The following is a 100,581-nucleotide window of genomic DNA, read 5'->3' on the forward strand; positions in this document are numbered from 1 at the left end:
ACCAAGGCGGCGCCGGACCGCATCATGGACTTCACCTCGGGCGTGGACAAGATCGACCTGTCGGCCATCTCCGCGTTCGCCGTGAACAAGCTGCCGCTGCAGTTCGTCAATGCCTTCACCGGCCATGCCGGCGAGGCGCTGCTGACCTACGACCAGGCCACCAACCTGGGCAGCCTGTCCATCGACTTCACCGGAAACGCCTCGGCTGATTTCCTGGTGACCACCGTTGGCCAGGCCGCTGTCACCGACATCGTGGTCTGATGTAACAGGGGGCGGCGCTCGCGCGTCGCCCTTTTGTCGGCGAGGCAGACGAATGAAAGCAACCTTGCGAACGATCGCGCTGGCCGCGATTACCCTGATGTCGATGACCGAGGTAGGTATGGCGAGCAGCCTGTTACTCCCCAACGCCGCGCAAATGGCCGGTGACTGGACGCTTTACCCCGAACAGCAGCAGGTGCAAGCCTGCAACCTGCACCTGGGCGCCAACGAAGGCGAAATCGAAGGCGACCTGGATTGCGCCAGGGACCTGCTGGGCCTGCGCCCCGGCAGCTGGCTGGTGACTCCTGACACCTTGGCCCTGGTGGGTGGCGACGGCAGCAGCGTGGTGCACTTCAGCCGCGAGGGGGCCAAGCGTTACGCCTGGACCCGGCCGGACGGTACCCAACTGGTGCTCCAGCACCTGGACAAATAAACCCGGCCTGAAACTTAAAAGTTTCAGGCAAGCAAGGGCGAAACATGAAACTACCGAGCAAAAAGCCCGGGGCGCCTTTGTGGGCGGCACTCGGCGAACATAAGTCGACGTTGATCAGCGTTGGCTGTTTCACGGCATTGATCAACTTGCTCATGCTGGTGCCGTCGATATATATGCTTCAAGTGTACGACCGTGTACTGAGTTCACAGAGCACGACAACTTTGTGGGTGCTGACATTGATGGTTGTCGGCTTCTTCGTTTATATCGGCGGGCTCGAGGCCGTACGCAGTTTCATTGTCATTCGGGTCGGCAACCAGTTGGAAAAGACGTTCAACCTGAAGGTCTATCGCGCCGCCTTCGAACGCAATCTGCGCCAGCGCGACGGCGCCGCCGGCCAGGCCCTGGGCGACCTGACCCAGCTGCGCCAGTTCATCACCGGCCCCGCGCTGTTCGCCTTCTTCGATGCCCCCTGGTTCCCCATCTACCTGGCGGTGATCTTCGCCTTCAACGTCTGGCTGGGCGTCATGGCCACGGTCGGCGCGCTGCTGCTGATCGCCCTGGCGATCCTCAACGAGCGCCTTACCCATGCCACCCTGGCCGAGGCCAGTGGCTTCCAGCAGCAGTCGACGCAACTGGCCGGCAGCCAGTTGCAGAGCGCCGAGAGCATCCAGGCCATGGGCATGCTTGGCGCGCTGCGCCAGCGCTGGTTCAGCCTGCATGGACGTTTCCTCGACCTGCAGAACAAGGCCAGCGACACCTCGGCGGTGATCACCGCCACCAGCAAGGGCCTGCGCCTGTGCCTGCAATCGCTGGTGCTGGGGTTGGGCGCGCTGCTGGTGATCGAAGGGCAGATGACCCCGGGCATGATGATCGCCGGCTCCATCCTCATGGGCCGGGTGCTGGCGCCGATCGACCAGTTGATTGCGGTGTGGAAACAGTGGAGCGGCGCGCAGCTGGCCTACCAGCGCCTGGACGGGCTGCTGCGCGAACACCCCGAGACGCCGACGCCGATGCCCCTGCCGGTGCCTACCGGGCAACTGGCGGTGGAGCAGGTCAGCGCTGGCCCGCCCGGGCGCAACCTGGCCACCCTGCAGCAGGTGAACTTCGCCCTGGCGCCGGGTGAACTGCTCGGCGTGCTGGGGGCTTCGGGTTCGGGCAAGTCGACCCTGGCCAAGGTGCTGGTCGGCGTCTGGCCGACCCTCGGCGGCCATGTGCGCCTTGATGGCGCCGAGCTCAGCCAATGGGACCGCGACGCGTTGGGCCCGCACATTGGCTATCTGCCGCAGAACATCGAATTGCTGCGCGGCAGCATCGCCGAGAACATCGCCCGCTTTGGCGAACTGGACGGCATCAAGGTGGTCGAGGCGGCGCGCCTGGCGGGCGTGCATGACCTGATCCTGCGCCTGCCCCAGGGCTATGACACGCGCCTGGGCGAGGAGGGGGTGGATCTCTCCGGCGGTCAGAAGCAGCGCATCGCCCTGGCCCGCGCCCTGTACGGCGATGCCCGGCTGATCGTGCTCGACGAACCCAACTCCAACCTCGACAGCCACGGCGAAGCCGCCCTGGCCAACGCCATCGTCCAGCTCAAGGCTCAGGGTCGCACCGTGGTGCTGGTGACCCACCGCAGCGCGGCGCTGGCCCAGGCCGACAAGCTGCTGGTGATGAACGAAGGGCGCATGCAGGGCTTCGGCCCGGCCCGCGACATCCTCCACGCCATGGGCCAGGCCCCGGCGCAACGACCCCTGCAAGCCGGAGGTGGCGCATGAGCCAGCAAACCCGTGATGCACGTTTCCATGTTCGTCTGGGGTGGTGGCTGACCCTGGTCGGTTTCGGCGGCTTCATGGCCTGGGCCAGCTTCGCCCCGCTCGACCAGGGCGTGCCGGTGCAAGGCACCGTGGTGGTGTCGGGCAAGCGCAAGGCGGTGCAGTCCATGGGCGCGGGCGTGGTCAGCCGCATCCTGGTCAGCGAAGGCCAGCTGGTGCGCCAGGGCGAGCCGCTGTTCCGCCTCGACCGCACCCAGGTGCAGGCCGACGTCGATGCGCTGCAGGCCCAGTACCGCATGACCCGCGCCGCCCTGGCACGCTGGCAGAGCGAGCGTGACAACCTAGGCCAGGTGCAGTTTCCCGCGGAGCTGCTCGAAGACGCCGACGCCCGCCTGGCGCTGATCCTCGAAGGCCAGCGCCAGCTGTTCGACAGCCGCCGCCAGGCCCAGGCCCGCGAGCAGGGCGCCCTGGCCGCCAGCATCGACGGCTCCCAGGCCCAGCTGACCGGCATGCGCCGGGCGCGCGGCGACCTGCAGGCCCAGGCCGACTCGTTGCGCGAGCAGCTCGACAGCCTGCGCCCGCTGGCCGGCGAGGGCTATATCCCGCGTAACCGCGTGCTGGAATACCAGCGCCAACTGTCACAGGTGCAGCGCGACCTGGCGCAGAACGCCGGCGAAAGCGCGCGCCTGGAGCAGGTGATCGTCGAAGCCCGGCTCAACTTGCAGCAGCGCCGCGAGGAATATCAGAAAGAGGTGCGCAGCCAGCTGGCCGAAGCCCAGGTCAAGGCCGCGACTCTGGAGCAGCAGCTCAACTCCGCGCACTTCGAGCTACAGCACAGCGAGATCATCGCACCGGCCGACGGCATCGCGGTGAACCTTGGCGTGCACACCGAAGGCGCCGTGGTGCGGGCCGGCGATACCCTGCTGGAGATCGTGCCCCAGGGCACCGCGCTGGAAGTGGAAGGGCGCCTGCCGGTGAACCTGGTGGACAAGGTGGCACCGCAGTTGCCGGTGGACATCCTGTTTACCGCCTTCAACCAGAACCGCACGCCACGGGTTACCGGGGAAGTGGCGCTGGTGTCGGCCGACCAACTGATCGACGAGCGCAGCGGCCAGCCGTACTACGTGCTGCGCAGCACGGTCAGCGAAGAAGCGCTGGCGCGTCTGCAGGGGCTGGCCATACGCCCGGGCATGCCCGCCGAGCTGTTCGTGCGCACCGGCGAGCGCTCGCTGCTCAACTACCTGTTCAAACCCCTGCTCGACCGTGCAGGCACCGCCTTGACCGAACAATAAGGACTGCCAGTGAAGAAGTTCCCACTGATCGGGCTGCTGCTGGCCTGCGCCTGGCTGCCGACCGCCGCCCAGGCCGCCATGGGGCCGTTCCAGGTATACGAGCAGGCCCTGCGCCGCGACCCGACCTACCTCGCGGCATTCAAGGCCCGCGAAGCCGGCCAGGAATACCGCGCCATCGGCCGCGCCGGCCTGCTGCCCAGCCTGTCGTACAGCTACAACAAGGGCCGCAACGATTCCGAGGTGCGCTACCTCGGCGATTCGCGCCGGCAAAAGGAAGACCGCACCTACAACAGCATGGGCTCGACCTTCATCCTCCAGCAGCCGCTGTTCGACTATGAAGCCTATTCGAGCTATCGCAAGGGCGTGGCCCAGGCGCTGTTCGCCGATGAGAGCTTCCGTGACCAGAGCCAGCAACTGCTGGTGCGGGTGATGACCAGCTACACCCAGGCGCTGTTCGCCCAGGACCAGATCGCCATCAGCGTCGCCAGCAAGCAGGCCTACCGCCAGCAGTTCCAGCAGAACCAGCGTCTGTTCGACGCCGGCGAGGGCACGCGCACCGATATTCTCGAGGCTCAGGCCCGCTACGAGCTGGCCGATGCCGAGGAGATCAAGGCGCGCAACGAACAGGATGCCGCGCTGCGCGAACTGGGCGCGCTGATCGGCGAGCCGGCGGTGCGGGTCGAGGACCTGGCGCCGCTGCGCCTGGGCTTCGCCCTGCCGGTGGTCGACCCCAGCGGCTACGAGGCCTGGCAGGAGCGGGCCCTGGCCAACAACCCGCAACTGGCGTCATCGCGCCAGGCCCTGGAAGTGGCGCGCTACGAGGTCGAGCGCAATCGTGCCGGGCACCTGCCCAAGGTCACCGCGTTCGCTACTTCGCGGCGCCAGGAGTCGGACAGCGGCAACACCTACAACCAGCGCTACGACACCAATACCGTGGGCATCGAAGTCAGCGTGCCGATCTTCGCCGGGGGCGGGGTGCTGGCTTCGACCCGCCAGGCCAGCCGGCACCTGGAGCAGGCCGAGTATGAGCTCGACGGCAACACGCGCAGCGCCTTGATCGAACTGCGCAAGCAGTACAACGCCTGCCAGTCCGGCGCCAGCCAGCTGCGTGCCTACCAGCGGGCGCTGGTGGCGGCCGAGGCGCTGGTGGTGTCCACGCGCAAGAGCGTGCAAGGCGGCGAGCGGGTCAACCTGGACGTGCTCAACGCCGAACAGCAGTTGGCCACCACCCGCCGCGACCTGGCCCAGGCGCGCTACGACTACCTGCTGGCGTGGATCAAGTTGCATTACCAGGCCGGGGTGTTGAGCGAGACCCAGCTGGCGCGGGTGGACGAAGCGTTCATTGAGGGCAAATCCGGTTGATGCTCTGTTCGCCTACCAGCGTGGGAGAGGCGGTTCGCCGCTCCCACGCTGGTAGGCGAGTCACTGAAAAGCATTCAGGCTGACACCGCTGCCTTTCTCCGCCTGCCCTCAGCCAGCCCCCACACCAGCAGCGCCAGGGCACCGATCACCAGCCCGGCCAACACGATCCCATCCCAGCCATGCACCTCGAACAGTTGCGTGCCCAGCAGCGACCCCAGCGCTCCGCCGATGAAGTAGCAGGTGATATACCCGGCATTGAGCCGCGTACGCGCCTCGGGGCGCAGCACGATCACCGCGTTCTGGTTGCTCACGTGCACCAGCTGCACCGCCAGGTCGAGCAACAGCACGCCCACCAGCAACGCCACCAGCGAGCTCTGCGCGAACCCCAGCGGCACCCACGACAACAATAGCGCCACCAGCCCCACGGTGGTGCCCAGCGAGCCTTTGCCGCGGTCGGCCAGGCGCCCGGCCCAGTTCGCCGCCAGTGCGCCAACCGCTCCGGCCAGGCCGAACAGGCCGATCACCGCGTCGGAGTAATGGTAGGGCGCCTCGCTCAACAGGAACGCCAGCGGAGTCCAGAACAGCGCGAACAGGCTGAACGCCAGCAAACCCAGCAGCGAGCGCAGGCGCAGCACCGGTTCCTCGACGAACAGGCGGAATACCGAGCCGATCAGCGCCGGGTATTTCAAGCCGGCGTGGCTGTGGTGTTGCGGCAGGCTGCGGTACAGGGCGAGGGCACTGACGGCCATCAGCACCGCGGCCAGCACGTAGATGCTGCGCCAGCCGCCCAGCTCGGCCATGAAGCCTGCGGCGGTGCGCGCCAGCAGGATGCCCAGCAACAGGCCGCTCATCAGCGTGCCCACGGCGCGGCCGCGTTGATCCGGAGCACTGAGCGCGGCGGCCATGGGTACCAGCACCTGGGCCACCACCGAGAACAGTCCGGTCAGCGCCGTGCCGAACAACAGCCACGGCAGGCTTGGCGCGCAGGCGCTGATCACCAGCCCGGCGGTGGCGATCAGCACCATGGTGACGATCAGCCGCCGCTGCTCGAACAGATCGCCCAGTGGCGCGAGCAACAGCAGCCCGGCGCCGTAGCTGAGCTGGGCGGCGATGACGATGGTGCCGGCGCTGGCGGTGCTCAGGCCGAACTGCTCGGCGATGCTGTGCAGCAGGGGCTGGGCGTAGTAGTTGCTGGCCACGGCCAGGCCGGTGGCGGTGGCCATCAGCAGGATCAGGGCGCGACTCAGGGTCGGGGAATTCATGGGCAGTCTCGTTGCAGGCAAGGTTGTGTGGCGACAAGTATCAGGAAGTGTCCTTCATGACGCCAATGTATAGTTATCAACTTATCCATCTCTAAAACAGATAGATCCATGAACCTGAAGCAGCTCGAATACGCCTTGGCCGTGGCTGACACCGGCAGTTTCACCCGCGCCGCCGAACGCTGCCACGTGGTGCAATCGGCCCTCAGCCATCAGGTGGCACGGCTGGAGGCACAGTTGGGGGTAAGCCTGTTCGAGCGCAGTTCGCGGCGGGTGCGCCTGACCCCGGCCGGCGAGGCCTTCGTGCTCAGTGCCCGGCCGGCAGTGGCGGCGGCGCGGCGGGTGGCCGAGGATGTTGCCGCCGCCTGCGGGCAGGTGCGTGGACGTTTGTCGATCGGCGAGATCAGCTCGCTCACCGCGCTGGACCTGGTCGATCTGCTGGCAGTGTTTCATGAGCGCTACCCTGATGTGGACGTGCGCTGGTTGACCGCCAAGAGCGAGTTGCTGGTGACGGACGTCTGCGAGCGGCGTCTTGACGTGGGCTTCATCGGCCTGTGGCAGGGCGAGGCGCTGCACGGCGTGCAGCATCGCCTGCTGGCGCGGGAGGAACTGGTGGCGGTACTGCCGCCTGGCCATCGGTTGGCGGGAAGGGGTCAGCTGGCCCTGGCCGAGCTGGCCGACGAGGTGCTGGTGGACTTTCCCGAGGGCACCGGGGCGCGTCGACAGACCGACGAGGCGTTCCAGGCGGCAGGGTTGCGGCATCGGGTGCAGTTCGAGATCGGTCATATCCGCCTGGTGGAAAAGTTCGTGCAGCGGAGCATGGCCGTGGGCCTGGTCCCCGAGCGGATCGCTCGGGGTTTCACGCAGGTCGCGATGGTGCCCCTGGTAGATGCGCCGGTGCGGCATCTGTACGCGGTGTGGTCGCCCAGCCCCACGCCGGCGGCGCGGGCGTTTCTGGACGTACTTGAAGAAAAACTGCTGGCGGCCGATGGATAACCCTTGACCGCCGACTCCTACAGGTGCGGCGCGGATCTTGAACGCGGCGCTGTACCTGTGGGAGCCGGCTTGCCGGCGATGAGGCCCGCGCAGGCAATTACAAATCAGGCCGCGAAACCACCATCGGCCAGCAGGCTCGCGCCGGTGATGTAGCCGGCCTCAGGCCCCGCCAGGTAGGCGACGAAGCTGGCGATCTCGTCTGCCTGGCCATAGCGCCCGATGGCCATCAGCGGGATCAGGCTCTCGGCGAACTCGCCACTGGCCGGATTCATGTCGGTGTCCACCGGCCCTGGCTGCACATTGTTGACGGTGATCCCCTGCGGCCCGAGGTCACGGGCCAGGCCCTTGGTCAGGCCGACCAGCGCCGACTTGCTCATGGCATAGGGCGCGCCGCCGGCGAACGGCATGCGCTCGGCGTTGGTGCTGCCGATGTTGATGACCCGTCCGCCCTGGCCCATGTACTTCACTGCCGCCTGGGTGGCCACGAACACGCTGCGCACATTGACCGCCAGCAGTCGGTCGAAGTCGGCCAGGTCGAACTCGGCGACCGGCGCCACCGCCAGCACACCGGCGTTGTTGACCAGGATGTCCAGGCCGCCGAAGGCCTTCGCGGTATCGGCCACGGCTTGCTGCACGGCCTGGGTGTCGGCGCTGTCGGCACGCAGGGCCAGGGCCTGGCCGCCGCCGCTGTTGATCTCGCCTGCCAGGGCCTCGGCGCTGGCGCTCGAGCTGACATAGGTGAAGGCGACCTTGGCGCCTTCGCGGGCCAGGCGGCGGACGATGGCCGCGCCGATACCACGGGAACCGCCCTGGACCAGGGCCACCTTGCCGGTGAGAGGAAGTGCTTGGGACATGCTGATCTCCTGCGTTCAAGCAAGGCCGGATGCCTTGGATAGACACAGTATCGAACGTGGATTGCATGCTGATAAGATGGTAATCGCGATATACAGAGTAAACCTTTGGTTGTTAATCATGAGTATGGAATCGTTCAGTAGCCTGGAATGCTTCGTGCGCAGTGCCGAGGTCGGCAGTTTCGCCGAGGCGGCCCGGCGTTTGTCATTGACCCCGGCGGCGGTGGGCAAGAACGTCGCCCAACTGGAGGCGCGCCTGGGGGTGCGGTTGTTCCAGCGCAGCACGCGCAAGCTCACATTGACCGAGGCCGGGCAGCGCTTCCTGGGCGAGGTCGGCGACAGCCTGCGTACCATCCAATATGCCATGGCCAACCTGGCCAGCGCCGAGGGGCAACCGGCGGGGCTGCTGCGGGTGAGCATGGGCACGGTGTTCGGGCGCTTGTACGTTGTGCCGCTGTTGGGCGAGTTCCTGCGCCGTTACCCGGCGATCTCGCCGGACTGGCATTTCGACAACCGCCAGGTCGACCTGATCGGCCAGGGTTTCGATGCTGCTCTCGGCGGTGGGTTCGACCTTCCGCCCGGGGTGGTGGCACGCAAGCTGACGCCCGCGCATCGAGTGCTGGTGGCCTCGCCGGGCTATGTGCGGCAGCACGGGCCGATCGATCGGCCGGAACAGTTACAGGCTTGCACCGGCATCCTCATCCGCTCGCCGCAGACCGGCAGGGTGCGCAGCTGGCCGCTGACCAGCCGCTGGCAGGAGCAACAACCCTTGCGGCTGCCGCAACACATGACCATGAGCGATTCGGATGCTGCCTGCGCGGTGGCCGAGCAGGGCCTGGGCATCGCCCTGGTCAGCCTGCCGTTCGCCTTGCCTTACCTGACCTCAGGCCGCCTGTGCAGGGTGTTGCCGGATTGGTACGTCGACGATGGGCATATCAGCCTGTACTACGCCGAGCGCAAGCTGTTGCCGGGCAAGACCCGCGCCTTCATTGATTTCGTGGTGCAGGAGTTTGCCGAGCAGGGGCTGGCACAGCGTTTCGACGCCTTGCAGCGATAACGCCCGATCAGACAATATCGATGATGAACTGCACCTGCACCACCCCTGCCAGCACCAGGCGTACTTCGTCATCCACGCGCTTGCCAAGCAGTTGCTGGCCTAGCGGTGCGCGAGGTGTGATTACCGTCACCAGCGCCTCTCCCTCGCCAATCTTCAAGCCGGCGCCCTCGGGGCCGAGGAACAGCCTGCGGCGTAGGCCCTGTTCATCCTCCAGGGTCACCAGGCAGCCGACCTGGATCCCCCGCGCCGGGTCATAGTCGCGCGGCACCAGTTGCTGGTAGGTCTGCAGCGCCTGGCGGATCTCAGCGGTGCGCCGAGCCTGTCCGGTGGCCAGGTACGAAGCCTCGAGCCCCAAGGTGTCGTACTTGTTCTCGGCGATATTCTCTTCGGCGGTGGCGGCCTCGTAGGCGGTCTGGGCGGCGCGGCGCAGCACCTCCATGTCGTGCTCGAGGGTGGTGACGATGCGCTGCAGCAGGGTGGCCTTGTCCATGGTCAGTAGCAGAACTCCAATACGTTGGCCTGGCTCTTGTCGGTCGGCGCGGTACGGTTCTGCTGCAGCCAGAACTGGCACTTGGGGCTGTTGAGGTTGCGCGGGTTGCCCTGGGCGGCCTCGGCGGCATGCTGCAATTCCTGCTTGTGCAGGATGTCTTTGTAATGTTCGAACATCTGCGCCTGGGCATCGGCCGGTGGCGCTGGAGGAGCGGTTGGCGCAGGCAGGACCTGCGCGGGGGCGGTGGCCTCGACCAGCGGTTGCACCTGCTGTGGCCACAAGTGCAGGGCCAGCCACAGGCTCACGGCGATCGCCAATGCGCCGAGCCACAGGCCGAGGGCGACGCACAGCACCAGTTGCACCGGTTTCAGGGTGATCTTCAATTCGCGGGGGCGGGGCATGGTGGCCTCCTGGCAGGCGGGGCGAGGGCGCCATTCTCGCATGCCGCGGCAGGTATTTTCAGCGCCGCGCTTTTGTTGGCCGGCATTTTTCAGCAAAATCCGCGGTCTTTTTTCCGCAGGTAACGGAACGTGGCGATGAAAATCACCTGGGACATCTTCTGCACGGTCGTCGACAACTATGGCGACATCGGCGTCACCTGGCGCCTGGCGCGCCAGCTGGCGAGCGAGCATGACCTGGCCGTGCGCCTGTGGGTGGATGACCTGCAAGCCTTCGTGCCCCTGTGCCCAGAGGCCGACAGCCAAGCCGAGCAGCAGTGGCGGCAGGGGGTCGAGGTACGCCACTGGCCGGCCACGTGGCAAGGCGCGGAGCCGGCGCAGGTGGTGGTGGGCGCCTTCGCCTGCCAGCTGCCGCAGGCCTATGTCGAGGCCATGGGCGAGCAGGCCAAGCCGCCCTTGTGGCTGAACCTGGACTACCTCAGTGCCGAAGACTGGGTGGATGGCTGCCATGGCTTGCCGTCGCCCCAGGCCAATGGGTTGCGCAAGTTCTTTTTCTTCCCGGGTTTCACCGAGAAGACCGGTGGCCTGTTGCGCGAAGCTGCCTTGCTGCCCCGTTGCCAGGCGTTCCGCCAGGCGCCGAATGAGCGGGCGAGGTTCCTGGCAGGGCTGGGCGTCCACCCCGAGGCCGGGGCGCGGCTGATCTCGCTGTTCGCCTACGAGAATCCACAGTTGGGCAACTGGCTCGACGTACTGGCCGAAGGCGCGCACCCCAGCCACCTGCTGGTACCGCAAGGGCGCATCCTGGGCGACCTCGGCCACTGGCTGGGCGAGGCGGACCTGGCCGTGGGGGCGCTGCATCGGCGCGGCGCCTTGACGGTCCAGGTGCTGCCTTTCGTCAGCCAGGACGACTACGACCGGTTGCTGTGGAGCTGCGATTTCAACGCCGTGCGCGGCGAGGATTCGTTCGTGCGGGCGCAATGGGCCGGCGTGCCGATGCTGTGGCACATCTACATCCAGGAAGAGAACGCCCACTGGGAAAAGCTCGAAGCATTCCTAGCCCTTTATTGCCATGGGCTGTCGGCCGCCGCCGGGCAGGCGTTGGGCGAATTGTGGCGGGCCTGGAACATGGACCGCCCGATGGGGCAGGCCTGGCAGGCGCTGCAGCCGCACTGGCAGGAAGTGCGCGAACATGCCCGCCAGTGGCAGGCCACGCAGGCCGCTCGGCCGGACCTTGCCACGAGGCTGGTACAGTTTTACCGAAATTCGCTATGATACGCGGCCTCGATTTTTATAAATCCATCCAGATTCGGATACTTCGTAATGAAAACTGGTAAAGAACTGAAACCCGGTACCGTACTGCGGATCGACAACGACCCGTGGCTGGTTCAGAAAGCTGAGTTCACCAAGTCGGGCCGTAACAGCGCGATCATGAAGACCAAGCTGAAGAACCTGCTGACCGGCTACAAGACCGAAACCGTATACGGTGCGGACGACAAGCTGGACGACGTGATCCTGGATCGCAAAGAAGCGACCCTGTCGTTCATCAGCGGTGACTCGTACACCTTCATGGACACCACCGACTACACCATGTACGAGCTGAACGCCGAAGACATCGACGCCGTTCTGCCGTACATCGAAGAAGGCATGGAAGACATCTGCGAAGCCGTCTTCTTCGAAGGCCGCCTGGTATCGGTAGAACTGCCGACCACCATCAGCCGCCAGGTTACCTACACCGAGAACGCCGCACGTGGCGACACCTCGGGCAAGGTCATGAAGCCTGCCAAGCTGAAGAACGGTACCGAGATCCAGGTTGCCGACTTCATCCAGATCGACGAGTGGATCGACATCGACACTCGCGACAACAGCTTCAAGGGCCGTTCCAAGAAGTAATCCTTCTTGCGATGAGCACGAAAAACCCGGCCTTGGCCGGGTTTTTTTGTGCTCGTGAAACCGTGGCGCCTTCATCGCGGGGCAAGTCGGCTCGCCCCGCGAAGGCATTCACACCGTCACATGCAGGCGCACATCCACATTGCCGCGGGTGGCGTTGGAGTACGGGCAGACCTTGTGCGCCTTCTCCACCAGCCCTTCGGCGTCGGCCTGGGCCAGGCCAGGCAGGTTGATGTGCAGGTCGATGTCCAGGCCGAAACCACCGGGGATCTGGCCGATGCCGACCTTGGCGGTGATCGAGGCGTCAGCTGGCAGGGCTTTTTTCTCCTGGCCGGCGACGAACTTCAACGCGCCGATGAAACAGGCCGAGTAACCCGCGGCGAACATCTGCTCGGGGTTGGTGCCTTCACCCCCGGCGCCGCCCAGCTCTTTCGGGGTGCTCAGCTTGACTTCCAGCTTGCCGTCGCTGGAGCGGGATTTGCCATCACGACCACCGGTGGAAGTGGCTTCTGCGATGTACAGCGGAGTGACCTTTTGCATCTTGAGCCTCGCTTGGGTGCTGTGCGCCGTCGGCGCTGAGTGGGTATGGGCTTAACTTAGCGCGCAATTATTTAGTGCGCAAGTTAAATATTCGACCATTCATCCGAACAGCCATCTCACAGCTTAGACGTCAGAGGTTTTCTTGCAGCTGCGCGCGCAGGGCGAGCAGGTCGGCCTGCAGTTTGCGCAGCTGCTCGGCGCTGTGGCCGCTGGCCTGCAGGATGCATTGCGGCACGCGCTGGGCTTCGGCCTGCAGGGCGCGGCCCTTGTCGGTCAGTTGCACCAGTACCACCCGTTCGTCCTCGCGGCTGCGGCTGCGCTTGAGCAGGCCTTCGCTTTCCAGGCGCTTGAGCAGCGGGGTCAGGGAGCCGGGGTCGGTGAGCAGGCGCTGGCTGATCTCGCCCACGGTCAGGCCGTCCTGCTCCCACAGCACGAGCATGGCCAGGTACTGCGGGTAGGTCAGGCCCAGGGCCTGCAGCAGGGGCTTGTAGACCTTGGTCATCAACAACGAGGTCGAGTGCAGGGCGAAGCAGACCTGGTTGTCCAGCAGCAGCGCGTCGCAGGGGGCTTGGGTGTCGGCGTTCATGCAGGTCCTTGGAATCGGTGAGTAATAAAATCTAGCACGCCAAAGCTTGGTGCGCTCATTGCCAGCGCAGCTCGCTTTTCAGCGCCAGGTCCCAGGGCGGCACCGGGCTGAAACGGCTCTTGAGGAATTCGAGCAGCAAGCGGCTGCGAGAGTTCGTTTCATGTTCAAGGCGCAGTGCATAAATCCCGCTGGTTTCGGGGGGCGGCAGGCCGTTGTCGCAGAACAGGGGGAGCAGTTCGCCGCGCAGCAGGTAGTCGCTGACCAGCCAGGTCGGCAGGTGGGCGATGCCCAGCCCGGCCAGGGCACCGAACAGCAGCGTCTCGGCATTGTTGGCGGCCATGCGCATGCGCGTCGGGCGGTACAGGCGGGTCTGGCCACCGACCTCGAAGCGCCAGGCGAACGGTGGTGCCAGGCCGTCCCAGTCGAGGCCGTCATGCCCAGGCAACTCGCTCGGGCAGGCCGGTACGCCGCGATTGGCCAGGTACGTCGGGCTGGCGCAGGCGATCCGCACCATGTACGCCAGTGGCGTGGCCACCAGGCGAGTGTCGGCCAGGGGGCCTGCGCGCAGCACCAGGTCGACTTCGCCCAGGTGGCTGCCGTGCAGGTCGACGAAACTGTCGATCAGCCGCAGTTGCACGTCGAGCCCGGGGTAGGCCACCAGGAAGTCGGCGATGGCCGGAGCAAGGTGGCGACGGCCGAACGCGGCCGGGGCGTCGATGCGGATCAGCCCTTCGGGGGCGTTGCTCAGGGATACCGCCTCGGCCCGGGCCAGGCGCAGTTCCTCGATGATGCGCCGGGCCCGTTCGGCAAACGCATTGCCAGCGGGTGTGGCGCGCACCGCGTGGGTGCTGCGCGAGAACAGGCGGCTGCCTACCGCGTTTTCCAGGCTGTCGATGCGCCTGGCCACCGCCGAAGGCGTAAGCGGATGGCGACGGGCGGCGGCGGAAAAACTGCCGGTCTCCAGCACATCGAGAAAAAGACTCAGTTGTTCGGTGAGGATATCGGGGCTCATGACGGCTCTGCTTGTGCGGATTGCGCAAAGCCATTGTGCGTTGCTGTGCGTTTCCCCGCCAGCCGGGACTGGGTAGCATGCCGGCATTCTCTGAGAGCAGGCGGATGAGGCGCGAATGATCGAGTGGTTGATGTACATCGTTTTGGGCGCAGCCCTGGGCACCTTGGGTGGCTTGTTCGGGATTGGTGGCGGGCTGATCGCGATCCCGGCGCTGGGGGTGCTGTTCGGCCTTGACCAGCAACTGGCCCAGGGCACCGCCCTGGTGATGGTGGTGCCCAACGTGCTGCTTGCGCTGTGGCGCTATCACCAGCGCAACCGCATCGAGTTACGCCATGCCGTGCCGCTGTCGTTGTGCAGCTTGTTGTTCGCCTGGCTGGGGTCGATCTGGGCAGTGGGCATCGATGCCCAGTCGATGCGCCTGTATTTCGTTGGTTTCCTGGTGGCCCTGGCGTTGTGGAACGTGGCGCGCATGTTCCTGCCGGTGAAGCCGCCGAGCAACCAGCTGCGCTTTCCCTGGCCATGGCTGGGCGTGCTGGGCAGCTTTGCCGGGACCATGGGCGGGCTGTTCGGCGTGGGCGGCGCGGTGGTGGCCACGCCGATATTGACTTCTGTGTTCGGCACCACCCAGGTGGTGGCCCAGGGGTTGTCGCTGGCATTGGCGGCGCCGAGCACTGCGGTGACCCTGCTGACCTATGGTCTGCACCAGAGCGTGGACTGGAGCATCGGGGTGCCGTTGGCGGTGGGCGGGTTGCTGAGCATCAGCTGGGGGGTGAAGTTGGCCCACGCGTTGCCGGAAAAGGTCCTGCGCTCGATGTTCTGTGTGTTTCTGGTGGTGTGCGCGGTGATGCTCGGGTTCGAGCTCTGAGCGCAAGGGGCTGCAGAGCCCATCGCCCTCGGCTTACTTGAACCCTTCGACGATGTACTCGGCCATGCAGTCGGTAATTGGCGAATGCTGCTGGTCATTGCGCAGCAGCATCACATTGGCCATGTGCAACTGCGGCAGGCCATCGTCCTCGCCGAGGATGCGCAGTTCGCCGCCAACCAGGCTGTGCAACTGCGCGGTCACCGCCAGCCCCGCCTGCACGATGGCGAAGATCGCCGCCAGGCTCGGGCTGGTGTAGGCAATACGGTACTCGATGCCGTGGCGCTCCAGGGCATTGCAGGTCCAGGCGCGGCAAAAGCAGTCGGTGTTGAACAACGCCAGTGGCATGGGCCGCTGCTCCTGCGGGCAGAAGCCCTTGGCCGCGGCCCACACCAGGCGCTCCTGGCGCAGCAACTGGCCGACTTCGTTGCCGGGCTCGCGGGTGACGATGGTCAGGTCCAGGTCCTGGCGCAGCATCAGCTGCTTTGACGAATCGCAATGCACCTCGACATGGATCAGCGGGTAGGCCTGGGCGAAGCGGGTGAGGATGCCCGGCAGGTAGCGCATGGCGTAGTCGTCCGGGGTGCCGATGCGCACCACCCCGACCATGTGCGGCATGCGCAGCGTGTTGAATACCTCGCCATGCAGCTTGAGGATGCGTCGGGCATAGCCCAGCAGCACCTGGCCCTCGGCGGTCAGGCGCACCTGGCGGCCATCGCGCTCGAACAGCTGGCGCTGCAGGATGTCTTCTTCCAGGCGCTTCATCTGCATGCTCACCGCCGACTGGGTGCGGTTGACCACTTCACCGGCGCGGGTGAAGCCGCCTTGCTCGGCAATGGCGACGAAGGTGCGCAGCACCTCGGCGTCGAGACTCTGATACTGGGACATGGCATCAATCTCCGAGATGCATGGCATCAGAAACATTCGTTGGATTGATCTTAGGCCTGGGACGAGACTGGAGCCATCCACAAGGAGGGCGTCATGATGAAAGGTCATTTCAACGTAGCTCACCAACCGGCCGCATCCCTGGGTCATCTGTGGCACGACGCCAGCGGGCTGGTGCTGCGGTGGTTCGAACTGCACCGCCAGCGCGACGAGCTGGCGCGTCTGAGCGATGCCACGCTGCACGACCTGGGGTTGTCGCGGGCGGATATCCAGCAGGAGGCCGACCGGCATTTCTGGGAGGACCCGTTGCGTAAATGAAGGCGGTTACAATCGCGGGGCTTGCCCCGCGATTGCGTCTTTACTGTCTGGACACCAGACGGAGCCACCTCATGTCCTTTAGCCTGTCCCTCGCCCAGGCCCGCCGCCTGGCCTTGTCCGCCCAGGGCTTTGGCAAGTCGCCCGCGCAGCCGCCGACCCTCGCCAATCTCAAACGCATGCTCCAGCGCCTGGGCGTGGTGCAGATCGACTCGGTCAACGCGCTGGTGCGCTCCCATTACCTGCCGTTGTTCTCGCGCCTTGGCGACTATCCAGCCGACCAGCTGGACCAGCTCGCCTGGGGCAAGCGCCGCCAGCGGCGGCTATTCGAATATTGGGGGCATGAGGCCTCGCTGCTGCCGTTGGAGCTCTACCCGCTGATGCGCTGGCGCATGGCCCACGCCGCCGACGGCAAGGGCATCTACCGACAACTGGCGACCTTTGGCCGTGAGCGGCGCGAGGTCATCGAGCGGGTACTGGCTGCCGTGCGCGAGCGCGGCGCGTTGGGTGCAGGCAGCCTGTCGACCCGCGAGGAGCGCGCCGGCCCTTGGTGGGACTGGAGCGAAGAAAAGCACGCGCTGGAATGGCTGTTCGCCGCTGGCGAGGTCACCGTGGCCGGGCGTCGCGGTTTCGAGCGCCTGTACGACCTGCCCGAGCGGGTGCTACCAGTGGAAATCCTCGATCAGGCCCAGCCCAGCGAGGCTGAAGCGCACCAGGGCTTGCTGCTGCACGCGGCCGGCGCCCTGGGCGTGGCCACCGAACAGGACCTGCGTGATTACTTTCGCCTCTCGCCGCAACAGAGCAAGGCCGCCCTGGCTGTGCTGGTCGAGGACGGGCGCCTGCAGGCCTGCGCCGTGCAGGGCTGGAAACAGCCGGCGTATGTCGCGGGCGTGCCACGGATTCCCCGACGCATCGAAGCCAGCGCCTTGTTGTCGCCGTTCGATTCATTGGTCTGGGCGCGAGATCGCACCGAGCGCCTGTTCGATTTCCGCTATCGCCTGGAGATCTACACCCCCGCGCACAAGCGGGTGTACGGCTACTACGTGCTGCCGTTCCTGCACGACGGGCGCATCGCCGCGCGCCTGGACCTGCGTGCCGAACGCGCCCACGGACGCCTGGCGGTGCATGCGGTGCACGAAGAGGCGATGGGGCTGGACGAGGCGGGCTACCAGGCGTTGGCGCTCAGCCTGCAGAAGCTGGCCAACTGGCTGGGCCTGGCGCAGGTGCAGCTCAACTGCCCCCGCGCCGAGGGCAGCCGGCTGCGTCAGGCATTGCTCAGCGGCGTACCTGCTTGAGGGTTTCGGCGATCAGGAAGGCCAGTTCCAGCGACTGGTCGGCGTTCATGCGCGGGTCGCAGTGGGTGTGGTAGCGGTCGGAGAGCGCGTCCTCGGTGATCGGCCGGGCGCCGCCGATGCACTCGGTGACGTTCTGCCCGGTCATCTCGATATGGATGCCACCGGCGTGGCTGCCCTCGGCCTGGTGCACCTGGAAGAACTGCTTGACCTCATCGAGGATCTGCGCGAAGTCGCGGGTCTTGTAGCCGCTGCTGGCCTTGATGGTATTGCCATGCATCGGGTCCGAGCTCCACAGCACCTGGCGGCCCTCGCGCTGCACGGTGCGGATCAGCCCCGGCAGGTGGTCGCCGACCTTGCCGGCGCCCATGCGCACGATCAGGTTCAGGCGGCCCGGGTCGTTGTCCGGGTTGAGCACGTCGATCAGGCGGATCAGCTCCTCGGGGTTCATGCTCGGGCCGACCTTGACCCCGATCGGGTTGTGCACGCCGCGCAGGAACTCGACGTGGGCGCCGTCGAGCTGGCGGGTGCGGTCGCCGATCCACAGCATGTGCGCCGAGCAGTCGTAGTAGTCGCCGGTCAGGCTGTCGCTGCGCACGAAGGCTTCTTCATAGTTGAGCAGCAGCGCTTCGTGGGCGGTGAAGAAGCTGGTTTCGCGCAGTTGCGGCGCCGTGTCCAGGCCGCAGGCGCGCATGAAGGCCAGGGTTTCGTCGATGCGGTTGGCCAACTGGTGATACTTGTCGGCCAGCGCCGAGTTGGCGATGAAATCGAGGTTCCACTTGTGCACCTGGTGCAGGTCGGCAAAGCCACCCTGGGCGAAGGCGCGCAGCAGGTTGAGGCTGGCGGTGGCCTGATGGTAGGCCTGTAACAGGCGCTCGGGGTCGGGAATGCGGCTTTTCGCGTCGAAGCCGATGCCGTTTACGATGTCGCCACGGTAGGCGGGCAGGGTGACGTCGCCGATGGTTTCGTCGTTGGCCGAGCGTGGCTTGGCGAACTGCCCGGCCATGCGCCCGACCTTGACCACCGGGCAGCCGGCGGCGAAGGTCATGACAATGGCCATCTGCAGCAGCACCTTGAAGGTGTCGCGGATCTTCGCCGCGGAGAACTCGGCGAAGCTCTCGGCGCAGTCGCCACCCTGCAGCAGGAACGCCCGGCCCTGGGTCACCTCGGCGAACTGCCGGCGCAGCTCGCGGGCTTCGCCGGCAAACACCAGCGGCGGGTAGCTGGCCAGGGTCTGCTCGACCTTCAGCAGGTGCGCGGCGTCGGGGTAGATCGGTTGCTGCTGGATCGGCAGTGTGCGCCAGCTGTCAGGGGTCCATTGTCGGGTCATTGCAAGCTCTATCCATAAGTGTCGTTAAGGCCTGCCAGCCATGGTACGCCCGCGCGTGCTTGTTGCACCACCGGCATTGGCGGACAATGGCGGTTTTGCGCGGGCAGGTGGTAGGGATGGCGACGGAGCGGGAAGAGCGGCTGCTGGCACGGGTCGAGGATGCCTTTGGCGTCATCAGCGTGTACGAGGTGGATGACTATCGCTTCCTCGAGTTCGGCGACGCCATCGAGCAGAGCTGCACCTTCACCGCCGACCCCAGCTGGCTGGAGTACGACTACACCCGCGCCATGCTGGTTGGCGCGCTGTGCCACGAACAGCCGGAAAGCGCGTTGTTCCTCGGCCTTGGCGCCGGCACCCTGACCCAGGCGTGCCTGAAGTTCCTGCCGCTGGAGGACGTCGAGGCCATCGAACTGCGCCCGGACGTGCCGCGCCTGGCTATGGAATTCATGGGCCTGGACGACGATCCGCGGCTGTACGTGCGGGTAGGCGACGCCCTCGAGCTGCTGCCCAGCGCCGAAAAGGCCGACCTGCTGTTCGTCGACCTGTATACCGACTATGGTCCCGGCGTCGGGCATCTGGCCTGGGGGTTCCTGGAAAACTGCCAGAAGCAGCTCAACCCAGGGGGTTGGCTGGTAATCAACCAGTGGGCCGGGGACGATGGCAAGCCACTGGGCGCGGCCTTGTTGCGTGGGCTGTACCATCGCCATTACTGGGAACTGCCGGTGAAGGAGGGTAACGTGATCCTGCTGGTGCCGGCGGACCTGGAGCAGACGCTGGATATCGATGCCGTGCGGGCGCGGGCCGCAACCCTGGCGCCGCAGCTGGGGTACTCGCTGGAGTACCTGATCAAGGCCATCCGCCCGGCGACCTGAATCGATGAGGGCAGCGCCGGGCCTGCGGGGAAACGATTCAGCCTGGATCCAATCCTGGCCTTGATCCTAGAAATATTTCTCACAGTTCACGGCGGATTCGGGTATAGTACGCGCCGGTCTTTTAGCGGACCTCGAATCAGGTGGTGCAAATCCTCCGAACCCAGCTTCGGCTGCGCGTCCGCTAGTCGGACCTTCCCAAGATGTTCCTTTTTCAATCGTTTTCGCAAATCCCCGCCGCCAAAACTGCCTGGGTGACCGCTTGGTCTTTCAAGGCATGTGCAGTTTTGGAGCATGGGTCTTTGCGGATGCACCTAGAGGCAGACCCATGACCCAGGAAACCGGCGGATTCGCCGCTCTCGATCTCAATCCGAATATCGTTGCTGCTGTTCTGGCCACCGGCTACGAAGAGCCTTCGGCTATTCAGCATCAGTCGATCCCGATCATCCTCGCCGGTCACGACATGATCGGCCAGGCGCAGACTGGCACCGGCAAGACCGCTGCCTTCGCCCTGCCGATCCTCAACAAGATCGACGTGAGCAAGCGCGAACCGCAAGCCCTGATCCTGGCGCCAACCCGTGAGTTGGCGCTGCAAGTAGCCACCGCTTTCGAAACCTACGCCAAGCAGATGCCGGGCGTTAACGTGGTGGCTGTTTACGGTGGTGCCCCGATGGGCCCACAACTGCGTGCCATTCGTAACGGCGCGCAAATCGTCGTGGCCACCCCTGGCCGCCTGTGCGACCACCTGCGCCGCGACGAGAAAGTCCTGTCCACCGTTCAGTACCTGGTACTCGACGAAGCCGACGAAATGCTCAAGCTGGGCTTCATGGACGACCTCGAAGTGATCTTCGACGCCATCCCTGCAACCCGCCAGACCGTACTGTTCTCCGCCACCCTGCCGGCCTCGATCCGTGCCATCGCCGAGCGCCACCTGCGCGAGCCGAAGCACGTCAAGATCCAGAGCAAGACCCAGACCGTGACCGCGATCGAGCAGGCCCACCTGATGGTCCACGCCGACCAGAAGATCCCGGCCGTGCTGCGCCTGCTGGAAGTGGAAGAGTTCGACGCGCTGATCGCCTTCGTGCGTACCAAGCAAGCCACCCTGGACCTGGCTGCCGCCCTGGAAGCCAAAGGCTACAAGGCTGCCGCGCTGAACGGCGACATCGCCCAGAACCAGCGTGAGCGCGTGATCGACTCGCTCAAGGATGGCCGCCTGGACATCGTCGTCGCCACCGACGTCGCTGCCCGTGGTCTGGACGTGCCGCGCATCACCCACGTGTTCAACGTCGACATGCCGTACGACCCGGAGTCCTACGTGCACCGTATCGGCCGTACTGGCCGTGCCGGTCGCGATGGCCGTGCGCTGCTGCTGGTCACCCCGCGTGAGCGCCGCATGCTGCAGGTGATCGAGCGTGTCACCGGGCAGAAGGTTGCCGAAGCCCGCCTGCCTAACCCGCAGGCCGTGCTGGACGCACGCATCAAGAAGCTGACCAAGAGCCTGGCGCCACTGGTGGCCGAGTCCGAGGCCAGCCATGGCGAGCTGTTCGACCGCCTGACCGCCGACCTGGGTTGCAGTGCCCGTGCCCTGGCTTCGGCCCTGCTGCGCAAGGCCACCAATGGCCAGGCGCTGGACCTGGCTTCGGTCGAGCGCGAGCAGCCGTTGGTGCCGACCCACACTCCGCGTGAGCGCAGCACTGGCGAGCGTACCGAGCGTGGTGAGCGCAGCGACCGTGGTGACCGCGAGCGTCGCGCGCCGATGCCACTGGCTGAAGGCCGCGTGCGTTGCCGTACCGCCCTGGGTGCCCGTGACGGCATCGCCGCCAAGAACCTGCTGGGCGCTATCCTCAACGAGGGTGGCCTGGCGCGTGATGCCATCGGTCGTATCCAGGTGCGTGACAGCTTCAGCCTGATCGAGCTGCCGGAAGACGGCCTCGAGCGCCTGCTGACCAAGCTCAAGGACACCCGCGTAGCCGGCAAGCAGCTGAAGCTGCGTCGCTACCGCGAGGACTGATCCTGGCGCTGCAATAAAAAATCCCCGGCCTAGGTCGGGGATTTTTTTGCCTGTGTCCAGCACATGTAACCATGTGCATGGGAGCGTCAGTCGAACCGATAGATATCCATCCCCAGCGCCCCCAGCGTGAATCCCTGGTGAACGATGCCAAACCGCTCGCCAGCGCCCATGGCGAAGAACAGCGGCAGCAGGTGCTCGTCACTGGGATGATTGCGCACTGCAAACGGTGCCTGGCGCCGATAGTCCACAAGCGCCGCCTCGTCTCCCGCCTTCAGCTGCTCCACCACCCAATCACGAAACGCCAGCGCCCAGGGCTCGACCGCATCCGGCCCGGCGTGCCAGTCCAGTTCACCCAGGTTATGGGTGATGCTGCCCGAGCCGATCAGCAGGATGCCTTCCTCACGCAGTGCCGACAGCGCCTGGCCAACCTTCAGTTGCAGATCAGGACCGGCCTGGCTGGGCAGCGACACCTGAACCACCGGAATATCTGCCTCGGGATACATCAGCGACAGCGGCACCCAGGCACCATGGTCGAAGGGCCGCTGCGCATCCAGCCGGGCCCCGAGAAGTTCGGACAGCCGCTTGGCCAGCGCCGGTTCGCCGGGCGCCGGGTACTGCACTGCATACAGCGCTGGCGGAAAACCATGGAAGTCATGCCAGGTCGGCGGCTGGGCGTTGCCCATCACCAACAGCTCGCGGCTCTCCCAGTGCGCCGACACCACCACGACCGCCTTCGGGCGGGGAAGGGCGCGGGCCAATGCGGTCAGGGCCGGGCCGCTGGCGCCGGGTTGCAGGGCGAGCATGGGTGAGCCATGGGAAATGAACAGGCTGGGCAGCATGACGGGGTCCTGGCAGGTAAGATGCTGCCATCTTCGATCAGCCTTCGATCGAGATCCAATATAAGTTTTCACAGGCTTTTATCGAAAAACCGGGAGGGATCATGGAGCCAGCGTTCTGGCACAAGCGGTGGGCGGACAACCAGATCGGCTTTCACCAGGCTCAGGTGAACCCGTACCTGCAGGCGCACTGGCCGGCGTTGGGGCTGGCCCCGGGCGCACGGGTGCTGGTGCCGCTGTGTGGCAAGAGCCTGGACATGCTCTGGCTGGCCGCGCAAGGGTATCGGGTGCTGGGTGTGGAGCTGTCGCGGCGGGCGGTGGAGGATTTCTTCGCCGAGCACGGGCTGTTGGCGCAGGTGACGCGGCACGGGGGCTTCGAAGTGTGGCGCAGCGACGAGGTGGAGCTGTGGTGCGGCGATGTGTTCGCCCTGCGTGCCGAGGATCTGGCTGATTGCGCGGGGGTGTACGACCGGGCGGCGTTGATCGCCTTGCCTGAGCCGATGCGCGAGCGCTACATGGCATTGTTGGGCGAGCAGTTGCCAGCGGCCTGCCGCGGCCTGCTGGTGACCCTCGACTACGACCAGGCCGTGATCGACGGGCCGCCGTTCTCGGTGCCGGACGCCGAGGTGCGGGCGGGGTTTGCCGGGTGGCGGGTCGATGAGGTCGAGGCGGGCGAGATTCTCGACGAGAGTCCGAAGTTTCTCAAAGCTGGTGTCGAAAGTTTGGTTGAGCGAGTCTACAGCGTTCGGCGTTGAAGCTATCGCGGGGCAATGAAAAAGGGCGACCGAAGTCGCCCTTTCTTGTTGCTGCCTGGATCAGCCGCGACGGCGCAGGGCGTCGATGCGGTCTTCCAGCGGCGGGTGGCTCATCAGCAGGCCGGCCAGGCCATGCTTGAGGCCGCCGTTGATGCCGAAGGCCTTCATCGTGTCGGGCATGTGCACCGGCAGGCCCTGCTCGGAGCGCAGGCGCTGCAGCGCGCCGATCATCGCGCCGGTGCCGGCCAGGTGGGCGCCGGCTTCGTCGGCGCGGAACTCGCGGCGGCGCGAGTACCACATGACGATGATGCTGGCGAGGATGCCCAGCACCAGCTCGGCTACGATGGTCGCGATGAAGTAGGCGATACCGTGGCCTTCTTCGTTCTTGAAGATCACCCGGTCGACGAAGTTGCCGATGATGCGGGCGAAGAACATCACGAAGGTGTTCACCACGCCCTGCACCAGCGCCATGGTGACCATGTCGCCGTTGGCCACATGACCGATCTCGTGGGCCAGCACCGCGCGCACTTCATCGGGCGAGAAGCGCTCCAGCAGGCCCTGGGACACCGCCACCAGCGCGTCGTTGCGGTTCCAGCCGGTGGCGAAGGCGTTGGCCTCGTAGGCTGGGAAGATGCCTACCTCGGGCATCTTGATGCCGGCCTCGCGGGACAGCTCCTCGACGGTCTGCAACAGCCACTGCTCGTGACGGGTGCGGGGCTGGGTGATGATCTGGGTGCCGGTGGTCATCTTCGCCATCCACTTGGAGATGAACAGCGAGACGAGCGAGCCAGCAAAACCGAACACGGCGCAGAAGACCAGCAGCTGGCCGAGGTTGAGGTCAACCCCGTTGGCGGCCATGAACCCGTTGAAGCCGAACAGGCTCAGGGTAATGCTTGCAACCAGCACCACCGCGAGGTTGGTGGCTACAAACAACAGAATGCGCATCATGGTTGTTACGTTCTCCTGACGGATGAGTTTGTTGCGTACTGCGGGGTATATAAGGGGGAGGGCGCTGCTATTCAACCGGGCGACTATTTCAAACTGTGTACGCGAGGAGTATGGCAGAGGATGGCGTGAGGGCTGTGGGGTAGAGCGTTGCAGGATGTAAGGCAAAAGCATCGCGAGGCAAGTCGCATCGGCGTACCGATGCGACTTGCCTCGCGATGGCGATATGGCTTACTGCGAATAGGTACGCAGGAAGTTGCCGATACGCCCGATCGCCTGTTCCAGGTCGTCCACCCGCGGCAAGGTCACCACGCGGAAGTGGTCCGGCCACGGCCAGTTGAACGCCGTGCCCTGGACGATCAGCAGCTTCTCCGACAGCAGCAGGTCGAGGGCGAATTTCTCGTCGTTGAGGATCGGGCAGACCTTCGGATCGATGCGTGGGAAGGCGTACAGCGCGCCCATCGGCTTGACGCAACTGACCCCGGGGATGTCGTTGAGCAGCTCGTAGGTGCGGTTGCGCTGCTCCAGCAGGCGGCCCGGTGGTAGCACCAGGTCGTTGATGCTCTGGTAGCCGCCCAGGGCGGTCTGGATGGCGTGCTGGGCCGGCACGTTGGCGCACAGGCGCATGTTGGCCAGCATGTCGATGCCTTCGATGTAGCTCGTGGCGTGGTGCTTGGGCCCGGAGATGATCAGCCAGCCGGAGCGGAAGCCCGCCACCCGGTACGACTTGGACAGGCCGTTGAAGGTCAGGCACAGCAGGTCCGGGGCCAGCGACGCGGTGCTGATGTGCACGGCCTCGTCGTAGAGGATCTTGTCGTAGATCTCGTCGGAGAACACCACCAGGTTGTGCTGGCGCGCCAGCTCCAGCATGCCCAGCAGCAGCTCCTTGGAGTACACCGCGCCGGTCGGGTTGTTCGGGTTGATGATCACCAATGCCTTGGTGTTCGGGGTGATCTTGGCCTTGATGTCGTCAAGGTCCGGGAACCAGTCGGCCTGCTCGTCGCACAGGTAGTGCACCGGCTTGCCGCCGGCCAGGCTCACCGCGGCGGTCCACAGCGGGTAGTCGGGCGCCGGGATCAGCACTTCGTCGCCGTTGTTGAGCAGCGCCTGCATGGACATGACGATCAGCTCGGACACGCCGTTGCCGAGGTAGATGTCCTCGATGGTGACGCCTTCGATTTCCTTTTGCTGGCAGTACTGCATCACCGCCTTGCGCGCGCTGAACAGGCCCTTGGAGTCGCTGTAGCCCTGGGCGGTGGGCAGGTTGCGGATGACGTCCTGGAGGATCTCGTCCGGCGCCTCGAAACCAAACGGCGCCGGGTTGCCGATGTTCAGCTTGAGGATGCGATGGCCTTCCTCTTCCAGGCGTTTGGCGTGCTTGAGCACTGGGCCGCGAATGTCGTAGCAGACATTGGCGAGCTTGTTCGATTTGCTGAACTGCATGATGAGATCCCGAGTGAGAATACGCGCCGCCTGCTTTCGAAAGGTTTGAAAGGGCGGGAACCGGGTGCCAGACTGACTGCCTTGCACACGAAGCCAACTAATATACGTGCCACCCGCGCCAGGGAAAAGCCGGTGCGAGGTGAAATTCAGCCTGCCGAGGTCCCACCATGCAAAAGATCGACAAAACCCTGGACGAATGGCGCGCCATGCTCGATCCGGCCCAGTACCAGGTGTGCCGCCTGAAAGGCACCGAGCGGCCGTTCAGCGGCAAGTACAACAGCGAGCGCCGCGACGGCGTCTACCACTGCATCTGCTGTGACCTGCCGCTGTTCGACGCCAAGACCAAGTTCGATTCCGGCTGCGGCTGGCCGAGCTTCTACGCGCCGATCGAGGAGGCCGCGATGATCGAGATCCGCGACACCTCCCACGGCATGATCCGCACCGAAGTCACCTGCGCCCAGTGCGACGCCCACCTGGGCCATGTATTTCCCGACGGCCCGCCGCCGACCGGGCTACGCTACTGCATCAACTCGGTGTGCCTGGACCTCAAGCCACGCGATTGACGGAGAGCGAACATGGCCGATGCGCTGCTGGACATCCCCTGCGTCACCCTCGGTGGCGAACAGAAAGTGCTGGGCGACTTCGCCGGCAAGGCGCTGCTGGTGGTCAACACCGCCAGCCAGTGCGGTTTCACCCCGCAGTACAAGGGCCTTGAGCGCCTGTGGCGGGACTACCGCGACCAGGGCCTGGTGGTGCTGGGCTTCCCCTGCAACCAGTTCGGCAAGCAAGAGCCGGGCGACGCCCGGGAGATCGCGCAGTTCTGCGAGCTCAACTTCGGCGTGAGCTTCCCGCTGTTTCGCAAGATCGAAGTCAACGGCCCCGGCGCCCACCCGCTGTTCGCCGAGCTCAAGCGCCGCGCCCCGGGCCTGCTGGGCTCGCAGAAGATCAAGTGGAACTTCACCAAGTTCCTCGTCGACCCGCGCAGCGGCAAGGTCACCCGCTTTGCCCCGACCACCAAGCCCGAGGCGCTGAAAACGGCGATAGAGCCGCTGCTCAACCGCTGACCGGCACCCAGTGCTCGATAAGCGCCAGCAGTTCCTCGCGCCGGAACGGCTTGGCCAGGTAGTCGTTCATGCCCGCGGCGCGGCAGCGTTCGCGCTCCTCGGGCATGGCGTTGGCGGTCAGTGCGACGATTGGCAGCTCTGGCCAGCGGCTGCTCTGGCGGATGCGTCGGCTGGCCTCGTAGCCGTCCATCACCGGCATGTTGCAGTCCATCAGCACCAGGTCGAAGGTATCTCGTTCAAGGCAGTCCAGAGCCTCCTGACCATGGGCTGCCACCTGCACCTGGCAGCCGAGTTTACCCAGCATGCCCTTGGCGACCAGCTGGTTCACTGGGTTGTCCTCCACCAGCAGGATGCGTGCCCTGAGCTCCCGCATTGCCGGCACTTCGTGGGGCAGCGGCGCGTTGGGTTCCCCATGCAGGGTGCGGCGCAGCGTCTGGTACAGGGCATTGCGCGCCAGGGGCCGGGCCAGCTGCTGCAAGGGTTGCAGTTGCTCGGCCTGTTCGGCAGGCAGGAAGTTGCCGTAGGCGGTCACCAGCAGGATCGGCGCCGCGATGGCCGGGCGCAGGTCGAGCACGTGTTCCAGGTCGTCGGTGATCAGCAGGTCGACCGGCAGGCCAGCCAGTGCGCTGGCGTCTTCATGGCGCGTGTAATCCAGCCCCCAACGCGGCAGCAGCCCTTGCAGCAGCTCGGCCAGGCCGCTGCCGGGGTTGCCCAGGGCCACCACGCGTCCGCTTATTGCCGCTGGCGGGATAGCCTCGGTGTGCGCCGGTAGTGGCAGGTCGGCGCTGAAACGGCTGCCGAAACCGGTCTCGGAATGAATATGCAGATGTCCCTGCATGGCCTTGCACAGGTTGCGGGTCAGGGCCAGGCCCAGCCCGGTGCCGCCGTATTGGCGGGTGATACCCGCGCCGGCCTGGGTAAACGGCTGGAAGATCCGTGCCTGGGCCTCCTCGGGGATGCCGATGCCGGTGTCGCTGACTTCCAGGCGCACGCCGCCGACGATGCTGCTCAGGCGCACATCGACACGCCCGAAGCGGGTGAACTTGAGCGCGTTGGACAACAGGTTGCTGACGATTTGCCGTACTCGCGTCGGGTCGCCCAGCACCGTGCTGGGAAAGTCCGGAGCGATCAGGCAGGTAAGTTCGACACTGGGCGCGGCATTCTGCGACAGCAGGTTGGCGGTGTCCTCGACCATCGCACCGAGGTCGAACGGGATGCGCTCGAGCTCCAGCTGGCCGGCGTCGAACTTCGACAGGTCGAGGATATCGTTGAGCAGCTCCACCAGCACCTTGCCTGAGTCGTGGGCAATCGACAGTTGCTGGCGCTGCTCGGCGGCCAGGCCGCTGTCCAGCGCCAGCGCGATCATGCCCAGCATGCCGTTGAGCGGCGTGCGGATCTCGTGACTCATGTTGGCCAGGAAGGCGGCGCGGGCCTGGGCCATGTCCAGGGCACGCTGGCGCGCTTCGTCCAGCTCCTGGTTGGACAGGCTCAGGCGGCTGTTGCTGGCCTTGAGCTCGTTGGTACGGGCCGAGACGATATCTTCCAGCTCGTTGAGGTACTGGGTCAGGCGGTTCTCGGCGGTGCGCCGCTGCTGGATCTCGGTGGCCATGCTGACGAACTGCTGGTTGGCGACCCGTACCAGCACGCCGATCTCGTCGTTCTCGTGGCCCTTGGGGCAGTCCACGCGGTTCTGCCTGGGCGTGCGCGCATCGTTGCCGCTGAGCGCGCCGATTACCGTCACCAGCGGTTTGGTCAGCATCAGGTAGAACAGCGCCAGGAGAATACCGGTGAGCACCAGGCTGCGGGCGAAGCCGTTGACCAAGGTGACCCCGGCGCGGTCGAGGAAGCGCCCGCCGAAGGCGTAGGTGTCGACGTCCAGATACAGGGTGCCGAGGTATTCCTCGGGCATATGGGCGAGGAACAGCCGGTCCTGAAACACCCGCTGCTCGCCGAACAGGAAGTCCGACAACGGCCGGTAGCGGCTTTCCATGCGCGGCCGCCGCACGTCGGCCAGCACCGTGTCGTTGTTGTCGATCAACCGCGCACGGATCAGCGCCGGGGATTTCAACAGCCCGCCGGTCAGCTCCTGGGCAAGCTCGGTGTCGATGTTGTAAGCGATGCGCGAGGCCGTGTCGTGGCTGATCTTCAGCAGCGCCTGAATTTCACGGTTGATGGACGCGTCTTCGCTGGCATAATCGATGCCGATCTGGATGAGACTGAGCAATGTTCCCAGGATGAAGCCGACCAGGACTGTCAACCGGGCTTGCTTGTATGACAGGCGATTGGTGAACTTGATATCCATGGGTCCCAAGCCGGTTACTTGCTCCGTGCGCTGCGCAAGCATAGCCGATCAGCCCTGGCTGCTGGCGGGTCTGTCTGTTCATTTCAGTTGAGCGTCGATTAAGGGCCGCTGCGCGCCCCAAAAACTGAAATCAATAGGAGTTGCCATGGACGCCCGCCTTACCGCTTTTCTCGACCGCGCCGAATCAGTCCTCGCTCGCCTCGAACCCCTGCTGCCGGCCCCGCGCCCGGACATCGACTGGACCCGCACCCTCGCCGCCCGCTGGCAGCGCGATGGCCGCAGCGGCTACCTGATGCCGCTGGAGGTCAGCCTCGATATCCGCCTGTCCGACCTGATTGGCGTCGACCAGCAGCGCGAGCAGTTGGGCCGCAACACTCATCAGTTCATCAACGGCCTGCCGGCCAACCACGCCCTGCTGTGGGGCTCGCGCGGCACTGGCAAGTCGTCGCTGGTGCGCGCGCTGTTGGCCGAGCACGCAGGCCAGGGCCTGCGCCTGATCGAGATCGAGCGCGACCACCTGGCCGACCTGCCGCGGGTGGTCGAGCAACTGCACAAGCTCAAGCAGCGTTTCATCCTGTTCTGCGACGACCTCTCGTTCGAGGCCGGGGAGGGCGACTACCGGGTACTCAAGAGCGTGCTCGACGGCTCGCTGGAGCAGGCCCCGGACAACGTGCTGCTGTACGCCACCTCCAACCGCCGCCACCTGGTGCCGGAGAAGCAGAGCGACAACGAAAACTGGAAGATGGTCGACGGCGAGCTGCACCCCAACGAAGCGGTGGAGGACAAGATCGCCCTGTCCGACCGCTTCGGCCTGTGGCTGTCGTTCTACCCGTTCAGCCAGGAGCATTTCCTCAACGTGGTCGAGCACTGGATCGGCCAGCTGGCGCGCCCGGCCGGGCTGCAGTGGCAGCGCAGCGAAGCGCTCGACATCCTCGCCGTGCGCTGGGCCACCGGCCGCGGTAACCGTAATGGCCGTTGTGCCTATCAGTTCGCCCGCTACTGGGTCGGGCTGCAATTGCTGGAGCAGAAATAAATGATCGACCTCAACGCCAGTGGCCAAGGCCTCGACGGCTACGACCTGCTGGCCGCGCAAGTGCAGGCGCTGTTCGCCGACGAGCGCGACTTCATCGCCAACGCCGCGCAGTTCTCGGCCTTTTTGTACAACCAGATGGACGACCTGAATTGGGCGGGCTTCTATATCAACCGCAACGAAGAGCTGGTGCTCGGCCCGTTCCAGGGCCAGGTAGCCTGCGTGCGCATTCCGTTCAGCCGGGGTGTATGCGGCGCCGCGGCAGCCACCCGCAGCACCCAGCGAGTGGAGGACGTGCATGCCTTCCCCGGGCATATCGCCTGCGACAGTGCCTCGAACAGCGAGCTGGTGATTCCGCTGGTCAAGGCGGGCAGGCTGATCGGCGTGCTTGACCTGGACAGCCCGAAGCTGGCGCGCTTCAGCGCGGCTGACCAGGCGGGGCTGGAGCGCCTGGTCGAGGTGTTCCTCGAGTTGACCGACTGCTGAAATGAACAAGGGGCCTGCGAAGGCCCCTTGTTCTTGTTACGGCGTGGAAACGGGCTTGCCCGCGACAGGGCCGGTACTGTCAGTCGTAGATCACCTTCTTCTTCCAGGTCTCGTCCTCATCGGTTTTGAGCCCCTGGGTCAGCGCGTTCTGGTCGTTCTCTGCCGGCTCCATCTGGTCCAGCACCTGGGCGTTGGCCCGGTTCAGCAATTTCTCCATGTAGGTCAGCTGCTCTTCATACTGCTTGGGCTCCGGCTGCTTGCGCAGGTACTGCACGCCGCGCTCGAAGGCCAGGCGTGCCTGGCCCGGCTGGTTCTGCTGCAGGGCCTGCTGGCCGAGGTTGTTGAAGAACTCGATATGCAGCAGCACCAGGATATGGCGGATCTCCTTGACCCAATACTTGCCTTCGTTGGTCGCCAGGAAGCCTTCCTGAGTGGCACGCACGATCTGGTTGTGCAGCAGTTCCAGCAAAAAGCGCACGTCCTTGGCCTTTACCTCGGTCTGGATGGGCGAGGGCGGGTTACTGACCGGTATCCTCTCGCCTTGGGCGATCAGCCCTTCCAGCTCGGCGATGCGCGCCTTGAGGTCGCCACTGTGCTTGTCCAGGGCCAGCTGGCGCTGGTTGAGGTTCAGTTCGAGGCGGGTCAGCAGCAGTTTGAGCGCGGGCGTCATGAATTGCCCGGGGAAGGTCTCGGTGATTTCGCCGCAACGGCGCAGGCGGTCGGCCAGCTCGACCTTGAGCCGTGCACGCTCGAGCTTGCCGTTCTCGACCACATTGTTCAGGTAGCCGATCACGATCAGCAGCGCGATACCTGCAACGATAAGCAGGGTGATCAGAAGTGGTGTCACCGTTAACGCCTCATGAAGAAGTTTTGCATCTATCGAGAGTGTAGTGAGTCCGCCCGAAAGCGAACAGTGCAGCCCGGCGGAACAGCCTGCGCTCCATTGAATCTGTGGCGGATTCATGGGAGCCGGCTTGCCCCGCGATCAGGCCCTCAAGCCTTGCCTATATGTATCGGCCCGTAATCCAAAACCTACAGATGCTGGCACATCGCTACGAGCTTGCCGAGCCGGCGTCAGAAAAGCAACGCCCATCCCCGGACACATCCTGCATCACTGCCCATGACGACGGGAAGTCATTGATTTAAATAAATTTCTACAAAGGGGTTGACGACCCTGCGAGGCATCCATAGAATGCGCGCCACTTGCAGCGTAAAGCACACAGCGAAACGCGGCAGGGAGTGAAAGCAAGCAGTACTTTAATAGGTAATGCGAGCAGCGTGTCCCCTTCGTCTAGTGGCCTAGGACACCGCCCTTTCACGGCGGTAACAGGGGTTCGAGTCCCCTAGGGGACGCCACATTGCGGGAATAGCTCAGTTGGTAGAGCACGACCTTGCCAAGGTCGGGGTCGCGAGTTCGAGTCTCGTTTCCCGCTCCAGTTTCTCCTGCACTGCTTCGGCAGGGCAGGAAAAGAAAATCCAGGCTGAATCGTGAGGTTCATGTCCTGGTGCGCTGAAAAGCGTCGGCTTAGTCCCCTTCGTCTAGTGGCCTAGGACACCGCCCTTTCACGGCGGTAACAGGGGTTCGAGTCCCCTAGGGGACGCCATATTTGCGGGAATAGCTCAGTTGGTAGAGCACGACCTTGCCAAGGTCGGGGTCGCGAGTTCGAGTCTCGTTTCCCGCTCCAGTTTCAATGCATCGTTCCGACGGTGCAGGTGGTGAAGGTCTTCAAGGCGCTTCACGCCACATGCGGTAAAGCTTCACCCTGCGGGAATAGCTCAGTTGGTAGAGCACGACCTTGCCAAGGTCGGGGTCGCGAGTTCGAGTCTCGTTTCCCGCTCCAAATTGAAAACGCCACTTCGTTTGAAGTGGCGTTTTTTTTTGCTCGTATGGTTGGTTTTTGGGGCGAGCTGGCTCGGCATGCCTATCAATTTTACTAGTTGGCTAATGTCGTCTGGAGGCGTACAACGGCATGATGCTACTCGTTACGAGCCCGATGTTCGTTCGGACTCGCTCCATCAGTTTACTCTGTCAGGGGGGAATGTTGGGCGCACCTGATTCCATTCTCCCTTGAACAAGGAAGGAGCAATGACCGTGACGATCGGAAAGACGGATTTGGAAGTCCAGCTGGAGATATGTAAACGGGCGGTCGATGCGTGGAGGCGTTATGAAGAAAGTAAAGGGCAGCACCCCCCTTCGCAGGTACAGCGACTTCGACTGGAAGCCGAGTTCTTATTTTCTTCGGCGCATCATTTTTTTGGGGGCAAGGCTAGTATTTCCCCTGACTTGCTAGATCGTGATTTGTCAGAGTGAGTTCACTTGCCCTGCTATGGCGATTGGGGTTCCCGGCCCAGATCAGGCCGGGATGCATCTATACCAGATCAGTGAATATCACCCTGAGCAGGTTTGGCTAGCAGTTGCTTTTCTTGATGCCAATCAAACGCTTCACCGCTGTGCTCTGCTTCGTACCGGCGCTCTTCTAGCGTCTGGTAAAGCTCCAGCTCTTCATCCGGCATGAAGTGCAGGCAATCGCCACCAAAGAACCACAACAAATCACGCGGCACCAGGTGGGCGATCTGCGGATAGCGCTGGATCACCTGGCAGATCAGGTCCTGGCCCAGGTACTGGCTTTGCAGCGGGTCCTGCGGCAGCAGGGTGAGCAGTTCGTCGAAGCGCTCGAGGAACAGGGCGTGGCTTTCCTCCGGAACCTGTTCGGCTTCACCCAGCGCGGCCAGGATGGTGCGCAGGTGGTGGAGCAGTTGCAGGTGGTATTCCAGGTGGGGGTTGGCCATGGCGGCGCTCCTCGGTGGTTGAAACGGGGGGCGGAGTATACGCCGGTTGGGCGAGGGAGGCACCCGGCGTTGATCGTCAGGGCACTTGTGTTGCTGGTACCGGCCTTATCGCCGGCAAGCCGGCGAAAGGGCCGCACAGCGGCCCCGTCGTCCTATCAGCGAATCTTGCCTGTCACAGGCTCCAGTTGCGCCTTGTCGAACGCATCCACATCGATCACCACCCGGCGTGCCTGCTCGGCTTGATTCAGGCGCTGGCCTTCCTCTCCCTGCAGCACACCTGCTTCGATGGCGGCGTCGATCACCGATTGCCCGGCTGCCGCCTGCACCTTGCCTTCCTTGACCGCCTGATGCAGCGCCTTGTGCAGCGGGGCCACATCGTCCAGCAGGTCGCAGGCCGTCTGTAGCGCGGCCACCGGGTCGCCTTCGGCTTGAGGCCTGAAGCAGCCCTCCAGCACTGCTTCGAGCGCCGGGTCGCCTTTGCGCCGGCCGATCAAGGCGGCCACCTCGGCATCCAGCTCATCGCTCGGACCGCTATGCCTGCGGCCAAATGGGAACACCAGCACGCGCAGGGCGCAGCCGATGAAGCGGTTGGGGAAGTTGTCGAGCAGCGCGGCGAGCGCCTTTTCCGCCTGGCCCAGGTTTTCCTCCATTGCCCAGCGCAACAACGGGCGCAGGTGCTCGGGCGAGCCCAGGTCGTGGTAGCGCTTGAGCGCGGCGCTGGACAGGTACAGGTAGCTGAGTACATCGCCCAGTCGGGCGCTCAGGCGCTCGCGGCGCTTGAGCGCACCGCCAAGCAGCATCATCGACAGGTCGGCCAGCAAAGCGAAGGCCGCCGCCTGGCGGTTGAGGGCGCGGAAATAGCCCTGGCTCAGGGCATCGCCCGGGACCTTCTCGAAATGCCCCAGGCCCAGACCCAGCACCAGGGTGCTGGCGGCGTTGCCGGCGGCGAACAGGATGTGCTGCATCAGCAGGTCGTCGAACTCTTTGAGCGCCTGGTCATGGTCCTCGCGCCCCGCCAGGGCCATTTCCCTGAGCACGAACGGGTGGCAGCGGATGGCGCCCTGGCCAAAGATCATCAGGTTGCGCGAGAGAATGTTGGCGCCCTCGACGGTGATGAAGATCGGCGCGCCTTGCCAGTTGCGGCCCAGGTAGTTGTTCGGGCCCATGATGATGCCCTTGCCGCCGTGCACGTCCATGGCGTGCTGGATGCATTCGCGGCCGCGCTCTGTGAGGTGGTACTTGAGGATTGCCGACAACACCGAGGGTTTTTCGCCCAGGTCCACGGCCTGGGCGGTGAGCAGGCGGGCGCTGTCCATCAGCCAGGCGTTGCCACCGATGCGCGCCAGCGACTCCTGGATGCCCTCGAAGGCGGCCAGCGGCACGTTGAACTGTTCGCGCACGCGGGCGTACTGGCCGGTGACCAGGCTGGTGTACTTGGCCGCGCCGGTGCCGACCGCGGGCAGGGAGATGGAGCGGCCCACCGACAGGCAGTTCATCAGCATCATCCAGCCCTTGCCGAGCATTTCCTGGCCGCCGATGAGGCAGTCCAGCGGCACGAACACATCCTTGCCGCTGTTGGGCCCGTTCATGAACGCCGCGCCCAGGGGCAGGTGGCGCTGGCCGATCTCCACGCCCGGCAGGTCGGTGGGGATCAGCGCCAGGCTGATGCCCAGCTCGGCCTGCTCACCCAGCAGGTGCTCGGGGTCGTAGGCCTTGAAAGCCAGGCCCAGCAGGGTGGCTACCGGGCCAAGGGTGATGTAGCGCTTCTCCCAGTTCAGGCGCAGGCCGATGACTTCCTCGCCTTGCCACTGGCCTTTGCAGATGACGCCGGTATCGGGCATGGCGCCGGCGTCGGAGCCGGCCAGGGGGCCTGTGAGGGCGAAGCAGGGGATGTCGTCGCCGCGGGCCAGGCGCGGCAGGTAGTGGTTGCGTTGCGCCTCGGTGCCGTAGTGCAGCAGCAGCTCGGCCGGGCCCAGGGAGTTGGGCACCATCACCGTGGAGGCCAGGTCGCCGCTGCGGGTGGCCAGTTTCATCGCCACCTGCGAGTGGGCATAGGCCGAGAAGCCTTTGCCGCCGTATTCCTTGGGGATGATCAGGGCGAAGAAGCCGTGCTGCTTGATGAAGTCCCAGGCCTGCGGCGGCAGGTCGAGGTCCTGGCCGATCTGCCAGTCGCTGACCATGGCGCACAGTTGCTCAGTGGGGCCGTCGATGAAGGCCTGTTCTTCCTCGCTGAGCTTGGGCGCGGGGTAGTCGAGCAGGGTGTCCCAGTCGGGGCGGCCGCTGAACAGGTGGCCGTCCCACCACACGGTGCCGGCATCGATGGCTTCGCGCTCGGTGGGCGACATCGGCGGCAGGACGCGCTGGAACCAGCTGAACATCGGTGCGGTGAACAGTTTACGGCGCAGCTCCGGCAGGGCGAAGAAGGCCGCCTTGACGGCGATCACCACCCAGATCAGCGCCAGCAGCCAGCCTGGCGCGGTGCTGAAGATGCCCATCAGCAGGGTATAGGCGGCGATGGCCGCGAGGATCTGCAGGGGCGCCAGGCGCCGGTGCAGGAGATACGCGGCGCCAAGCACCAGGACCAGCAACCACAACAGCAACATGATTCTTCCTCCTTGGAAGCGAGCGTTAGGCCAACCCAAAGAGCTTAGACGCGCTGGGGTGGATGGCCTGCCTAGGAAATGACAGGGCGGGGCGCTGGGAGTTCGGTGGGGAATGTCATGCAGTCATCGCGGGGCAAGCCCGCTCCCACGCCAGATATGCAATGTGGGCGTGGGCGCGGGCCTGCCCCGCGATGCGGTCATCAGATTATCTGGCGCGATTCAACCCCAGTTCCATGTCGTCGATCAGCGCCTTGGCCATGGCGCTGAGGATGCGCGCCGAGCTGCCGGCCAGCAGGTCGCCCTCCATTTCCGCTTCGCAGGTCAGGTGGCGAATGCAGCCGAGCAGCACCGACAGCTCGCTGAAGGCATCCTCGAAGGCAACGCCCGGCTCGATCTTGAACAGGTCCAGGCAGGTGGTGCGGCCTGCGGTATGGCCGCGGCTCATGGCTGCACCTGTGGCTTGTGCTCGAGCAGGGCGCAGGCGAGCTGGCCGAGGTAGTCGCTGGCGGTGAACAGGCGGTCCTGGGTTTCGCCGGGCTTGGTCTTGAAGTAGATATCGAGGACGTCGGAAATGGCGGTGGCCACTTCGACGGCGGCGGACATGGCTTCTTCGCGGGTGAGGGTGGGGCGGATGCTGATGAAGGGGGCGAGGCGGGGTGGGTCTGGGACGATTTTTTTCATGGTAGAGAGTCCTATGCGGTCAATGAAACCGCCATTCAGGTCCTTTCTCACGAGGTCAGGGTGGCGGCCGTGTACGAGGTGAGAAAACCGGGACATAGGACAAACCCGGTCAGACCGAAGTCTGCCCGCACACGGCCACCATGACGAAGCCGCTGGTTGTCATATGTAGTCGGGTTTCTCACGCCCGGTCACCAAATGTGGCGACCCGGTGAAGTTATCCCTGGGGTATTTCCCCGACAACGCGGCGGCTTCCGGCAAGCGCGTAGGATAGTTCCCAAGCTTTGCTGGCTGAAGCATTTTGTTTCAGGTTCGGAAATATCTGACAGAACGCGGGGGCCGCTGGCACCGCTCACCGCTTGGAGTAGACTGTCCCACCTCCCGCATTCATAAGGACGTTGCCATGCTGAAGATCTGGGGCCGCAAGAATTCGAGCAATGTGCGCAAGGCGTTGTGGATCGCCCACGAGCTGGGCCTGGACTTTGAGTCCATCGATGCCGGCGGCGCCTTCGGCGTGGTCAACGAACCGCACTACCGGGCCCTGAACCCCAACGGCCTGGTGCCCATGCTCGAAGACGGCGATCTGGTGCTGTGGGAGTCCAACACCATCGTGCGCTACCTGTGCGCCGAGTACGGTGCAGAGCAGGGCTGGTACCTGGACGACCCGCGCCGGCGCGCCCTGGCGGACAAGTGGATGGACTGGACCACCTCGTCCTTCGCCGGCCCGTTCCGCCCGCTGTTCTGGGGCCTGCTGCGCACCCCCGAGGACCAGCGCGACTGGGTGGCGATCAACGCCGCGCACAAGCAGTGCGCCCAGTTGCTGGCCATCGCCGACGAGACCCTGGCCAAGCAGCCGTACCTTTCCGGCGAGCAGATCGGCATGGGCGACATCCCCCTGGGCAGCTTCATCTACGCCTGGTTCGAAATGCCGATTGAACGCCCGGCCATGTATCACCTCGAAGCCTGGTACGAGCGCCTCAAGCAACGCCCGGCCTACCAGGCGGCGGTGATGACCGCCCTGACGTGACGCCACTTCGATAATCACTATCGATACATGTGACTGTACTTGTGCGGCCGGGCCTTGCACCATGGCCGCACTCACTGCGCCAGTGTCTTTGCCTGGCGTGTCCCGAACCTTTTTCATCGGTACCTGACCCGCCATGAGTTCCGCCCTGTCCATTCGACAGCTGACCAAGACCTACGGCAACGGCTTCCAGGCCCTCAAGGGCATCGACCTGGATGTTGCCGAAGGCGACTTCTTCGCCTTGCTCGGCCCCAACGGCGCCGGCAAGTCCACCACCATCGGCATTCTCTCGACCCTGGTGAACAAGACCAGCGGCACGGTCAACGTGTTCGGCAACGACCTGGACCGCTCGCCCGCGGCGCTCAAGCGCTGCCTGGGCGTGGTGCCCCAGGAGTTCAACTTCAACCAGTTCGAGAAGACCTTCGATATCGTCGTTACCCAGGCCGGCTACTACGGCATCCCGCCCAAGGTGGCCAAGGAGCGGGCCGAGCAGTACCTCACGCAGCTGGGCCTGTGGGACAAGCGCGACGTGCCTTCGCGCTCGCTGTCCGGCGGCATGAAGCGCCGGCTGATGATCGCCCGGGCGCTGATCCACGAGCCACGCCTGCTGATCCTCGACGAACCGACTGCGGGGGTGGACATCGAGCTGCGCCGTTCGATGTGGAGCTTCCTCACCGAGCTCAACCAGAAAGGCATCACCATCATCCTCACCACCCACTACCTCGAAGAGGCCGAGCAACTGTGCCGCAACATCGGCATCATCGACCACGGCACCATCGTCGAGAACACCAGCATGCGCCAGCTGCTGGGCAAGCTGCATGTCGAGACCTTCGTCCTTGACCTGCGCCACGACCTGCCCGCCGCGCCCGAGCTGCAGGGCTACCCGTGCCGGCTGATCACCCCGCACACGCTGGAGGTGCAGGTGGACAAGGACATTGGCATCACCGCGCTGTTCGGCCAGCTGGCGCTGCAGAACATCGAGGTGCAGAGCCTGCGCAACAAGACCAACCGACTCGAGGAGCTGTTCGTGTCCCTGGTGGAAAAGAACCTGTCGAAGGTGGCCGTATGAGTGTGGAACTGCGCACCAACTGGGTCGCCCTGAACACCATCGTCTACCGCGAAGTGCGGCGCTTCCTGCGTATCTGGCCGCAGACCCTGCTGCCGCCGGCGATCACCATGGTCCTGTACTTCGTGATCTTCGGTAACCTGATCGGCCGGCAGATCGACGACATGGGTGGCTTCACCTACATGGAGTACATCGTGCCTGGGCTGATCATGATGTCGGTGATCACCAACTCTTACGGCAACGTGGTATCGAGCTTCTTCGGCAGCAAGTTCCAGCGCTCCATCGAGGAGCTGATGGTGTCGCCGGTGTCGCCGCACACCATCCTGGTCGGCTATGTGTTGGGTGGCGTGTTGCGCGGCTTGGCGGTGGGGGTGATCGTGACCTTCCTGTCGCTGTTCTTTACCCATTTGCAGGTGCATCACCTAGGGGTGACCGTCGTCGTAGTGTTGCTGACCGCGACCATCTTCTCGCTGCTGGGCTTCGTCAACGCGGTGTTCGCCCGCAACTTCGACGATATCTCGATCATCCCGACCTTCGTGCTGACACCGCTGACCTACCTGGGCGGGGTGTTCTACTCGATCAACCTGCTGCCGCCGTTCTGGCAGACCGTATCGCTGGCAAACCCGGTGCTGCACATGGTCAATTCGTTCCGCTACGGCATCCTAGGGGTGTCGGATATCAGTATTGGCACGGCGATCAGCTTCATGCTGGTGGCCACCGCGGTGCTCTACGTGCTGTGCGTGCGCCTGTTGGTCAGCGGCCGCGGCATGCGCGCCTGAGCCCTGGTTGGGGTTGGCAGCGCAGCGACACTGGCGCCTGCGCCACTGCCGGCCCACCCACCAGCGCCAGTAGCCCATGGTGGTGAAGTAGGCGAGCACGCCCAGCACCACCCCGCACACCACCGAGCCGAGCAGGAACGGTTGCCAGATCGTCGCCAGCTGCTCGGTGACCCAGTCGACGGTGATCGACTCGGGCAGCGTGCGTGGCGGCACCTGCAGCAGCCAGGCACCGGTCATGTAGGTGACGAAGAACACCGGCGGCATGGTCAGCGGGTTGGTCAGCCACACCAGGCTCACCGCGATCGGCAGGTTGCCGCGCACGGGAATGGCCAGCGCGGCGGCCAGCAGCATTTGCATGGGGATGGGAATGAGCGCGGCGAACAGGCCGACGCCCATGGCCCGCGCCACCGAATGGCGATTCAGGTGCCAGAGGTTGGGGTCGTGTAGCAGCTTGCCGAAGAAGCGTAAGGATTTATGTTCGCGGATGCTGGTCGGGTCCGGCATGTAGCGTTTGAACAGACGGCGCGGCATGTGGGCTCCCGGCAGGGTTGAAGGGCGTCAGTATGCCCTGATTGAAACGCAGCCTCGTTCAGAGTTTGTGACAATTGATTAGCAGGTTTTCCCCGCCAATCGGCTAAGCCTCAGGGGTCGTGATCGCTTCTGGAGCTCTATCTCATGCGCGCAGGGATGCTGGCCCTGGTGCTCGGGCTGTTGAGCCTGCGCTTTTTGCCCGTTTTGCCGCCGGTCGGGTGGCTGATTTCGTTGCTGTTGCTGGCCTTGGCCTGTCTGCGCACGCGGATCTGGCCGCTGGGCTGGTTCGTGCTGGGTGGCTGTTGGGCCTGCTGGTCGGCGCAGCAGGCGCTGGATGATCGACTGGCCCCGGCGCTGGATGGCCGCACACTGTGGTTGGAGGGGCGGGTGGTGGGGCTGCCGACTCGCACGGAGCGCGGCGTGCGTTTCGAGCTGGAGCATGCTGAGTCGCGCCGGGCGCAATTGCCCAGGCGCCTGCAACTTAGCTGGTTTGCCGGGCCTGAATTGCGCGCCGGTGAGCGTTGGCGCCTGGCGGTGAACCTGCGCCAGCCCCATGGGCTGCTCAACCCCCATGGCCCGGACCGCGAAGCATTGTTGTTGGCCCGGGGTATCGGCGCCACTGGCTCGGTCAAGGCCGGCGAGCAGGTCGGGCAGGCTGCGGTGCATTGGCGCGATGCCGTGCGCCAGCGGTTGATGAACGTGGATGCCCATGGGCGCGAGGCGGCGCTGACGGCCCTGGTGCTGGGCGACGGCGCCGGGCTGGCACGCGAGGATTGGCAGACCCTGCAGGCCACCGGCACGGTGCACCTGCTGGTGATCTCTGGCCAGCATATCGGGCTGTTGGCCGGGCTGGTGTACGGCCTGGTCGCGGGCCTGGCGCGGCTGGGCGCCTGGCCATCGCGCTGGCCGTGGCTGCCCTGGGCTTGTGGCCTGGGCATGGCCGCGGCATTGGGCTACGGCTGGCTGGCCGGCTTCGGCGTGCCGGTGCAACGGGCCTGCCTGATGCTGGCGGTGGTGTTGCTCTGGCGCCTGCGCTTCAGGCACCTGGGGGCAGCCTTGCCGCTGCTGTTGGCGTTGTCGGGGGTGTTGCTGATCAATCCATTGGCCAGTCTGCTGCCGGGTTTCTGGCTGTCATTTGCCGCGGTTGGCGTGCTGGTGCTGTGCTTCTCTGCCCGGCTCGGCGCCTGGCGGCCTTGGCAGGCCTGGAGCCGCGCCCAGTGGGTAATCGCCGTGGGCCTGTTGCCGGTGCTGCTGGCGCTGGGGCTGCCGGTCAGCCTGACGGCGCCGCTGGCCAACCTGCTGGCGGTGCCCTGGATCAGTTTCGCGGTGTTGCCGCTGGCCTTGCTTGGTACGGCGGCGTTGCCGGTGGCTGGGGTGGGGGAGGGGCTGCTGTGGCTGGCGGGGCTTTCGCTGGAGGGGCTGTTTCGCCTGCTGGCGCAGCTTGCGGGGCAGTTGCCTGCATGGCTGCCCGAACCGTTGCCGCTGTGGGCCTGGCTGTTGGTCGCGCTGGGCGCGCTGTTGGTGCTGCTGCCTCGGGGCGTGCCGTTGCGTTTGCCGGGCGCGGTGATGCTGCTGGCCTTGTGGGCGCCGCGCGAGGAGGTGCCCCATGGGCAGGTGCAGGTGTGGCAGCTGGATGTCGGCCAGGGCCTGGCGGTGCTGCTGCGTACCCGTCATCACGCGCTGTTGTACGACGCCGGGCCTGCGCATGGGGACAGCGACCTGGGCGAGAGCGTGGTGCTGCCGACCTTGCGCAGGTTGGGGGTCAGGCACCTCGACCTGATGCTGGTCAGCCACGGTCACGCCGATCATGTCGGCGGGGCGGCGGCGGTGCGTCGGGGGCTGCCGGTGACGCGGGTGCTGGCCGGGGAGGTTGCCGGGCTCGCGCCTGCCGCGCTGTGCGAGAGTGGTGAGCGCTGGCGCTGGGATGGGGTCGATTTCGAGCTGTGGCATTGGCCGCAAGGCACGTCCAGCAACGACCGTTCCTGCGTGCTGCGGGTGGTGGCCAATGGCGAGCGCCTGCTGCTGGCCGGCGACATGGAGGCCGCGGCGGAGCGGGCTTGGCTGGCGGCCAGCGAGGATCCGCGTATCGACTGGCTGCAGGCGCCGCACCATGGCAGCCGCACGTCGTCCACCGAACCGTTCATCAAGGCGCTGGCGCCGCGCGGGGTGATGATTTCGCGGGGGAGGAACAACGGTTTCGGGCATCCGCATGCGCAGGTGATCGAGCGCTATCGGCGCCATGGGGTGCAGGTGCATGATACGGCGCTGGCGGGCGCGCTGGAGTTGCGCCTGGGGCGCCAGGGTGCGGTGGTGGAGGGGCGTGCGCAGCGCAGGTTCTGGCGCGAAGGCGAATGACGCTATCGCGGGGCAAGCCCGCTTCCACGTTGCCATGCGGTGGGCGATTCCCTGACCTCCGGCAGATGAGCCCCAGGCGGTCCTATGGTAGAGTGGCGGCCTTTTTCCGAGGGGATGCTTACTGTGTGGGAATTGGTCAAGTCCGGTGGCTGGATGATGCTGCCGATCATCCTGAGCTCCATCGTTGCCATGGCGATCGTCGTCGAGCGTCTATGGACCTTGCGCGCCAGCCGTGTCAGCCCACCGCACTTGCTGGGCCAGGTATGGATGTGGATCAAGGACAAGCAGCTCACCAGTGACAAGCTCAAGGCCCTGCGCGCCGATTCGCCGCTGGGCGAGATCCTCGCCGCGGGCCTGGCCAACTCGCGCCATGGTCGCGAGATCATGAAGGAGTGCATCGAAGAGGCAGCCTCGCGGGTCATCCACGAGCTGGAGCGCTACATCGGCACCCTCGGCACCATCGCCGCCATGGCCCCGCTGCTGGGCCTGCTGGGCACCGTGCTGGGCATGATCGACATCTTCAGCGCCTTCATGGGCTCGCAGATGACCGCCAACGCCGCGGTGCTGGCCGGCGGTATTTCCAAGGCCCTGGTCACCACCGCGGCCGGCCTGATGGTCGGTATCCCGGCGGTGTTCTTCCACCGCTTCCTGCTGCGCCGCATCGATGAGCTGGTGGTGGGCATGGAGCAGGAGGCGATCAAGCTGGTCGAGGTGCTGCAGGGCGACCGCGAAGTGGAAGTGGCCGGAGGCAAGGCGTGAAGTTCCGGCGCAATCGCCAGCGCGAGAACGTCGACATCAACCTGGCGTCGTTGATCGACGTGGTGTTCGTGCTGCTGCTGTTCTTCGTGGTCACCACCACCTTCACCCGCGAGACCCAGCTGCGTGTCGAGCTCCCTGAAGCAAGCAGTGCCGCGCCCGCGCAGCCTGATGATGGCAAGCTGATCGAAGTTACCATCAGCGCCGATGGCGTGTACTCGGTGAACAACCACCTGCTGCCCAAGAGCGACCTGGCCACCCTGACCGAAGCCATCGAGAAGGAGTCCGGCGGTGACATCACCCTGCCGCTGGCGATCAGCGCCGATGGCAAGACCCCGCACCAGGCTGTGATCACCGCAATGGATGCGGCCGGCAAGCTCGGCTTCAGCAAGTTGCGCATGACCACCGTCGAGGCCGCGCAGGGCAATCCCTGATGGCCTTCGCCGACCGTCTGCTCGCCGCCTGGTATGCCGGGCACCCGGCGCTGGCCCTGCTGCGCCCGCTGGAGGCGCTGTATCGTCGCGTGGTGACGCGCAAGCGTGCGCGCTTTCTCAGCGGCATCAGCCCAAGCTACCGCGCCCCGGTGCCCGTGATCGTGGTGGGCAATATCACCGTGGGCGGTACCGGCAAGACACCGATGATCCTCTGGCTGATCGAGCACTGCCGCCGGCAGGGGCTGAAGGTCGGCGTGGTCAGCCGTGGCTACGGCGCCAAGCCGCCGCAGTATCCCTGGCGTGTCGCCGCCGACCAGCTCGCCGATCAGGCCGGCGACGAGCCTTTGCTGATCGTCCAGCGCACCGGCGTGCCGCTGCTGATCGACCCCGACCGCTCCCGCGCCGTGCAGGCGCTGCTGGCCAGCGATGCGCCAGACCTGATCCTGTGCGACGACGGCATGCAGCATTACCGCCTGGCCCGCGACCTGGAGTTGGTGCTGATCGACGCCGTCCGTGGCCTGGGCAACCGTCGCTGCCTGCCGGCCGGCCCGTTGCGCGAGCCCGCCGAGCGCCTGGCCGAGGCCGACGCGGTGTTGTTCAATGGCGCCGAGGCTGACCGCGACGACGGCTTTGCCTTCCGCCTGCAGCCGTCGGCGCTGATCAACCTGCGCAGCGGCGAGCGCCGCGAGCTCGACCTGTTTCCCGCTGGCCAGGCGCTGCACGCCGTGGCCGGCATTGGCAACCCGCAACGTTTCTTCAACACCCTGCTGGGGCTAAACTGGCAGCCGGTGCCGCACCCCTTTGCCGACCATGCGCCGTACAGCCGCGAAGTGCTGTCGTTCAGCCCGCCGCTGCCGTTGGTGATGACCGAGAAGGATGCGGTGAAATGCCGGCCGTTCGCTGCCGACGACTGGTGGTACCTGGCGGTCGACGCCGTACCCTCGCAGGCGTTCGTCGCCTGGTTCGACGCCGAGCTCGATCGCCTGCTGCCTGGCCGCCCCAGGCCCTGAGCCTTTTTCAATTTCCGTTTCAAGGAAGCTCCCATGGACACCAAACTGCTCGATATCCTGGCCTGCCCGATCACCAAGGGCCCGCTCAAGCTCAGCGCCGACAAGACCGAGCTGATCAGCAAGGGCGCGGGCCTGGCCTATCCGATTCGCGATGGCATCCCGGTGATGCTGGAAAGCGAGGCGCGCACCCTGACCGACGACGAGCGCCTGGACAAATGAGCCTGGACTTCACCGTGGTGATCCCCGCCCGGCTGCGCTCTACGCGCCTGCCGGGCAAGCCGCTGCTGGCGATCGCCGGCAAGCCGATGGTCCAGCATGTGTGGGAGCAGGCGCGCAAGAGCGGCGCCAGCCGCGTGGTCATTGCCACCGACGATGCCAGCATCGTCGAGGCCTGCCAGGCGTTCGGCGCCGAAGTGCTGCTGACCCGCGCCGACCACGAGTCTGGCACCGACCGCCTGGCCGAAGTGGCTGCCCAGCTGGGCCTGGCCACCGATGCCATCGTGGTCAACGTGCAGGGTGACGAGCCGCTGATTCCGCCGGTGATCATCGACCAGGTGGCGGCCAACCTCGCCGCGCACCCCGAGGCCGGCATCGCCACTTTGGCCGAGCCGATCCACACGCCGGAAACCATCTTCAACCCTAACGCGGTGAAGGTGGTCAGCGACAAGAACGGCCTGGCCCTGACCTTCAGCCGCGCCCCGTTGCCATGGGCCCGCGACGCGTTTGCCAAGGACCGTGAGCGCATGCCCGAAGGCGTTCCTTACCGCCGCCATATCGGCATGTACGCCTACCGCGTGGGCTTCCTTCAGGACTTCGTCGCCTGGGGCCCATGCTGGCTGGAGCAGACCGAGTCGCTGGAGCAACTGCGTGCCCTGTGGCACGGCGTGCGCATCCACGTTGCCGATGCCATCGAGGCCCCGGCCGTGGGCGTGGATACCCCTGAAGACCTGGAGCGCGTACGGCGCTTGCTGGAGGCCTGATGCGCGTTCTGTTCGTCTGCCTCGGCAATATCTGCCGCTCGCCGACTGCCGAAGGCGTGCTGCGCCATCAGCTCGAGGCCGCCGGCCTCGGTGACGTGGTGCACGTGGCCTCCGCCGGTACCGGCGACTGGCATGTCGGCAAGGCGCCCGACAGCCGTACCTGCAAGGCCGCGCTGGCCCGCGGCTACGACCTGTCGCGCCAGCGTGCGCAGCAGGTCAAGGCGGCGCATTTCGCCGAGTACGACTTGGTCCTGGCCATGGACAAGAGCAACCTCGGCAACCTGCAGGCCCTGCGCCCGCACAACGCCACGGGCGAGCTCGACCTGTTCCTGCGCCGTTATGGCGCGGCCCTGGACGAAGTGCCTGACCCTTACTACGGCGGTGCCGAAGGTTTCGAGCAGGTCCTGGACCTGATCGAGGCGGCGTGCCGTGAGTTGGTCGTGGAAATCAAGGGGCGGTTATGACGGCTAACTGGCAGGAGCGGGTATCGCTCAAGCCCTACAACACTTTCGGCATCGACGTCAGTGCCCGTTATTTCACCCAGGCCCATGACGACGACGAGGCCCGCCAGGCACTGGCCCAGGCCGCTGCGCGGCAGGTGCCGGTGCTGGTCATTGGTGGTGGCAGCAACCTGCTGCTGTCCCGCGATGTCGACGCCCTGGTGCTGCATATGGCCAGCCGTGGGCGGCGCCTGCTCAGCGACGACGGCGAGCGCGTGGTGGTAGAGGCCGAGGCCGGCGAGCCCTGGCATCCGTTCGTGCAGTGGAGCCTCGACCAGGGGCTGTGCGGGCTGGAGAACCTCAGCCTGATCCCCGGCACCGTCGGCGCTGCGCCGATGCAGAACGTCGGCGCCTATGGCGTGGAGATCAAGGATGTGTTCGCCGGCTTGACCGCGCTGGACCGCGAGACCGGCGAGCTGCGTGACTTCTCGCTGGAGGCGTGCGGTTTCGGGTATCGCGACAGCCTGTTCAAGCGCAATCCGGGGCGTTGGCTGATCCTGCGCGTGCGCTTTGCGCTGAGCCGGTCGTTGCAGGCGCACCTGGACTACGGCCCGGTGCGTCAGCGCCTGGCGGAGCAGGGTGTCGAGCAGCCGACCGCGCAGGCGATCAGCGATGCGATCTGCAGTATTCGTCGGGAAAAGCTGCCAGATCCGGCTGAGCTGGGTAACGCCGGGAGCTTTTTCAAGAACCCAGTGGTGCCTGCTGCGTTGGCCGAGCGCATTCGTGCCGAGCATCCAGGTGTGGTGGCGTATCCGCAGGCCGACGGCCAGGTGAAGCTGGCGGCCGGCTGGTTGATCGAGCAGGCGGGGTGGAAGGGGTATCGCGATGGCGATGCCGGTGTGCACCGTTTGCAGTCGCTGGTGCTGGTGAACTACGGCCAGGCGAGCGGGGCGCAGTTGCATGGGCTGGCTCGGCGGATCCAGGCGGATATCCTTGAGCGCTTTGGGGTCGAGCTGGAGATGGAGCCGAACCTGTACTGACTCTATCGCGGGGCAAGCCCGGATCACCAATAGAGCCGCTACCATCCCGGCAAAGAAAAAGCCCCGCCAGTTCGCACTGGCGGGGCTTTTTCATTCAGCCGAGGCTATCAACCGTGATGAGGCTTGTGCTCGTCGGCGGTTTCCAGCGCTTGCGCAGGGGCGGCTTCGGCAGCGGCCTGGGCGGCAGCGGCGGCTGCAGCTTCGGCTTCGCGCTTGCGGCGACGCACTTCACGTGGGTCGTTCGGGGCGCGGCCGTTGGCCAGCATCGCCGAAGGCGCTTCGACCGGAGCCGGTGCTTCCTCGGGCGCCTGCTCGGCAACGACCGGCGCAGGCTCGGCGGCAGGTGCTTCAGTCACTTCCGGCTGGGCCTCGACCACTGGCTCGACGACCGCTACAGGCTGCTCGGCTACCGGGGCTTCGACCACGGTGGCTTCGACTACCTGCGGCTGCTCGATTTCACCGGCTTCCACGGCAGGGGCTTGCAGCGCCTCGGCGACGACGGCAGGCTGCTCGGCAGGGGCTTCTTCGACCACTGGCTGCGGCGCTACTTCGACCACCGGTTCGATGCTCGGCTCGACGGCGACCACTGGCTCGCTGACCGGTTGCTCGACCACCGGGGCGATGGCGACCTGCTCGGCCACGACCTCGGTGATTTCCACCTGGGTTTCGGCGACAGCGGCGCTGGCGCGCTCGGCCTGCTGGTTGGCTTGGGCTTCGGCATCGGCGCTGATGTTGCTGGTGGCAACGGCGGCGATGACGGCAGTGCCGGCGGCCAGTTCAGCGCCCAGCTCGGTGGCCTGGTGCTGTTGTGGCTGCTGCTCTTCGCCGGCGTCTTCGTCGCCTTCGATCAGCTCGCCATTGGCGTTGCGCTGGCGTTCACGACGGTTGCTGCGACGACGCTGGCCACGGGAGCGGCGGCGCGGACGCTCGCCATCGGTGCCTTCCTGCTCGTCCTGCAGCAGCTCGTCGTTCGGCAGTTGCTCTTCGGCGAGCTCGGCGGCCTGTTCGACGGCCTGCGCCTCAGGGCGCAGCTGGCGCTCTTCGCGCGGAGAGCGTTCTTCACGTGGCGCACGCTCTTCACGAGGGGCGCGTTCTTCACGCGGTGCACGCTCTTCACGTGGTGCGCGTTCTTCACGCGGTGCACGCTCTTCACGTGGTGCGCGTTCTTCACGCGGCGCGCGCTCTTCGCGAGGGGCACGTTCTTCACGTGGTGCACGCTCTTCACGGGCTACACGTTCCTCACGTGGCGCACGCTCTTCACGCGGGGCGCGTTCTTCGCGGGCGGCCGGGGCCGGTGCGGCATCCAGGGGCTCACGCAGTTCGCGCACGCGCTCTTCACGGTTGCCACGGCGGTCTTCGCGCGGCTGGCGCTGACGCTCTTCGCGTGGGGCGCGTTCTTCACGCGGTGCACGCTCTTCGCGTGGCTGGCGCTCTTCACGCGGGGCGCGCTCGCTGCGTTCTTCACGCGGCTTGCGGTCTTCCTCGCGGCGGCCATTGCGGTTGCGGCTCTGCTGGCGACCGTTGCGGCGCTCCTCGTTGCGTGGCGAACGCTCGGTGGCCGGTTTTTCGGTGGTGACGGCCGGTGCGGCGGCAGGCTCTTCCTTGCCGGCGAACAGGCTGACCAGCGACTTGACCAGGCCCTTGAACAGGCTTGGCTCCGGTACGCTAGGCGCCGGTGCCACGGGTGCGGCTGGCTGCTCTTCGACAGCGGCCGGTACCGGTGCGTTGGCGCGGGCCGGTGCGGTCTTCACCGCGGCTTCCTGGCGTACCAGGGTGCGGGTGGCGGTCGGCAGCGGCGCTTCTTCGGTTTCGGCCGAGGCGATTTCGTAGCTGGACTGGTTGTTCAGCACGTCCGGGTTGTCGTCGCGCAGGCGCTGGACTTCGAAATGCGGGGTTTCCAGGTGGTCGTTCGGCAGGATGATGATGCGCGCGCGAGTGCGCAGCTCGATCTTGGTGATCGAGTTGCGTTTCTCGTTGAGCAGGAAGGCGGCCACCGGGATCGGTACCTGGGCGCGCACCTCGGCGGTGCGGTCCTTCAGGGCTTCTTCCTCGATCAGGCGCAGGATTGCCAGCGACAGCGACTCGACGTCACGGATGATGCCGGTACCCGAGCAGCGCGGGCAGACGATGCCGCTGCTCTCGCCCAGCGATGGGCGCAGGCGCTGGCGGGACATTTCCAGCAGGCCGAAGCGCGAGATGCGGCCGACCTGCACACGGGCGCGGTCGGCCTCGAGGCATTCGCGCACGCGTTCTTCGACGGCGCGCTGGTTCTTCGCCGGGGTCATGTCGATGAAGTCGATGACGATCAGGCCGCCGATGTCACGCAGGCGCAGCTGGCGGGCGATCTCTTCGGCCGCTTCCAGGTTGGTCTGCAGGGCGGTTTCCTCGATGTCGCTGCCCTTGGTGGCGCGCGCCGAGTTGATGTCGATGGAAACCAGGGCTTCGGTTGGGTCGATCACGATCGAGCCGCCGGACGGCAGGTCGACGACGCGCTGGAAGGCGGTCTCGATCTGGCTTTCGATCTGGAAGCGGTTGAACAGCGGCACGCTGTCTTCGTACAGCTTGACCTTGCTGGCGTACTGCGGCATCACCTGGCGAATGAAGGTCAGGGCTTCTTCCTGGGCGTCGATGCTGTCGATCAGCACTTCGCCGATGTCCTGGCGCAGGTAGTCGCGGATGGCGCGGATGATGACGTTGCTTTCCTGGTAGATCAGGAACGGCGCGGTACGGTCCAGCGAGGCTTCCTTGATGGCGGTCCACAGCTGCAGCAGGTAGTCGAGGTCCCACTGCATTTCTTCGCTGCTGCGGCCAAGGCCCGCGGTACGCACGATCAGGCCCATGTCGCCCGGAACGGTCAGGCCGTTCAGTGCTTCACGCAGCTCGTTGCGCTCTTCGCCTTCGATGCGGCGGGAGATGCCGCCAGCGCGCGGGTTGTTGGGCATCAGCACCAGGTAGCGGCCGGCCAGGCTGATGAAGGTGGTCAGGGCGGCGCCTTTGTTGCCGCGCTCTTCCTTCTCGACCTGGACGATGACTTCCTGGCCTTCGCTCAGGACTTCCTTGATGTTGACCCGGCCTTCAGGGGCTTTCTTGAAGTATTCGCGGGAGATTTCCTTCAGCGGCAGGAAGCCGTGACGTTCGGAGCCGAAGTCGACGAAGGCGGCTTCAAGGCTGGGCTCGATCCGGGTGATCTTGCCTTTGTAGATGTTGGCCTTTTTCTGCTCACGGGCACCGGACTCGATGTCCAGGTCGTAGAGGCGTTGGCCGTCCACCAGGGCTACACGCAACTCTTCGGGTTGAGTTGCGTTAATCAGCATTCTTTTCATGTTGTACCGTCGGTTTCCGGGCTGCCGGAAACGGCGTTCGGCACACACGACTTTTCATGATCGGTGCCAAGGTGCGCAAAGGGTGGCGAACCACCCCCGTGTCTGACGACGTTCGGCACCAGCCGGTTGCCCAGCCTGCCGTTGTCGCGACGACGCGTCCTGTTTTGCGGTGCCAAAAGACCTGTCGAGCTTTTCGAAGGTTATCCGAATCAATCGAGCGGGCCTGGTGCACTCAGTCAGGAGGAGGAATCAACCGGTCGTCCGTGGATGCCACGAGGGCGTCTGTTCAGGACCTTGCCCGCTCATCGCCCGTTGAGTGGGGCGCTGGGTCGGGTTCGGTGCCACACGGTCCGAAGGCTGTGCATCTCCACCCTGCACGTATCCCTGAAAATTCGGTGCTGCCGCGCGCTGAATCCGCAACGGGTTGCATTTTTCGCCAGCCCGGTTCCGGGCTGGCGCCATGACATATCCAAGGCAGGTATTTCCGAAGCATTCGCCCGAATGCGCGGAAACGACGGTGGCGGGCAGAGGTACGGCGAAAAGAAGCGGGTAAGCAGGTGAAACACCGCACTTGTCGTTTTTTTCGGTCTTCTCTACACAGCGCTGGTGGCGATTCCAGGCATTTAGTTAAACTGGCAAACGCTCCGTAGGACGGCCTCGCGTCCTCGGAATTGCGATGGTCAGGGCCGGCGTAGAGCCTGATGCCGCTGGCCTGCCGCTTTTGGCGGCGTTCGCGACTATAGCAGTTATGATTAAGTGCTTCAATTCCATAAAAAATTGTTATGATCCCGCCATGACGACCAATACCCCTCCGACTTCCGGCGTTCAGCTGATCGAAGTCGCGCCGGAGCTTGCCGGCCAACGCATCGACAATTTCCTCATCACCGCGCTCAAGGGCGTGCCCAAGACGCTGGTCTACCGCATCCTGCGCAAGGGCGAGGTGCGGGTCAACAAGGGCCGGATCAAGCCTGAGTACAAGCTGCAGGCCGGCGACATCGTGCGGGTGCCGCCGGTGCGCCTGCCTGAGCGCGATGAGCCCGCGCCGGTCGCCCAGGGGCTGCTGCAGCGCCTGGAGGCCGCGATTGTCTATGAAGACAAGGCGCTTATCGTGATGAACAAGCCGGCCGGTATTGCCGTGCATGGCGGCAGTGGGCTGAGCTTCGGAGTGATCGAAGCGTTGCGCCAGTTGCGTCCTGATGCCAAGGAACTGGAATTGGTGCACCGCCTGGATCGCGACACCTCAGGCCTTTTGATGATCGCCAAGAAGCGCAGCATGTTGCGCCATTTGCACGCCGCATTGCGCGGCGATGGCGTGGACAAGCGCTATATGGCGCTGGTGCGTGGCCACTGGCCGACTTCGAAGAAGCAGGTCAATGCGCCGTTGCAGAAGAGCAATCTGCGCTCCGGCGAACGCATGGTCGAGGTCAACGACGAGGGCAAGGAGGCCTTGACGATGTTCCGCGTGCTGCGCCGTTTCGGCGAGTTCGCCACGATTGTCGAGGCGCGGCCGATTACCGGGCGCACCCATCAGATCCGCGTGCACACCCTGCATGCCGGGCACATGATCGCCGGCGACAGCAAGTACGGCGATGAAGACTTCAGCCGCGAGATTCGCGACCTGGGTGGCAAGCGCCTGTTCCTGCACGCCTACCAGCTGACCGTGCCGCTGCCCGACGGCGGCGAGCTCAAGCTCGAGGCGCCAGTGGACGAGATGTGGGCCAAGACCATTGCGCGGTTGGCGTCCTGAGCCATGAACAAAAGCTATGACCTGCTGATCTTCGACTGGGATGGCACGCTGGCCGATTCCATCGGGCGCATTGTCGAGGCCATGAACGTTGCTGCCGGGCGTGCCGGGGAGGCCGCCAGCAACGACGAGGCGATCAAGGGCATCATTGGCCTGGCGCTGGGGGAGGCGATCGCCACCCTGTATCCGCATCTTGAATCTCCGCAGGTGGAAACATTCCGCCAGCATTACGCCGATGTCTACATGGCGCTGGATCAACAGCCGTCGCCGCTGTTCGACGGTGTGGTCGAGTCGCTGGCAGCGTTCCGTGCCGAGGGGTATCGTCTGGCGGTGGCCACCGGCAAGGCGCGACGCGGTCTGGATCGGGTGCTCAAGGCCAATGGCTGGGAAGGCTACTTCGACATTACCCGGGCTGCCGACGAAACCCGCGGCAAGCCGCATCCGCTGATGCTCGAGGAGATTCTCGCCCACTGCCAGGTCGAACCCGGGCGGGCGCTGATGGTCGGAGATTCGGCGTTCGACCTGCAGATGGCCAGCAATGCCGGCATGCATTCGGTCGCCGTGGGCTATGGCGCCATGTCGCTGCAGGCCCTGGCCGAATTTGGCCCGCAAGTGTGCATCGAACATTTTTCCCAGTTGCGCGAATGGCTGGACAGGCCTGCGCAGATCAATTTCCAAGGTAGGTGAGCATGACTGACGAGTGGAAGGCGCCCGAGGCTGATGAGGCCGGCGAGGAGCGCAAGAGCTGGAAGTTACTGGAGAAGACCTTGCTGGCGGGTGTCCAGGAGCAGCGTCGGGCGCGGCGCTGGGGGATTTTCTTCAAGCTGCTGACCTTTATTTACCTGTTCGGCATCCTGTTCCTGTTCACGCCATTGATGGATGTGGACAAGGCCGCCTCGCGCAGCGGCAGTCATACTGCGCTGGTCGAGGTGCGCGGGGTGATCGCCGATCAGGAACCTGCCAGCGCCGACAATATCGTCAAGAGCCTGCGCGAAGCCTTCAAGGATCCCAAAACCAAGGCTGTGGTCATGCGCGTCAACAGCCCGGGCGGCAGCCCGGTGCAGGCGGGCTATGTGTACGACGAGATCCGCCGTCTGCGCGCCGAGTATCCGGCCATCAAGCTGTACGCGGTGATTGCCGACCTGGGTGCCTCCGGCGCCTACTACATTGCCAGCGCGGCCGACGAGATCTATGCCGACAAGGCCAGCCTGGTCGGCTCCATCGGCGTCACCGCGGCGGGCTACGGCTTTGTCGGGGCCATGGACAAGCTGGGCGTGGAGCGGCGCACCTACACGGCGGGCGAACACAAGGCCTTCCTTGATCCGTTCTCGCCACAGAAGCCGGAAGAGACCGCGTTCTGGCAGGGCGTGCTGGATACCACGCACCGCCAGTTCATCGCCATGGTCAAGCAGGGGCGTGGCGAGCGCCTGAAAGACAAGGATCACCCTGAGTTGTTCAGCGGGCTGATCTGGTCGGGCGAGCAGGCCAAGGAACTGGGTCTGGTGGACGGGCTGGGCAGCGCCAGCTATGTCGCTCGCGAGATCGTGGGCGAGAGGGAACTGGTGGACTTCACCGTGCAGGAGTCGCCGTTCGATCGTTTCTCCAAGCGCATCGGTGCCAGTGTGGCGGAGCGCCTGGCGCTGTATATGGGCTTCCAGGGGCCTTCGTTGCGTTGATCTGAAGTCGGCGTGGCATTCATCGCGGGGCAAGCCCGCTCCCACGGGTCGCTCATTGGCCACGTGGGAGCGGGCTTGCCCCGCGATTGCATTTTCAAGGCACCTGCACGCCTTCCTTGTGCAGCATGTCCACCAGCCGAATCAGCGGCAGCCCGATCAGGCTCGTGGCGTCGCAGCCATGGGTGCTCTGGAACAGGCTGACCCCCAATCCTTCCGCCTTGAAGCTGCCGGCGCAGTCCAGTGGCTGCTCGGCCGTCACGTAGCGCTCCACGCGCTCTCGATCCAGCTCGCGCATCGTCACGGTAAACGGCACGCAATCCACCTGGCAGTGCCCCGTGGCGCTGTTCAGCAGTGCCAGCCCGGTGAGGAAGGTGACCTGCTGCCCGCTGGCCTCCAGCAACTGCTCGCAGGCACGTTCGAAGGTGTGGGGCTTGCCGAGGATCTGCTCGCCCAGTACCGCCACCTGGTCGGAGCCGACGATCAGGTGGTCGGGGTGGCTGGCAGCCAGGGCTTCGGCTTTCTGTCGGGCCAGGCGGCGCACCAGCTCGACGGCGGGCTCGCCATCGAGGCGCCGTTCGTCAAGGTCGGGGCTTGCCCAGGTGAAGGGCAGGCGCAGGCGGGTGAGCAGTTCGCGGCGGTAGGGCGAGCTGGAAGCCAGTAACAAGGGAAGCATGGTAGACTCCTGGGCAATTGCCCCGAATTCTAACATGCGAGATGGCACCTAATTTCCTTTGACAGGGAGGGGGTGCATCCCTAGAATGCTGCGCCTATGTTGAATGACCCGATTCCACCTCACGTTGACCCGCGCAAATTGGCTGATCGCGGCGTAACCCTCGAAGGTTCGCTGCAACTCGCTGATTTGGAAAGACTCTGCGACCCGCTTTCCGACAGTGTCGGTACGGTGCAGGCGAAGTTCGATTTTGAACGAGATGAACAGCACGTGGTGGTTATCCACAGCGCGCTGGATGTCGAAGTCAAGATGGTTTGCCAGCGTTGTCTTGAGCTGGTCACCCTGCCGATCCACAGCGAATGTACGTACGCCGTGGTGAAGGAGGGTGCGAACACCCAGTCGTTGCCGAAAGGCTATGACGTGCTGGAACTGGGCGAAGATCCATTGGATCTGCAGGCGCTGGTCGAGGAAGAGCTGTTGCTCGCCCTGCCGATCGTGCCTGCTCATCATCCGGAAGAATGCCAGCAGCCGGCGGGACTCGATGAGCCCGAGCCGAGCAAGGACGAGGTATCGCGGTCCAACCCGTTCAGTGTATTGGCGCAGTTAAAGCGTGACCCAAACGTTTAGGAGTTAATCAATTATGGCTGTTCAGCAGAACAAAAAATCCCGCTCTGCCCGTGACATGCGCCGTTCGCACGACGCCCTGTCGGAAAACGCCCTGTCCGTAGAGAAGAGCACCGGTGAAGTACACCTGCGTCACCACGTTTCGCCAGAAGGCGTATACCGTGGTCGCAAAGTGATCGACAAGGGCGCTGACGAGTAATCCTTGTCCGCTCAGATCATCGCGATCGACGCAATGGGCGGGGACTTCGGTCCCCGCAGCATTGTCCAGGCTAGCATTGCCTGCCTATCGGCTACCCCCTCGCTGCACCTGACCCTCGTCGGTCAACCCTCCCTCCTTGAAGATCTTGTCGGCGGCCTTGCGGCTGCGGATCGCGCGCGCCTGCAGATTGTCGCGGCCAGCGAAGTGATCAGCATGGACGAGCGGCCATCGCAGGCGTTGCGGGGCAAGCCGGACGCGTCGATGCGCATCGCCCTCGAACTGGTGCGTGATGGCAAGGCCCAGGCCTGCGTGAGTGCTGGCAATACCGGCGCGCTTATGGCCTTGTCGCGTTTCGTGCTCAAGACCTTGCCCGGTATCGATCGCCCGGCGATGGTGGCGGCGATCCCGACCCAGGCCGGCTACTGCCAGTTGCTTGATCTCGGCGCCAACGTCGACTGCAGCGCGGAAAACCTCTACCAGTTCGCCGTGATGGGCTCGGTGGCCGCCCAGGCCCTGGGCGTGCATCGGCCGCGTGTGGCGCTGCTCAATATCGGTACCGAGGACATCAAGGGCAACCAGCAGGTCAAGCTGGCCGCCAGCCTGTTGCAGAACGCCCGGGGGCTGAACTACATCGGTTTCGTCGAGGGTGACGGGCTGTACCGTGGCGAGGCGGACGTGGTGGTGTGCGACGGTTTCGTCGGCAATATCCTGCTCAAGTCCAGCGAAGGCCTGGCGACCATGATCGGTGCCCGTATCGAGGCGCTGTTCCGTGGCGGGCTGTTGGCGCGAGCCGCAGGTGCCCTGGCCTTGCCGCTGCTCAAGCGCCTGCAGGCCGACCTGGCGCCTGCGCGACACAATGGCGCGAGTTTCCTGGGATTGCAGGGCATTGTCATCAAGAGTCACGGCTCTGCGGGCGTGCAGGGCTTCCAAAGCGCGATCCAGCGTGCCTTGATCGAGATTCAGGAAAACCTGCCGCAGCGCCTGCATGGGCGTCTCGAAGACCTGTTGCCGTGATGTCGGCGTGGGCTTCATCGCGGATGAATCCGCTCCTGCGGGGGGTAGGTTCGCTTGTAGAAGCGGATTCATCCGCGATGCGGCCAAAACAGGTCTTAGGCATATCCGCGATGAAGTGCTTAAATGTGACCGCTTGGTCCGCCATTCCATCCAAGCTTTCAGATTGCGCGTCTGGCCCGCGGCCTGGCGCACCCTATCCGACGACAAGATCATAAGGGCTTGTTCAATGTCTGCATCCCTCGCATTCGTCTTTCCTGGTCAAGGTTCCCAGTCGCTGGGCATGCTCGCAGAGCTGGGCGCCGAAAAACCGGTAATCGTCGAGACCTTCAAGGAAGCGTCCGAGGCCCTGGGCTACGACCTGTGGAAACTGGTCCAGGAAGGCCCGGAAGAACAACTCAACCAGACCGACAAGACCCAGCCGGCCATTCTGACCGCCTCCATCGCCTTGTGGCGCCTGTGGCTGGAAGAGGGCGGTGCGCAGCCGGCTTTCGTCGCCGGGCACAGCCTGGGTGAATACAGCGCCCTGGTCGCCGCTGGCAGCCTGTCGCTGAAAGATGCCGTACGCCTGGTCGAGCGCCGTGGCCAGCTGATGCAGGAGGCCGTGCCTGCCGGCCATGGTGCCATGGCCGCCATCCTTGGCCTGGACGACGCCGTGGTGGTCGAGATTTGCGCCGAAGCCGCCGAAGACGAAGTGGTCAGCGCGGTGAACTTCAACTCGCCGGGCCAAGTGGTCATCGCCGGCAACAAGGCTGCGGTCGATCGTGCCATCGAGCTGTGCAAGGCCAAGGGCGCCAAGCGTGCCCTGCCATTGGCGGTCAGCGTGCCATCGCACTGCGCCCTGATGAAGCCGGCCGCCGAGCGCTTCGCCGAGTCGGTCAACGCCATCGAATGGAAAGCGCCGCAGATCCCGGTGGTGCAGAACGTCACCGCGGCCATCGCCGCCGACCTCGATGCCCTCAAGCAAGACCTGCTGGCGCAGCTGTACCAGCCGGTACGCTGGGTCGAGTGCGTGCAGGCGCTGGCCGAGCGCGGTGCGGTGAACCTGGTCGAATGCGGCCCGGGCAAGGTCCTGGCTGGCCTGAACAAGCGTTGCGCCGACGGCGTGACCACCTACAACCTCAACACCCCAGACGCTGTCGCCGCCACCCGTGCGGCGCTGGCCTGAATTCGGAGAAGCTTGCATGAGCCTGCAAGGTAAAGTTGCACTGGTCACCGGCGCCAGCCGTGGTATCGGCCAGGCCATCGCCCTCGAGCTGGGCCGCCAGGGCGCTACCGTGATCGGTACCGCCACCACCGCTTCCGGTGCCGAGCGCATTGCCGCCACCCTGAAAGAGCACGGCATCAACGGTACCGGCCTTGAGCTGAACGTCACCAGCGCCGAGTCCGTGGATGCGGTGCTGGGCGCCATCGGCGAGCAGTTCGGCGCGCCGGCCATCCTGGTCAACAACGCCGGCATCACCCGCGACAACCTGATGCTGCGCATGAAGGACGATGAGTGGTTCGATGTGATCGACACCAACCTCAACAGCCTCTACCGTCTGTCCAAGGGCGTGCTGCGCGGCATGACCAAGGCCCGTTGGGGCCGTATCATCAGCATCGGTTCGGTGGTGGGTGCCATGGGCAACGCCGGCCAGGCCAACTACGCCGCCGCCAAGGCAGGCCTGGAAGGCTTCAGCCGTGCCCTGGCCCGCGAAGTGGGCTCACGTGGTATCACCGTCAACTCGGTGACCCCGGGCTTCATCGACACCGACATGACCCGCGAACTGCCCGAAGCGCAGCGCGAGGCCCTGCAGAAAGAGATTCCGCTGGGCCGCCTGGGCCAGGCCGAGGAAATCGCGAAAGTGGTTTCCTTCCTGGCTTCCGACGGCGCAGCCTATGTCACCGGTGCCACCGTGCCGGTGAACGGCGGGATGTACATGTAAAACCGCAACTCAATGTGACGGATTGCTTCAAAAAAGAGTCATACTCCGAGCCTAAAATCCGTTATAAAGCTGCAACCAGATTCCGGGCAGAGGGCCCGGTGACTTGGTGGAAGGCGCGTTACGCTTGAAAAGCAGGCGTCTTCCTATAAACTTGGTCACCGGCCAGCTACCTGACATATGTCCATTAGGAGTGAAAACTAGGTATGAGCACCATCGAAGAACGCGTCAAGAAAATCGTCGCCGAGCAACTGGGCGTCAAGGAAGATGAAGTCAAGAACGAATCTTCCTTCGTTGAGGACCTGGGTGCCGATTCGCTTGACACTGTTGAGCTGGTGATGGCTCTGGAAGAGGAATTCGAGACCGAAATCCCTGACGAAGAAGCCGAGAAGATCACTACCGTTCAAGCTGCCATCGACTACGTCAACGCCCACCAGGCCTAAGACGCTGTAGTCGACGCTTCTTGTCGGGAAAAACCGCACTGCCTTTGCCGGCGTGCGGTTTTTTCTTTGCGAGAGCCGGGGTTTGCTGCCATTCCATTCGCCATGGCAAGTGCACTGGCAAGAGACTCTGTTATTTGGAAATGAGGAGAGTACTGTGTCGCGTAGACGCGTCGTGGTCACTGGTATGGGTATGCTGTCGCCACTGGGTACCGATGTACCGAGCACCTGGCAGGGCATTCTGGCTGGCCGCAGTGGCATTGGTCCGATCGAACATACGGATCTGTCTGCCTACTCCACCCGTTTTGGCGGCTCGGTGAAGGGCTTCGAGGTCGGGCAGTATCTTGATCAGAAAGAAGCCCGCAAGCTGGACCTGTTTATTCAGTACGGCCTGGCGGCCGGTTTCCAGGCAGTGCGCAATGCCGGGCTGGAAGTCACCGATGCCAACCGTGAACGCATCGGCGTGGCCATGGGCTCGGGTATCGGTGGTCTGACCAACATCGAAGAAACCAGCAAGATCTTGCACGAGAAGGGGCCGCGTCGTATCTCACCGTTCTTCGTGCCAGGCTCGATCATCAACATGATCTCGGGTTTCCTGTCGATTCACCTGGGTGCGCAGGGGCCGAATTACGCCATTGCCACCGCCTGCACCACCGGTACCCACTGCATCGGCATGGCCGCGCGTAATATCGCCTACGGTGAAGCCGACGTGATGATCGCCGGTGGCGCCGAGATGGCCGCCTGCGGCCTGGGCATGGGCGGTTTCGGTGCCTCCCGGGCACTGTCCACCCGCAACGATGAGCCGACCCGCGCCAGCCGTCCCTGGGACAAGGGCCGTGACGGCTTCGTGCTGTCCGATGGCGCCGGCGCCCTGGTGCTCGAAGAGCTTGAGCACGCCAAGGCCCGCGGCGCGACCATCTACGCCGAGCTGGTCGGTTTCGGCATGAGCGGTGACGCCTACCATATGACCTCGCCACCCGATTCCGGCGAAGGCGCCGCCCGTTGCATGGCCAACGCCCTGCGCGATGCCGGTATCCAGCCGCAAGAGGTCAGCTATATCAACGCCCACGGCACCTCGACGCCGGCTGGCGACGTGGCTGAAGTGGCTGCGATCAAGCGGGTGTTCGGCGAGCATGCCTACAAGCTGGCAGTCAGTTCGACCAAATCGATGACTGGCCACCTGCTCGGCGCCGCTGGTGCGGTGGAGGCGATCTTCAGCGTCCTGGCGATCAACAGCCAGACGGCGCCGCCGACCATCAACCTGGATGAGCCGGACGAAGGCTGCGACCTGGACTTCGTGCCGCACCAGGCGCGTAGCATGCCGATCGACGTGGTGCTGTCCAACTCCTTCGGCTTTGGCGGGACCAACGGTTCGCTGGTGTTCCGCCGGTTCGCCGGCTGATGCTCAGCTGGATCGATGGCCAGGACGCGGCTGCGGTCAATCTGCAGAACCGTGGCCTGGCCTACGGCGATGGCCTGTTCGAGACCATCGCCGTGCGCGGCGGCAGGCCCAGCCTGCTCGCGCAGCATCTCGACCGCCTGGCGCTGGGATGCCAGCGCCTGGCGATCGAAGCCGACCTGACGCTGGTTCGCAATGAACTGTTGCAATTCGCCCGGCAACTGGGCGAAGGCGTCGCCAAGCTGATCCTGACCCGTGGCGACAGCCAGCGCGGCTATGCCCCGCTGGCCGGCGCGCAGGCACGGCGTATCCTGCAAGGCGGCCCCTTGCCGGCCTACCCGGCGCAGCATGCCGAGGTCGGCGTGCGGCTGTTCCCCTGTGAGACGCGCCTTGCGGAACAACCGCTGCTGGCCGGGCTCAAACACCTCAACCGCCTCGAGCAGGTGCTGGCCCGTGCCGAATGGCAGGACAGCGCGTTTGCCGAAGGTTTGATGCGTGACGGCCAAGGGCGGTTGATCGAAGGGGTGTACAGCAACCTGTTCCTGGTGCGTGACGGTGCATTGTTCACCGCCGACCTGAGCCGTTGCGGCGTGGCCGGGGTGATGCGCGCGGCATTGCTGGAACAGGCTGCGCTGCTGGGTATCCCTACGCAGGTGCGGGACTTGCCGATGGAGGCGCTGGAGCAAGCCGACGAGGTATTCGTCTGCAACAGTGTCTACGGCATTTGGCCCGTGCGTGAATTCGCCGCGCTGAACTGGCCGGCAGGGCCGCTCACCCGTAAACTGCAGGCCGTTGCCCGTACGTTACTGGATACCTGATTCGTGAGACGCAAATTCCTGCTGCTGCTGGAAATGAGCTTGATCCTCGCCGGCCTGGCACTGGGCTGGGCCGCCTGGAAAGTCAACTCGGTCCTGGAGCAGCCGCTGCAAGTGGCCCAGGAGCGCATGCTCGATGTGCCCAATGGCACGACGCCAAACCGCATGTTCTATCGGATGCAGGGCGAAGGCCTGCTTGATGACCCTCTGTGGCTGCGCCTGTACTGGCGTTTCAACATGGCCGGCACGGCATTGCATACAGGTGAATATCGCCTGACCCCGGGCATGACCGTGGGGCAGTTGTTCGACGCCTGGAAGCGTGGCGATGTGGTGCAGTACAACCTCACCCTGGTCGAGGGCTGGACCTTCCGCCAGGTGCGTGCCGCGGTGGCGAAACATGAAAAGCTCAAGCACACCCTCGAAGGCCTGTCCGATACCGAGGTGATGGACAAGCTTGGTCATACCGGCGTGTTCCCCGAGGGCCGTTTCTTCCCTGATACCTATCGCTTCGTGCGCGGCATGAGCGATGTCGAGCTGTTGCAGCAGGCCTACATGCGCCTGGACGAAGTGCTGGCCAAGGAATGGGCCGAGCGCAGCACCGACCTGCCGTATCGCGACCCGTACCAGGCGCTGATCATGGCCTCGCTGGTGGAGAAGGAAACCGGCATTCCCCAGGAACGCGGGCAGATCGCCGGGGTGTTCGTGCGGCGCATGCGCCTGGGCATGATGCTGCAGACCGACCCCACCGTCATCTACGGCATGGGCGAGCGCTACAACGGCAAGATCACCCGCGCCGACCTGCGTGAGCCGACGCCCTACAACACCTACACCATGACCGGCCTGCCGCCGACGCCGATCGCCATGGTCGGGCGCGAGGCAATCCATGCCGCGCTGAACCCAAGTGATGGCTCGAGCTTGTACTTCGTCGCCCGTGGCGACGGCAGCCATGTGTTTTCCGATGACCTGGACGATCACAACAGCGCGGTGCGTGAGTTCCAGATCAAGCGGCGGGCGGATTATCGTTCGAGCCCTGCGCCGCAGGCCGAACCGACAACGCCCGAACCGCAGACGACTCCTGAAGCGGCACCTGCGCCCGCACCTGAAAGCGACGCGCCGGCCCCCACCGATGAATCCGCGCCGGCTGATACGTCGGTGCCAGAAGACCCTAAGGAACGCTCGTGAGCGGTTTGTTTATCACCCTGGAAGGCCCCGAAGGCGCGGGCAAGAGCACCAATCGTGAGTATCTGGCAGCGCGCCTGCGCGAGCAGGGCGCCGATGTGGTCATGACCCGCGAGCCCGGCGGCACGCCGTTGGCCGAGCGCATCCGTGAACTGCTGCTGGCGCCGAGCGAGGAGCGCATGGCGGTCGACACCGAGCTGCTGCTGATGTTCGCCGCTCGCGCCCAGCACCTGGCCGAAGTGATCCGCCCGGCGCTGGCCCGTGGTGCCGTGGTGCTGTGCGATCGGTTCACCGACGCCACCTACGCCTACCAGGGCGGCGGCCGCGGTCTTTCGGTAGAGCGTATCGCCATCCTGGAGAGTTTTGTGCAGGGCGAGCTGCGCCCGGACCTCACCCTGGTCTTCGACCTGCCCGTGGAGGTCGGCCTGGCCCGCGCGGCAGCCCGTGGCCGGCTGGATCGCTTCGAGCAGGAGGGCCAGGCCTTCTTCGAGGCGGTGCGCCAGGCCTACCTGCAGCGCGCAGGCCAGCAGCCACAGCGCTATCGCCTGCTGGACGCCGCGCAGCCCTTGAGCGCGGTGCAACAGGCCATCGACGCCCTGGTGCCGGGCATCCTGGAGCGTTGCCGTGGCTGAGGCCTACCCTTGGCAGCAGGCTCTCTGGCAGCAACTGGCCGGGCGTGCCCAGCACGCCCACGCCTACCTGCTGCACGGCCCCCGGGGCATCGGCAAGCGGGCCCTGGCCGAGCGCCTGATGGCGCGGCTGTTGTGCCAGCAGCCACAGGGCCTGGATGCCTGCGGCCAGTGCAAGTCGTGCCTGTTGCTCAAGGCCGGCAGCCACCCGGACAACTTCGTGCTGGAGCCGGAGGAGGCCGACAAGCCGATCAAGATCGACCAGGTCCGCGAACTGGTGTCGTTCGTGGTGCAGACCGCCCAGCAGGGTGGGCGCAAGGTGGTGCTGATCGAGCCGGTGGAGGCGATGAACATCAATGCCTCCAACGCCTTGCTCAAAAGCCTGGAGGAGCCCTCCGGCGATACCGTGCTGTTGCTGGTCAGCCATCAGCCCAGCCGCCTGCTGCCGACCATCAAGAGTCGCTGCCAGCAGGTCGCCTGCCCGCAGCCAAGCCTGGCGCAGAGTCGTGCCTGGCTGGCTGGGGCGCTCGAAGGCAGCGATGAGCAGGAGCGCGAAGAGTTGCTGACCCTGGCCGCGGGTTCGCCACTGATGGCGGTCAGCTTGCAGGCCCAGGGCGTGCTTGAGCAGCGGGCGCTGGTTACCGAAGGGGTGAAGAAGTTGCTCAAGCAGCAGCAGTCGCCTACCCAGCTGGCCGAAGCCTGGAACACGGTGCCCTTGTTGCTGCTGTTCGACTGGTTCTGCGACTGGTCGCACTTGATCCTGCGTTATCAGTTGACCCAGGACGAAGAGGGTTTAGGCTTGCCTGACATGCGCAAGGTGTTGCAGTACCTGGCGCAGAAGAGCCGGCAGGCCAAGGTGCTCGAGGTCCAGGCGTGGATTCTCGAGCAGCGCCAGAAGGTGCTGGGCAAGGCCAACCTCAATCGTGTACTGCTGCTCGAAGCGTTGCTCGCCCACTGGGTGCAGCTGCCGGGCATGCGTTGATTTCCACCGTTTCCTAATGTGTGTCGTGTTCCCATGCTCGTAGATTCCCATTGCCACCTCGACCGTCTCGATCTCAGTGCCCACCAGGGTTCCCTCGACACCGCCCTGCAGGCGGCCCGCGAGCGTGGGGTAGGGCATTTCCTGTGCATCGGCGTCAGTGCCGAGAATGCCGGTGCGGTCAAGGCGTTGAGCGAGCGTTACGCCGATGTCGACTGCTCGGTGGGCGTGCACCCGCTCGACCTGGCGCCCGGTGAGACCCCGGCCCTGGAGTGGCTGTTGCGTGAACTGGCCCATCCGCATGTGGTGGCCATTGGCGAAACGGGCCTGGACTACCACTATGAGCCGGAAGCCGCCGAGTTGCAGCAGGCTTCGTTCCGCCTGCACCTGGAAGCCTCCCGGCAGACCGGCAAGCCGGTCATCGTGCACACCCGTGCGGCCCGCGAGGACACCCTGGCGCTGCTGCGCGAGGCCGGCCTGCCCCAGGCCGGCGTGCTGCATTGCTTCACCGAGGACTGGCCGATGGCCAAGGCCGCGCTGGACCTGGGTTACTACATCTCGTTGTCCGGCATTGTCACGTTCCGCAATGCCGATGCCCTGCGCGAGGTGGCCCGGCAGGTGCCGGTGGATCGCCTGCTGGTGGAGACCGACTCGCCGTACCTGGCGCCGATTCCGCATCGCGGCAAGCCGAACCTGCCGCAGTACGTGCGGGAAGTGGCCGAGTACGTGGCGTCGTTGCGTGGGGTGAGCTATGAGCAGTTGGCCGAGCAGACCACCGAGAACTTCAAGCGCTTGTTCCCACTGGCGCGGGTGGCCTGAAGATTTCACCCCCCAAAAAAGCTTGAGGCCCGGATAAAAAAAACCCGGGTTCTGGGGGGGGAATCCGGGTTAAGACCATTAGGAGTAAAACAAAGGTACACGGTCCCTGGGCACCTTTATCGGCGCGCCACTTGGGGGGGATGTGCCGCGCCAACACTTCAAGTATTGGCCAGGATTGGCGCGCTGCCAGCGGCTGTTGATCGTTTTTTAAACAGATTTGGAATACGTTCGCAGCCCCTTGCGCGATCAATGCATTGACAATTGGCGAACCTGGCGCAGTACTTCGTCGATCAGGCGCTGGCTGGTATAGAAATGTGGGGAAAACCGCACGCTAGGACCAGCAGCGACAGGCTCGCCTCCAGCGTGCAGGCGCCGAGCATGTTCGGGCATGTCGCATGCCAAGCGTCGCGCGCTGCGTGCCGGTAGCCACTCGCGGCGCTCGAAGTTGCCGAGGTGGTCCAGCATATGCCAGCCGTAGGCGTGCAGTTTCAACTGCCTGCGCAGTTCGCCACGGCAAAGGAACACGCCCAGCCCCCTCTGGGCCGAGCATCCACTTGTGGCCGTCGGCCATGGCGAAGTCGCACTGATAACGCTCTACATTGAAGGGCAGGGCGCCCGCCTGCTGGACCGCGTGTATGCACAGTAGAACGCCGCGCTGGCGGCAGGCGGCCCGCCGTGGCCAGGGGCCGATTGCCGCGTAGTTCAGGTAACACAGGCCCGGCGCCTGCTCGAACTCATCAAGAAACACAGACATGGTTGGAAGATCCGTGCATTTTGCCGCCAGTTAGGCATAATAATCCGCTTCGATTGTCATCCCAGTCCTTCTTATGCAGAAAGAACCTCGCAAGGTCCGTGAGTTTCGCCGTCGCGAACAAGAGATCCTCGACACGGCGCTCAAGCTGTTTCTCGAACAAGGTGAAGACAGCGTCACCGTCGAGATGATCGCCGACGCCGTGGGCATCGGCAAAGGCACGATCTACAAGCACTTCAAGTCCAAGGCGGAGATCTACCTGCGCCTGATGCTCGACTACGAGCGCGACCTGAACGCGCTGCTGCACTCGGCTGACGTCGACCGCGACAAGGAGGCCCTGTCGCGCGCCTACTTCGAGTTCCGCATGCGTGACCCGCAGCGTTACCGGCTGTTCGACCGCCTGGAAGAAAAGGTGGTCAAGGGCAACCAGGTGCCGGAAATGGTCGAGCAGTTGCACAGCATCCGTGCCTCCAACTTCGACCGCCTCACGCAATTGATCAAGGGGCGCATCAGCGAGGGCAAGCTCGAGGACGTGCCGCCTTACTTCCATTATTGCGCGGCCTGGGCCCTGGTCCATGGCGCCGTGGCGCTGTATCACTCGCCGTTCTGGAGCAACGTGCTCGAGGACCAGGAGGGCTTCTTCCAGTTCCTCATGGACATCGGCGTGCGCATGGGCAACAAGCGCAAGCGCGATCCGGAAGGCGCGAACTAAAGGTGTTCCCCCGATGCCTGTCGACCTTCGCCAGGCATCCTCGCTTCATGGCTTCGACAGGAAGGCTTGCAAAAACCTGATTTTTGAGTCAGGTTTTGCCGGCCCGATTCATCCATGCCGGAGTCATCCATGATCGTCGATCGTCAAGGCAGGCGCTTTCGCAACCTGCGCGTCAGCCTGACTGCTGCCTGCAACTATGCCTGCACCTACTGCGTGCCTGACGGCAAGCGCCTGGTGGCGGCGCAGGACGAGCTTACGGCGGATGCCCTGGCCCGCGGCGTGGCGTACCTGGTCGAGGCGGCCGGGGTGGAGCGGCTGCGCATTACTGGTGGCGAGCCGCTGGTGAGCCCGCGCCTGGAGGCCTTCCTCGGCGCGGTGGCCGGGTTGGGGCTCGAAGACATCAGCCTGACCACCAACGGCCAGTTGCTCGCCCGCAAGCTCCCGCTGCTGCGCGACGCAGGTATCCGCCGGCTCAACGTCTCGCTCGACACCCTCGATGCCACGGCCTTTCGCCGCATCGCCCGCGGCGGCGACCTGGCCAGCGTGCTGGCGGGCATGGCCCAGGCCAGTGACGCGGGGATGGCGATCAAGGTCAACATGGTGCCCATGCGTGGGCAGAATCTCGACCAGGTGCTGCCGCTGCTCGACTACTGCCTCGCGCGCGGCTACGAGCTGCGCTTCATCGAGCTGATGCGCATGGGCCACCTGGCGCGTGATGGCAACGCCTTCCTGCAGCAATTCGTAGGCCTGGAACAACTGCTGGCGCTGATCGGGCAGTCCCATGCCTATGAACAGGCGCCACGCCCGTTGGATGCCACGGCCTTGCGCTATAGCATTCCCGGCAAAGGTCATTTCGGGGTGATCGCCAACGAGAGCGTGCCATTCTGCCGCAGTTGTTCGCGCCTGCGCCTGTCGTCCACCGGCTGGCTGCATGGTTGCCTGTCGTCGAGTAACCGTCATTTTGTCGGTGACCTGCTCGACAAGCCCCGTCATCAAGCGCTTCCTGCATTGCAGCGGCTACTGGTGAAGGCCCTGGCAGACAAGCAGGAGGTGGCATTTTCCGGCGATGTGATGGTGATGAAAGTGATCGGCGGCTGACTCTGGCGCAAAAGCTGCATCCTGCGGCTATTCGCCGGTTTTTCGTCACCGGTTTCTGGAGGAAAGATGCGTAGCCTGGTCTTGCTGCTGGCGCTGATGGCGTTGGGCGGCTGCATGAATGTCAGCGATATGGGCGAGGGCGTCCGTTACCACATGAGTGATGCGGGCCTGCTGGATCACAGCAACACCACCCGTACCCTGTCGATCCGCTTGCAGCCCGATTCGTTCATCTTCATCGGCCAGGGCGCCTTCGTGCCTCCGGGCAAGGGGCCTGTGCCACGGCAGAACGCAGTGGCCGAGGAGGCCTTCAAGAGTTTCGTCGAGTACTTCCCGCTGGTGCGGCGTGCCCAAGGCCCCCTGGGGCTTGAGGACGCGATCGCCGAAGCCCGTTCGGTCGGCGCCGATTACGTGCTGTACACCCGTTTCGCGCGCACCGACGACCGTATCGGCAACGGTGACGAATGGTATGACGAGCAGGCCGTCGACCGCTTGGGCTGGGACCGTGGCGTGGTACAGATGATGCTGATCGAGACCAGCACCCGTTATCTGATCGACACGGCCAGGATCAAGAGTCGCGGCGGTTTGTTGACGTTCCACGATAACACGCCACAGGATTTGCTTGCCGCGCCAATGCGCGAGTACGCTCGTAGCCTCCTGGGCATGAGCAACTGAGCGAGCGAGTCATGAGCGATTCCGGCAAGGCCAGCGATCTGCTGGCGCAGATCCCCGCGCACAAGGGGCTACCCCCGGTGCACCTGTGGAATCCGGATTTCTGCGGCGACATCGACATGCGCATCGCGCGTGACGGTACCTGGTACTACCTGGGCACGCCGATCGGCCGCAAGCCGATGGTGCGGCTGTTCTCCAGCATCATTCGCCGCGATGGCGACGACTACTTCCTGGTCACGCCGGTGGAGAAGGTCGGTATCACGGTGGATGATGCGCCGTTTGTGGCTGTGTTGCTCGACGTGCAGGGCAGTGGCGAGCAGCAGGTCTTGCGCTTCACCAGCAACGTCGAGGACCAGGTCGAGGCCGGGCCGGAGCATCCGCTGCGGGTCGAGCTCGATCCGGTCACCCAAGAGCCTTCGCCCTATGTGCTGATGCGCGGCAATCTCGAGGCGCTGGTCCATCGCAACGTGTTCTACCAGCTGGTCGAACTGGCGGTGCCGCGCGAGATCGACGGGGAGGAGTGGCTTGGGGTTTGGAGCCGGGGCACGTTCTATCCGATTGGGCGTGCTGCCTGACGATGGCGTTGTCGGGGCCGTCCAGCCCCATCGACACGCGTTTTTGCTCTTGACCGGCCGGACTCTATACTCCAAGTCCCCAAGAACAACAGCAAGGAGCCCGGGCCATGTCACTGGAAAAGCAAGGCAGTTGCCTTTGCGGCAAAACCCGACTGAGTGTCAAACTCGAGGATAACCATGTCAGCGCTTGCCATTGCAGCATGTGCCGCAAATGGACCGGCGGCCCGCTGCTGGCAGTGCAATGCACCGAGCCCCCAGCCATCGAAGGCCCGACCCCCATCGCCTATGACTCCTCTCCCTGGGCCCAGCGCGGCTTCTGCGGCCATTGCGGCACGCATCTGTTCTACCGCCTGAAAGAGAGCGACATGTACGTCGTACCGGTCGGCCTGCTTGATGGCGAGGGTGACTGGCGCTTTACCGAGCAGATATTCGTCGACGAACAGCCCGCCTGGTATTGCTTCAAGAACGAGACCAGCAACCTCACCGGTCAACAGGTCTACGATCAGTTCGCCCCTACCTGACACGGTCCGTCTTGCCAAACCTGCGCATTCCTGAGAAAACGGCGGCCACGAAAAACCGTTTCGAGGAACCTGCCATGAGCAGTGAACTGCAAGTCATCGATCTACAGGAAGGCGACGGCAAGGCCGTGGTCAAGGGTGCGCTGATCACCACCCAGTACCGCGGCACCCTGGCCGACGGCAGCGAGTTCGATTCCTCATGGGCGCGTGGCAAGCCGTTCCAGTGCGTCATCGGTACCGGGCGGGTGATCAAGGGCTGGGACCAGGGCCTGATGGGCATGCGCGTGGGTGGCAAGCGCAAGCTGCAGGTACCGGCGCACCTGGGTTATGGCGAACGCTCGGTCGGTGCGATTCCGCCGAATTCGGACCTTACCTTCGAGATCGAATTGCTGGAAGTACTGACCCGCGACGACTGAACCGCGCGCAATAATTCAGCAACACCGATGCGCTAAGGTACTGATTGTCCAGGGAAGGTATGTGCAGTCAGGGAGGAACCAAACGGGCCGTAGGCACTCTGAGCCTCACTCGCTGCCAAGGATGGCGATCACGACAGGGACATGTGGCGGGGCAACCCGATATCCAGTGCCGCATAGAGTCCGCCCTGTTATGAAGCTGCCAGCTTTCCTTCGCCGTCGCCGCCACCTGTTGTTGAGCCTGACGCTTGTTGCCGCCGCCGTGCCGCTGGCCCTGGATGTGGTCGAGAGCCGGGCGCAGCCGGTCGACGGGACCCAGACCCTGGTATTCCTGCGCCACGCCGAGAAACCCGGCGAGGGCCTCGGGCAGTTGAACTGCCAGGGTCTGAACCGCGCCCTGGATCTGGCCACCCTGTTGCCCGAGCGTTTCGGCGATGCCGACTACGTCTTCGCCGCCAACCCTTCACGAGGTGTCGAGGAGGGCAGCCAGGACGAGCGCTACAGCTACATCCGTCCGCTGATGACCATCAGCCCCGCCGCCATCCGCCTCGGTTTACCGGTCAATATCGACTACGGCGCCAATGATACAGCCGCGCTGGCCGACGAACTGCTCAGTGACAAGTATCGCAATGCGACGGTCTACACGGCCTGGTCCCGGGGGTATCTGCCCGAGCTGATCAACACCGTGGCCGGCAAGGCCCTGGGCGAAGACCGGGTGCTCACCGAGGACTGGCATCGCGACGATTTCGACTCCCTGTACGTGCTGACGCTGACCTGGCGCGATGGCAAGGCGACCCTGCTCAGCCGTAACGTGCGTCAGGGCCTGGATAACGGCGAGCCTGGCTGCCCGACCTGACCTGCTGTTACTGTCTGGCTTTCTGGGCTGGGCAGGGATGTGCCGATGGAGCGGGTAACGGTGATCGGTGGCGGCGTGGTCGGGCTGGCCACGGCCTATGCACTGGTGCGCGAAGGCTGGCAGGTCGACCTGGTCGAAGCCCGCGATACTCTGGCCAGCGCGACCAGCTTCGCCAATGGTGGGCAGTTGTCATATCGCTACGTGGCGCCGCTGGCTGATGCCGGGGTGCCATGGCAAGCGCTGGGCTGGCTGTTGCGCGGCGATTCGCCGCTACGTCTTCGGCTACGTTTGGATACCGCGCAGTGGCGCTGGCTGGCGGCCTTCGTCATGGCCTGCCGTACCCGGGTCAATCGGCGCAATGCCGCCCAGTTGCTGGATCTGGCCTTGCAAAGCCAGGCCGTACTCGCCCGCTGGCGTGAAGAGGACGGCCTCGATGGCTTCGCCTGGCGACGCAATGGCAAGCTGGTCGCGTTTCGAACCCAGCGCGCATTCGAGCACGGTCGCCAACACCTGCTGGACCCCGACACGCAACGGGTCCTCAATGCCGCCGATCTGCGCGGGCTCGACCCGGCGCTTGGCGAAGCCCCTTTCGTGGGCGGCGTGTTCACGGCAGACGAGGAGGTCGCCGACTGTCACCGCTTCTGCCTGCGCCTGGCCGAGCGCCTGCAGGCCTCAGGGCAGTGCCGGTTGCTGTTGGGGCGGCCGGTGACCCGGCTGATAGCGCGCGATGATCGCGTGGCCGCGCTGGAGTTGGGCGGTGAGCAGCTGGAGGTGCAGCGCCTGGTGCTCAGCGCCGGGCACCGTAGCGCCGGATTGGCCTTGCCCGGCTTGCAACTGCCGGTCTACCCACTGAAGGGCTACAGCCTGACCGCGCCGGTCGGTGCCACGCACCGCGCGCCCGAGGTGAGCATCACCGACTACGAACGCAAGATTGTCTATGCCCGATTGGACGATCAACTGCGGGTGGCGGCGATGGTGGACATCGTCGGTTATGACGAGGCGGTGGACGCCGGCAGGCTCGCGAGCATGCGCCGGCTGGCGCGCGAGACCCTGCCGCGGGCCGCTGATTATGGGCAGGCGGTGGAGTGGGCGGGGATGCGGCCGGCGACGCCGACCGGGGTGCCGATCATCGAGGCCACGCGGTATCGCAACCTGTGGCTGAACCTGGGGCATGGCGCGCTGGGGTTCACCTTGGCGTCTGGCAGTGGCGAGCGGCTGGCGAGGCTGTTGCGCTGACGAAGCTGACCCTATCGCCGGCAAGCAGGCTCCCACAAGGGCTGCAGTGTCTTGTGGGAGCCGGCTTGCCGGCGATAGGGCCTAAGCAGGCGCCGAGTCTTTCAGCGCCCGAAGCGCATCGGCCAGCCCACCACCTTCTTCGCCCTCGGCGTGGCATAGGTACGCACCTTGGAGGTGCTCAACCCCAACCTCACCAGTGACTCGGCAATGGTCACCGCCGCGCTCACGCCGTCCACCACCGGCACCCCGGTGCGCTGGCGAATCTGCTCGTCGAGCCCGGCCATGCCGCCGCATCCCAGGCAGATCACCTCGGCCTTGTCCTCGCGCACGGCGCGCTCGGCCTGCTCGACGATGGCTTCCACCGCACGCTGTGGATCGGCTTCCAGCTCCAGCACCGCGAGGCCGCTGGCGCGCACCGAGGCGCATCGTTCGTACAGCCCGGACAGTTTCAGGCGGTCCTCGATCAACGGCACGGTGCGGTCCAGCGTGGTCACCACCGAATAGGCGTGGCCCAGGTGCATGGCCGTGCTGGCGGCGGCATCGGTGATGTCCACCACCGGCACATCCAGCAGCTCCTGCAGGCCTTCGCGGCCATGCTCGCCATAGCCGGCCTGGATCACGGCATCGAAGGGCTGGTCGTAGGCCAGCACCCGGTCCATCACCGCGATGGCGGCCAGATAGCTTTCGAAATTGCCTTCCACCGACTCGGCGCCAAACCACGGGGTCAGGCCGACGATCTCGGTGCCGGGCGCGGCCACGCTGCGCGCCTGTTCGGCAATGGCTTCGGTGATGGCGGCGGTGGTGTTGACGTTGGCGATCAGAATACGCATGACGGATCTCCCTGAATTCAGTGGCTGCTGTGGTCGACGGCGATGCATTCGCCGCTGACATCGAGGTATTGGCGGTGGCGTGGCGCAATCAGGAGGTAGACGGCGGCGGCGATACCGGCACCGATCAGCCAGGAGAACGGCGCGATACCGTGGAAGTTGGGTACCAGGGCCAGGATGATCGCCAGCAGCGCGGCCGGGATAAACGCGGCCACGGCGCGCAGGTTGATGCCGCGGGTGTAGTGGTAGGCGCCGGCGGGATTCTCGCTGTACAGCTCGGGCACGTTGATACGGCCCTTACGCAGCAGCCAGTAGTCGGCCATGATCACCCCGTACAGCGGGCCGAGCAGAGCGCCGAGGCCGGAGAGGAAGTACACGATCACCAGCGGGCTGTTGTACAGGTTCCAGGGCAGGATCAGCACCGCCAGGGTGGCGCTGATCAGCCCGGCGCGGCGGAAGTTCAGGTGTCGCGGCGCCAGGTTGCTGAGCACGAAGGCCGGGGCAACGAAGTTGGCCATGATGTTCACCGCCACGGTGACGATCAGGAAGGCCAGGCAACCGAGCACCAGGAACGCGGTGTTGGGGATGCTGGCGACGATCTGCGTCGGGCTGTCGATGATCTGGCCGTTGATCTGGAACTGTGCGCCGCACAGCACCACGGTGATCGCCGCGAACACCAGGATGTTTACCGGCAGGCCCCAGAAGTTGCCGACGCGGATGGTCTTGCGGCATGGCGAGCTGCGGGCGAAGTCGCAGAAGTTGAGCACCAGGGTGCCGTAGATCGCCAGCCACAGCGCGCCGCCGGCAAAGATGTTGCGCCACATCTCGTAGCCGCTCAGGGGCTCGGCCACCGACCAGGCGATGCGCGCATCGGCCTTGAAGTACATGAACACGGCAAGGCTGGCCACGGTGAGCAGGATCACCGGTCCGGCGAACGCCTCGTAGCGGCGCACCATTTCCATGCCGTAGGCGAGGATCACCAGCTGCACCAGCCAGATCGCCACGAAGCACACCCAGCCCAGGCTCGACAGGCCGAGGATGCTGTCGTGATCGAAGGCCGCAACCTGCGGCCACACCGCCGTCAGCAGCACACGCAGCACCACCGAGGCCAGGTAGGTCTGGATGCCGAACCAGGCGATGGCGATCACCGCGCGGATCAGCGCCGGGATCTGCGCGCCGTGGATACCAAAGGCGATACGGCTGATTACCGGGAACGGCACGCCGGTCTTCTGCCCCATGTAGCCGGACAGGTTCATGAAGAAGTACACCAGCGCCGCGCCGATCGCCAGCGACAGCAGGATCTGCCAGCCGCCCAGGCCCAGGGCGAACAGCCCCATGGCGAAAGAGTAGTTGGCGATGTTGTGCACATCGTTGGTCCACAGTGCGAAGATGCTGTAGCCGCCCCAGCGGCGGCCCTCAAGTTTGGTCGGGGCGAGGTCGCGGTTGTGCAGGCGTGGGCTCAGTTCGAGGTCGGCCGGGTGGCCTTCGAGGCTGGTGGTCGAGGGTTGGGTGCTGGCAACGGAAAGTTCAGGGGCAAGGGGGAGGCTGCTACTCATTCCGGCGGCTCCTGATGCGCGTGACTGCGATGAGCGGGCGCTGGCGCACGGGCTCGCCATCTCGTCGGTGCAGGCGTTGGCATCACTGGGTTCTGGGCGCAACGGCCGCCGATGGGGCGGCGCTGCGAGTTCTTGTGTATTTATGTTTTGTTGAATTTGTATACAAAACACGAACACACAAAAGCCAGTTCCATGCCAGCGATCAACTCGCTTTCAGGTTGCCATTATTTTGAATCTATCTATTTGAAAGTTAAGTGAATGAAATAAAGGAAATATAAACTGACCAAATGAACAGGTTATATTTTTTGTCGGGTCTGTTAGTTGATCGAATGGTCAGATTTATTTGGCTGAAGTGTGTAACCTAATGGGGCGTTACCTGCGATAAGTGCACACAAAAATGGCACCTATGGTGACAATTTTGTGTACATGTTTTCTCGCAGCCTTTGGCCTTATGGCTGGCAATCCCGTCGCGTGGGAGCGGGCTTGCCCCGCGATAGGGTCTGCAACTGCAGAACCTTCCTCACTCCATCGGCGGCAGACGCCGCTTCACCGGCGTCTTCTTGATGATCGCGGTATTGGTCTCGGCCAGCACATTCAGTCGGTCGAGCAGCGTGTCCAGCTGCTCCATCGAGCGCACATGCAGGCGGGCGATGAAGCAGTCCTCGCCGGTAACCTTGTCGCACTCGGTGAACTCGGGGATGGCGACGATCTGCCGTTCCACCTCCTGCAACTGCCCCGGTAGCGGGCGGATGCGCACGATGGCCTGCAACTGGTAGCCGAAACAGCGCGGGTCCACCTCTACCGTGTAGCCGCGCAGCACGCCGCGCTCCTCCAGGCGGCGCAGGCGCTCGCTGACGCTGGGCGCCGACAGGCCGCTGATCTGCGCCAGGGCCTTGAGCGAGCGGCGCGAGTCCTCCATCAGGGCGTTTATCAGCAACTGGTCGATGGCATCGGTCATGGCTACCTCATTAGGTGATTTGCAAAATTTGCCTTGATAGTAAAGGTGCATGCAGCGATGTGCCTTGGTTATCCGCTGGAAGGCTGCCCTCTACCCTCCGCATACTGTGGCCATCGTCGACAGGAGGTGTGAGATGGACAATTCGTTGCGCCGTGGTTCGCTGGAAATGATCGCCGCCATGCTGATCTCCGGGACCATCGGCTGGTTCGTGCTGGTGTCCGGGCAACCGGTGCTGGAAGTAGTGTTCTGGCGCTGCGTGTTCGGTGCTGGCACCTTGCTGCTGATCTGCGCGGCGATGGGCTTCCTCAAACCGGGCGTGCTGACCCGTGCCACTTTTCTGCTGGCGGTGGTCAGCGGGGTGGCGATCGTCGGCAACTGGGTACTGCTGTTTGCCTCTTACTCGCGGGCATCGATCGCCATCGGTACCGCGGTGTACAACGTCCAGCCGTTCATGTTGGTGGGGCTGGCGGCACTGTTCCTGGGCGAAAAGATCACCCTGGCCAAGCTGACCTGGCTGAGCGTGGCGTTTCTCGGCATGCTGGCCATCGTCAGCGCCCATGGCGTGGGGCAGGCCAGTGGCGGCGAGTACCTGCAGGGCATCGCCCTGGCGCTGGGCGCGGCGTTTCTGTATGCCGTGGCGGCGTTGATCATCAAGCGCCTGACCGGCACGCCGCCGCATCTGATCGCCTTGATCCAGGTGAGTACCGGCGTCTTGCTGCTGGCGCCCTGGGTGAAGCTGGGCGGACTGCCCGGTGAACTGCCGGCGCTTGGCAGCCTGGTCACGCTGGGCATCGTGCATACCGGATTGATGTACGTGCTGCTGTACAGCGCCATCCAGCGCCTGCCCACGGCGTTGACCGGGGCCTTGTCGTTCATCTACCCGATCGCCGCGATCCTGGTCGACTGGCTGGCCTTCGACCATCGCCTGGCGCCTTTGCAGTGGTTGGGGGTGGGGCTGATCCTGCTGGCGGCGGCGGGCATGCAGCAGGGGTGGTGGTTCCGGCCTGCCGGCAAGCCTGCGCGACAACAGTAAAGCAATGAAGGGCGGCTTACCGGCGTAAAGGACTTATCCGGTAATACAGGAGAAAGGTGGCTTATTGATAGCATTGCTGTCCTTTAGTACCCTGCGCGGCTATTTCGCAGTGATGCGCTCGGCTTTAAGTGATGGACACGCCCCATGCCCCTTCCTACCCGCTTCCTGGCCGCAGGCCTGGCACTTTTGCCTTTGCTCGCCGGTGCCGCACCGTTCCAGACACCCGGCGACCGTGACCTGATTCGCGATCGCCAGGAAAACCTGCTGCAAGAGCAGCGCAAGCGTCTCGAGGAGCTCCAGCAACTGCCGGGAAGGCAGGCACCCCAGGCGCCTGCCCAGCCCACCGAGCAAGGGCGCTGCTTCCAGATCCAGCGCATCGACCTGCAAGGCGCCAGCCTGCTCGACGAGCCACAGCGCAAGGCGCTGCTCGAAGGTTATGAGGGCAAGTGCCTGCAGGTCGGCCAGCTCAACGACCTGCTCAAGCGCATCACCGACCATTACCTGAACCGTGGCTACCTGACCACCCGTGCCTACCTGCCCCAGCAGGACCTGGGCTCCGGCGTGCTGCAGATCATCATCGTCGAAGGCCGCCTGGAAGGGCTGGACGGCTCCGCCCTGGCCAGCCCTCGGGAAATGGCCATGGCCTTCCCCGGCAATACCGGCGAGGTGCTCAACCTGCGCGAAATGGAACAGATGGTCGACCAGCTCGGCCGCCTGCCCTCGCGCCAGGTCGAGGTGGAGTTGGTGCCGGGGCAGGAGGTCGGCGGCAGCCGCGTCCAGCTCAAGGGCCAGCGTGACAAGCCCTGGCGGGTCTCGGCCAGCCGCCACAACAACGGCGACGCCAGCAGCGGCGAGCAGCAGATGAACCTTGGCCTGGAGTGGGACAGCCCGCTGGGCCTGGCCGATCAGTTGAGCCTGCGTGGCGGGCGCGACGTGGTCAGCGACCACTGGCGCCATTCCGACAGCCATGGCCTGAACTACAGCCTGCCGTGGGGCTGGTGGACCTTCAACTACAGCTACAACCACAACTACTACCGCACCCGCGACACCTCCAGCGGTTTCCCCTTCAAGCTCGACGGCGACAACAGCGTGCACCAGTTCCAGGCCGAACGGGTGATCCACCGCGACAGCCTGAGCAAGACCGCGGTCAATGTCGGCGTCAGCCACCTGCGGGCGCGCAACTACCTGGACGACACCCTGATCGACGTTTCCAGCACCCGTATCACCGAGCGCCAGCTGGGCGTTGGAAAAGGGGACAGATTTATTTTCACTACTCTAATTTCGGATCTTGGAGGCGAACGGACCTTGCCATCATGTAGTTAGGGCGAGATTAGAGTAGCAAAAAATAAATATGTCCCCTTTCTACTCTCCCTTTCTACTCTAATTCAGGCTCTTGGCGTCCGTTGTCACGGGACAGGCCCATTTGTCCCCTTTTTTCTTAAAAATGTGCCAGTCAATGTGCATGGTGTGACTAGAGAGCAGGCAGATCAGCTTATGCGAGAAGCTGCTGAAGCTCGAGTGAGGTACTAATCCATGGGGCAAATAAATGTGGATAGTGTTTTTCGTTTTGTAGTGCTTCAGTGTCAGTTGGTGCTTGAATTTATGCGGACACACCCCGATGCAAAAGATTTGATATGGCTACTAGACTTCCCTAGGGCTGGAGAGGTTTTTGTTGGTGGCGATAAATGGCGATTTATTAGGCATGGTTCAGGTCTGCGTTTTGAAAAGATGACGGGTAAGTTGTGCTGGGTTGTGGATATTCATAAGTGTTTTGGTGATCCCAGGATAATCGATGATTGGCGGCTGCTTCAGTTCTTTGAATCATCTGGAGAGTGCGTGGATGAGACTAAAGTTTCGCTGCTGTTAAATGAGATGTGCCTGGGTGGGCACTTGTTTGACCAAGGTGGTGGGCAGTATCTTTTTGTAGGTTAATAATTTAGTGCTGTAAGAAAAAAGGACGGAAAAGGCTGAAAAGAGGCGGGGAAGGGGATGTGGATCTAATCACTGGGAGGGAATACTTATGATTATAAAGAAAGCGGCGTTGACAGAAGAGGCGGGTACATGGGTCTTTCGAGGTGCCCCATACTCTGGGGCGGCATTGGAGTTTATGGACGGAGATCTCATGTGGGGTGGCTTGTACGACAATGGCTGTTACATAGGTGATTATCGCAGCGAATTTATTTTGGAGGGTGAGTGCGTCGGAATTGAATCTGAACGTGATTACACAGGTGAACAATTTTTTCTGGGGGGTGAAGTCTATAATGGATTTGCTTATGAGTTTGCCGGTGAGGTTTGTGTCAGTGAACAGCTGTTTGAGTATGGCTGGGTTATTGCGGAGGTTACGTATTATTCAGGGGGGCAGCTTCGTTCCCTTGAGGTGGGTGAGGATGTCATACAACAATATGAGTGGTATGAGAGCGGCGATTTAATAAATGTAATGCTGTATAAGCGTGATGCCTTCATGATGTCTTTGGGCTTTTCAATGAGTAGATTGAAGCGTTTAACGTTAATGGGGGATTATTTTGGGAAGGTGTCGACGGTTAGTAACTCCATAAGATTCCCTGTGTTGAGAGAAAAGAAGGAGCTTTCGGAGCTTATATGCGGTTCTCGGTTATCGCTAAGTGGGGATGGTGTTGATGAGTCAGCTATTAAGTACTTGTTAAATAGTGAAAATTTAAGCTATGTAAAGGAGTTGTGTGTGGATCGTATCTCCGATTCGCCTGAGACTTTGGCCCGCTTGAGAACCCTTGACCAACTGAAAGAGCTGAAAGTCGCCGAAGATGAGGGGAAGCGTGATTTTTGGCGCAAGTGGTGTGCGGAGTTCAAGGCGCTTCACACGGAATGTGATGTTTACTTCAATAATCGAATGGTAGGTTTGGGGACTTGATGGGCGGTTTGTTCTGTTCGTAGAACTGCCTTCCATATCGGTCTGCAAGTCGAGTTGTTTCTGGTAATCGATAGTGGCGTGTGGCGTTCAGTACCCAGTGGCAGGCTGTTTCAAGGGAGATTCGGTGGCCGATTGAAACGAACACGGGTTTTACATTTTTTTGAGTCCTGAGTGCGCTCCCGATTAGTTCGTCGCCGTCGAACAGGCCTGATTGGCATCCCCTTTCATCAAGGGGAGGTGCGTACTCACCAATGAAGCGACTTTTTCCGCATCCAATAGTGGGTATGTCATAAAGTACCCCCACATGCGATGCCAAGCCAAACCGACGAGGGTGAGCTATACCTTGCCCGTCGCAGATGATCAAGTCAGGTCGGTGGGTTATAGTTGATAAGAGCTTTACGATAGAAGGCAGCTCTCTAAACGAAAAAAGACCAGGCACATAGGGGAACGAAGTCGTATCCGACCATGCATGCTCTTCGATGATTTCCAGGTTTTCTGCGTCAACCACAACAATAGAGGCAATGAGTGTATCGTTTTCTTTGTGGTAGGCGACATCAATGCCTGCGATACTAGAGATCGGTCCAAGCTGATCTTGCTTGACTACAAGTTCAGATAGTCGTATCTGTAGATCGATAGCCTCGCTAGGGGTTATATCCCAAGGGTGTTGTATGACTGGCTGCATGTGGACTGTTCTCGCTCAATCAAGCGGGTGAGGTTGTCGTCAACGATTCGTAAGATTATGCCATTTAAGAGGCAAATGACCAGCTGATTTACTATTGATCTTGGGCATGAAAAGCATGAAAGGGGCTAAACGTTGGGCGGATCTAGTTTTTCTACTCTAATTTTGGTCCCTATGGGGTCGCAGGGGTCAGGTAATCATGCAGGTCAAGAAAAATAAATCTGTCCCCATTTTCTAAAAGCCCCAGTATTGTTCCGGCCAATCCGAATTGGAGTCCGAAGTGAGCGAGAGTCTCGAACGTTGGAATTATCAAGTTTTGATGCTTGTTCAGGCATTGGTTGGCGCAATTTCCCATAATTTTAGAATGGTTACTATATCTTTGGAGGGCGGGGAGTGGGTTACTAGGTTCTACTTGGAGAATTATGATGAGGAGGATATAGACGAAGTTGAAGAGGTGATGTGTCAGTATGCGGCTTACCAAGACGGGGGGTTGAAAAGTCGATATGAGGTGTTAGTTGGTGGTGGAGTACTTCCTGGTTATTCGGAAGTTGGGAGGGTGGTTTATAGGCGGCGAGAGACTTTTGGCAGCTCTGAGGGGCAATAGAGACGGGAAGGAAAAGGGGACGGAGGAAAAGGGGACAGATTTATTTTTCCTACTCTAATTTCGGTTCCTGGCGGCGAACGGACCTAGCCTTCATGTAGGTAGGGCGAGATTAGAGCAGGGAAAATAAATCTGTCCCATTTTTCGAGAAAGGTTTGGCGAGCGGTTGCTTTGAAGGAGTTATTGTTAAATATAGACTCTGATCCAGTATATGAGGAAAAGGGGACAGATTTATTTTTCCTACTCTAGTTTCGGTTCCTGGCGGCGAACGGACCTAGCCTTCATGTAGGTAGGGCGAGATTAGAGCAGGGAAAATAAATCTGTCCCATTTTTCGGAGAAAGGTTTGGCGAGCGGTTGCTTTGGAGGAGTTATTGTTAAATATAGACTCTGATCCAGTATATGGGTTGATAAAATTGTCTAAATTTTGGTCGTGTTGGGAATGGCCAGCTGACGCGCCATTGTCCATGGCTTCAGGTGTGGAAGCTTTACCGGAGAATGCGTACCATTCGTCATCGAATTATAAGTACGTTGTAGATGAGCATGAGCGGTGGGTGAAAGATCAATTGTCTAATTTGTGAAAAAGGGGACTGAAAAAGGGGACAGATCTATTTTCCCTACTCTAATTTCGATTCCTGGCGGTGAACGGATCTAGCCTTCATGTAGGTAGGGTGAGATTAGAGCAGGGAAAATAAATCTGTCCCATTTTTTCGAAAAGAAGGCGCTGACGACCGAGGCGGCCGAGTTGCAAAAGCGGCTGGGCAAGCCTGTGGGAAAAGTGGGAAAAGGGGACAGATTTAATTTTACTACTCTAATTTCGGATCTTGGAGGCGAACGGACCTTGCCATCATGTAGCTAGGGCGAGATTAGAGTAGTAAAAATAAATCTGTCCCCTTTCTACTTCTTTCTACTTTTCTACTCTGTCCACTTTCTAATCTGGTGGTAAAGCGGAGTGGTGGAATATTACACCTGCTCTCGGGGTGTAGAACACCAGGGCGGCATTCATAGAGTGCAGGGGCCAGCGGAAAAAATATTTGGTAGGTAACGATGAGATACTCACTGGAGCTGCGAAGTTTTATAGATGCAATAGAGTCCTCTGATTTTTATGAGGGGGACTATGGTGATTGCATATCTGATGTTGAATCCATACTGAAGGGCGTTGATGCTTTAGATCGAAGTGGTGTGCCAACGGAATATTTGAGATTTCTTGCTGAGTTTGGATTTGGAGAGTTGGACTCTGCATTTTGTGTGAATGATGGTCCGGTAAAATACGCTTCTATTTCCGATCGAAACGTAGAGGGAGGGGAGGGACTATATTTGTTTGCGGGTAACTCCAGTGACCTATTATATGCTTTTGATGCTAAAAATAGCTGGAGGATAGTGGCGGTTAGCGCTGAGTCTGATGAGGTTGAGGTGGTGTCTGAGGATTTTTCTGATTTTATTTTAGATAAAGTTAGATATGTTAAGGAGTTGGTCGATTGGCGTGAAAATAACTAAGAGGGGGGAAAGAGAGGAAAAGGAGAGGAAAAGGAGAGGAAAAGGAGAGGAAAAGGACAGGAAAAGCAGGACTGAAAAAGGGGACAGATCTATTTTCCCTACTCTAATTTCGATTCCTGGCGTTGAACGGATCTAGCCTTCATGTAGGTAGAGCGAGATTAGAGCAGGGAAAATAAATCTGTCCCATTTTTTCTTTTTCTCTTTTCGCCTTTTTTCGAAATAACAAAGATTCGTTGATAAACGCGGAGAGAGATTTGGGGAACGCTACACGCGATGGTGAGTGTTTAATCAAGGGCTGTGTGCCGGCCGACTGTATTAAAACGGTATAAAAATAGGTTTTTTATGGAGTCGAAAACATACGAATTTTTGAATCACATTCCAAAACATGCGGATTATGCCGTGAGTGCAGGAGATTTGGATCCAGAGGATATTCCACCGGTTAGAATTGACGCCGTGCTGGATTTGCTTCGTCATGCGAATAACGATGAGGAGCACTTCTTGGCTGCGAAGTTACTGACCAGTTGGGGCATCCATGAAGGGTTGATTGCCTTGGAGGGGAGAATGGACAAACCTGGGCGCATCGAAGGAGTCTATTTCCATCGACTACACGGATACGACGACACTTATCACCAAATACTCTTGGCTGTGACTCGGTATTTTGCCAACGTGGTTGATCGTGGAGATATCGAGGCTGCGAGAGTCCAGATCTATTCCCCCCTATCGAAAATCATTGCTTTGGCGAGTAGTGAACCGTTTGAAATAGCCAAAATTTTTGACTTCTTGAGTAGTGAAAACTACTCAGAGTATGTGCCTCTTGTTGAAAAGCACCTTGTCGCCATAATTGATCATCTCGAAATACATCGCTGGAAAATTTATGATGCTATTGAGTTTTTGATGGTTTTTAATCCCGATTTCGTTGCGTCTCTATTGAAAGAGAAAAACAAGACGATTGATGATTTTAGGCCGGTGGCATAAGGGCGATAGCCTCGGTGCAAAAGCAACTGGTGCAGCTGAAGTAGCGGCTACATCTGCAACTGCACCGGAGAAAAAAGCAGGGAAAATAAACCTGTCCCCTTTATTCTTTGCTTTTTTCTTTTCTAGAAAAGTAGAAAGATATGAACTTAGTTATTGTTTATCCAAGTTGGTCGAGCTTTGGGTTTATGACCTCTCGGCCAATGAGCCTGATGCCAAGGTTCAGAAGGAACGACCTCCTTTCGGTGTGCGTGAGATTGTGGGGTGGTTGAGTGACGACGTCAGTAGTAGTGTTAGCGCAAAAGCGCTGATCACTCGACTGGAGGACTGTCAGCTCCGTGGTCAATCTGAGTACTTGGGGTTCGGCAATGCACACCACATGGCATATGCGGCAGGTCATCTGTATCTAGAGTGTGTGAGTACAGTGAGGGATCCCAGGTATTAATGACCATTGAGCAAGCTGTTTCCACTTTGAGTGACTACATGATTTTTTTACAGGCTGGCGTTCGGAACAAAGAGGCTCCACCTCAGCCGTTCATGGTTGAATACCTCGCCGAGGGAGAGAAATCTTATAGACGCTTTGAAGCGTTAGGTGGTCGTTTGGGGTTTTCGGTGGAGGAAATGAAGGGTGTGAGTCGGGCTGATCGGCAAGAAAATAAACGGAGAGTATTGATCGATAAGTCTCATACTTCCAAAAAGTCTTGATTGGGGATGGGAGGCGTATTAGGTGGCCGATGTAGCGCTGGAGGTAAAAATTTTTAACGGTGATGAAGCTGGACGATTTCTAGCGATGGCTTCGATTGGGTTGCTTTCGTCAGTCAGGGCTGGTGTCATCGAACTGGATGAAGCAGAACGCTTGTTGTTCTCGCCCGGAGCGTCAAGTGTTTTTAGAAAGAAAGGGATTTCTGCTGTTGTCTGCGATCTTGTTATGGAATGTTGCGAATTGGAGGACATACTGGGTCTCTTGCCGGATAGGTTTGATAGCGAGCTTGTACGGCTAATTGATGCTTTTTCGGAGTATTTAGCCGCCACGACACCCCTAGATGCCTATTCGGATCATGTGGAATATAGATAGTTATATACTGCTGGCAGTATCGAGGAAAAGGCGTAGACGTGGGCCTATTCCATTCTTCACCGCACTTTTCCACATTGGCGCACGAACATGAAAATAATCAAATCCTTCGCGAAATTGACAGGGCTTAAAAGGTTTGCGGCTTGGCGAGCCGGCTGGCAGGAACCAGCGTCTGTTGACCTGTTTTCCTATATTGAAGATGTCGTCAGCCCAGAGGACAGTTTGATTTTTTGCAAATGGCTGTTCCCGGATTTCGTCGTGTTCGAGGATTCGGTGATACTGGAAATGAAATTTGACGAGCCCGCATTTCGTGTGTGGCTTGATCATTTTTCAGGCGATAAAGCCGGTGTCGAGAGGATGCTGAATCACACCCATCTGTACGATGTGTTTTCAGGGTGTGGATCTGCGGTGGACGAGGTGGTTTTCGAGCAACTGTCCAATGTGCTGGCCATGTCCTGGCGAATGGTGTTGAAGGCGCAATTTCCTGATAGGAGCTTCCACGTGGAGGCTATTAACTCTGATCAGGAGTATGGCCCGGTGGTCACGTTCCATGAAATGCGTGCGACCGTCTCCATGTCGATGACCTCTGGATAGTGCCCATGCCACGAATACAATCTTTGCTCCACGTCCTGAGACTGCAGATTGACGTCAAGATGATGTCAAATTAATATCGCCTCGCTCTGCCCACCCACCGTAAATGACTACCCTTTTCGTACGCAAGGAAGCCCCCTGTGATCAAGACCCTGTTCAAAGCTGCCGCCGTTCTCTCCGTCGCCCTGTTGTACGGCTGCGCCTCCACCCCTTCGGCAAACAAGATGCAGGCGGAAGTCGCCAACTACGCGTTGCCCAAGGCTGCGGTGGCCGACAAGGCTTTGGTCTATGTGGTCCGCCCCAGCAATGCCGGGATGATGGTGCGTTTCAACGTCTTCCTCGATGACAAGGAAGCCGATTCGGAAATGGGCTACAACCGCGGCAACCAGTACATCTATTTCTACGTGACACCGGGCACTCACGTGATCAGCTCCAAGGCCGAGAACTGGGCCGACATGACCGTTAATGCGAAGGCCGGCGAGGTCATCTACCTCAAGCAGGAAGTCGAGATCGGTGTGGTCATGGCGCGTAACAGCCTCAAGGTGCTGAGCGACCTCGAAGGCCGCTACCTGGTCAAGGACGCGGCACTGGGCACCATCGCCAAAGAGAGCAAGTAAGCGCTGCCGATCCGTGTGGTGATCGGCATGAACAACAAGGGCGACCCTCGGGTCGCCCTTGTTGTTCATGCCGTGGAAAAAGGCGAAAGAAGGAGCGCGCTCCCAGCAACGCCAACTACTCAGTTCAACCAGCTCAACGCCGGCCCCTGCGGCACTGGAGAAATGGGGACAGATTTATTTTTCCATATTTTTCCACTCTATTTCCTAGCCCGGTGTGGTCGAAGGGGGCTGGCAGTCACGCAGGTAAGCTGAGATTAGAGTAGGGGAAATAAATCTATCCCCTTTTTTCAATAGTCGCCATAAGGCTAAAGTAGTATTAAATCTGGATGGCACTGTAAATGAGCCCAAGACTAAAGTGGCGCTGGAACAGAAAAGAAGGTTGCCAAAATGAATGAGTTTTCGAGCATTGATAGCCTCAGGGTGTTATTTGCTGAGATTGCTAAAAATAAAATTGAATGTCTCGAAGCGGATGGATTGCGGATAGATCATGGCGAAGACCTTTTTCTGCAACTCGCAAAATACGGGTCTCTATTGAGAGGCTCTATTAGAAGACTTGAGGAAAGTGGTGTGGATGAGTTGGCGATACAGTCTGCGTTGATTCATGTTCGGTTACATGCTATGAGCTTGTGCAGCTTTTTTGACGATATTGCTGAAGACGCAGAGCGGCTGTTGATTGAGGCCAAATGGCCAGATATACCAGAAGATTATATCACTCCGTTATGATCGGGCAAAAAGAGGAGGAAAATAGTGCAAAAAAGTGCAAAAAAGGGGACAGATATATTTTTCCTACTCTAATTCAGGCTCTTGGCAGCGAAGGGAGCTAGCTGTCATGAAGGTGGGCCAAGATTAGAGTAGGGGAAATAAATTTGTCCCCTTTTTGGTCCCTTTTGGTCCTCAATTTTTGATCTTTTTTACTCTGCTAATTTGATTGGGGGGTGGTTGATAATGCAAGAGACAGGGAGAGTTTGGACTTGACAGTTAGGAGTGCGATGCCTATATAGGTTGGGTCGGTTTTTAGTTTAGTCATAAGCAATACCCAGTCCGTAGTCGCAGTTTTGAAGTTTTCATAGTAGTCAGGCTCGACATCTCTAAGCTGAAAATTCTTATCCATGTAGTCGTATACAGTCATCAGGGAGTCAGATGCGCATTTAGAACCATCCAAGTTGGAGTGTTTATGCTTGGGTATGCATTCTTGGAGAGCGGCGTTCATCAGCTTTAAGGTATTTGTCTCTTGACTTTGTTTTGAGGATATTAAAAGGTTCAGGCGATTCTGGTACTCACTGTCGAACACCTTGAGATCTTTGTTTGATTTTTCAGGTGTCTCAAAGTGGTTTGAATTTTGACTCTGGCAGCCGCAAATAGTTAGCAAGATCGTTATCGTGAAATATATGGCTTTCATTGGGATTCTGAGTTGGCGTTAATGGGGCTCTATCGTAGCACTCCCAGATAAGTATTGATATCGTGACTTTGTCATCCAGAAGTGGAAAAGTGGACGGAAAAGAGACGGCAGGAAAAAGGGGAAAACAGGGAAAAGGGGGGCAGATCTATTTTTCCTACTCTAATTTCGGCCCTTGTGGGGTCGAAGGAGTCGAGCAGTCATGTCATTCTCCTGATTCATCAGTCGTCAAGGTGATCCAAGGAGGATGCCGTCATGCCTAGAGGTGGACGAGTACTGCTACCACACTGCCCGCATCATATTGTCCATCGGGGTCACAATCGACAGGTTGTGTTTGCGCAAGACACGGACTTTCAACGCTACTTAGCCGATCTCCGAGAGTTGAAGGATGCCTTTGGAGTGAAAGTCTATGCGTACTGCTTGATGACCAACCATGTGCATCTATTGTTGGTTCCTGATGACGCTTGCGCAGGCCTTAGCCAGCTGATGAAGACGCTGGCGGCGCGAGCGACGCGCTATCGTAATCGACTAGAGGGTCGTTCCGGTACATTGTGGGAAAGTCGTTTTAAGTCCAGCATTGTGCAGTCTGACACCTACCTGTTGGCTTGTTGCCGCTACATCGAATTGAATCCAGTCCGGGCGCGGATGACAGTTGAGGCTGGTGATTATCCTTGGTCGAGTTATTCGATCAGGATGGGGGCTGCGAAACGGCAGAATTGGCTTGATGATAATCCCTTGTTTGAAGCATTGGGGGAAACTGAAGAGCTCCGGCGCAAGCGCTACGCCGAGTTTGTGAGGCAGGCGATATCGGACGGAGAGCTTAGCCTGATTCGAGACGCTATTCAGCGAGGACAATTGACGGGTAGTAGCCGGTTCGTGGACGAGATCGCGCAGATCACTGGAAAACGTATTGAGCGAAGGAAGCAGGGCAGGCCAAAATTAGAGTAGAGAAAATTGATATGTCCCCCTTTTCGCTTTTTCGCCCTTTTTCGCGAGATTTATTCCTGAGGTGATTGTGAATTATTTAGAAATACGCTCCGAGATGGAAAAGGTATTTAAACGAGGTATTAGTGAGCGGGGCCTCACATTGTATCAGGCTTTTGGTTACGCCTATGACGAGATGGATCACTATTTGCAGTCTAAGGCTGAGGGTGTGTCCTTGGCTGCCTATGTATCATTGTTTATAATTCCCGTCAGGGCTGGGTTGAAATTTATAACGGAGGATCCCTTTACTCAGGATGTCTCCTCTGAATTTGTGGAAGTATATTCCTGTTTGCAGACTGAAGGATTTTATAAATTGAATGAAGATGGATTGGTGATGCTGGTAGATGCCAGAGAGGTCATTGACTACTTGGATAAGTTTGGATTGGTTTAGTTTGGCGCAATAAAAATACATGTGCTGTTCGGGAAAGACCGTTTTACCACTTTGAGTCCGGTGCCGATGAGGACGAAGGGGCGAGCAGTAATTAGTGGTGGGTGAAACTGGAGTGGGGGAGTTGAGTTTGTCAATTTTCCATTGGTTATGTGAATTGTTGCAAGAAAAGGATGGGTGGCAGTGAAGTTCAATATAATGTTGGTTTTGTTTTTTGCTTTGTCAGGCTGCGTAACCAATCAACTGCATTTTGCCGCCTACACTACAGACGCAGAGCTATCTTCAATCAAAAACAAAATTACTCACTCAACGATAACCAGTGTATCCGGCGACGAGCGCTGCACTCACTGTTCCGAGAGTAGTAAGGTGGTGTGGCATGCAGCCAACTACAAAACGGGTTTGTATGAGGGTTTTGCTAACGTCCCAGTCACCGATTGGTCTGAGTTTACCAAACGGTCTATCGGGTCTGATGCAGATGCGAGCATAAAAACCAGAGTCGAGATTGACCGGATTTTCGTCAAGACTTGGGGAAGTCCTGAGTATTATGCGTGCGAGGCCAGACTCTCGGTGTATGTTGGAACGACCAAATATACGGGGCAGTCGCGTGTAAAAATAAAAATGGCAGGCCAGGAGTTGGTTGGTCGGGATTTGGTCTATCTGAAATCCGAGACATTAAATGCTGTTAGTCTTGCGTTGAAGGCAGCTTACATAGATGCATTTGGTAGGATTGAAAAAATTTCGCACTGAATTAGTTATAAGGAAAAAAGGGGGCGGATCTATTTTTCCTAATCTAATATCTGCCCTTGTGACGTCGAAGGGGTCGAGAAGCCAACGAGTGTTATGACGACCGGATAAGGGGGCAGATTTATTCTTCCTTAATTATTGATTCTTGCCGTTCGCTGTCACGGGGCAGACCTATTTGTCAATTTTATTTGTAGGGTAAATAATGACTGGTGTTTCGGAATTGAATGAGTTGCTTATTGCCAATAATTGCTTACGTTCCATGAGCATGCAGTTTGATGAAAATACAATGGCCTATGATTTGTCTCTATTAATTGCAGCGTCTGAAAATGCAGGGGCTGATGCGGTACGTATCAGCTTTATTGATGTAAGCCAATTTACCTCCCGAGATCTTGGTGGCGGATTAACGCAGTTGATGCACATGAGCGTGAATAAGGTTGATGCTGGTTTTGATAGGGTGCGTTATGAGTTTTGCGAGCATGAGGATGGGAAGTTGTCCTTCTGCTTTTCGTCATTCTCGGTTGAGTGTGTGGAGTGAAAGCTATTGTGCTGACTTGCTGTAAAGGGGCGGATAGATCTATTTTTCTCCTTTTGCCTTTTAGCCGTAAGTGAGAGATCTAATGACTGCTTCATGGTTCAATGAATGTATAAGTCCATTTTTAGAGGGGTGCTCTCTGGAGTACTCGTCATGCTCTGGCGGGGATTTTGGTGATCTTGAACGGATAGAGTTGGAAGGCTTTGGTAAGCTTGGAGCTGTAGAGTTTTGGTCCAAGGGTTGGGTTGGAGTTGATATCTATAACTGTGCCCTTGAAGAAAAAACTATGAATGTTTTGTTTTCGCCAGAAGAGCAAGGCTCTGTACGTCAGGCTTTTGAAAGGCTTATAGAAATATTCACGCAGGATGTCTGATGCAAAAGGAGGAGAAGCACCAGGCCAACCTGTCTGTTTTTTCTTCGCCAGTGGCTAAACTTCTGTAGGGTGTTTAAAAATGAGTGATCAAAAGCTGAGAGAGCAACCAACGGTTGATAGAATTGAAAACCTAGTTTCTGATCTTGCTGTCAATAGGAGTAGTCGTTCTGAGAACGCCCTCTGCAAAGAAATACGACCGTTGTCAGGTAGTAAAAGAATGGAGGTTGTACAGGCACTGGCCAGCTTTAATGTTCGTCTGGGTGCAGATGTTGCAGCTCGAGTCCACTTGCCAGTTTATTATCAAGTGCAGTTGGTTAGAAACCTGCTTGCAGATGGTGGAAGTAATACAATCAAGCAGTTCGTTGTGCGGCTGTTTGTACATCGAATGAAGACGGCTGTGGTTATAAAGGAGTTGATGGCTGCGAAATATAAGTATCCGAATGCGGTGAGCTTAATGGCGTACTACTATTCAACTCTCAAGAGGGTTCGGTGTCGTGCTCAAAAAGATGCCCTTTTTTTGCTGAGGGATTTCAGAACACGTGGGGTTTAGATGGTCACGTGTTAGCGGCTGCCATTCCGGTATGGCTATTTTAATTATCGTATAGTCGTGTTCTGGTTTTATGCTCTGTATCACTAGAGTCTAGCGTGGACTGGATTGAAACCTGCAGCTCCAAATGGATAAAGCCCCGCACGAGGCAGGGCTTTGAACGCGGCAATTTTTATTTGAGGTAACTGTTCTGGCGCATCCGCAAGCTGTAGATCCAGACAGCAACCAGCAGCATTGCTTGTAGGGTGCCCGGGAGTACGTACCAAAAAGCCTGCGGGTAAAAGCTCGCCGGAAGGCGAGAAATTTCTGGGAACATGAGCGGGATCAGCGTCAGGCCAAAGAGCAGTGCCCCAAGCAGGCACCATACGGACTTCGCGCTGCGCCTGTACAACAACACGCTGCTTGTGACGAGTAGAATGCATGACAGTGCTGGAGGCACCAGCATAATCATTGCGAAATCACCCACCCTTGCCATTTCCCATCCTTCGCTGACTAACCAATAGGCAATTTTGCAGGTGATGAGCAGGCAGTAGATTACCGCAACCGTGATTAGCATCGGACGTGGGGCGTTTCGTACCTGAGGTGCACTTTTTTCCATAATTTCCAGATCTCATGGCGTGGCGGGTTAATCCGGCCAAAGTGCGCAGTCTACTGGAGGGTTGGTGGATCTTGAAGTGGCCTGAAACACCATACTACTTTTCGTACAATGCTTAATTGCACTCATCTGTAAGCTATGCGTTCAAGATGCTTGGAGTTTGCTCTCGACTTAAGCCGCCGGGACTGCCTTGCAGCCCTTTCGCGGCAAAAGGCCGCTCGTACAGGGGGATGCGGCCTCCTGTAGGAGCGGCCTTTTGCCGCGAAAGGACCGCAAAGCGGTCCTGCTCCGCAAACGCCAACTGCTCAGTTCAACCAGCTCAACGCCGGCCCCTGCGGCACGATCCGCGTCGGGTTGATGTGGTTGTGCGAGTAGTAGTAATGCAGCTTGATATGCGCCATGTCGATGGTGCGGTAGATCGCGGGGATCTGCGTCAGGCGCACCAGGTACTGGTACAGCGCCGGGTACTCGGCCAGGGTCTTGTGGTTGGCCTTGAAGTGCACGTAGTACACCGCCTCGTAGCGGATCAGCGTGGGCAGCAGGAACAGGTCCGACAGGCTCAGCTTGCCGCCCACCAGGTACGGCTGCTTGCGCAGCCGGTGCTCGAGGGTGTCCATGGCCGCGAAGAACTGCTTGTAGGCCTCGTCGTAGCTCGCCTGGTCCGGGGCGAAGCCCATGTGGTAGACCATGCGGTTGATGTTGGTGTGCAGCCACTGGTTGAGCTCGACGATGTCGCAGCTGGAGCGGTCGGGCACCAGGTCGATCGGGGTCTTGGCCAGGGGCAGCAGGCGGGTGGCCATCTGCAGCGCCAGCTCCGCCGAATCGTTGTGCACGATACGGTTCTGCTGGCGGTCCCACAGCACCGGCACCGACTGGTTGCCGGTGAAGCCGGGGCGCGAACGTTCGTACAGGCTCGACAGCAGGGTTACGTCCTTGTGCAGCGGGTCCTGGTCGTGCTCGTCGAACTCCCAGCCCTGGTCGTGGCGGCGCGCCGCCACCGAGGTTACGTCCAGCGCGTCTTCCAGGCCCAGCAGGCTCTGCACCAGGTGCACCCGGTGCGAGAACGGGCAGGCGTGGGAGATGTACAGGTGGTAGCGGTTGGGCTCGGCCACCAGTTCGCTGAGGAACAGCTCCTGGACCGACGGGTTGTCTTGGCTGCGGGTCATCTTATCTCCCTACTGCGGTGGCCAGGCTTGGGCATGGGCGCTCGCCGAGGGCGGCGATGCTGTGCTGGATCTTCAGGTTGGCGGCGGCCAGGCCCGCGGCCAGGCTTTCTTCGCCCATGCCCAGGCCTTCGGCGTAGATGAACTCGACGCTGTTCAGGCCGACGAAGCCCAGGGTCTGCGACAGCCAGCCGGCCAGGGTGTCGGTGCCCTGGCTGTAGATGCCGCCGCTGGCGTTGAGCACGTGCACCGGCTTGTCGTCGAGCAGCCCGACCGGGGCGCCGTCGACATAGGTGAAGGTGACGCCGCCACGCACGATGTAGTCGACCCAGGTGTGCAGGATCGACGGTGCGCCGAAGTTGTAGCGCGGCAGGCCGATCACCACGCGGTCGGCTTCCTGGATTTCTTCGATCAGCTCGTTGGACAGCTTCAGCGCCGCGGCCGCCTCGATGCTGCTGGCGTCACCGCCGAACAGGGCGTCCATGGTCACCGCATTGAGGTGCGGGATGGGCTGGGCGTGCAGGTCGCGCACCGCCACCGAAGCTTCGGGGTTGACCTCTTTGAGCTGCTTGAGGAAGTTGTCCACCAGTTGGCCGGAGAAGCCGCCGTCGGACTTGATCGAGGAGCGGATGACCAGGACCTTGTGATTCATTGCGCGAATCCTTTCTGTGATGTGTGTGGCATGCAGTCTTGAGCAATCGGGCGGGAGTGAAAAGCGCAGATAATCAGGGTTTTACCCTTAAGGTTGTCATGTATCGGGAGGGGCTTTGCGTTGAAAAGAGCGCATGGAAACGAGCGCGGGGCAAGCCCGCTCTCACAGAGGGTGTGAGAGCGGGCTTGCCCCGCGAATGAAGGTGATGTGCGATTACGCCTTCACCACTCCCGCTTGAGCCTGAACTTGCTCAGCTGCGCGCTGGCGATGCGGGTCTGGCTGCCGTCGGCATTGATCCGCCAGGCCTCGGCCTGGGTGAACATCAGGTTGCGGCCGTCGCGGATCACCTTGGCGTGGAACAGCACCTCGGTGTCGCGCGGCGTGGCCGACAGCAGCAGGGTGTTGAAACTGTTGGTCAGGGCGTACTCGTCGGGCCCCAGCAAGGGCAGGGTGGCGAGCATGCTGGTGACGTCGAGCATCGAGTAGATCACCCCGCCGTGCAGGGTCTGGCTCAGGTTGTCGATGTCGGCGTTGACGGTCAGCCGGCAGGTGCACTGGCCGGGGGACTGCTCCAGCATCTCCAGCCCGCAGTAGCGCTGGTAGGCGTGTTCGAGCAGCGCGCGCGAGTGCGCGGCGGCGTGGTCGCTGATGGTGCTCATGGTGTGATCCTTCACAGGTGCCGGGCAATGATTTCCAGCATGATTTCGTGGGTGCCGCCGCCGATGGCCAGCAGGCGGGCGTCGCGGTGGATGCGTTCGACCAGCGAGGGCTCGACGCAGCCGTGGGCGCCATGCAGTTGCACGGCGTCGCGGGCCAGGGTTTCCAGGGTCTGCACGGCGCTGTTCTTGGCGATGGCGACCTGGTGCGCGTCCAGGGTGCCTTCGGCCTGGCGGGCCACGCAGGTGTCGACGAACTGGCGGCTGACCGTCAGCTGTGCGTAGTGCTCGGCCAGGCGCTGGCGGATCACCGACTTGTCGAACAGTGCCTTGCCGCCGACCTTGCGGCTCTTGCACCAGTCGATGGCGGCTTGCAGGGCCATGTCGGCACTGGTGATGGCCATCACCGCCAGGTTCAGCCGCTCCTGCTGCAGGCTGGCCTGCAGCAGGCGGCCGACACCGCCTTTCTCGGTCAGGCGGATGGCCGGCACGTTCTCCAGCTCCAGGTCGGCCAGCGGCAGGCAGCGCCAGCCCAGGGCGCGGCGTGGCGTATGGCGGATGCCGGCGGCCGAACCCTGCACCAGGAACAGCGCCAGGCCGTCCTCGCAGTGGCCGACCATCAGCAGCCAGTCGGCGCGGGTGGCGTTGCAGATGAACGCCTTGTGCCCGTTCAACCGGTAGCCGTCGGCCTGGCGCGTGGCGCGACACTCCAGGGCGCGCAGGTCGGAGCCGGCCTGGCGCTCGGTGATCGCCAGGGCGATGCTCTGGCGGCCGTCGAGCACCGCCGGCACCAGGTCGTGGACGATCGGGTGGCCGGTGGCCTGCACTGCCTTGAGGCTGACGAAATGCGAGCCCAGGCCCATGGTGATGCCCTGGGCGCCGCTGCGGGTCAGTTCCTCGATGAGCACGGCCACCGCCCGTGGGTCGTCGGGCAATTGCCGATGGTCGTGGCCCAGGCCCAGCAGGCCGGCGGCGCCGGCCTCGCGGTTGAGCGCGGCGGGGTAGGCGCCGAGCTGTTCCCAGGCATCGATGTTCGGCGTGATCTGCGCCTGGACAAAGGCTTGCAGGCGCTGGCGGTATGCGTCGGTCATGGCGGCCTCCTCAGAACACCGTGGTCAGGGCCAGGTCGTGGAAGCGCTCGACGATTGGCCTGATCCGCGACGAGGTCATGGCGCTGTCCTCCTCGAAGTAATACAGGTCGGTCATGTCGCGCATCACTTCCAGCATCACCCGCGAACGCTCGGCGGCGCGGATCTCGTAGCGCTGCAGGGCGCTGTCGAGGCGCTCGTCGCAGCAGCCGACCAGGGCCTGGGCGAGCATGAAGGCGTTCTCCAGGCCCAGGGTCAGGCCGTAGCCGAGGGTCGGCAGCATGGCGTGGATGCTGTCGCCGAGCATCACCACGCGGCCGTTCTGCCAGCAGCCGGCGCCGGTCAGCGCCATCATCTTGTGGGTGAGGATCTGCTCGTGCTCGGTGGCTTCCATCATCCGCACCACATCCGGCGGCAGGTCGGCGAACAGCCGCACCAGGCCGTCGCGGTCGAGCAGCGGCTGGTTGCGGTGCTGGTAGGCGGCAAACCAGTAGCGGTACGGGCGGTCGGCCGCCAGCGGGTAGGTGACCACCCGCGAGAACTCCGAGGCGAAGATCTGGCAACGGTCGGGCAGCAGCAGCGGCGAGTCGAACTCGACCATGCCGCGGCTGGCCACCAGGCCCGTGTCATAGGGCGTCAGCCCTGGCTCCAGGCACTGGCGCACGGTGGAGCCGACGCCGTCGCTGCCGATCACCAGGTCGAAGTCTTCCTGCTCGCCGTTGCTGAAGGTGACCCGCGCCTGTTCGCCGACCTTCTCCACCTTCTCGCAACCCATCTGGTAGCGGATCTGCCCCGGCGCCAGGCGTTCGCGCAGCAGGCCGAACAGCTCGGGGCGCGGGAACATCACCGCCGGCGCCGGGATCCCCAGGCCGTCCGGGCGTACCGGCTGGCTGTGGATCAGGCGACCGTCGCGGCCATGGGTGTCGAGGAACTCGATGGCCTTGCCGCGGCCGATGAAACCGGTGTCGTTGAACAGGAAGCGCAGCACCTGCACGCCCTGGGGCCAGACGTAGATGCCGGTGCCCGAGTCGCGCGGGCCATGGGCCCGCTCGTACACCGTGGCCTCGAGGCCGAAGCGCTTGAGAATCAGGGCGCAGGCCAAGCCATTGAGGCCGGCGCCGATGATCGCGATCTTCATGCGGCCACCTCGCTCAAGGTGTTCCAGCTCTGGCCGCTCATGCGGTAGCGGCGCTGCAGCAGGCACAGGCTGGTCAGCTCCATCAGCATCGGGTCGAGCAGGCCTTGTTCCTGGGCGCTGAGGGTCGGCAGTTGCTTGAGCAGGCTGCGTACCTTGGCCGCATCGAAGAACGGCAGCGCGTCCAGGTCACGGCTGTGCAGGGTGTCCTGCACCAGTTGCCACAGTCGGCCTTGCTGCTGCAGGGTGGCCGGCGGCGCGCGGAAGTAGTGCTTCTTGCGCTCGTACAGGGCCTTGGGCAGGTAAGGGCGCATGGCTTCGCGGAACACGTACTTCTCGGTGGCGCCGCGCACCTTCATCCACACCGGCAGTTGGCAGGCCAGTTCGACCACGTGGTGGTCGAGCAGCGGCACGCGGCCTTCGATGCTGTTGGCCATCTCCATGCGGTCGCCCAGGGTGGTGAGGACGAAGTTCGGCAGGTACGACTTGGCCCACAGGTACATGGAGTTGTGCACCGGGTCGCGGTCGGCGAGCTTGCCGTGGTCGAGACGGTCGAAGAACTGGCGGTACGGGTCGACGCCGGTGAAGTGGTCGCGGAAGTCGCCGCGGTACAGGCTCTCCAGGGCCTTGAACCAGCCGGCCTGGTTGTCCAGCCACGACACGCCGTGCTTGAGCTGGTCGACCATCCAGTGGATGTCGTGGGGCATGTGCGCGTTGGTGTAGCCCTGCTCGTTGGCCTGGATGCGCTGGCGCAGCAGGTCGATGACTTTCGGGTCTTGTTGTTCGTTGTTGTACAGCAGCATGTCGCGGCGGAAGTGCGGGTAGCCGGCGAATACTTCGTCGGCGCCTTCGCCGGTCAGCACCACCTTCAGGCCGGCCTTGCGCACTTCCTTGCTGAGGATGTACTTGGCCACGCCGTGGGCGTTGAAGAACGGCGTCTCGTTGTGCCACACCGCCTGCTCGAAGTTGTCGGCCAGGTCGTCCTGGGTGATCTCGATGGTGTGGAAGCGCGCGCCGTTGTGCTCGGCGGCCATGCGCGCGAAACGGTTCTCGTCGTAGTCGTCCATGTCGGTGAACGACAGGTTGAAGGCATCCAGCGGCTCGCCCTTGAGGGCGGTAGCCATGCCCAGCATCGCCGAGGAGTCGATGCCGCCGCTCAGGTACACGCCCATCGGCACGTCGGCGCGCAGGCGCAGGCGCACGGCTTCTTCGATGGCGGCGCGCACGGATTCGATCATGCCGGCCTCGTCGCTCGGCGCCGGGGTGTCGCGGCGGGCGAATTCCATGTCCCAGTAGCGGCCGCTGTGCAGGCCGCCGTGGTCGACCATCACCCAGCAGCCCGGCTGCACGCTGCGCACGCCTTCGAACAAGGTGTGGTCGCGCAGGTAGAAGGCGCGGCTGGCATAGGCGTTCTCGTCCCAGGTCGGGTTGACGCCGGCGGCCAGCAGGGCCTTGATCTCGGAGGCGAAGTACCAGTTGCCTTCATGCTGGGTGTAGAACAGCGGCTTGATGCCCAGGCGGTCGCGCACCGCCAGCATCAGGCGGCGACGGCGGTCGAACAGGACCATGGCGAACTCGCCGCGCAGCTCCTTGAGCCCGGCCATGCCGGAGCGGCGGTACAGGTGCAGGGCGATCTCGCTGTCCGAGGCGGTCTTGAAGATCGCGCCTTCGGCCTGCAGCTCGGCGCGGATGCGCTCGTGGTCGTAGAACTCACCGTTGACGATCACCGCCAGGTCGCCTTCGTCGGCGACGATCGGCTGCATGCCGTTGTCCAGGCCGATGATGCTCAGGCGGGTATGGCCGAGCACGGCGCGCTCGCCCGGGTCACGCCACAGGCTGTGCTCGTCCGGGCCGCGGTGGTTGATGGCGGCCAGGGCGTCAAGGATCGACTGGTCGCTGATGCTGTTGCGTTTGGACTGGTAGACACCGATGAAACCACACATGGCAAAATCCTTTTCTCATAGGTCGGGCGTCGTCGGCGACGCCGGAACGGCGCGGGCTTCGTGGTCCGCGCACCCAGGGTTCATTGCGCCCAGTCGGGGCGGCTGCGTTCGAAGAAGGCGGCAAGACCGTGCTGGCCCTCGCTGGAGGTGCGCAGGCGGGCGATCAGCTGCAGGTTGCAACCCTGCTCGTCGAGCAGGTGGTCGCGGCCTGCCAGGCGCGCCAGCATCTGCTTGATCTCGCGACTGGCCTGGGGGCCGGTCTGCAGCAGGGTGGCCAGCCAGCGGTCACGGGCCTGCTCCAGCTCGGCGGCGGGCACCAGGCGGTGGACCAGCTGCAGGCGCAGCGCGTCCTCGGCGCCGAACACCTCGGCCGAGAGCATGTAGCGCCGTGCCTGGCGCACGCCCATGGCGCGCACCACGTAGGGGCTGATCAAGGCCGGGGCCAGGCCCAGGCGCGCCTCGCTGAAGCAGAAGCGCGCATCCTCGGCGGCCAGCACGTGGTCGGCGCAGCACAAGAGGCCCAACGCCCCGCCGAACACCGCGCCGCGGGCCAGCATCAGCACCGGCACCGGGAAGTCGTCCAGGCGCTGCAGGACGTTGGCCAGCAGGCTGGCGTCCTCCAGGTTGCGCGCATGGTCGAACTCGCGGCTGCGGCGCATCCACTCCAGGTCCGCCCCGGTGCACAGGTGCTCGCCGGCGCCGTCGAGCACCAGGGCGCGCAGCCCAGGGTGCTCGACGAGGGCCTGCAACTGCTCGTGCAAGGCCCCGAGCAGGGCCTCGTCGAGGGCGTTGCCGGCATGCGGACGGTTCAGGGTCAGGCAGGCGACCGCAGGTTGCGGCCAGCTCAGCAGCACGTCGCTCATGGTCGTCAGCTCGCCATCTTCAGGGACAGGGCGGTGCTCTCGTACTGACGGCGATAGCCCTCGCAACCGCCGTAGCGGAACGCGCCGCCGGTGACGTACGGCGTGCTGTAGTCGGCCACGGCCGGGTGGTTGTCGCCGTAGAACCAGGTGCTGTACTGCTCATGGCCCAGGCGGGTGCGGCTGGCCAACATGCGCGCATGCGCCTTGCGCCGCGAATGGGCCTGGTAGCCCGGCACCACGGTGGCGCTGAAGAACTCGCCGACGCTGCCCGAACCGTAGCTGAACAGGCCGATGTTGCGCCCGGTCAGGTCCTCGTCGCTGTTGTCCAGCAGCGACAGCAGGGCGATGTACAGCGAGGCGGTGTAGCAGTTGCCGATGGCCTTGCCGTACAGCTGGCTGGTGGAGTAGGCCTTCTCGCCCAGGGCCTTGGCTGCTTCAGGCTCGATCGCCTCGAACACCGAGAAGGCCTTCTTCGCCATCTTGGTGAACGGCTGGTGGAAGCACAGGAAGCTCATGTCTTCCAGGCCCAGGCCGCCGTCGGCGCGGTAGCTCTGCCAGGCGTTGCGCAGCGACTCCAGGTAGACCTCGATCGACAGCTTGCCGTCGACCAGCGCGGTGCTGCGCAGGTTCGGCCGCCAGAAGTCCGAGACGTCCAGGCTGTAGCGGCCCTGGTGCGGGTGCAGCTCCAGCAGGCGCGGGTTCTCGGCCACGATCATGGCCACGGCGCCGGCGCCCTGGGTGCATTCGCCCTCGGAGTTCTGCTCGTAGCGGGCGATGTCGGTGGCGATCACCAGCACCTTTTCGTGAGGACGCTGGGCGACCAGCGCACGGGCCATCTGCAAGCCGGCGGTGGCGCCGTAGCAGGCCTGCTTGAACTCCACCACGCGGCAGTCGGCGCGCAGGCCGAGCAGGCTGTGGACGAACAGGCCGGCGGCCTTGGACTGGTCGATGCCGCTCTCGGTGGCGAGGATCACCGTGGCGATCGAGGCGCGGCTGGCGTCATCGAGCAGCGGCAGGGCGGCGTTGGCCGCCAGGGTCACGATGTCTTCGTCCGGGGCCGGTACGGCCATGAACTCCTGGCCGATGCCGACCAGGTATTTCTGCGGGTCGATACCGTGCCGTTCGGCAAGTTCTTCCAGTGCGAAAAAGTGTTGCGGTACAGACAGCCCAATATCATCAATGCCGATTTTCATGTGTATGCCCAATTATTTTTCACTGTTGAAAAAATCCCAAAATACACAACCGGTCTTGTTGTTCCGGTGCCAGTCCCTGCTGGCCATTTAATTATTGCGGCTGAAGCTTTTGCCAAAAAAAGCGAATAATTCCGATGGGATTGATGACGCCTGTTCATGGTTTTCTTGGCTATTAAGTTATGCATTTTTTTAGCGCGCGCAGGCGCAGGCCCCGTGCTGTCACGCGGCTTTCATAAAAGGCTTGGGAAGGGATTGTCGAACAATATGGCAATTAAAATTTTCAATTGTTTTAATATGAAAATTTTATGGCGTTATCGCCTTTTATTTTGCCGTGTTGTTCCGGCTATTGTTTTATGCCGTATCGCTTGTGCATATCTGCATGGGGGACGCTCCTTGTCCATTATTCATCCATTAGTGCCAGGCACTGTGCGGGACGTTGTTGTCGCACGAAGCGGCCTGGGCGAATAGTGACAAAAAGTGCGTGCATCACGGCACGGTCTTCATGTGTTGGCGGCAGCTGTGGTACAACGCCGCAGGACAACGGATTCGTCGCCCGGTTTTCGGGCACACAAGGAGGTGATGGTGTTTTCCAAGATCAGTCTCGATCAGTGGCGCGCGTTCGTCTGCACGGTCGAGTGCGGCGGTTTCCAGCAGGCCGGCGAGCACATGTACAAGTCCCAGTCGGCCATCAGCCACTCGGTCAACCGCATGGAAATGCTCCTGGGCCAGGAGCTGTTCATCATCGAAGGCCGCAAGGCCGTGCTCACCTCGCTGGGCAAGGCGCTGCTGCCCCAGGCCAAGCATCTGCTAGGCGCGGCGCAGAAGCTCGAGCACCTGGCCAACCAGTACCAGCCGGGGTTGTTCACCGAACAGGCGCTGGCGGTGGATGTGCTGTTCCCCATCGAATTGCTGCAGCAGGCATTGCAGGAGTTTGCGCTTGAGTACAAGGATCACCGTATCCGCCTGTACGAGACGGCGTTGTCCGGGGCCCGAGAGCTGCTCGAAGACGGCAAGGTCGAGCTGGGTATCGCCAGCAGCCTGCCTTCCGGCTACTTGCAGGAGTTCCTGCTCAATGTCTCGTTGATCTGCGTGGTGGGAGCCAGCCACCCGCTCAGCGAGGCGCAGGGCGAGTTGAGCCTGGACGACATGAAGAACCACCGGCAGGTGGTGATCCGCGATTCCGGCACGCGCAATTCGCAGAACAGCGGCTGGCTGGGGACCTCGCAGCGCTGGACGGTTAGCAGCCTGGCGGCGGCCGAGAGCTTCGTCGAGCGGGGGATGGGCTTTGCCTGGCTGCCGGAGCACCGGGTGCAGCAGGGGTTGGCGCAAGGACGGTTGGTGCGGGTCAACCTGCAGCATCAGCGGGAGCGGGAGGTGCCGATGTACATGGGGTATCCCGAGGAATATCGGCACAGTCCCGAGGTGCGCTTGCTGGCGCAGATACTGCGGGAGCGGTGCCGGGAGTATCGGCCGGTTGTTGCTTGATGGATCGTTGGGGCTGGTTTCGAGGGATGTAGGCGCATTCATTTGTGATGTCGACGCTTAGTCACCTTTCCGCCCTTACGGCGGGTCCCTTTTTGAAGGATCAAAAAGGAACCAAAAAATCCTCGCTGGTATGACTCACCCACATGGGTTACAAATCAGTTCACGCACATAGGTAACAGTCTTTAACTGGCAGGGTCGGTTTTC

General features: G+C 62.5%; 105 protein-coding genes, 5 tRNA genes and 3 pseudogenes (1 of these 113 running past the window's edge). 78 read left to right on the forward strand and 35 right to left on the reverse strand.

What is annotated here, in order from left to right; genetic code table 11:
* The 5 genes in view from OH705_RS15635 to OH705_RS15655 are tightly spaced (at most 52 nt apart) and all read left to right on the forward strand, a layout consistent with a single transcriptional unit that may run on beyond the window.
* Nucleotides 1-261: the 3' end of a serralysin family metalloprotease gene (locus tag OH705_RS15635; RefSeq protein WP_023630981.1), read on the forward strand. Its footprint begins 1,197 nt before the window's first position; the window shows 261 of its 1,458 coding nt (coding positions 1,198-1,458); its start codon lies beyond the left edge, outside the window; it ends in the stop codon at nucleotides 259-261.
* 52 nt (nucleotides 262-313) lie between these two features.
* Complete coding sequence (locus OH705_RS15640; protein WP_038705651.1) at nucleotides 314-691, forward strand: AprI/Inh family metalloprotease inhibitor; 378 nt, start codon at nucleotides 314-316, stop codon at nucleotides 689-691.
* 44 nt (nucleotides 692-735) lie between these two features.
* Nucleotides 736-2,457 (forward strand): type I secretion system permease/ATPase, encoded by a 1,722-nt coding sequence (locus tag OH705_RS15645; RefSeq protein WP_267302497.1) that lies wholly within the window; start codon nucleotides 736-738, stop codon nucleotides 2,455-2,457.
* Complete coding sequence (locus OH705_RS15650) at nucleotides 2,454-3,746, forward strand: HlyD family type I secretion periplasmic adaptor subunit (protein ID WP_094010674.1); 1,293 nt, start codon at nucleotides 2,454-2,456, stop codon at nucleotides 3,744-3,746. The genes OH705_RS15645 and OH705_RS15650 overlap by 4 nt, the downstream gene beginning before the upstream one ends.
* 9 nt (nucleotides 3,747-3,755) lie before the next feature.
* Complete coding sequence (locus OH705_RS15655) at nucleotides 3,756-5,108, forward strand: TolC family outer membrane protein (protein ID WP_038705654.1); 1,353 nt, start codon at nucleotides 3,756-3,758, stop codon at nucleotides 5,106-5,108.
* 74 nt (nucleotides 5,109-5,182) lie between these two features.
* Here the strand turns inward: OH705_RS15655 and OH705_RS15660 are convergent, their stop codons facing one another.
* Nucleotides 5,183-6,370, reverse strand: coding sequence for an MFS transporter (locus OH705_RS15660; protein ID WP_267302498.1), 1,188 nt, complete (start codon nucleotides 6,368-6,370; stop codon nucleotides 5,183-5,185).
* 108 nt (nucleotides 6,371-6,478) lie between these two features.
* Here OH705_RS15660 and OH705_RS15665 point away from each other — a divergent pair, with 108 nt between their 5' ends.
* On the forward strand, nucleotides 6,479-7,363 hold the full coding sequence (locus OH705_RS15665) for a LysR family transcriptional regulator (RefSeq protein WP_267302499.1): 885 nt from the start codon (nucleotides 6,479-6,481) through the stop codon (nucleotides 7,361-7,363).
* A gap of 104 nt (nucleotides 7,364-7,467) precedes the next feature.
* On the opposite strand, the gene OH705_RS15670 is transcribed toward OH705_RS15665, so the two are convergent.
* A complete protein-coding gene (locus OH705_RS15670; protein ID WP_267302500.1) occupies nucleotides 7,468-8,217 on the reverse strand; it encodes a 3-oxoacyl-ACP reductase family protein in 750 nt (249 codons plus the stop codon).
* A 118-nt stretch (nucleotides 8,218-8,335) separates the two neighbouring features.
* Between OH705_RS15670 and OH705_RS15675 the strand changes: the two genes are divergently transcribed.
* Nucleotides 8,336-9,271, forward strand: a complete 936-nt coding sequence (locus OH705_RS15675; RefSeq protein WP_094010671.1) for a LysR family transcriptional regulator — start codon at nucleotides 8,336-8,338, stop codon at nucleotides 9,269-9,271.
* 7 nt (nucleotides 9,272-9,278) lie between these two features.
* Here the strand turns inward: OH705_RS15675 and OH705_RS15680 are convergent, their stop codons facing one another.
* Together OH705_RS15680 and OH705_RS15685 are read right to left on the reverse strand one after the other, a co-directional pair.
* Nucleotides 9,279-9,761, reverse strand: a complete 483-nt coding sequence (locus OH705_RS15680) for a GreA/GreB family elongation factor (RefSeq protein ID WP_094010670.1) — start codon at nucleotides 9,759-9,761, stop codon at nucleotides 9,279-9,281.
* A 2-nt stretch (nucleotides 9,762-9,763) separates the two neighbouring features.
* Nucleotides 9,764-10,162 (reverse strand): hypothetical protein, encoded by a 399-nt coding sequence (locus OH705_RS15685; RefSeq protein ID WP_094010669.1) that lies wholly within the window; start codon nucleotides 10,160-10,162, stop codon nucleotides 9,764-9,766.
* 135 nt (nucleotides 10,163-10,297) lie between these two features.
* Between OH705_RS15685 and earP the strand changes: the two genes are divergently transcribed.
* Together earP and efp are read left to right on the forward strand one after the other, a co-directional pair.
* A complete protein-coding gene (earP, locus tag OH705_RS15690; protein ID WP_104444265.1) occupies nucleotides 10,298-11,431 on the forward strand; it encodes an elongation factor P maturation arginine rhamnosyltransferase EarP in 1,134 nt (377 codons plus the stop codon).
* Nucleotides 11,432-11,479: 48 nt separating this feature from the next.
* Nucleotides 11,480-12,049 (forward strand): elongation factor P, encoded by a 570-nt coding sequence (gene efp, locus OH705_RS15695; RefSeq protein WP_011532839.1) that lies wholly within the window; start codon nucleotides 11,480-11,482, stop codon nucleotides 12,047-12,049.
* Nucleotides 12,050-12,157: 108 nt separating this feature from the next.
* Here the strand turns inward: efp and OH705_RS15700 are convergent, their stop codons facing one another.
* From OH705_RS15700 to OH705_RS15710, 3 genes are all read right to left on the reverse strand, one after another.
* Nucleotides 12,158-12,586, reverse strand: coding sequence for an organic hydroperoxide resistance protein (locus OH705_RS15700; RefSeq protein ID WP_011532840.1), 429 nt, complete (start codon nucleotides 12,584-12,586; stop codon nucleotides 12,158-12,160).
* Between the two features lie 130 nt (nucleotides 12,587-12,716).
* Entirely contained in the window at nucleotides 12,717-13,172 is a 456-nt protein-coding gene (locus tag OH705_RS15705) for a MarR family winged helix-turn-helix transcriptional regulator (protein ID WP_110698155.1), read from the reverse strand.
* Nucleotides 13,173-13,227: 55 nt separating this feature from the next.
* Entirely contained in the window at nucleotides 13,228-14,184 is a 957-nt protein-coding gene (locus tag OH705_RS15710; protein ID WP_267302501.1) for a LysR family transcriptional regulator, read from the reverse strand.
* 115 nt (nucleotides 14,185-14,299) lie between these two features.
* Between OH705_RS15710 and OH705_RS15715 the strand changes: the two genes are divergently transcribed.
* The gene (locus tag OH705_RS15715) at nucleotides 14,300-15,049 is read left to right on the forward strand and encodes a sulfite exporter TauE/SafE family protein (RefSeq protein ID WP_267302502.1); all 750 of its coding nucleotides are present in this window, start codon (nucleotides 14,300-14,302) and stop codon (nucleotides 15,047-15,049) included.
* A gap of 33 nt (nucleotides 15,050-15,082) precedes the next feature.
* On the opposite strand, the gene OH705_RS15720 is transcribed toward OH705_RS15715, so the two are convergent.
* Nucleotides 15,083-15,934 (reverse strand): LysR substrate-binding domain-containing protein, encoded by an 852-nt coding sequence (locus OH705_RS15720; RefSeq protein WP_031316005.1) that lies wholly within the window; start codon nucleotides 15,932-15,934, stop codon nucleotides 15,083-15,085.
* A gap of 96 nt (nucleotides 15,935-16,030) precedes the next feature.
* Here OH705_RS15720 and OH705_RS15725 point away from each other — a divergent pair, with 96 nt between their 5' ends.
* Nucleotides 16,031-16,249, forward strand: coding sequence for a DUF1127 domain-containing protein (locus OH705_RS15725; RefSeq protein ID WP_031316004.1), 219 nt, complete (start codon nucleotides 16,031-16,033; stop codon nucleotides 16,247-16,249).
* Between the two features lie 71 nt (nucleotides 16,250-16,320).
* Nucleotides 16,321-17,541: a winged helix-turn-helix domain-containing protein gene (locus tag OH705_RS15730; protein WP_094010665.1), complete on the forward strand. Its 1,221-nt coding sequence runs from the start codon at nucleotides 16,321-16,323 to the stop codon at nucleotides 17,539-17,541.
* Here OH705_RS15730 and OH705_RS15735 read toward each other — a convergent pair.
* Complete coding sequence (locus OH705_RS15735) at nucleotides 17,522-18,868, reverse strand: class II 3-deoxy-7-phosphoheptulonate synthase (protein ID WP_038705662.1); 1,347 nt, start codon at nucleotides 18,866-18,868, stop codon at nucleotides 17,522-17,524. The genes OH705_RS15730 and OH705_RS15735 overlap by 20 nt on opposite strands.
* A gap of 116 nt (nucleotides 18,869-18,984) precedes the next feature.
* Here OH705_RS15735 and OH705_RS15740 point away from each other — a divergent pair, with 116 nt between their 5' ends.
* Together OH705_RS15740 and OH705_RS15745 are read left to right on the forward strand one after the other, a co-directional pair.
* The gene (locus tag OH705_RS15740) at nucleotides 18,985-19,740 is read left to right on the forward strand and encodes a spermidine synthase (RefSeq protein WP_023630401.1); all 756 of its coding nucleotides are present in this window, start codon (nucleotides 18,985-18,987) and stop codon (nucleotides 19,738-19,740) included.
* 291 nt (nucleotides 19,741-20,031) lie between these two features.
* Nucleotides 20,032-21,748, forward strand: a pseudogene (locus OH705_RS15745) (DEAD/DEAH box helicase).
* An 86-nt stretch (nucleotides 21,749-21,834) separates the two neighbouring features.
* Here the strand turns inward: OH705_RS15745 and OH705_RS15750 are convergent.
* Nucleotides 21,835-22,587 carry a DODA-type extradiol aromatic ring-opening family dioxygenase gene (locus OH705_RS15750; RefSeq protein ID WP_267302503.1) on the reverse strand — a complete coding sequence of 251 codons (753 nt, stop codon included), beginning with the start codon at nucleotides 22,585-22,587 and terminating at the stop codon, nucleotides 21,835-21,837.
* Between the two features lie 101 nt (nucleotides 22,588-22,688).
* Between OH705_RS15750 and OH705_RS15755 the strand changes: the two genes are divergently transcribed.
* On the forward strand, nucleotides 22,689-23,339 hold the full coding sequence (locus tag OH705_RS15755) for a thiopurine S-methyltransferase (protein ID WP_038705665.1): 651 nt from the start codon (nucleotides 22,689-22,691) through the stop codon (nucleotides 23,337-23,339).
* Between the two features lie 60 nt (nucleotides 23,340-23,399).
* Here the strand turns inward: OH705_RS15755 and htpX are convergent, their stop codons facing one another.
* Both htpX and OH705_RS15765 read right to left on the reverse strand, forming a co-directional pair.
* Complete coding sequence (htpX, locus tag OH705_RS15760) at nucleotides 23,400-24,287, reverse strand: protease HtpX (protein ID WP_038705666.1); 888 nt, start codon at nucleotides 24,285-24,287, stop codon at nucleotides 23,400-23,402.
* Nucleotides 24,288-24,515: 228 nt separating this feature from the next.
* On the reverse strand, nucleotides 24,516-25,727 hold the full coding sequence (locus tag OH705_RS15765; protein WP_038705667.1) for a pyridoxal phosphate-dependent aminotransferase: 1,212 nt from the start codon (nucleotides 25,725-25,727) through the stop codon (nucleotides 24,516-24,518).
* A gap of 167 nt (nucleotides 25,728-25,894) precedes the next feature.
* On the opposite strand from OH705_RS15765, the gene msrB reads away from it, so the two are divergent.
* A complete protein-coding gene (msrB, locus tag OH705_RS15770) occupies nucleotides 25,895-26,290 on the forward strand; it encodes a peptide-methionine (R)-S-oxide reductase MsrB (RefSeq protein ID WP_023631702.1) in 396 nt (131 codons plus the stop codon).
* A 12-nt stretch (nucleotides 26,291-26,302) separates the two neighbouring features.
* Complete coding sequence (locus OH705_RS15775) at nucleotides 26,303-26,791, forward strand: glutathione peroxidase (protein ID WP_267302504.1); 489 nt, start codon at nucleotides 26,303-26,305, stop codon at nucleotides 26,789-26,791.
* Here the strand turns inward: OH705_RS15775 and OH705_RS15780 are convergent.
* Complete coding sequence (locus OH705_RS15780) at nucleotides 26,781-29,135, reverse strand: response regulator (protein ID WP_038705668.1); 2,355 nt, start codon at nucleotides 29,133-29,135, stop codon at nucleotides 26,781-26,783. The two genes, OH705_RS15775 and OH705_RS15780, sit on opposite strands and share 11 nt — an antisense overlap.
* Before the next feature lie 103 nt (nucleotides 29,136-29,238).
* Here OH705_RS15780 and OH705_RS15785 point away from each other — a divergent pair, with 103 nt between their 5' ends.
* Nucleotides 29,239-30,126 (forward strand): ATP-binding protein, encoded by an 888-nt coding sequence (locus tag OH705_RS15785; protein WP_267302505.1) that lies wholly within the window; start codon nucleotides 29,239-29,241, stop codon nucleotides 30,124-30,126.
* Nucleotides 30,127-30,609, forward strand: a complete 483-nt coding sequence (locus OH705_RS15790; RefSeq protein ID WP_023628840.1) for a GAF domain-containing protein — start codon at nucleotides 30,127-30,129, stop codon at nucleotides 30,607-30,609.
* 79 nt (nucleotides 30,610-30,688) lie between these two features.
* On the opposite strand, the gene OH705_RS15795 is transcribed toward OH705_RS15790, so the two are convergent.
* Nucleotides 30,689-31,456, reverse strand: a complete 768-nt coding sequence (locus OH705_RS15795) for a hypothetical protein (RefSeq protein ID WP_023628839.1) — start codon at nucleotides 31,454-31,456, stop codon at nucleotides 30,689-30,691.
* Between the two features lie 433 nt (nucleotides 31,457-31,889).
* Here OH705_RS15795 and OH705_RS15800 point away from each other — a divergent pair.
* The 6 genes from OH705_RS15800 to OH705_RS15825 all read left to right on the forward strand — a co-directional run bounded on the left by OH705_RS15800 (nucleotide 31,890) and on the right by OH705_RS15825 (nucleotide 32,920).
* A tRNA-Glu gene (locus OH705_RS15800) sits at nucleotides 31,890-31,965 on the forward strand.
* A 4-nt stretch (nucleotides 31,966-31,969) separates the two neighbouring features.
* Nucleotides 31,970-32,045, forward strand: a tRNA-Gly gene (locus tag OH705_RS15805).
* A 92-nt stretch (nucleotides 32,046-32,137) separates the two neighbouring features.
* Nucleotides 32,138-32,213: transfer RNA gene (locus tag OH705_RS15810), tRNA-Glu, on the forward strand.
* Between the two features lie 5 nt (nucleotides 32,214-32,218).
* Nucleotides 32,219-32,294 (forward strand) — tRNA-Gly (locus OH705_RS15815).
* Between the two features lie 80 nt (nucleotides 32,295-32,374).
* Nucleotides 32,375-32,450 (forward strand) — tRNA-Gly (locus tag OH705_RS15820).
* 245 nt (nucleotides 32,451-32,695) lie between these two features.
* The gene (locus tag OH705_RS15825; RefSeq protein WP_023630022.1) at nucleotides 32,696-32,920 is read left to right on the forward strand and encodes a hypothetical protein; all 225 of its coding nucleotides are present in this window, start codon (nucleotides 32,696-32,698) and stop codon (nucleotides 32,918-32,920) included.
* Nucleotides 32,921-32,988: 68 nt separating this feature from the next.
* Here the strand turns inward: OH705_RS15825 and OH705_RS15830 are convergent, their stop codons facing one another.
* The 4 genes from OH705_RS15830 to OH705_RS15845 form a co-directional block, all read right to left on the reverse strand.
* Complete coding sequence (locus tag OH705_RS15830) at nucleotides 32,989-33,399, reverse strand: PA2817 family protein (RefSeq protein ID WP_267302506.1); 411 nt, start codon at nucleotides 33,397-33,399, stop codon at nucleotides 32,989-32,991.
* A 155-nt stretch (nucleotides 33,400-33,554) separates the two neighbouring features.
* On the reverse strand, nucleotides 33,555-36,002 hold the full coding sequence (locus OH705_RS15835; protein WP_267302507.1) for an acyl-CoA dehydrogenase: 2,448 nt from the start codon (nucleotides 36,000-36,002) through the stop codon (nucleotides 33,555-33,557).
* Nucleotides 36,003-36,207: 205 nt separating this feature from the next.
* Nucleotides 36,208-36,447: a DUF3077 domain-containing protein gene (locus OH705_RS15840; RefSeq protein WP_267302508.1), complete on the reverse strand. Its 240-nt coding sequence runs from the start codon at nucleotides 36,445-36,447 to the stop codon at nucleotides 36,208-36,210.
* Nucleotides 36,444-36,683 carry a hypothetical protein gene (locus OH705_RS15845; RefSeq protein ID WP_023631456.1) on the reverse strand — a complete coding sequence of 80 codons (240 nt, stop codon included), beginning with the start codon at nucleotides 36,681-36,683 and terminating at the stop codon, nucleotides 36,444-36,446. Before OH705_RS15845 ends, OH705_RS15840 begins: the two co-directional genes overlap by 4 nt.
* A gap of 400 nt (nucleotides 36,684-37,083) precedes the next feature.
* Here OH705_RS15845 and OH705_RS15850 point away from each other — a divergent pair, with 400 nt between their 5' ends.
* The 3 genes from OH705_RS15850 (at nucleotide 37,084) to OH705_RS15860 (ending at nucleotide 39,549) form a co-directional block, all read left to right on the forward strand.
* Complete coding sequence (locus OH705_RS15850; RefSeq protein WP_104444246.1) at nucleotides 37,084-37,707, forward strand: glutathione S-transferase; 624 nt, start codon at nucleotides 37,084-37,086, stop codon at nucleotides 37,705-37,707.
* A gap of 133 nt (nucleotides 37,708-37,840) precedes the next feature.
* On the forward strand, nucleotides 37,841-38,773 hold the full coding sequence (locus OH705_RS15855; protein WP_104444245.1) for an ABC transporter ATP-binding protein: 933 nt from the start codon (nucleotides 37,841-37,843) through the stop codon (nucleotides 38,771-38,773).
* Nucleotides 38,770-39,549, forward strand: coding sequence for an ABC transporter permease (locus OH705_RS15860; protein WP_267302509.1), 780 nt, complete (start codon nucleotides 38,770-38,772; stop codon nucleotides 39,547-39,549). The genes OH705_RS15855 and OH705_RS15860 overlap by 4 nt, the downstream gene beginning before the upstream one ends.
* On the opposite strand, the gene OH705_RS15865 is transcribed toward OH705_RS15860, so the two are convergent.
* Nucleotides 39,433-40,080 (reverse strand): DUF2062 domain-containing protein, encoded by a 648-nt coding sequence (locus OH705_RS15865; protein WP_158659543.1) that lies wholly within the window; start codon nucleotides 40,078-40,080, stop codon nucleotides 39,433-39,435. The two genes, OH705_RS15860 and OH705_RS15865, sit on opposite strands and share 117 nt — an antisense overlap.
* A gap of 144 nt (nucleotides 40,081-40,224) precedes the next feature.
* On the opposite strand from OH705_RS15865, the gene OH705_RS15870 reads away from it, so the two are divergent.
* The 8 genes from OH705_RS15870 (at nucleotide 40,225) to murB (ending at nucleotide 47,095) form a co-directional block, all read left to right on the forward strand.
* Entirely contained in the window at nucleotides 40,225-42,435 is a 2,211-nt protein-coding gene (locus OH705_RS15870) for a DNA internalization-related competence protein ComEC/Rec2 (protein WP_267302510.1), read from the forward strand.
* A gap of 123 nt (nucleotides 42,436-42,558) precedes the next feature.
* Complete coding sequence (locus tag OH705_RS15875) at nucleotides 42,559-43,194, forward strand: MotA/TolQ/ExbB proton channel family protein (protein WP_031315993.1); 636 nt, start codon at nucleotides 42,559-42,561, stop codon at nucleotides 43,192-43,194.
* Nucleotides 43,191-43,625 carry an ExbD/TolR family protein gene (locus OH705_RS15880; RefSeq protein WP_023632003.1) on the forward strand — a complete coding sequence of 145 codons (435 nt, stop codon included), beginning with the start codon at nucleotides 43,191-43,193 and terminating at the stop codon, nucleotides 43,623-43,625. The genes OH705_RS15875 and OH705_RS15880 overlap by 4 nt, the downstream gene beginning before the upstream one ends.
* The gene (gene lpxK, locus OH705_RS15885) at nucleotides 43,625-44,635 is read left to right on the forward strand and encodes a tetraacyldisaccharide 4'-kinase (RefSeq protein WP_038705672.1); all 1,011 of its coding nucleotides are present in this window, start codon (nucleotides 43,625-43,627) and stop codon (nucleotides 44,633-44,635) included. The genes OH705_RS15880 and lpxK overlap by 1 nt, the downstream gene beginning before the upstream one ends.
* Before the next feature lie 33 nt (nucleotides 44,636-44,668).
* Nucleotides 44,669-44,854 (forward strand): Trm112 family protein, encoded by a 186-nt coding sequence (locus tag OH705_RS15890; protein WP_003247142.1) that lies wholly within the window; start codon nucleotides 44,669-44,671, stop codon nucleotides 44,852-44,854.
* Nucleotides 44,851-45,615 carry a 3-deoxy-manno-octulosonate cytidylyltransferase gene (kdsB, locus tag OH705_RS15895; protein WP_267302511.1) on the forward strand — a complete coding sequence of 255 codons (765 nt, stop codon included), beginning with the start codon at nucleotides 44,851-44,853 and terminating at the stop codon, nucleotides 45,613-45,615. Before OH705_RS15890 ends, kdsB begins: the two co-directional genes overlap by 4 nt.
* Nucleotides 45,615-46,079 carry a low molecular weight protein-tyrosine-phosphatase gene (locus OH705_RS15900; protein WP_038705674.1) on the forward strand — a complete coding sequence of 155 codons (465 nt, stop codon included), beginning with the start codon at nucleotides 45,615-45,617 and terminating at the stop codon, nucleotides 46,077-46,079. The genes kdsB and OH705_RS15900 overlap by 1 nt, the downstream gene beginning before the upstream one ends.
* Entirely contained in the window at nucleotides 46,076-47,095 is a 1,020-nt protein-coding gene (gene murB / locus OH705_RS15905) for a UDP-N-acetylmuramate dehydrogenase (protein ID WP_267302512.1), read from the forward strand. Before OH705_RS15900 ends, murB begins: the two co-directional genes overlap by 4 nt.
* Before the next feature lie 107 nt (nucleotides 47,096-47,202).
* On the opposite strand, the gene rne is transcribed toward murB, so the two are convergent.
* A complete protein-coding gene (gene rne / locus OH705_RS15910) occupies nucleotides 47,203-50,418 on the reverse strand; it encodes a ribonuclease E (protein WP_267302513.1) in 3,216 nt (1,071 codons plus the stop codon).
* 793 nt (nucleotides 50,419-51,211) lie between these two features.
* Between rne and rluC the strand changes: the two genes are divergently transcribed.
* From rluC to OH705_RS15925, 3 genes are read left to right on the forward strand one after another with little or no spacing between them, the layout of a single operon-like run.
* On the forward strand, nucleotides 51,212-52,165 hold the full coding sequence (gene rluC, locus OH705_RS15915) for a 23S rRNA pseudouridine(955/2504/2580) synthase RluC (RefSeq protein WP_023630837.1): 954 nt from the start codon (nucleotides 51,212-51,214) through the stop codon (nucleotides 52,163-52,165).
* Nucleotides 52,166-52,168: 3 nt separating this feature from the next.
* The gene (locus OH705_RS15920) at nucleotides 52,169-52,849 is read left to right on the forward strand and encodes an HAD family hydrolase (RefSeq protein ID WP_267302514.1); all 681 of its coding nucleotides are present in this window, start codon (nucleotides 52,169-52,171) and stop codon (nucleotides 52,847-52,849) included.
* A 2-nt stretch (nucleotides 52,850-52,851) separates the two neighbouring features.
* Nucleotides 52,852-53,838: a S49 family peptidase gene (locus OH705_RS15925; RefSeq protein ID WP_023630839.1), complete on the forward strand. Its 987-nt coding sequence runs from the start codon at nucleotides 52,852-52,854 to the stop codon at nucleotides 53,836-53,838.
* 94 nt (nucleotides 53,839-53,932) lie between these two features.
* Here OH705_RS15925 and OH705_RS15930 read toward each other — a convergent pair whose 3' ends face one another.
* A complete protein-coding gene (locus OH705_RS15930; protein WP_110605479.1) occupies nucleotides 53,933-54,511 on the reverse strand; it encodes a Maf family protein in 579 nt (192 codons plus the stop codon).
* Nucleotides 54,512-54,607: 96 nt separating this feature from the next.
* Between OH705_RS15930 and OH705_RS15935 the strand changes: the two genes are divergently transcribed.
* The 12 genes from OH705_RS15935 (at nucleotide 54,608) to OH705_RS15990 (ending at nucleotide 64,524) form a co-directional block, all read left to right on the forward strand.
* Nucleotides 54,608-55,135, forward strand: a complete 528-nt coding sequence (locus OH705_RS15935) for a YceD family protein (RefSeq protein ID WP_267302515.1) — start codon at nucleotides 54,608-54,610, stop codon at nucleotides 55,133-55,135.
* A 13-nt stretch (nucleotides 55,136-55,148) separates the two neighbouring features.
* On the forward strand, nucleotides 55,149-55,331 hold the full coding sequence (gene rpmF / locus OH705_RS15940) for a 50S ribosomal protein L32 (protein WP_008096416.1): 183 nt from the start codon (nucleotides 55,149-55,151) through the stop codon (nucleotides 55,329-55,331).
* Between the two features lie 3 nt (nucleotides 55,332-55,334).
* Nucleotides 55,335-56,345: a phosphate acyltransferase PlsX gene (plsX, locus tag OH705_RS15945; RefSeq protein ID WP_267302516.1), complete on the forward strand. Its 1,011-nt coding sequence runs from the start codon at nucleotides 55,335-55,337 to the stop codon at nucleotides 56,343-56,345.
* 226 nt (nucleotides 56,346-56,571) lie between these two features.
* A complete protein-coding gene (gene fabD / locus OH705_RS15950; protein ID WP_023630497.1) occupies nucleotides 56,572-57,510 on the forward strand; it encodes an ACP S-malonyltransferase in 939 nt (312 codons plus the stop codon).
* 16 nt (nucleotides 57,511-57,526) lie between these two features.
* Nucleotides 57,527-58,267, forward strand: a complete 741-nt coding sequence (gene fabG, locus OH705_RS15955; RefSeq protein WP_023630496.1) for a 3-oxoacyl-ACP reductase FabG — start codon at nucleotides 57,527-57,529, stop codon at nucleotides 58,265-58,267.
* A gap of 203 nt (nucleotides 58,268-58,470) precedes the next feature.
* Nucleotides 58,471-58,707: an acyl carrier protein gene (acpP, locus tag OH705_RS15960; RefSeq protein WP_023630495.1), complete on the forward strand. Its 237-nt coding sequence runs from the start codon at nucleotides 58,471-58,473 to the stop codon at nucleotides 58,705-58,707.
* A gap of 154 nt (nucleotides 58,708-58,861) precedes the next feature.
* Nucleotides 58,862-60,106 (forward strand): beta-ketoacyl-ACP synthase II, encoded by a 1,245-nt coding sequence (gene fabF / locus OH705_RS15965; RefSeq protein WP_094010647.1) that lies wholly within the window; start codon nucleotides 58,862-58,864, stop codon nucleotides 60,104-60,106.
* Nucleotides 60,106-60,921, forward strand: a complete 816-nt coding sequence (pabC, locus tag OH705_RS15970) for an aminodeoxychorismate lyase (RefSeq protein ID WP_267302517.1) — start codon at nucleotides 60,106-60,108, stop codon at nucleotides 60,919-60,921. Before fabF ends, pabC begins: the two co-directional genes overlap by 1 nt.
* Before the next feature lie 3 nt (nucleotides 60,922-60,924).
* Nucleotides 60,925-62,100 (forward strand): endolytic transglycosylase MltG, encoded by a 1,176-nt coding sequence (mltG, locus tag OH705_RS15975; protein WP_104444238.1) that lies wholly within the window; start codon nucleotides 60,925-60,927, stop codon nucleotides 62,098-62,100.
* Nucleotides 62,097-62,729, forward strand: a complete 633-nt coding sequence (gene tmk / locus OH705_RS15980) for a dTMP kinase (protein WP_038705681.1) — start codon at nucleotides 62,097-62,099, stop codon at nucleotides 62,727-62,729. Before mltG ends, tmk begins: the two co-directional genes overlap by 4 nt.
* Nucleotides 62,722-63,708: a DNA polymerase III subunit delta' gene (locus OH705_RS15985; protein ID WP_267302518.1), complete on the forward strand. Its 987-nt coding sequence runs from the start codon at nucleotides 62,722-62,724 to the stop codon at nucleotides 63,706-63,708. The genes tmk and OH705_RS15985 overlap by 8 nt, the downstream gene beginning before the upstream one ends.
* Before the next feature lie 33 nt (nucleotides 63,709-63,741).
* Nucleotides 63,742-64,524: a TatD family hydrolase gene (locus OH705_RS15990; RefSeq protein ID WP_094010642.1), complete on the forward strand. Its 783-nt coding sequence runs from the start codon at nucleotides 63,742-63,744 to the stop codon at nucleotides 64,522-64,524.
* 338 nt (nucleotides 64,525-64,862) lie between these two features.
* Here the strand turns inward: OH705_RS15990 and OH705_RS15995 are convergent.
* Nucleotides 64,863-65,191: pseudogene (locus tag OH705_RS15995) on the reverse strand (aminotransferase class V-fold PLP-dependent enzyme); the annotation flags it as partial.
* Nucleotides 65,192-65,351: 160 nt separating this feature from the next.
* On the opposite strand from OH705_RS15995, the gene OH705_RS16000 reads away from it, so the two are divergent.
* From OH705_RS16000 to OH705_RS16035, 8 genes are all read left to right on the forward strand, one after another.
* The gene (locus OH705_RS16000) at nucleotides 65,352-65,987 is read left to right on the forward strand and encodes a TetR/AcrR family transcriptional regulator (RefSeq protein ID WP_023630645.1); all 636 of its coding nucleotides are present in this window, start codon (nucleotides 65,352-65,354) and stop codon (nucleotides 65,985-65,987) included.
* A gap of 129 nt (nucleotides 65,988-66,116) precedes the next feature.
* Complete coding sequence (locus tag OH705_RS16005; protein ID WP_104444236.1) at nucleotides 66,117-67,085, forward strand: GTP 3',8-cyclase MoaA; 969 nt, start codon at nucleotides 66,117-66,119, stop codon at nucleotides 67,083-67,085.
* Between the two features lie 66 nt (nucleotides 67,086-67,151).
* Nucleotides 67,152-67,757 (forward strand): DUF4823 domain-containing protein, encoded by a 606-nt coding sequence (locus tag OH705_RS16010; RefSeq protein ID WP_267302519.1) that lies wholly within the window; start codon nucleotides 67,152-67,154, stop codon nucleotides 67,755-67,757.
* 11 nt (nucleotides 67,758-67,768) lie between these two features.
* Nucleotides 67,769-68,329, forward strand: coding sequence for a DUF1285 domain-containing protein (locus OH705_RS16015; RefSeq protein ID WP_023629098.1), 561 nt, complete (start codon nucleotides 67,769-67,771; stop codon nucleotides 68,327-68,329).
* A gap of 107 nt (nucleotides 68,330-68,436) precedes the next feature.
* Nucleotides 68,437-68,850: a GFA family protein gene (locus OH705_RS16020; protein ID WP_023629099.1), complete on the forward strand. Its 414-nt coding sequence runs from the start codon at nucleotides 68,437-68,439 to the stop codon at nucleotides 68,848-68,850.
* Nucleotides 68,851-68,924: 74 nt separating this feature from the next.
* Entirely contained in the window at nucleotides 68,925-69,263 is a 339-nt protein-coding gene (locus OH705_RS16025) for an FKBP-type peptidyl-prolyl cis-trans isomerase (protein ID WP_023629100.1), read from the forward strand.
* A gap of 190 nt (nucleotides 69,264-69,453) precedes the next feature.
* On the forward strand, nucleotides 69,454-70,116 hold the full coding sequence (locus OH705_RS16030) for a hypothetical protein (protein WP_023629101.1): 663 nt from the start codon (nucleotides 69,454-69,456) through the stop codon (nucleotides 70,114-70,116).
* 45 nt (nucleotides 70,117-70,161) lie between these two features.
* Nucleotides 70,162-71,352 (forward strand): D-amino acid dehydrogenase, encoded by a 1,191-nt coding sequence (locus tag OH705_RS16035; RefSeq protein WP_094010637.1) that lies wholly within the window; start codon nucleotides 70,162-70,164, stop codon nucleotides 71,350-71,352.
* 101 nt (nucleotides 71,353-71,453) lie between these two features.
* Here the strand turns inward: OH705_RS16035 and OH705_RS16040 are convergent, their stop codons facing one another.
* The 3 genes from OH705_RS16040 to OH705_RS16050 form a co-directional block, all read right to left on the reverse strand.
* A complete protein-coding gene (locus OH705_RS16040; protein ID WP_267302520.1) occupies nucleotides 71,454-72,182 on the reverse strand; it encodes an aspartate/glutamate racemase family protein in 729 nt (242 codons plus the stop codon).
* Nucleotides 72,183-72,199: 17 nt separating this feature from the next.
* Nucleotides 72,200-73,735 (reverse strand): NCS1 family nucleobase:cation symporter-1, encoded by a 1,536-nt coding sequence (locus OH705_RS16045; protein WP_263158550.1) that lies wholly within the window; start codon nucleotides 73,733-73,735, stop codon nucleotides 72,200-72,202.
* 520 nt (nucleotides 73,736-74,255) lie between these two features.
* Entirely contained in the window at nucleotides 74,256-74,693 is a 438-nt protein-coding gene (locus OH705_RS16050; RefSeq protein ID WP_023631313.1) for an Lrp/AsnC family transcriptional regulator, read from the reverse strand.
* A gap of 133 nt (nucleotides 74,694-74,826) precedes the next feature.
* On the opposite strand from OH705_RS16050, the gene OH705_RS16055 reads away from it, so the two are divergent.
* The 4 genes and pseudogenes from OH705_RS16055 to OH705_RS16070 all read left to right on the forward strand — a co-directional run bounded on the left by OH705_RS16055 (nucleotide 74,827) and on the right by OH705_RS16070 (nucleotide 78,613).
* A complete protein-coding gene (locus OH705_RS16055; protein WP_267302521.1) occupies nucleotides 74,827-75,726 on the forward strand; it encodes a DMT family transporter in 900 nt (299 codons plus the stop codon).
* Nucleotides 75,727-75,870: 144 nt separating this feature from the next.
* Nucleotides 75,871-77,028: pseudogene (locus OH705_RS16060) on the forward strand (ShlB/FhaC/HecB family hemolysin secretion/activation protein); the annotation flags it as partial.
* A gap of 231 nt (nucleotides 77,029-77,259) precedes the next feature.
* Entirely contained in the window at nucleotides 77,260-77,658 is a 399-nt protein-coding gene (locus OH705_RS16065; RefSeq protein ID WP_267302523.1) for a DUF6896 domain-containing protein, read from the forward strand.
* A gap of 88 nt (nucleotides 77,659-77,746) precedes the next feature.
* Entirely contained in the window at nucleotides 77,747-78,613 is an 867-nt protein-coding gene (locus tag OH705_RS16070) for a hypothetical protein (protein ID WP_267302524.1), read from the forward strand.
* On the opposite strand, the gene nfi is transcribed toward OH705_RS16070, so the two are convergent.
* Entirely contained in the window at nucleotides 78,582-79,295 is a 714-nt protein-coding gene (gene nfi, locus OH705_RS16075) for a deoxyribonuclease V (protein ID WP_267302525.1), read from the reverse strand. The genes OH705_RS16070 and nfi overlap by 32 nt on opposite strands.
* Nucleotides 79,296-80,220: 925 nt before the next feature.
* Between nfi and OH705_RS16080 the strand changes: the two genes are divergently transcribed.
* From OH705_RS16080 to OH705_RS16145, 14 genes are all read left to right on the forward strand, one after another.
* Nucleotides 80,221-80,472 (forward strand): DUF2247 family protein, encoded by a 252-nt coding sequence (locus tag OH705_RS16080; protein ID WP_267302537.1) that lies wholly within the window; start codon nucleotides 80,221-80,223, stop codon nucleotides 80,470-80,472.
* Between the two features lie 466 nt (nucleotides 80,473-80,938).
* Nucleotides 80,939-81,388: an SMI1/KNR4 family protein gene (locus tag OH705_RS16085; protein WP_267302526.1), complete on the forward strand. Its 450-nt coding sequence runs from the start codon at nucleotides 80,939-80,941 to the stop codon at nucleotides 81,386-81,388.
* 342 nt (nucleotides 81,389-81,730) lie between these two features.
* The gene (locus tag OH705_RS16090) at nucleotides 81,731-82,363 is read left to right on the forward strand and encodes a hypothetical protein (protein ID WP_267302527.1); all 633 of its coding nucleotides are present in this window, start codon (nucleotides 81,731-81,733) and stop codon (nucleotides 82,361-82,363) included.
* A gap of 441 nt (nucleotides 82,364-82,804) precedes the next feature.
* The gene (locus OH705_RS16095) at nucleotides 82,805-83,065 is read left to right on the forward strand and encodes a hypothetical protein (protein ID WP_263158542.1); all 261 of its coding nucleotides are present in this window, start codon (nucleotides 82,805-82,807) and stop codon (nucleotides 83,063-83,065) included.
* A gap of 22 nt (nucleotides 83,066-83,087) precedes the next feature.
* Nucleotides 83,088-83,435: a DUF3969 family protein gene (locus tag OH705_RS16100; protein ID WP_263158541.1), complete on the forward strand. Its 348-nt coding sequence runs from the start codon at nucleotides 83,088-83,090 to the stop codon at nucleotides 83,433-83,435.
* 87 nt (nucleotides 83,436-83,522) lie between these two features.
* Nucleotides 83,523-84,026 (forward strand): hypothetical protein, encoded by a 504-nt coding sequence (locus tag OH705_RS16105; RefSeq protein ID WP_111532715.1) that lies wholly within the window; start codon nucleotides 83,523-83,525, stop codon nucleotides 84,024-84,026.
* Between the two features lie 221 nt (nucleotides 84,027-84,247).
* On the forward strand, nucleotides 84,248-84,640 hold the full coding sequence (locus tag OH705_RS16110; RefSeq protein ID WP_031314530.1) for a DUF2846 domain-containing protein: 393 nt from the start codon (nucleotides 84,248-84,250) through the stop codon (nucleotides 84,638-84,640).
* A 387-nt stretch (nucleotides 84,641-85,027) separates the two neighbouring features.
* Nucleotides 85,028-85,363: a hypothetical protein gene (locus tag OH705_RS16115; RefSeq protein ID WP_267302528.1), complete on the forward strand. Its 336-nt coding sequence runs from the start codon at nucleotides 85,028-85,030 to the stop codon at nucleotides 85,361-85,363.
* A 928-nt stretch (nucleotides 85,364-86,291) separates the two neighbouring features.
* Entirely contained in the window at nucleotides 86,292-86,984 is a 693-nt protein-coding gene (locus OH705_RS16120) for a transposase (RefSeq protein WP_139674983.1), read from the forward strand.
* A gap of 67 nt (nucleotides 86,985-87,051) precedes the next feature.
* Entirely contained in the window at nucleotides 87,052-87,411 is a 360-nt protein-coding gene (locus OH705_RS16125) for a hypothetical protein (protein ID WP_267302529.1), read from the forward strand.
* 180 nt (nucleotides 87,412-87,591) lie between these two features.
* On the forward strand, nucleotides 87,592-88,155 hold the full coding sequence (locus OH705_RS16130; RefSeq protein ID WP_267302530.1) for a hypothetical protein: 564 nt from the start codon (nucleotides 87,592-87,594) through the stop codon (nucleotides 88,153-88,155).
* Nucleotides 88,156-88,372: 217 nt separating this feature from the next.
* Entirely contained in the window at nucleotides 88,373-88,687 is a 315-nt protein-coding gene (locus OH705_RS16135) for a hypothetical protein (RefSeq protein ID WP_267302531.1), read from the forward strand.
* Between the two features lie 82 nt (nucleotides 88,688-88,769).
* Nucleotides 88,770-89,057 (forward strand): hypothetical protein, encoded by a 288-nt coding sequence (locus tag OH705_RS16140; RefSeq protein ID WP_267302532.1) that lies wholly within the window; start codon nucleotides 88,770-88,772, stop codon nucleotides 89,055-89,057.
* 79 nt (nucleotides 89,058-89,136) lie between these two features.
* Nucleotides 89,137-89,607 carry a hypothetical protein gene (locus tag OH705_RS16145; RefSeq protein ID WP_267302533.1) on the forward strand — a complete coding sequence of 157 codons (471 nt, stop codon included), beginning with the start codon at nucleotides 89,137-89,139 and terminating at the stop codon, nucleotides 89,605-89,607.
* A 169-nt stretch (nucleotides 89,608-89,776) separates the two neighbouring features.
* On the opposite strand, the gene OH705_RS16150 is transcribed toward OH705_RS16145, so the two are convergent.
* The 9 genes from OH705_RS16150 to OH705_RS16190 all read right to left on the reverse strand — a co-directional run bounded on the left by OH705_RS16150 (nucleotide 89,777) and on the right by OH705_RS16190 (nucleotide 98,892).
* Complete coding sequence (locus OH705_RS16150) at nucleotides 89,777-90,202, reverse strand: hypothetical protein (RefSeq protein ID WP_267302534.1); 426 nt, start codon at nucleotides 90,200-90,202, stop codon at nucleotides 89,777-89,779.
* A gap of 302 nt (nucleotides 90,203-90,504) precedes the next feature.
* Nucleotides 90,505-91,365: a glutathione S-transferase C-terminal domain-containing protein gene (locus OH705_RS16155; protein ID WP_023629105.1), complete on the reverse strand. Its 861-nt coding sequence runs from the start codon at nucleotides 91,363-91,365 to the stop codon at nucleotides 90,505-90,507.
* Nucleotide 91,366: 1 nt separating this feature from the next.
* On the reverse strand, nucleotides 91,367-92,014 hold the full coding sequence (locus tag OH705_RS16160) for an FMN-dependent NADH-azoreductase (RefSeq protein ID WP_051555769.1): 648 nt from the start codon (nucleotides 92,012-92,014) through the stop codon (nucleotides 91,367-91,369).
* Nucleotides 92,015-92,235: 221 nt separating this feature from the next.
* Complete coding sequence (locus tag OH705_RS16165; protein WP_104444230.1) at nucleotides 92,236-92,673, reverse strand: PaaI family thioesterase; 438 nt, start codon at nucleotides 92,671-92,673, stop codon at nucleotides 92,236-92,238.
* A gap of 11 nt (nucleotides 92,674-92,684) precedes the next feature.
* Complete coding sequence (locus OH705_RS16170; protein ID WP_267302535.1) at nucleotides 92,685-93,761, reverse strand: acyl-CoA dehydrogenase family protein; 1,077 nt, start codon at nucleotides 93,759-93,761, stop codon at nucleotides 92,685-92,687.
* Nucleotides 93,762-93,771: 10 nt separating this feature from the next.
* The gene (locus OH705_RS16175) at nucleotides 93,772-94,896 is read right to left on the reverse strand and encodes an FAD-dependent oxidoreductase (protein WP_038705689.1); all 1,125 of its coding nucleotides are present in this window, start codon (nucleotides 94,894-94,896) and stop codon (nucleotides 93,772-93,774) included.
* Entirely contained in the window at nucleotides 94,893-96,836 is a 1,944-nt protein-coding gene (gene asnB, locus OH705_RS16180) for an asparagine synthase (glutamine-hydrolyzing) (protein WP_094010623.1), read from the reverse strand. Before asnB ends, OH705_RS16175 begins: the two co-directional genes overlap by 4 nt.
* A gap of 80 nt (nucleotides 96,837-96,916) precedes the next feature.
* Nucleotides 96,917-97,699: an enoyl-CoA hydratase-related protein gene (locus OH705_RS16185; protein ID WP_094010622.1), complete on the reverse strand. Its 783-nt coding sequence runs from the start codon at nucleotides 97,697-97,699 to the stop codon at nucleotides 96,917-96,919.
* Between the two features lie 5 nt (nucleotides 97,700-97,704).
* Complete coding sequence (locus OH705_RS16190; protein WP_038705691.1) at nucleotides 97,705-98,892, reverse strand: hydroxymethylglutaryl-CoA synthase; 1,188 nt, start codon at nucleotides 98,890-98,892, stop codon at nucleotides 97,705-97,707.
* Between the two features lie 582 nt (nucleotides 98,893-99,474).
* Between OH705_RS16190 and OH705_RS16195 the strand changes: the two genes are divergently transcribed.
* On the forward strand, nucleotides 99,475-100,377 hold the full coding sequence (locus tag OH705_RS16195; RefSeq protein WP_263158532.1) for a LysR family transcriptional regulator: 903 nt from the start codon (nucleotides 99,475-99,477) through the stop codon (nucleotides 100,375-100,377).
* Nucleotides 100,378-100,581 lie beyond the last annotated feature (204 nt).

Source organism: Pseudomonas sp. BJa3 (genome assembly GCF_026343815.1).
Taxonomy (GTDB): Bacteria; Pseudomonadota; Gammaproteobacteria; order Pseudomonadales; family Pseudomonadaceae; genus Aquipseudomonas; species Aquipseudomonas soli.

Excerpts from the sequence above, each read along its gene's own strand:
- OH705_RS15640 (WP_038705651.1), top strand. The coding sequence starts at position 314 with ATGAAAGCAACCTTGCGAACGATCGCGCTGGCCGCGATTACCCTGATG.
- OH705_RS15645 (WP_267302497.1), top strand. The coding sequence starts at position 736 with ATGAAACTACCGAGCAAAAAGCCCGGGGCGCCTTTGTGGGCGGCACTC.
- OH705_RS15650 (WP_094010674.1), top strand. The coding sequence starts at position 2,454 with ATGAGCCAGCAAACCCGTGATGCACGTTTCCATGTTCGTCTGGGGTGG.
- OH705_RS15660 (WP_267302498.1), bottom strand. The coding sequence starts at position 6,370 with ATGAATTCCCCGACCCTGAGTCGCGCCCTGATCCTGCTGATGGCCACC.
- OH705_RS15665 (WP_267302499.1), top strand. The coding sequence starts at position 6,479 with ATGAACCTGAAGCAGCTCGAATACGCCTTGGCCGTGGCTGACACCGGC.
- OH705_RS15670 (WP_267302500.1), bottom strand. The coding sequence starts at position 8,217 with ATGTCCCAAGCACTTCCTCTCACCGGCAAGGTGGCCCTGGTCCAGGGC.
- OH705_RS15675 (WP_094010671.1), top strand. The coding sequence starts at position 8,336 with ATGAGTATGGAATCGTTCAGTAGCCTGGAATGCTTCGTGCGCAGTGCC.
- OH705_RS15680 (WP_094010670.1), bottom strand. The coding sequence starts at position 9,761 with ATGGACAAGGCCACCCTGCTGCAGCGCATCGTCACCACCCTCGAGCAC.
- OH705_RS15685 (WP_094010669.1), bottom strand. The coding sequence starts at position 10,162 with ATGCCCCGCCCCCGCGAATTGAAGATCACCCTGAAACCGGTGCAACTG.
- earP (WP_104444265.1), top strand. The coding sequence starts at position 10,298 with ATGAAAATCACCTGGGACATCTTCTGCACGGTCGTCGACAACTATGGC.
- efp (WP_011532839.1), top strand. The coding sequence starts at position 11,480 with ATGAAAACTGGTAAAGAACTGAAACCCGGTACCGTACTGCGGATCGAC.
- OH705_RS15700 (WP_011532840.1), bottom strand. The coding sequence starts at position 12,586 with ATGCAAAAGGTCACTCCGCTGTACATCGCAGAAGCCACTTCCACCGGT.
- OH705_RS15705 (WP_110698155.1), bottom strand. The coding sequence starts at position 13,172 with ATGAACGCCGACACCCAAGCCCCCTGCGACGCGCTGCTGCTGGACAAC.
- OH705_RS15710 (WP_267302501.1), bottom strand. The coding sequence starts at position 14,184 with ATGAGCCCCGATATCCTCACCGAACAACTGAGTCTTTTTCTCGATGTG.
- OH705_RS15715 (WP_267302502.1), top strand. The coding sequence starts at position 14,300 with ATGATCGAGTGGTTGATGTACATCGTTTTGGGCGCAGCCCTGGGCACC.
- OH705_RS15720 (WP_031316005.1), bottom strand. The coding sequence starts at position 15,934 with ATGTCCCAGTATCAGAGTCTCGACGCCGAGGTGCTGCGCACCTTCGTC.
- OH705_RS15725 (WP_031316004.1), top strand. The coding sequence starts at position 16,031 with ATGAAAGGTCATTTCAACGTAGCTCACCAACCGGCCGCATCCCTGGGT.
- OH705_RS15730 (WP_094010665.1), top strand. The coding sequence starts at position 16,321 with ATGTCCTTTAGCCTGTCCCTCGCCCAGGCCCGCCGCCTGGCCTTGTCC.
- OH705_RS15735 (WP_038705662.1), bottom strand. The coding sequence starts at position 18,868 with ATGACCCGACAATGGACCCCTGACAGCTGGCGCACACTGCCGATCCAG.
- OH705_RS15740 (WP_023630401.1), top strand. The coding sequence starts at position 18,985 with ATGGCGACGGAGCGGGAAGAGCGGCTGCTGGCACGGGTCGAGGATGCC.
- OH705_RS15750 (WP_267302503.1), bottom strand. The coding sequence starts at position 22,587 with ATGCTGCCCAGCCTGTTCATTTCCCATGGCTCACCCATGCTCGCCCTG.
- OH705_RS15755 (WP_038705665.1), top strand. The coding sequence starts at position 22,689 with ATGGAGCCAGCGTTCTGGCACAAGCGGTGGGCGGACAACCAGATCGGC.
- htpX (WP_038705666.1), bottom strand. The coding sequence starts at position 24,287 with ATGATGCGCATTCTGTTGTTTGTAGCCACCAACCTCGCGGTGGTGCTG.
- OH705_RS15765 (WP_038705667.1), bottom strand. The coding sequence starts at position 25,727 with ATGCAGTTCAGCAAATCGAACAAGCTCGCCAATGTCTGCTACGACATT.
- msrB (WP_023631702.1), top strand. The coding sequence starts at position 25,895 with ATGCAAAAGATCGACAAAACCCTGGACGAATGGCGCGCCATGCTCGAT.
- OH705_RS15775 (WP_267302504.1), top strand. The coding sequence starts at position 26,303 with ATGGCCGATGCGCTGCTGGACATCCCCTGCGTCACCCTCGGTGGCGAA.
- OH705_RS15780 (WP_038705668.1), bottom strand. The coding sequence starts at position 29,135 with ATGCTTGCGCAGCGCACGGAGCAAGTAACCGGCTTGGGACCCATGGAT.
- OH705_RS15785 (WP_267302505.1), top strand. The coding sequence starts at position 29,239 with ATGGACGCCCGCCTTACCGCTTTTCTCGACCGCGCCGAATCAGTCCTC.
- OH705_RS15790 (WP_023628840.1), top strand. The coding sequence starts at position 30,127 with ATGATCGACCTCAACGCCAGTGGCCAAGGCCTCGACGGCTACGACCTG.
- OH705_RS15825 (WP_023630022.1), top strand. The coding sequence starts at position 32,696 with ATGACCGTGACGATCGGAAAGACGGATTTGGAAGTCCAGCTGGAGATA.
- OH705_RS15830 (WP_267302506.1), bottom strand. The coding sequence starts at position 33,399 with ATGGCCAACCCCCACCTGGAATACCACCTGCAACTGCTCCACCACCTG.
- OH705_RS15835 (WP_267302507.1), bottom strand. The coding sequence starts at position 36,002 with ATGTTGCTGTTGTGGTTGCTGGTCCTGGTGCTTGGCGCCGCGTATCTC.
- OH705_RS15840 (WP_267302508.1), bottom strand. The coding sequence starts at position 36,447 with ATGAGCCGCGGCCATACCGCAGGCCGCACCACCTGCCTGGACCTGTTC.
- OH705_RS15845 (WP_023631456.1), bottom strand. The coding sequence starts at position 36,683 with ATGAAAAAAATCGTCCCAGACCCACCCCGCCTCGCCCCCTTCATCAGC.
- OH705_RS15850 (WP_104444246.1), top strand. The coding sequence starts at position 37,084 with ATGCTGAAGATCTGGGGCCGCAAGAATTCGAGCAATGTGCGCAAGGCG.
- OH705_RS15855 (WP_104444245.1), top strand. The coding sequence starts at position 37,841 with ATGAGTTCCGCCCTGTCCATTCGACAGCTGACCAAGACCTACGGCAAC.
- OH705_RS15860 (WP_267302509.1), top strand. The coding sequence starts at position 38,770 with ATGAGTGTGGAACTGCGCACCAACTGGGTCGCCCTGAACACCATCGTC.
- OH705_RS15865 (WP_158659543.1), bottom strand. The coding sequence starts at position 40,080 with ATGCCGCGCCGTCTGTTCAAACGCTACATGCCGGACCCGACCAGCATC.
- OH705_RS15870 (WP_267302510.1), top strand. The coding sequence starts at position 40,225 with ATGCGCGCAGGGATGCTGGCCCTGGTGCTCGGGCTGTTGAGCCTGCGC.
- lpxK (WP_038705672.1), top strand. The coding sequence starts at position 43,625 with ATGGCCTTCGCCGACCGTCTGCTCGCCGCCTGGTATGCCGGGCACCCG.
- OH705_RS15890 (WP_003247142.1), top strand. The coding sequence starts at position 44,669 with ATGGACACCAAACTGCTCGATATCCTGGCCTGCCCGATCACCAAGGGC.
- kdsB (WP_267302511.1), top strand. The coding sequence starts at position 44,851 with ATGAGCCTGGACTTCACCGTGGTGATCCCCGCCCGGCTGCGCTCTACG.
- OH705_RS15900 (WP_038705674.1), top strand. The coding sequence starts at position 45,615 with ATGCGCGTTCTGTTCGTCTGCCTCGGCAATATCTGCCGCTCGCCGACT.
- murB (WP_267302512.1), top strand. The coding sequence starts at position 46,076 with ATGACGGCTAACTGGCAGGAGCGGGTATCGCTCAAGCCCTACAACACT.
- rne (WP_267302513.1), bottom strand. The coding sequence starts at position 50,418 with ATGAAAAGAATGCTGATTAACGCAACTCAACCCGAAGAGTTGCGTGTA.
- rluC (WP_023630837.1), top strand. The coding sequence starts at position 51,212 with ATGACGACCAATACCCCTCCGACTTCCGGCGTTCAGCTGATCGAAGTC.
- OH705_RS15920 (WP_267302514.1), top strand. The coding sequence starts at position 52,169 with ATGAACAAAAGCTATGACCTGCTGATCTTCGACTGGGATGGCACGCTG.
- OH705_RS15925 (WP_023630839.1), top strand. The coding sequence starts at position 52,852 with ATGACTGACGAGTGGAAGGCGCCCGAGGCTGATGAGGCCGGCGAGGAG.
- OH705_RS15930 (WP_110605479.1), bottom strand. The coding sequence starts at position 54,511 with ATGCTTCCCTTGTTACTGGCTTCCAGCTCGCCCTACCGCCGCGAACTG.
- OH705_RS15935 (WP_267302515.1), top strand. The coding sequence starts at position 54,608 with ATGTTGAATGACCCGATTCCACCTCACGTTGACCCGCGCAAATTGGCT.
- rpmF (WP_008096416.1), top strand. The coding sequence starts at position 55,149 with ATGGCTGTTCAGCAGAACAAAAAATCCCGCTCTGCCCGTGACATGCGC.
- fabD (WP_023630497.1), top strand. The coding sequence starts at position 56,572 with ATGTCTGCATCCCTCGCATTCGTCTTTCCTGGTCAAGGTTCCCAGTCG.
- fabG (WP_023630496.1), top strand. The coding sequence starts at position 57,527 with ATGAGCCTGCAAGGTAAAGTTGCACTGGTCACCGGCGCCAGCCGTGGT.
- acpP (WP_023630495.1), top strand. The coding sequence starts at position 58,471 with ATGAGCACCATCGAAGAACGCGTCAAGAAAATCGTCGCCGAGCAACTG.
- pabC (WP_267302517.1), top strand. The coding sequence starts at position 60,106 with ATGCTCAGCTGGATCGATGGCCAGGACGCGGCTGCGGTCAATCTGCAG.
- OH705_RS15990 (WP_094010642.1), top strand. The coding sequence starts at position 63,742 with ATGCTCGTAGATTCCCATTGCCACCTCGACCGTCTCGATCTCAGTGCC.
- OH705_RS16000 (WP_023630645.1), top strand. The coding sequence starts at position 65,352 with ATGCAGAAAGAACCTCGCAAGGTCCGTGAGTTTCGCCGTCGCGAACAA.
- OH705_RS16005 (WP_104444236.1), top strand. The coding sequence starts at position 66,117 with ATGATCGTCGATCGTCAAGGCAGGCGCTTTCGCAACCTGCGCGTCAGC.
- OH705_RS16010 (WP_267302519.1), top strand. The coding sequence starts at position 67,152 with ATGCGTAGCCTGGTCTTGCTGCTGGCGCTGATGGCGTTGGGCGGCTGC.
- OH705_RS16015 (WP_023629098.1), top strand. The coding sequence starts at position 67,769 with ATGAGCGATTCCGGCAAGGCCAGCGATCTGCTGGCGCAGATCCCCGCG.
- OH705_RS16020 (WP_023629099.1), top strand. The coding sequence starts at position 68,437 with ATGTCACTGGAAAAGCAAGGCAGTTGCCTTTGCGGCAAAACCCGACTG.
- OH705_RS16025 (WP_023629100.1), top strand. The coding sequence starts at position 68,925 with ATGAGCAGTGAACTGCAAGTCATCGATCTACAGGAAGGCGACGGCAAG.
- OH705_RS16030 (WP_023629101.1), top strand. The coding sequence starts at position 69,454 with ATGAAGCTGCCAGCTTTCCTTCGCCGTCGCCGCCACCTGTTGTTGAGC.
- OH705_RS16035 (WP_094010637.1), top strand. The coding sequence starts at position 70,162 with ATGGAGCGGGTAACGGTGATCGGTGGCGGCGTGGTCGGGCTGGCCACG.
- OH705_RS16040 (WP_267302520.1), bottom strand. The coding sequence starts at position 72,182 with ATGCGTATTCTGATCGCCAACGTCAACACCACCGCCGCCATCACCGAA.
- OH705_RS16045 (WP_263158550.1), bottom strand. The coding sequence starts at position 73,735 with ATGAGTAGCAGCCTCCCCCTTGCCCCTGAACTTTCCGTTGCCAGCACC.
- OH705_RS16050 (WP_023631313.1), bottom strand. The coding sequence starts at position 74,693 with ATGACCGATGCCATCGACCAGTTGCTGATAAACGCCCTGATGGAGGAC.
- OH705_RS16055 (WP_267302521.1), top strand. The coding sequence starts at position 74,827 with ATGGACAATTCGTTGCGCCGTGGTTCGCTGGAAATGATCGCCGCCATG.
- OH705_RS16065 (WP_267302523.1), top strand. The coding sequence starts at position 77,260 with ATGGGGCAAATAAATGTGGATAGTGTTTTTCGTTTTGTAGTGCTTCAG.
- OH705_RS16070 (WP_267302524.1), top strand. The coding sequence starts at position 77,747 with ATGATTATAAAGAAAGCGGCGTTGACAGAAGAGGCGGGTACATGGGTC.
- nfi (WP_267302525.1), bottom strand. The coding sequence starts at position 79,295 with ATGCAGCCAGTCATACAACACCCTTGGGATATAACCCCTAGCGAGGCT.
- OH705_RS16085 (WP_267302526.1), top strand. The coding sequence starts at position 80,939 with ATGAGATACTCACTGGAGCTGCGAAGTTTTATAGATGCAATAGAGTCC.
- OH705_RS16090 (WP_267302527.1), top strand. The coding sequence starts at position 81,731 with ATGGAGTCGAAAACATACGAATTTTTGAATCACATTCCAAAACATGCG.
- OH705_RS16095 (WP_263158542.1), top strand. The coding sequence starts at position 82,805 with ATGACCATTGAGCAAGCTGTTTCCACTTTGAGTGACTACATGATTTTT.
- OH705_RS16105 (WP_111532715.1), top strand. The coding sequence starts at position 83,523 with ATGAAAATAATCAAATCCTTCGCGAAATTGACAGGGCTTAAAAGGTTT.
- OH705_RS16110 (WP_031314530.1), top strand. The coding sequence starts at position 84,248 with ATGCAGGCGGAAGTCGCCAACTACGCGTTGCCCAAGGCTGCGGTGGCC.
- OH705_RS16115 (WP_267302528.1), top strand. The coding sequence starts at position 85,028 with ATGAATGAGTTTTCGAGCATTGATAGCCTCAGGGTGTTATTTGCTGAG.
- OH705_RS16120 (WP_139674983.1), top strand. The coding sequence starts at position 86,292 with ATGCCTAGAGGTGGACGAGTACTGCTACCACACTGCCCGCATCATATT.
- OH705_RS16140 (WP_267302532.1), top strand. The coding sequence starts at position 88,770 with ATGACTGCTTCATGGTTCAATGAATGTATAAGTCCATTTTTAGAGGGG.
- OH705_RS16145 (WP_267302533.1), top strand. The coding sequence starts at position 89,137 with ATGAGTGATCAAAAGCTGAGAGAGCAACCAACGGTTGATAGAATTGAA.
- OH705_RS16150 (WP_267302534.1), bottom strand. The coding sequence starts at position 90,202 with ATGGAAAAAAGTGCACCTCAGGTACGAAACGCCCCACGTCCGATGCTA.
- OH705_RS16155 (WP_023629105.1), bottom strand. The coding sequence starts at position 91,365 with ATGACCCGCAGCCAAGACAACCCGTCGGTCCAGGAGCTGTTCCTCAGC.
- OH705_RS16160 (WP_051555769.1), bottom strand. The coding sequence starts at position 92,014 with ATGAATCACAAGGTCCTGGTCATCCGCTCCTCGATCAAGTCCGACGGC.
- OH705_RS16165 (WP_104444230.1), bottom strand. The coding sequence starts at position 92,673 with ATGAGCACCATCAGCGACCACGCCGCCGCGCACTCGCGCGCGCTGCTC.
- OH705_RS16170 (WP_267302535.1), bottom strand. The coding sequence starts at position 93,761 with ATGACCGACGCATACCGCCAGCGCCTGCAAGCCTTTGTCCAGGCGCAG.
- OH705_RS16175 (WP_038705689.1), bottom strand. The coding sequence starts at position 94,896 with ATGAAGATCGCGATCATCGGCGCCGGCCTCAATGGCTTGGCCTGCGCC.
- asnB (WP_094010623.1), bottom strand. The coding sequence starts at position 96,836 with ATGTGTGGTTTCATCGGTGTCTACCAGTCCAAACGCAACAGCATCAGC.
- OH705_RS16185 (WP_094010622.1), bottom strand. The coding sequence starts at position 97,699 with ATGAGCGACGTGCTGCTGAGCTGGCCGCAACCTGCGGTCGCCTGCCTG.
- OH705_RS16190 (WP_038705691.1), bottom strand. The coding sequence starts at position 98,892 with ATGAAAATCGGCATTGATGATATTGGGCTGTCTGTACCGCAACACTTT.